Below are 113,919 nucleotides of genomic sequence, written 5' to 3'. Positions count from 1 at the left end.
TATCAGCCAACATGATCAATAACGAATGAGTTTACTTCAACGATATTTAGCTTTCATCAAACAGGAACAGCTGTTCACGGCCAACGACAAATTGCTGTTGGCGGTGAGCGGTGGCATCGATTCTGCCGTTTTGTGCGCACTATGCCACCAGGCTGGCTACGATTTTGCGATTGCTCACTGTAATTTCCGCTTGCGCGGAGCGGAGAGCGACCGCGACGAAGCTTTTGTGCGCAGCCTGGGTGAAAGATATGATCGTGAGGTGCTGGTGCAGTCCTTCGATACGGAAGCCTACGCCTTGCAGCACAAGGTATCCATACAGGTAGCAGCCCGTGAACTACGGTATGCCTGGTTTGCGTCGTTGATGCGCGATGAAAACAATGTTTCAAAGACCGACGCGCCCACAATGCCAGACTTGCCGGGCATTGCGGCAGCAGTTGTACCTCGCTTCGATTATCTGCTCACGGCCCACCACCTCGACGACAACGTCGAAACCCTGCTGATGAAATTCTTCAAGGGCACAGGTATCGCCGGCCTGCAAGGTATACTGCCCAAACAAGGCACGATCGTACGTCCCCTCCTGTTTGCTCGCAAGGAAGAACTGGTCAGCTTCGCCGAAACAGCACAACTGCAGTGGGTAGAGGATAGCTCCAACGCCCAGGATAAATACGCCCGCAATTTCCTGCGCCTGCAGGTGCTGCCACTCCTGCAACAATTATATCCGGAAGTAGTCGGCAACCTGGCTGGTAATATCGACCGTTTCCGCGATGTAGCCCTATTGTATCATCAATCCCTCCAGCAACATTTGAAGCAATTACTTGAACAGAAAGGGGAAGAAGTGCATATCCCCGTATTGAAACTGAAGCAGCACGAACCGTTGACGACCCTCGTGTACGAGATCGCAAAACCGTATGGCTTTACCGCTGCCCAAACCGCCGCTATCATCCACCTGCTCGACAGCGAGACGGGGCGCTATGTGGCTTCCGCCACCCACCGCATCATCCGCAACCGCAACTGGCTGATCATAGCACCGGCCATCTCAGATGCCGCTCAACATGTACTGGTGGAGGCTACTGATCAGTCCATCGCCTTCCCCGGTGGGCAACTACAGCTGCAACCAATGAGCGTGAAAGAGGTACCCGTACCGATCGTCGATGCGCCGGTAGTGAAAGAAGAGGCCGCGACAGCAGGTAAAAAGAAGAAGACAGTGCCCAGGCAGGCCGCCAATCCATACGATCCCGTGGCGTATATCGATCGCAAGAGTCTCGAATTTCCCTTGTTGTTGCGCCCCTGGAAAGCCGGTGATTATTTCTATCCCCTGGGCATGCAAAAGAAAAAGAAGCTGGCCCGCTTCTTCATCGACCAGAAATTATCGGCCACCGACAAGGAAAAAGTATGGGTACTGGAAAGCAACAAACGCATCGTTTGGGTAATAGGGATGCGTATCGACAACCGTTTCCGGGTGGTCGCAGCTACCCGCCAGGTAATGCAGGTTACGTTCAGCTCAGGTAATCCCTGATCTGGTCGATGAACCTTTGCAGTACATGGTACTCGGAGAAGATGGCCCCCATTACAATGATAAAGGCGATACCATATAACGCGCCCCAGATGTGGGCCGAGTGGTTGATATTGCCACCACCGCGCCTGTCCAGGTAAGAAGAGATACCGAGATACAGAAAACCAAATATGAAACCGGGGATCTTCAAACCCGGCAGGATGATCAAACCGAGGTTTGCGGTAGGGAACAGGATTACATAGATAAATATGACAGCCGATACCGCACCGGAAGCGCCCAGGCTCCGGTAATACGAATCTTCTTTGTGTTTGGCATAAGTCGGCAGCAGGCAGAAACCAAGCGCCGTGATATACATCAGCAGGTAGAATAATTTTCCTTTTTCCTGAAACAGACTTTGGAAACCCGACTCCACACTATCACCAAACATGTACAACGCATACATATTAAAGATCAGGTGCAACCAGTCTGCATGGATGAGTCCGCAGCTGAAAAAACGATACCACTGCTTCTGGTAGGTGACCGCCGGCGGGTAAAAGATCAGGTCATTGTAGATCCTTTCGTTGCTGAAGGCCGAAATGGAAATGATCGCGGTTATGATGATAATAATTAAAGTAATGCTCATTGTTCGCTATTGGGTTCAAATCTACTTAAAAAGTGGACAGTTCCAAGTCTAACTATGGTGATACTTCTCGTTTCGGAGAATGGTGCAGGCCCGGTACACCTGCTCGGCGAGGATCAGCCGTACGAGTTGATGAGGAAAAACCAGTTCGGAGAGTGACCAGGTATAGTTGGCACGCTTCAACACGGCGGCATCGATGCCATAAGCACCACCAATGAGAAAAACCAGCCGCTTCGCACTTTCATTGGCCCGCGCCTGTACAAATTTCGCCAGTCCTTCCGAATTCATCGACTTGCCTCTTTCGTCGAGGGCCACGAGATAGTCCGTCGGCTCCAGCCATTCCAGGATGGTTTCGCCTTCTTTCTTTTTAAGGTCCATATCGCTCAGCATGCCGGCATTCTTCGGCACGGGAATAATCGTCCACTGCACCGGAAAATATTTGGAGATGCGGTTGGTGAAATCCTCTATGCCTGCATGGACATAAGGTTCATTTTTTTTCCCTACTGACCAGAACTGGATCTTCATGGGGCAAAAGTAAAAAGATTTGCCCGCATCACGAGTTCATGGTGAACTGTCAACGAATTTATTCTTCAATGTACTGAACGAACATGCCTTTTCAGATGGGGCTATTCTTCCTTCTTTTTCCGCGAAACATTTTTCGCCCGCGCCTTGCTGTGTTTAGCGCTGTCCTCTTCGTCTCCAAAGAGTTTCCCCCAGGGCCGCAGGTCTTCTATGCGGTCGAAGATGATCTTCAGGATAGCAATGACGGGTATAGACAGGAACATGCCCGACACGCCACAAAGCAATCCTCCCACTACCACACCGGCAATTGTTACCAGGGCATTGAGCTTTACTTTGGAGCCAACGATCTTGGGCATGATGATGTTATTGTCGATGAACTGCACCACCAGCAATACCACGAGCACCCAGATGGGCTCGCTCAGTTTGTCGGAGGTGGTCAATGTCACCAGCATACAGAAGATCGAGGCGATCAGCATGCCGATATAGGGCAATATATTCAGCACAGCCGCAAATACGGCAAGGAAGATGGCGTATTTGATGCCGAGGATCAGGAACCCGGCTGCATTGATCGCCGATACAATGACGAATTCGATCAGCAGGCCTACCATATAACTTTGTACAACGGTTCTGGATTCATTGATGATGGCCGCCACTTCATCTGGCGGTGTTTTACTGAATACTTCAATGAAGAACTGCCGTATCAGTGACCGGTAATATAATAGCAGGAAGACATAGATCGGGAGTAATACCGTCGTGGTAACAACACTGGTTAGGGAAGAAAAAGCACTCCCCATCGCACCCTGGCCAGAGCTTTTCATGGAGGCTACCGCCTTGTTCACCAGGTCGTCCTGCTCACGCAGGGAGAGACCAAACCGCTGCCGGATCCAGGTTTGCACGGTCTGTACATGCGTATTGATGCCTTTCTTGATCTGATCGAAATCATTTAAGAAAGAAGCGATCTGCGACGACAGAAAGTACAATATACCGCCCACCAGCAGGGCTGCCGCGAGCAGTGCGATCATGGTAGATACCGCCCGGCCAAGGCCTTTACGTTGTAACCAGTTGCAGATCGGTATAAGCAGGATAGCGATGAGCATGGCGAGAGCAAAGGGTACTACCAGGTCGGCGCCAACATAGATAAATAAGCAAAGGAGGGCGAGCATCAGCAAGACCATGGTAAACCGGAAGTAAAACGGTTGTTGTTGTGTCATCAATATGTGTTTAGGTAGGTAAGGCGGTATTCTACGTGGTTGTGCTATCAATTCCTGTGCCTCCGGTGTGCACGGGATGGCTGGCAATGGTTTTGCATAAGCCCGGTTAAACACTTTTTATGATGAGACCTGCTCTTGTATATACTTTATTGGCGATGTTCCTGGTAAGTCTTTCTTCGTGCGAGGTGATTGGTGGTATCTTCAAAGCCGGTGTGTGGACGGGTATCCTGGTCGTAGCCGTGGTGGTCGGCTTACTGATCTGGCTGATCGCGAAGATGGGGGGTAAAAAATAAGGCCACCGGCAAAAGCCGGCAGCCTGCTATAAATCGCCTACCTATGCGCTTATCGGATGATCAGGTGTTGCCTGGTTTGCACACCCTGATCGCCGGTGATGCGTACGATGTACGTACCGGCTGTTTTGCTGGCCGTGGGCGGTACGGAGAGTACCTGGCGGCCCGTGGTGAATGAACGTTTTTCTGACTGCAATACCCGGCCATTCATATCCACCCATTCTACCTGTGCCCGGTTGAGCTTCGTGGCACATTCTACAAATACCTGGTTACTTTCTACAACAGTCGGGTAGATCCTGAAGCCACCCGTCAACGGTATGCTGACAGCCACCAGTGTGGAGTAGCGCACGGAACCATCTTTGTCTACCATAGCCAACCGGTACCAGGCCTTGCCGCCGCCGGGTTGCACATCGGTGTACGTATAATTCTGTACGCTGTTCGTAGCCTGTGTAGCCACCTTGGCGATATCGCGAAACTGCAGTCCGTCGTTACTTTTCTGCACCATAAAATGGTTGAAGTTGATGGCGTCGGCGGCAGACCAGTTGAGTACGGTCTTGTTGGCATCATTGGGCGTAGCGGTAAAGCTGATGAGGTTGACCGGCAATACCGTCAGTTGGGTCATGTTGAAGGAGAGACGGTTGTCACCGGTATTCTCATAATATTCCAGCACAATATTGTAGGTGCCATTGAGGCCGTTCACCGTTTGGTTGCTTACATAGTAAGACTGTCCCTGCCACCTGTTGATGATCCAGGTATTGCCACCATCGAGACTGAGGCGGTAGCCGTCGTCGCCACCCACTGTAAACTGATAGCTTCCACTCAGCGTAGCCCTGGTACGGAAACGGGCACTGAAATCATTGGTCGTGATGCTGCAATTGCTGGTATTGAAAGTGCCGCTGGAGCTGCCGAAATTTTCATCGAACTGCATACCGCTGCCACTGCCGCGGGTAATATAACCTCTGTACATGTTGAAGTTTTGACCCTGGTACAGGTAGCCGATCCAGCTATTGCTGGTGCCATACGCGGTAGGATCTCCATCACCCACACAAATGGTCTCCACGTTGAAGGTGACGCGGTTGGCGCCAAAGCGTTCATAATATTCCAACACCAGGTTCACGCTGCCATTCAAATGCACGTCGTAGGTGCTGGAGGTATAGCCGTGTTCGCCCCAGTTGTTGATGATCCAGGTGTTGCCGCCATCGATGCTCAGGCGGTATCCATCATCACCACCCGCTGTAAAGCGGTAGTTCGCATCCGCAAAAGTCTTGGTCAGTTTGAAGCGTACAGAGAATTCCTGCGTGACGATATCACAACCATTGGTTGCGAAGTTGACGTTTTCGCCACCGAAACTTTCATCGATCGCGGGGTTACTGGCGCTACCGCGGTTAACATATCCTTTATAGGTGTCGAAATTAATGCCCTGGTACAGATAAGCGATCCAGACATTGCTGGTGCCGCTCGTGGTTTGGTCGCCCTGTGGTGTACAGGTTTGGCTGGTAGCCTGTGTAGAAGCCATCGTAATGGCCAGGAATAAAATAACAGCGATACGGGTGTAAAAAGGGTACATGACGATTTGTTTGCGTTCGACAGGTAGGAGGCCATCGACATGCCAGAAAATAGAGGCTTAACGATCAGTTGGTTACGCATGACCCTTGAATTCATTCATTCCCATAGATGGAATTTAATTATTAAAATGAGCCAGAAATGATCGCTTCTTATAAAATAGGTTGTATGATCATTCAATCGGGTACAGGGTATAAGAATCTCTTTAGAAATACATTAAGAATCGATTATAAAGTGATCTATCTCAGCCGATCCCCTTAATTTTGCCGCGGCAATTATTGTGAAGATCAAACTCGTCATACAAGTTGTATTGTGCATGCTGCTGGGCGTCGTCGCCCGTGCAGAAGGTCCGCAATTCAAAAGGCAGTCGAAGGCGATCATTGACCATACGTGTACCAAGCTCGACCGCATCATGGCGGCCACCGGGTACCAGGACGATAACGATAGTTTTGCTTCGCGCACACCCGTGCACCGCCATGTACGGCACAAGTCCCGTTTCAGGGTAGTGGCACCTTATACCGTCACAGCCGGTCAATCCGGAAGCTCCTCTCGTTGCTTCGATCGACACGAATTGACGGTTCCATTGCCAGGCAGCAATGCAGCTCACCTGTTGCCTTTTTATTACATCTTTCTTTTCCGGTTTACTCCTTTCTGAACCGGCTCCACCTCCTTTTTATTGATCGCTTTTGCTGATGGCTTCGTCAAGCCACCCATGTAGTATTTGCTTTACCGGACAATGCTTGCCGGCTATGTGTGCACACATAGTCTGACAGGCTTTATTGGGCCGGTCATCCATACGCGACCTCATTCTAAACTAATACCATCGTTATGAAGATTGTACATGTTGCCGCCTTGCTGGGCCTGGTCTATGTGACCGGCTGTACCGCCAAGGGCAATACCAAGGAAAAACAAAAGGATATTGAATTGCCCGTATTGCAATTGGGTTACAAAGACACGTTGCTGCACCGTTCCTATGTAGCGACCATCAATGCTTGTCAAAATGTAGAGCTGCGTGCCAAAGTCGATGGCTTTCTCGAGCAGGTACTGGTAGATGAAGGACAACTGGTCAAAAAAGGACAGGCCCTGTTCCGTCTCAACGATGCGGAATTTAAAGTCGCCGTAACAGAAGCCAATGCCTTACTGGCCAGCGCCGAGGCGGAGGTCAAAGCCGCCGAGGTGGAAACCAACCGGGTGAAAACGCTGGTCGGTAAAAATGTACTGTCTGCTTCCGAAATGGACCTGGCCAAAGCCCGCCTGGCCGTAGCACAGGCCAAAGTCGCGGAAGCGCAGGCGCAGGTTGAAAAAGCCACGATACGTTATTCCTATACTTTGATCCGCGCGCCTTTTGACGGTATCATCGACCGCTTGCCCAACAAGCGCGGCAGTCTGATTGCCGAGGGCACCTTACTCACCACCGTATCCGATATCCATGCGATGCATGCTTATTTCAATGTATCGGAAAATGAATACCTGCATTATATCAAGGCCGGACAAACCGGTAACCGGATCGGTCAGTCGGTAGACCTCATGCTCGCCGACGGTACCACCTACAAACACGAAGGGAAGATCGAGACCATGGAAAGCGAGTTTGAGCGGGAGACCGGCTCCATCGCTTTTCGCGCCAACTTTCCCAATCCAGGTAAGATCCTGAAACACGGCGCCAGCGGCAAAGTGATGCTCACCTCCGTCGTGCCGAAGGCGCTGATGGTGCCCTCCCGTTCGGTATTCGAAATACAGGACAAGAACTATGTGTTTGTCGTCGGGAAAGACAATGTCGTCAAGATGAAAAACTTCATACCGGAAACCCGGGTGGAGGATTTTATACTGGTCCGCTCGGGCCTCTCGGCAGAAGACCGCATCATCTATGAAGGCGTGCAGAACATCCGCGATGGTAACAAAGTAGTGCCGCGGCCAGTATCGATGGAGGCTGTCATGGCCGAACAGACCGAGGAGTAACTGCTGTGTCAACAATCATGTGTGCTGGTCAATAACCGACCGGCAATAGAATGGATTTGCCTGTACCGACAGGATATGGTTTCAACTTAAAAATTACCCATGCTCGAAAAGTTTATACGCAGGCCGGTGTTGTCGCTGGTGATCTCGCTGATCATCACGCTGCTCGGTGTGCTGGCTTTGTTTACGTTGCCCGTGACCCAATTCCCTGATATCGTACCGCCTTCCGTAGTGGTGACCGCCAATTACAATGGTGCCAATGCCGAAGTGTGTGCCAAAGCGGTGGCCACGCCGCTGGAACGCGCCATCAATGGCGTACCCGGCATGACCTACATGAACTCTGTGAGTAGCAACAACGGGGTAACGCTCATTCAGGTGTTCTTTGAGGTAGGCACCGACCCCGACAATGCTGCCGTCAACGTACAGAACCGCGTGACCACGGTATTGGATGAGCTGCCCGAAGAGGTGATCAAGGCAGGTGTCACCACCGAAAAAGAGGTGAACAGTATGCTGCTGTACCTCAATATCATGAGTAAGGATAGTACGGTCGATGAAGAGTTCATCTACAATTTTACCGATATCAATGTGCTGCCCGAGCTGAAGCGGATCAATGGTGTTGGTTTTGTCGACATCATGGGCGCCCGGGATTACTCCATGCGGGTATGGCTCAAGCCCGACCGCTTACTCGCTTACAATATCTCTACCGAAGAAGTGATTGCCGGACTGCGCGCGCAGAACATCGAAGCGGCGCCCGGGGTAACGGGCGAGAACTCGGGTAAAGACAAGCAGGCCAAACAATATGTGTTGAAATACACCGGTAAGTTCAGTACGCCGGAACAATACAAAGAAGTGGTGTTGCGGGGTAATAACGATGGCTCCGTATTGCGACTGCGCGAAATAGCCGATGTGGAATTCGGTACGCAGAGTTATGACATGGTGTCGAAAACGGATGGCCGCCCTTCGGCCTCTATTATGATCAAGCAACGGCCTGGTTCCAATGCCCAGGAGGTGATCGCCAACATCAAGTCGAAGCTGGAAACTTTGTCACAAACGAGTTTTCCGCCGGGTATGGAATACAACTATGCCTACGATGTAAGCCGCTTCCTCGATGCCAGTATTCACGAGGTGATGCGCACGCTGGTAGAGGCGTTTATACTCGTGTTCCTCGTGGTTTTCATCTTCCTGCAGGATTTCAGGTCCACTTTGATCCCGGCCCTGGCAGTACCGGTGGCCCTCATCGGTACGCTGGCCTTTATGCAGTTACTGGGTTTCTCCATCAATATGCTGACCTTATTCGCGCTGGTACTGGCCATCGGTATTGTGGTCGATAATGCCATTGTGGTGGTGGAGGCCGTGCACGTGAAGATGAGCCAGTTTCACATGAACGCGATGGACGCCACGGTGGAAGCCATGAAAGAGATCGGCAGTGCCATTGTGGCCATCACGCTGGTGATGTCGGCGGTATTTGTGCCGGTGGCCTTCCTTTCCGGGCCGGTAGGGGTATTCTACCGCCAGTTCTCGCTGACGATGGCGATGGCCATCGTGATCTCCGGTATCAACGCCTTGACCCTGACGCCCGCGTTGTGCGCACTCATGCTGAAGCATACGCCCAACACCGGCAGGAAGAAAAGCTTGCTGCAACGTTTCTATGGCTCCTTCAACAAAGGCTATGATGGTACAGAAAGAAAATACGGCCGACTGGTGCAGTGGATGGCGGGGCGCCGGTGGGTGACGCTGCTGATGCTGGCCTTTTTTACCGGCGCCATCCTGCTATCGGGCAAGCTGTTGCCGACGGGTTTCATTCCGGCAGAAGACCAGGGCATGATCTACGTGAACGTGACCACGCCGCCGGGCTCTACGGTAGAGCGTACCGAGGCCGTGCTGGATGCGGTGCAGGTGGCCATCAAAGACATGGGCACCATCGAAAACGTCAGTACGCTGGCGGGCTACAGCCTGATGAGTGATATTACCGGCGCTTCTTATGGGATGGCGATGATCAACCTCAAAACCTGGGAGGAACGGGAAGAGACGGTACCCGAACTGATCACGGTACTGAAAGAAAAGACCAAACACATCTCCGACGCCGCCATTGATTTCTTCTCACCGCCTACGGTGCCAGGCTTTGGTAATGCAGGTGGCTTTGAACTGCGCCTGCTCAACCAGAACCGCGGCGATGACCTGAATGAAACGGCCAAGGTATCGGAAAAATTCCTCGATGCGCTGAGCAATCATCCTGCGATCTCCGGCGCCTTTACCAGTTTCGATCCCAATTTCCCGCAATACCTGATCCATGTAGACCAGGAGATGGCCGCCAAGCAGGGCGTGACGATCGACAATGCGATGAGCACACTGCAAACCTTGCTCGGTAGTTATTATGCGACCAACTTCATTCGCTTTGGACAGATGTACAAAGTAATGCTGCAGGCATTACCGCAATACCGTGCGAATCCCGAAGACGTGTTGAAGTTGTACGTGAAGAACAGCAAGGGAGAGATGGTGCCGTATTCCAACTTCATCCGCATGGAGCGGGTATATGGCCCGGAGCAGATCACGCGCTACAATATGTATACAGCGGCCATGATCAATGGAGATGCCGCGGAAGGCTATACGAGCGGACAGGCTATTGAAGCGATCAAATCGACGGCAGATAGTGTGTTGCCCCGTGGCTATAGTTATGAGTGGAGTGGTATGACCCGTGAGCAGATCCTGTCGGGCAACCAGGCTATTTACATATTCATCGTGGTGTTGGTCTTCGTATACCTGTTGCTCGCCGCCCAATACGAAAGTTTCGCCTTGCCGCTGGTGGTGTTGTTATCGCTGCCGGCCGGTATTGCCGGAGCCCTGGCCCTACTGCTGGTAACCGGGCTCGAAAACAATATCTATGCGCAGGTGGCGCTGGTGATGTTGATCGGCTTGCTGGGCAAAAACGCGATCCTGGTGGTGGAGTTTGCCGTGCAGCGGCAGAAGGAAGGATTGACTGTGTTGGCAGCAGCACGGGAAGGGGCCGTATCGCGTTTGCGGCCGATCCTCATGACCTCTTTTGCCTTCATTGCGGGCCTGATACCCTTGTGTGTAGCCTCCGGTGCGGGGGCGATGGGCAATCGCTCGATCGGTACGGCAGCAGCCGGTGGTATGCTGGCCGGTACCATACTTGGCGTTTTCCTGATACCGGGTTTGTATGTGTTGTTGTCGAAGAAGAAGAAAGGCAACAAGGCAGTTAAAGCCAGTCATCAAGAGGCTGTAACGCTTACAGGCAGCGAGGCAACAAGTGAAAAAGGCAACGAGGCACCAAGGGTAGATGACCAGGAAGCCGACGACCGCCAGAAGGCCTAGTGGCAACAAGCTATTTTATCAAACAAGTCATTACATGAAGCAAGCGTTCAAACATACCAGCTATCTATCTTTTTTTGTTCTTGTCATCAGTGTACTGCCGGCCGGTTGTAAGGTCATGGCGCCACAACCCGAACCGTCTGTCAAAGGGCTGCCTGCACAGTACAACCGGCCGGATTCCGTACAGGCAGCCGTACGGACTACCGATTCAGTACAGCTCGATTTCCGGAAATTGTTTCCCGACGAGCACCTGGTGAGCTTTGTCGATTCGGCCTTGCGGCACAATACCGATCTGCAGATTGCCCTGCAAAAAGTGATCACGGCAGAAGCGAGGCTCGTAGCCCGCCGCGGCGCCCTGGCTCCCTCGCTCGATGGGGTCATCAGCGGCAGTGCCGACCGGTATGGCGACTATACCCTGAACGGCGTTGGTAACTTCGATACCAACCTGTCACCCAATATCAACAAAGACCAGCGTATTCCTACCAGTCCGACCACAGATATGTTCATTGGTCTCCGCAGCAACTGGGAGATCGATATATGGGGCAAACTGAAGCACCTGAAGAAAGCGGCATTGGCCGAAGTGCTGTCTACCCGCGAAGCAAGGCAGTTTGTGGTGACCAACCTCGTGGCACGCCTCACTGCCGGCTATTATAACCTATTAGCGCTGGATGCTGAACTGGGCATTGTACAACGCAACGTGCAATTGCAGGAAGAAGCGCTGGAGATCGTAAAGGTGCAGAAGGAAGGAGGCCGGGCCACCGAGCTGGCCGTACAGCAATTCAATGCACAATTGCTCAATACACGCGCCATCGCGTACACGCTGCAGCAGGAGCGCATCGGCGTAGAGAACGAACTGAATGCCCTGGCGGGCAATTATCCGCAAACCATCCGGCGCGATACCGGTTTGTCGCGTACTTCCGGTATCGTGATCACGGCAGGGGTGCCAACTGCTTTGCTGTCCAACCGTCCCGATATACGTCAGTATGAATACCAACTCGAAGCGGCCCGCGAAAATGTCGTGGCCGCCAGGAGGTCCTTCCTGCCTTCGCTGGTGATCAGTCCGTATGTAGCACTCAATGCTTTTACGCCGGGCCTGTTGTTCAAAGGCGGCTCTGAAGCATTTGGTGTATTGGGAGGCATTACCACGCCGTTCCTGCGGCAGGGTGAACTGCGGGCGCAGTATACCATCGCCAATGCGGCGAACCGCGAAGCCGTGTACGAGTACCAGCAAGGTTTGCTGGATGCTTACAGCGAAGTGGTCACGCACATGAGTGCGGTGGAGAACAACCGCCACGCCTATACCATCAAGAAACAGGAGGTGGAGCAATTACGGGCAGCCGTGGTCACGGCACGTGACCTGTACCTGTCGGGATATGCCAATTACCTGGAGGTGATCACTGCGCAGAAGAATGTACTGGAAGCCGAGCTGCAACTGGTGCGGCAGAAACGCGACATCTTTGTGGCACAGGTACAGTTGTACCGCGCCCTGGGTGGTGGCTGGCAGTCGCCACCCGTATCCAGCATTCGATAGATGTATTAATGGACAGGGTATATCATCAGGCCAATGCGGCTGCTGCGGTGGGAGCGATGCTTACAGGGGCAGCGCATAACTGCTCTTCACGCGGTCCATCACCACATGCGTATAAAAATGCTTGACATTGGGATTGTCCATCAGTAGTTTCTTGGAGAATTGTTCGAAGTGCTGCATGTCGCGCATGTTGACGATGAGCACAAAATCATAGGTGCCGGTCACATAATAACACTGGGCCACTTCTACACTTTTTTGCATGGCGGCTTTAAACTGGTCAACAGCTTTAGAGCCGCCTTCGTGTAAGATGACGTCTACCACACAGGTAATGCCTACGCTGGCTGCCGCCGGTGCAATGATTGATACATCGGCTTCGATGATCTTCTTTTCGCGCAGGCGGGTCAGGCGCCTTTGAACGGCGCTTTGACTGAGGTTCACCTTCTTGGCGAGTTGATCCGTGGTGAGGCGGTTGTTCTGCTGCAGCAGGCGTAATAGCTGCTTATCCTGTTCGTCGAGCTCGTGCATAATTTACCCGTTGTAGGCCTAAAATTAGAGAAATAAGTATTGCCCGGAGCGAAAATGCGCCGATTATGCATGGGTGGGCGAGTAGTTTTGTGTGAAAGTTATAGCCATGAATCATGTTCGAACACACGGGGGCTTGTCCCCCGTTTTTAGTCCGGCCGACGTAGAGTCGTTTCGCCGGGATACACCGGGCACGCAGCAGGTGATCCATTTCAACAATGCCGGTTGCGGATTGATGCCACAGTCGGTACTGGAATCCCAACTGGATCACCTGCACCTGGAAGCCACGATCGGTGGTTACGAAGCAGCCGCCTTGCGGGAAGATGCTATACGCGGTTTTTATGCGCAGGCGGCCTTGTTGCTCAACTGCCGGCCGGGTAATATAGCGTTTACGGCCAGTGCTACCGACTCCTATACACGGGCCCTTTCTTCCATTCCATTTGAGCGCGGAGATGTAATCCTGACAGACCGTGACGATTTTGTATCCAACCAACTGCAGTTCCTGGCGCTGGAGAAAAGGTTCGGTATCTCCATTGTGCACATCGACAATTCACCGGAGGGAGGTGTCAACGTGCAGGACCTCGAGGCCAAACTGCATTGTTACCAGCCCAGGTTACTGGCGATCACCCATATCCCGACCAATTCGGGACTGGTACAACCTGTGGAAGCCATAGCGGAGGTGTATAAAGCGTATCGATCTATATATCCTGACAAAACCTGGTATATCCTGGACGCCTGTCAGTCGGCCGGACAGCGCACGCTCGATGTGCAGGCATTGGGCTGCGATTTCCTGAGCATTACCTGTCGCAAGTTCCTGCGTGGCCCGCGGGGTACCGGTGCCTTGTTCATTGCCAACAGGGCATTGGAGGCAGGCCTGGAACCCCTGTTCATCGATATGCGTGGGGCAGAGTGGGTGAGTAAAGACGAGTATCGGCAACAACCGGATTCGCGGCGTTTTGAAGATTGGGAGTTCAACTATACCACCGTGATCGGTACCAAGGTTGCCATCGAGTATTGTTTATCGATAGGGGTTGACAAGATACAGCAGCAGGTGCAATGGCTGTCGGGTATGATGCGGGAAGGGTTGGCAGATATTCCCAAAGTGCGCGTGTTAGAGCGTGGGGCCGAGCTGGGCGGACTGGTCACCTTCCACCTCGAAGGCGGCGATCCGGTGCAGATCGTACAGGCATTGGCAGCACGCAAGATCAATGTAGTGCCCAGTTACCGGGCATTTGCCGTGCTTGATTTCGATGACAAAGGGGTGCAGTGGGCAGTGCGTGCCTCGCCACATTATTACAATACCGTAGAAGAGGTGGGGGCATTCCTGGCAGCGGTAGAAGCCATTGCTCGATGACAGCCTGCGGCGCTGCTTGCCTACTAGTAGACAAGTACCAGGAAGTATTTGAAAGCTTGTGCCCGGCATCACACCGGGCACAAGCCGTGTATGGTTAGCGCTTCACTTCATGGCTGAGGCATACTACACCTGAACTGAAAACATGGGTCTGCACGAGTTTCAGCGAGGCTTTTTCCCGGATGTCTTTGAATACGGGAATGCCCTTGCCCAACAATACGGGATTGACGAACAGCCAGCAGGCATCGATCAATCCTGCTGCCAGTAAGGAGTGGGCAGTGGTGGGACTACCAAACAACAGGATCTCTCCGGTCGTGTTTTGTTTCAATTCCCGAAGTGCCGTGGCAAAGTCCTTTCCGATCACGGTGGTATTGGTGAAAGCGGCCGGGTCGAGGGTTGTTGACAACACCACTTTGTGCACCTGCTTGTACCAGGCGGCGTGTTCCCGATCGTGTTTCGTGGCACCTGGCTGTTCCGCCGCCGTTGGCCAGTAGCCTTCCATCATCCCGAAGGTGACGCGCCCATATAAAGCGGTATTGGTTTGCGCGATTCTTTCCGCGCCGAAATCAAAGATCTCCTGGTCTACATGTATCCAGTCCATTTCTCCGTGGGGTCCGGCGGCAAAGCCATCGAGCGAGGTGTGCATGAATAAAACAATATTGCCCATAATAGAAAATCGTTTTGAGGTAAATGTATGACCTGCCATCCAGGTCGGATCAATGTACAAATCTCTGCGAATTACCTGTAATTGCTTTGGGCAAAAACGACAATTAGCGGGGCGATTGCGTCAATATGCTGCCATCGCCCAAACAGGTTGGTCAACCAGTGAATAAAAAGCCGCCCCACTGTCGGTGAGGCGGCCTTGTATCGTAGTCCGGCTGTATTACAGTTTTGTCTGCGTAGACCAGCTAACGGTTGGGTGGCTATTGGGGGCATTGATGGCATTGAGCACTTCAAAAGACAGTTCGACCGAATTGATCTTATTGACCGTCTTCACTTCGATGGTCACTTTTCCGCCGGCGGGGATCGTTACCAGGTCGGAGTGGCTGTCGAACGTGTATTTAGACTTGTTCTTCAGCGTGAAGGCCGAGCTGGTAAGATTTTCGATCTCGATGTCAAGCACCGTTGTCTTTGCCCGGTATTTGGCGCTGGTGATCTTTAATGATTCCTTCACCAACGGAACAAGGTATTCATCGCGGCCGATGAGCAGGTCTTTGAAGAAAGCTACCGTGCGGCGGTTCATCAACCCTTCCTTGATACCGGCAGCGGTCGTATCCTTAGAAAATACCAGCGTGATGGGACGATGTCCACCCTTGGGTACGCCAAAGGTCCAGTCTACCAGTTTGTGTACATCACTGGTGCCCATGATGGTAAGGTTGTTGTCGAGCGCGATCTGCAGCGCTTCGTCGGAGTAACTGCCATCGTTGACGACTTCAATGCCGTCGAGCAATTTTTCCTTGATCAGCATCTTGTGCATAGGGGTGAGCGTTGCCATGCCGTCGGGGCGCTGGGATACCCACATCGGGTGGTTCCAGAAAGTGAAAGCGTTCTGGCGTTTGGCTTCGCGAAATACTTCTACCGAATCACTGATCAGCATTTTGTTGGCGTCTTCGATGAAGACGGCGTTGTTATGGCCGGGCGGCATTTTACGGGTGATCTCCGATCCGCGAATGATGAGCAGGTGATGGTCCTTGGCTTCTTTCAACGCCAATTCATAGGAGCGGTTGCGGTCGGGGTGGGGGATATCGGCTTTGTGCGGCTGGTATTCCAGGTGCTCGGTGAGAGAGATGGCATCCAGGCCGTCCATCAGGGCTTCCGCCACGCGGATATCGGGCCAAACGGCGCCATCGGAGAATACGGTGTGCATGTGCAGGTCGCATTTCATGACGTGGTAGCCCGGCACGTTGGGAAATTTGAGCGCACGGCCCATGCGGTGGCTATGGGGCGCTTCTTCGGTTTGGGCCATGGTGTGCAGGGATATCAGGGAGAATAAGACGACAGACAGTTTGTGCATGGGTGACTGTTTTTTGGGGCGAAAAGGTAGGAGAAAAGGCTGATGCGGATTGTTAACTGTGGATTATTATTCCTGCGTTTTTTTGCCGGCCGGTGTATTTTTGCCAGATGCAATTGACGGCAGAACAGAAGGCAATCGTACAATCGAAGGGGGATATCAGGATCAATGCGGTGGCAGGATCGGGTAAAACGACGACCATCATGGCCTATGCCAAGGCCCGGCCCGGAAAAAGTATCCTGTACCTTGCTTTCAATAAAGCCGTGAAGCTCGAGGCAGTGCGGAAATTTGCGGAGCTGAAGCTGGATCATGTAAAAGTGGAGACGGCGCATTCACTGGCCTACAAGCATATTGTGTTCAGGCACCAATACAAGGTACGGGCCCTGGGGTATAAATCAACCGATATCGTGTCCATCCTGGGCCTGCACAGCAGTGAACGCCATGGTGAACATATCCTGGCCAACCATATCCACAAGTTTGTGGGTTATTTCTGCAACAGCGACGCCCGTCGCGTACAAGACCTCAATTACCAGGACATCGTCACCGATAAGGTGGCGGCCAAATTCGTCAAAACCTATTACGAGCAGATCGAACGGCAGACCCGTCTATTCCTCGCCAAAATGGACAAAGGAGAGATCGAGGTGACCCACGATTTTTACCTGAAGAAATTCCAGTTGTCCAACCCACAGTTGGGTTACGACTATATCCTCTTCGATGAAGGACAGGATGCGTCGGCAGCGATGCTGGATGTTTTCTTCCGGCAGTCTGCCACCAAAGTGATCGTGGGCGATACGCACCAGCAGATCTATGGCTGGCGTTTTGCCGTCAACTCCCTGGAGAAAGCGAAGTTCAAGACCTATCAGCTCTCCACTAGTTTCCGGTTCGGACAGGACATTGCCGACCTGGCTATGCGGGTACTCACCTTCAAGAAACACCTCGACCTCGATGGCGATGTGACCATCCAGGGCAGCGGGGTAGCCAAACAGGTGAAATCGAAGGCGGTGATCGCCCGGTCGAACCTGGGACTGCTGCTGGCAGCCATTGGACTGGTACAGGAAGGTAAGCTGAAAAAGGTGTATTTCGAAGGCAATATCAATTCGTACACCTATGCCGATGAAGGCGCTTCCCTGTACGATGTGCTCAACCTGTACAACGACAAGAAGCAGTTGATCCGTGACGAACTGATCAATGGCATGAAGGATATGAAGGACCTGGAGGAATACATCACCAAAACGGAAGACAAACAGCTGTCGATGATGGTGGAAGTGGTGAAGGAGTATGGCAACGAACTGCCGATCATTTTGAAGTCACTGAAGGAAAAACACGTCAAAGACGAAGACAAGGCAAAAGCAGAGATGGTATTCTCTACGGTGCACCGCTGCAAGGGCATCGAGTACGACGAGGTACAACTGGCGGATGATTTCATTACCGAGCTGCGCCTGAAGAAAATGAAGGAAGAAAAGAAGAAAGAAGATGTAGACCTGGCGCGCCTGAATGAAGAGATCAATTTATTGTATGTGGCGGTGACGCGTGCAAAAAAGCAATTGCTGATGCCAGATGATATGATGCCGGAAGGCCATGCCTTCAATGCCCATATCAAGGCATTGCCCCCGAAAAAAAGGGCAGTGACCAGCACGAGCGCAGGAAGCTACAAGCGTCCAACCGCTGCTAAGCCATTTAAGCGGGAGCAGACCAAGTCGGCCGGCTTACCCTGGGATCATGAGCTGGATGATGAACTGACGATCTTGTATGGTGATGGGAAAAGTATTGCCGAGTTGGCCGAGCATTTTGGTCGCACCCGGAGTGCGGTGGCGATGCGCATCAGCAGGCTTGGGCTGGAACAATAGTAATTATAGCACAATCATCATTGAAAGGGCGGCGCAACAACCGGTTGCGTCGCCCTTTTTATTTCGTATTTGTCAAACAATAAAATACTTTCACTTTTAATCTCCACCTTTTTAGTAGACTTCTTTCTTTTTAGCTATCTTTGAGCCCATACCTATCTTATACCTATTAAACTTCTCCTTGTCCTGGTAAAAAACGAATAAGAAAGGGAATGCTGTCACATTCCCTTTGGTGTTCAAGTTACTTCAGTGGCTCCCTCTGACGATGGGCCAGCATTATTGTTAACCTAAACCATGCTAAGGTATGCAAAAAAAACAACTGCTACCCTTGGGGCGATGGTGTGTGCAAGCTATTGCGCCAACCACCGTTCTTCCCCGTGTTTTCTTCCTTTCTCTGGGTCTTTTTTCTACTGGTGTCCTCCAGGCACAAAGCGGTAGCAGTCCCGTTTCGGCTGATGCGAGTGCTTCTAAATCCATTTCCGGTAAAGTATTGAACGAGGAGGGGCAACCCCTGGAAGGCGTCAGTGTGTTGGCCAGGGGCACACAAGCAGTAGCACTGACGGATGCCTCCGGCGCCTTTCAACTCTCGTTGCCGGCCGGTGCGCGTCGCCTGGTATTCTCGGCAGTGGGATTTGAAACCCAGGAGGCCGATGCGGTACGCAATACGTTAATCGCCATTCGTCTCAAGCGCCGTGATACGGCCCTCAATGAAGTGGTGGTGGTAGGGTATGGTACGCAAGGCAAGAAAGGCTTTACCGGCGCTGCGGCACGCATCAATCAAAAAGCGATCAAAGATATCCCGGTACAGAGCTTCGACCAGGCATTATCTGGTAAGGCGGCGGGTGTAAGCGTAGCCATTCCCAATGGCGTATTGAACAATCCGCCCGTCATCCGTATCCGTGGCGTGAATTCTATTTCACTGAGCTCTTATCCCCTGGTGGTGATCGATGGTATTCCTGTCAATACGGGCGATATCTCTTCGAACACCAGTGTGCCCAATAACCCGTTGAGCATTCTCAATCCGTCCGACATCGAGTCGATCGATGTATTGAAAGACGCAGCCTCTACCGCCATTTATGGTTCACGGGGCGCGGCGGGCATCCTGCTGATCACCACCAAGAAGGGTACGGTCGGTAAGGTGCGCACCAATTACGATGCGTGGGTGGGCTTCTCGAAGGATACCCGTTTCCCCGACGTGCTGAAAGCACAACAATATATGGACCTCAAAAATGAAGCGGTACTTAATGCCAAGATACTTGGAGGCAATGAGAACAATGCTTCCGTAAGGCCGGCGTTGTATTTTCCTTCTTACAATGCCGATGGGTCGCTGGTCGATACCGACTGGAAAGAGGTGATCTACCGTACCGGGGTATCGCACAACCACGCGCTGAGCGTATCGGGTGGTTCACAAAGCACCAATTATTATTTCTCGGCCAACTTCAGCAACCAGCAGAGCTTCCTGGTGGGTAATGACTTCGAGCGGCTGGGCTTACGTGCCAATATCGACCACAAGGTCAACGACTGGCTGACGATCGTGTTGAATTCTACCTATAATAAATCAGATAACCGGTCGTACAACTCAGGTTCATTGCCTGGTACGACGATGTCGACAACGGGTGCCGGTCGCCTGGCTATTGCGTTGCCGCCGAACGTAGCTGCGTACAATGCCGATGGTGCCTATAATATCAATAATACGGGCGGACAGTTGGGCAGTGGCGCCAACCTGCTGAGCTTCCCGTTGTTCAATCCGGTGGCGGTGTTTGACCTCAACCGCAATACCTCGGCGAGCGACCGCTTCCTGGGGCGTATTAGTGCCAATGTGCGCCTGCTGAAGCAACTGCAGTTCAGTACCACGTTTGCATATGACCAGATCAAGAATGAAGATGTGGCGTACAAGAGCCCGACCTTTGGTTCCGATGCGTATAGTACCCTGGGTTCGATTGCCAATACGGCTTCTACCCGCGAGAACCAGGCCTGGACCAATACCCTTACCTACGAAGACCGTTTTGTTGATCATCACCTGAATGTGCTGGTGGGTAACGATATTCAAAAGTATGATAACTCCATCTGGGGTATCCGCGGTACGGGTGCATCCGATGATTTCTTTGAATACATACAAGGCGGCTGGGCCAATATTGCTACCGGTGGTGGCAGTATCGGAGAGCGTGTATTTGCGTCTTTTTTCTCCCGCCTGACCTATGATTTCAAAGGCCGTTATTTCCTGACGGGTAATTTCCGTCGCGATGGAAACTCGGCGCTGGCTGCTGGTAAAAAGTACGGCAATTTCGGTGGTGTGTCTGCTGGCTGGGTGCTTTCAGAAGAAGGGTTCTTCGAGCGCTCGAGCCTCTCCAATATTTTCAGCCAGGTAAAGCTGACGGGTAGCTGGGGTAGGGTAGGCAATGGTAACCTGACCAATGATTTTGGTTCTTATGGATTGTATAACGCCTCCCTGTATGGCGCGGCACCTACCTGGGCTTTGTCGCAGATCGGCAACCCGGCCCTGAGTTGGGAGACGAGCGAGCAAACCAATATCGGCCTGAACCTGGGCATACTCAACAACCGGGTGCAGGTGGAACTGGCTTACTTCAACAACAATGTAAACGGACTGGTTTTGAATACGCCCTTATCGCCATCCATGGGTATACCGGGCAATGCCATCCTGTCGAATATCGGCTCCTTGTACAACCGCGGTATCGAGTTCAGCGTAAATGCCAACATCCTGCGCAACAAAGACCTGAGCTGGGATGTAGCCTTCAACTACACCAATATCCGCAACAAGGTGACGGCGCTGGCCAATGGCGAAGACATCGTGGGGTATACGGCTTCCAATCTGAACAATACCAACATTACACGCGTTGGTCAGTCGGTGGGTACGCTCTATGGTGCCATCAGTGCCGGCGTGAATCCGGCCAACGGCCGTCGCATTTTCATCAACTCCAAAGGCGAGCAGGTGCAATACAGCTTTGTAGTAGCGCCGGGCGAGAACAACTGGACCTACCTCGATGGGAAGAAAGCAGAGGCGATCACCGCTACTGATTTTGTACCGCTGGGCAATGCCTTGCCCAAATGGTATGGTGGCATCACCAACAATATCTCGTACAAGAACTTCGATGCGAGCTTCACGTTTACCTATGCTGGCGGTAACTATATCATGAATGGCACCAAGACGACGCTGCGTGACCAGATCTTCTTCAACAATTCAACAGATATGTTGCGCCGCTGGACGAAAGCGGGTGATGTAACCGATATTCCCCGCGTGGTGTACAATGACCGTATCTCCAACGGTACGCAGTTTTCCATCAGTGAGAACGTAGAGAAGGGTGATTTTGCCCGCTTGCAGAATGTGGTGATCGGCTACCGGGTGCCAACGTCATTGCTGAGCCGCGTGAAACTGAGTTCGCTCCGTGTATATGCGCAGGCTACCAATGCCTTCCTGATCACCGGTTATACCGGCGCCGATCCGGAGATCTCCACCAATGGCAACAACAATACCACGCCGGGCGTGGAATTCAACTCAGTGGGACAGGCCCGTACGATCACATTTGGTATCAATGTAGGTTTTTAATGCTTTATGTATTTAATGGATTAACATGAAAAAGACATTCATCAATAGAGCGGCCTGGGCGGTGGTAGTGAGTGCGGCGATCGGTATGACCGGTTGCGATAAAATACTCGACACTTCTTCGCCTTCGCAACTGAGCTCATCCGATATATTCAAAACGCCTTCGCGTATTGCGGGGCTGGTCAATGGAGCGTACAAGTCCTTGAAGAGTGCAGGCGGCCGCCTGTTTCTCAATGCCGACATCCGGGGCGAGGAATTCATCAACCTGACCAATAATGCGTACACCGGCTTCGATGGCTGGGCGAATAACTATTCAGGATCATCCGCCGATGTGGCCAGTGTGTGGGAGTCTTATTACGCCACGATCAACAACGTCAATATCCTGATCGATGGATTGGAAAAGACGACCGGTGTGATCAGCGAAGAACAGAAGAAGCAATACGTCGCAGAAGCGCGGTTTATTCGCGCGGTATCTTATTTCAGCCTGGTGACCTTGTATGCGCGCCCTTACGCAGAAGGGAATGGAGCGGGCAAGGCATTGCCTTTGCGCTTGCTGCCGGAAACATCGGTCGCCAATAAGGACCTGGCGCGTAGTACGGTAGCGCAGGTGTACGAGCAGATACTGAAGGATCTTGATGTTGCAGAGACCAACCTGCCGGAAAAATATGGCACCAATGAGTTGAATACGACCAGGGCGCACCGCAACACGGCGATTGCTTTCAAAACGCGGGTGTATTTGAATATTGGTCAGTATCCCAATGTGGTGAAGGAGGCTGTGAAGATCGTGCCGCAGGCCGATGCGCCGTTTGCAGCCACTACCGGTGTGTTGCACGCGCTGCAAACGAATATCGTGACGATATTCAGCAGCAATTATACCACCACGGAGTCGGTGTTTTCTTTCCCGGTAACCCAGGCCGATGGCCCGGTGACGGCATTGGGGGCTTCTTATAATGCCAATGCAGATTTCTCTTTGAATACAGAGGGTATTCATGGCAGCACACAATGGGGCGCCAGCGATGCCCGGCGCAATATGGTGCGGCTGAATACAGCCAATAGCCAGTATTTCCTGACGAAGTATGCCAAGCCATCGCCTTTTTTGGATTATATCCCGGTGGTGCGCTATGCGGAAGTGTTATTGAACTATGCCGAGGCGGCAGCGCGTACCGGCAATCAGTCGTTGGCAGTGAAGCTGCTGAAGGCGGTGCATGGTCGGTCGGATGCCGGCTATGTGTTTGCGGCGGGTGATATCGATACAGAAACAAACCTGGTCAATACCATCTGGAAGGAACGGCGTATTGAATTGCTGGGTGAAGGTTTCCGGTCGAATGACCTGTTGCGTAACCTGCTGACCATCCCGGCCAAGCGCAGCAGCAGTTTCAACGCGCGCGCGGTACCACCCACGGATGCGGCGTATGTGTGGTCGATTCCCAATACAGAGATCGTGTCGAACAAACTCATCAATCAATAGAGTTCATTATTATTCCATCAATTCGATAAAATATGAAAAGGATTTCCCTACTGTTAATGGTGTTGCTGGTGGCTGCCGGCCTGGTGCAGGCTGATACGGGCAATGATCAATTTTCGCTGAGTGGTACGGTGAAGAATTTTACCACGGGTAAGGTGTATTTGCAGAAATACCGCAACAAGATGCTGGTGACGATCGACTCGGCCAAGGTGGTGAACGGCAAGTTTACCTTCAAGACCAAGCCTGAATTGCCCGAGCTGTATGGTATTGCGCTCGATGCTACGGTAGATCTGCTATACCCGTTTTATGTATTCCTGGAAAACAGTCCGATCACGGTGGTGGTAGATTCGGTGGATAGCTATAAGAGCTCCACAGTCAGTGGCTCTAAGCTGCATGATGTATACCTGCAGTATAAGAACAATTCCAAAGGATTCAAGATCGACGAGTATATCCGTCAGAACCCGGCTTCCCTGGCTTCGGCTTATGTGTTGTACCGGTATTATTCCTTTCGTTTATCGCCCGATGAGCTGGAAAAGGACCTGGAGTTGTTTTCTCCGGCTATTCATAAATCCCAGTACTTCCAGTTGCTGCGTACATTGCCAGCCAAGCTGCGCGAGGGTGGGGTAGGGCAGAAAGCGCCTGATTTCGAACAGTGGGACCCTACCGGTAAGAAGTATGTGTTGCATGAGAACCTGGGCAAGTATTTGTTCATCGATTTCTGGGCGGCCTGGTGTCCGCCTTGTAGGGCAGAAATACCAGCCGTGATCAAATTGTATGAGAAGTATCACCCGCTGGGCCTGGAAGTACTGGGCGTTTCCTTTGATAAGAAGAAAGAGGCTTGGGTAAAGGCGATCAAGGATGACAAGATGCCCTGGCACCAGGTGAGCGACCTCAAGTTTTGGGATAATAAGGTAGGGGAGATCTATGGTATCCGCCTGATCCCGGCCAATGTGCTGATCGATCCGCAGGGTATCATTGTAGCGCGTAACCTGCATGGAGAGGAACTGGCAAAGAAGCTGGAAGATGTATTTGGTAAATAATGACAAGCATCCCTTAGGTGGGGTGTCTTGTTGAACAATAGTACCGACCTTATGAAAGAAGGGCTATCCGTGGTGGATGGCCCTTTTTGATGGGCGTCAACGCAGGAGGATGTTTATTTAGTATTCGACGGGGAGATGTTGTACGCAAAGTAGTGCAAGGTTATAAATCCAGTAAACCTGGCGCACGAAAGGTGTGAACGGATAGGGGTATTTTTAAGGTGAAAATCTGCCGTATTTTTGTCGTCGATTTTAAGGCGTTTTTTGCCCGGTAAAATGCTTGGGCAGTCATTCTTCTCTATTGGATTTCGTTCGCAAGATCCTGAGGTTTTTAAACGCATTTAGCAGCGATGTATGATCGGGTGGTGTTGGTTGGCTGCGATAGGCGGATCATATTGTCTCAATATTCTCTACACATTGTCTGCACCCCTTCTGCAATAGGTCTGTCTGTCAGAGAGGCGGCAGAGGATGTGTAGAGGATGTGTAGAAGGGTTGCAGACCGGTTGAGGACCATGGGGCGAGAAATGGCGGTTAACGGGTTGATAATAAGCTTGTTTGTAGCCTTGATAGTCAGATATGCGAAACGATGACGAGAGCGGCGATTTCGCCAGGTTTTGTGGCAAAGTGCAATAATATTTACCGGTTGCTGCTGCTTTCAGGGTTAAATGAGTGAATGAAATGTAACCCCAAGGCAGGCGGTATAGGCGGATACAGTAGGCGGAATGTATGTGTACTGTATGCGGACAACTCCAGGAATGGCCCGGAATAGCTCGGGCACTATACCAGGACTATACAGAGGGGGCAAAGGTGACTGGAGGGTGGGAGGGGACGGAGCGGCGGCTCGGCGAGTCATTTAAAAGGACCTAGAATAGCTGTATAGGATCATGAGCATGAGGGGATTGGGAGCTTTTTGGGCAAAACTAAAAGAGCCATAAAAATATTTTTCGCCTGAAATGCAGACGGGACGGGCCTTCAAAAAAATAATTTAGTTAATGGCCGGATTTCTAGCAATTTCTGTTTGGTGGGAATGAGCAATCTCCCTATTTTTGCAACCCATTTGAGAGAAACGCATCGCGGATTGATCGAAAGGAAAAAACAAAAAAGGCCCCGTAGCTCAATTGAATAGAGCATTTGACTACGGATCAAAAGGTTTCTGGTTTGAATCCAGACGGGGTCACACATACCGCTTATCAAAAGCCGCTCCTGTAGCGGTTTTTGTATTTTATTCAGGCCCAGTAAGCGTTTCGTTGTTTTGTGGCCATTCCTCACTCGTCCTCAAAAGTCCCCAGTTTTCGGCAAATGTTTTACCTTGGTTATACCAACGTTTTACCAAATGCTCAACTTCACGATTCGACCAGTGCTATGGCGCCATAAAGAAGATAAGAAGGGTCTATGCCCGATCATGATCGCAATAACGATAAACAGGAAGGTAAACTACCTCAAAACCTCCTATAAGGTCAATACAGGCCAGTGGGATGAAGATAAGAAGGAAGTACGGGATTATCCCAACCACAAGGCGATCAACGCAAATATACGCAAACAGATATCGGAATTGGAAGGGCATATCACCGTCCAGCAGCTGCAGGGTGGAAAGATAACCGGAAAGCTTCTCAAGCGGGGAACGGTGCAGAAATCTTTCAAGGATTTTGCCTTGGAGCTCAGATCTACACGGGGTGATGTTAAGGAGGTAAATAGATTGCTGGAATTCTGCCCGGATACCTTCCTGACGGATATTGATGGGGAGTTTTTGCGAAAGTACGAACAGCATGAGCGGGCGCGCGGGATGAAGCAGAATACCATAAACACCACCTTTAAATACCTACGGCGTACACTGAATCAGGCCGAAAGAGAGGGATTAATAAAGGTAAATCCTATGGACAATTTCCTGATGCCCAAATACGAGCAAACAGATCGAGTCTACCTTACCGACCATGAACTAAAAAAACTTCATAACCTATTTGACAAGGATCTTCCGGAGTCGGTGTATCAATCGCTTTGCTACTTCCTACTGGGCTGCTATTCCGGGCTGAGGTACAGCGACTGGAAGCAATTTGATGCCGGCAGGATGGTAGAAAATGATCTTCTGAGGCTGCGGGCCAGAAAGAACAATGAGTTCGTCGTATTGCCAATAGGACCTACCCTGGCTGGCATAATCGAACGAGTTAAGAACCTACCTCCTCCTCAAACAAAGGAGGCAATAAATCGCATGCTAAAGGTTATATCATTAATGGCTGGAATTGACCGGAAAATTACGACCCATGTCGGCAGGCATACATTCGGTTACATCTGTGCGTCCCGGAGGCTGCCAAAGTCTGTTACCGCCGAACTGATGGGTATTACAGTGAAAGTGGTTGAAGTGTACTATCACTTGGCCGGGGTAGACATTGTTGAGCAGGCGGCTGTGTTGAAGACTATTTAAAAATCGTCTGCGGGTTTGCTCATATATGATTTAAGACCTACTACTAATTCGCTGATGGTAATGGCAATCTCTTCCTTTTGGCTATTCCAAATTTTATCCATGATCACCTTGTTTCGATAACCCTTTGCTGGATATGCTTTCGCAGTGGTCAATGGACCGGTGTATTTAATGCTTGACTCTTCAATGTCAATGAAATTCTTAAATTCATACTTGTATCGTCCATCCTTTACGTATATAGCAATATCAGCCTCATATAAAATTGGTATCTTATTTTCCTTACCCAACGCTTTATACCAGTGCTGAGATATTACAATGCCTTTTGCCACAATCTCGCCGGTTTCTTTGTCTGCTATTCTTACAACGCTTCTGGCGTCCTTGAAGCTAGCGTTGAACCACTGCCGAGCCTTAACGAAAAGTTCTTCTTTTTTGATGCTGTCACATCTAACGACCTCCGTGAATGATATTACAGAGTCTTGCGCTGTTTGACTGAACGATATAAAAGGAGCAACAAGAAAAAAGAACAGCAATCCTTTCATGATTCTGGTTTATGGGATAAATATAAACTATATATATAACGTATAACTACTGGTTTCCGTATATCCAACTGACTGGATAAGTGGTAACACCTAAAAATTTTACTAAAATGTCCTGTGAAGGATTGTAATGCGAAATGGAATTGTTAGATTTATTGTCCCCTTAGTGCGCACCGCTTCAACAACCTTATCTCAAACAGACTACTTCAAAGGCGTTTCCGAATTTAGAATCCAATCCTATCCTGTCACCATAATTGTTATACCCTAAACCATTGCGCCATGACAAGTGATTTTTCTACGCCTTGCTGGGATTGTCCTGCCCTTGCGGATTGTAAATTGATACGATTCGCTCTTGATGTTCGCCTGCTAACTTGCTTACGTGCGACTCGATCAGAATCTGTTTCTTCTTTTCGCCCCCGGCCTCCTTTTCTGCCTGATACGTTATTGAGGCTTTCAAATCTGATAAAGTGGCAATCTGAAGCTTTACAGATAAGTTCGAATTGATTTCAAGTAGGTTCAGTAATCTATCATTGACAGTATCAACTTTTGTTAGCCTGGCTTCGGTATCCCGTCGCCGGGCTTCTTTTTCGTCCAATAGTTCATTCAGGTAATTACTTTCACTGGTTCCTTCTACTGTGATGACCGTTTTATTGTTGTTGGTAAGTTCTGCGCCAGAAAACGATTTTTCGTCAACGTCTAATAATTTATACGGTGATACCTCCAGAATTTCGGCAATCCTGAAAAAAATATCTACTCGTGGCAGCGTTCCTTTCTCCCATTCTGCATAAGTTGATCGACTTTCTTCTAACAAATCCGCGACCTGCTGTTGCGATAACTTCTTGGTAATCCGTGCGTTCTTAATGTTAAGACATATCTGCACGGTAGTTGCAATTTTCATTTTAAAATAGTTGGACGAAAAATTGGAAATGGACGAAATTTCGTCATATCTTTGATTCACGATTGAAACAAATCTAAATCAAAAATGGCAAAGAAACCTAAAGAGCAGCAAATAGAACTCAGCCAAGAAGTACTCGGCGCATTAGCCGATGCCTTTGGAAAGTCAGTGCTCACCATTTCCCGATGGGTCAGAAAAAAGGATGACCGCCTTATCAGCGATAAGGCTCGGGAAGTGTTCGCTCGCAAGAACGTCAATTGGAACTAAGGAAAGGATCGTGTAGTAGTCGGTAGGAATTCGTGCGCAAAGGAAATACAGAATTGTCAAAAATGCAACCCTCAAATTGTTAAAGTCATGAATCACGAATTTTTATCCAACGGCATGTCTGTCACTGATGGTCCTCTCTTGCCGATTCACTTATTACCTAAGAAGGTAAATGTATTCTTCATTCAGCAGGTTAACTACCCAAAAGGTATTGCAAGGTTTTCATATTTCAATCTCGATGACATGTGCCCCGATAAGAATAACACCGTGGCAATATTCAGAGTAAAATGTAACCCCTCAATTAACTAATAAAATAGCCTTCAATATGTCAAAGACACTCACCCTTACAGAAGCCAAAGCAAAGGAACTATACCCTGCAGCTGATGGCGCTTTCAAATCCATGCTGGAGGAAAACTTTGGTAAGAAGTTCTTCTTGGCCTCAATCATGGACCGCGTAAAGTGCTTCGCAGACGCTTGCCAGGAGCTCGGCATTGATCCTAAATCTGTGACTGACCTCAATGATACTAAGGATGTGGCCGCATATAAGAAGCTGCTGGTAGTTGTAAAGGCCCTCAACGAAGGGTGGAAGGCCAACTGGGGTGATTCTAGCCAGTATAAATATTATCCTTGGTTTAGGGTAGCCCCCTCGGGCTTCGGCCTCTCGTACGGCGACTGCGATCTCTGGCTCACGGCTTCGGGCGTCGGTCTCCGCCTTTGTTTTAAATCGAGTGAACTGGCTGAATATGCCGGCAAACAATTCATCGATCTGTACACTGATTTTATGACCGGAGAATAATGCTTGTATGACCACGGAGCAACGTCTTGACCGAATTGACAAAAAGCTGAATGCCATAATGGCCAAGCAACAGCAGGAGCATTGGGTAACGGCATTCGTGGTCTACCAGGCGACAGGTTGGGATTTCAACGTCCTGAAGGTGATGAAAAGAGAGGGTGTTGTAAAGTGGGACAATATCAAGAAAAGGTACCTGCTTGAGTCGATTCCCAAAGCATTTTTGAAAAACCATCAAATCCAATCCCAATGATCATTCCTTTTATCCTTAGTGCGATAATACTGGTGCTTACCGGTTACCACATTTACTCTGAACGAAAATTCTATAAATAGTTCGACAATGAAAAATTGGTTGTACATACTGTTTGACCGAACTCAAGCTATAGCAGGATGCCTGTTAGACGTGGTGATTCAAATTGGTCTTAGTGCTTTTTCAATGTTCAGGAAGGATCCTGAACTGGACGAATACGAAGAAGAGGCATGGCATCGGTAATGCTCTTATGGTGGTGTTTGATGTTGGTGCTATACCTCTGGTGGAGAATAGAGGTTGCACGAGAAGCGGTTGAGGCTTTGGTTGATGATCAAGGGGCGGAGTGGATGCCGCCCCAACTTTAAAGTTCTTTGTCTTCAGTTGGGGTTTTTAGGGGTATAAAAGCCGGTGCCCTTGGCCGGCTTCTTTAAAGCTCTACAAAAATAGTAGTCGGTCCAGCCTTGCCGGTAGGTTATTCTTAACCCAATCGCATTAATAATGGCCCTGGTAGTTCGGAGGTGCATGGCTGGCCATTTTTCGGAGGTATTGATCACTCAACAGGAAGCCGGCAATCATAGCCTCCCGGCTCAGAATTAATACTGCTGAGTGTGACGAAACGATAGGTTATGAAATAGTTCTTTCTTACCGCAGTTAGTTTTGGCTACCGGCGCTGATTATGTGGAAATTGGAGCGCCGGTTATGGAGATGTAGCTCAGTTGGTAGAGCGCTGCATTGAAGATGCAGAGGCCATTGGTTCGAATCCAGTCTTCTCCACAAGATCCGTTGATGAGGCAGTACCTCATAGCAGGGTCTTATTACAAATAGTGGAATTGATTACTTAGGCCGCTTTAGCCGGCGGCCTTTCTTTAGACTTCTCTCTTTTCATATAGCAAGCAAGGTTATAACGCCGGGACCTGTTCCCAGGTGACCGGCACTTTTTTGTCTCTTATTTACTCATCATAAAAACGCAAGAACATGACGTTCGATCCGAACAATCCCGCTGCAGCTGCAGCCAACACAGACGAAGTAGTTGACACCAACAATGCCGAAGGTGCTGAAGGTTCTCAGGACCAGGTGAAGGATACCGAGGCCGGTGGTGAGTAGTTGAAGGCATAGGAAAACAGAAGCCCGGTAGGGCGAAACCTACCGGGCTTATTAAAGGTTCAAAAGCAAGATAAAGATATGGATCAAAAATCAATCGCCAAGAGCAATGTGCAAAATGAGGTGCCTGCACCTGTGACGCCCATAGTGCTATTGGAGCAGGCTATTGCCAAGGGTGTGGACCTTGATCAGTTGCAGAAGCTGATGGATCTACAGGATCGATGGGAGCAGAAGCAGGCGAAGAAGGCCTTCCTGGACGCGCTGGCTCTTTTCCAAACCCGGTGCCCGGTAATACCTAAAAAGAAGATCGCCAAGATAGCATCCGCGCGCGGATCTTATTCATACCGGTTTGCCGATCTGGGAACCATTCGGGGTGCGATACAGGAGGCATTACAGATGTGTGGCCTTTCCTACCGCTGGGAATTCAAAGAGGCCAATGGCAAACTGAAGGTTGTCTGCCTGGTATCGCATCGTGACGGCCACACCGAAACCACCGAAATGGAAGCGGGTGTTGATGCCACAGGCGGCAAAAACGATATCCAGCAGAAAGGCAGTACCCATACATACCTGCAGCGTTACACACTGATCGGCGCCCTTGGCCTGGCCACAGCCGACGAGGACAACGATGGCGAAACCACAAAGCCCGGAGCTTCAGACAACCAGTCCAAGGAGCTCACTGAAGAAGAGATGTTGGCCCAATGGAAAGAATTGGTCAAAGGTGCTACATCGCGATTTCAGTTGACTCAATTATACCTGAAGAACTTAAAGGCTGTCGATGCGGACGAACGGGTCAAGGCCATTTTTAAAGCCCGCCAGGAGGAATTGCCTGAAGGTAAAACGAAAGCCCCCGTAATGCCATGATTACAGAAAGCCAATACCGCAGCTACGAACCTGAGCAGCTTGAGGAACTTCTGAGCAACTTCCTGGTGAGCAGCTGGAGCTACTCAAAGGTTACCGGATTTGCCCGCAACGAGAAGGCGTTCGAGATGCAGCACATCTACGGTGTTTACTCGAAATCGAGCTCTACTACCATGGCCGGGAACGCCTACCACGCAGCATTGGACTACTACTTTGCCCAGAAAATGGAAGGTAAGCAGATCGATCTAATCGAGATGGAGCAGGCAGCTTTTGATTACCTGGCTTCGACCGGTGCAAATAAATGGAAGCTGCAGAAAACCACTCCGACCGTCGAGGCCGCCCACCTGGATGCAGTGAAAAAGGTTACCTCCCTGCTCAAAAACTTCTGGACAGAGAAAGCACTTTATGAAGAAGACCTGGCCGAAGTTCTCTTTGTGGAGATGTATGGGAGCGAGTTTGTGACAGTGAACGGTGTTGACATCCCCCTGCCGCTCAACTTCAAAATGGACCTTGGTATCCGCCTGAACGACGACAGGATCGTCCTGATAGATCACAAAAGCAAGAATGCGTTCACGCCGGAGGATGAGATGGCGCTATCCATCGGCATCCAGGCGATCACCTACGTAAAAGGTTTTGAGACCAAAACCGGTTTGACAGTTGATGAGGTTTGGTTCATCGAGAACAAGTACAGCCAAAACAAGGACAAAAGCGCCCAGTTGGCTAAGATGCCAGTGGAGATTACCGATAGCACTCGCCGCCTTTATGAAGCATTGTTGTACGAGCCGTTAAGGAGAATGCTCGAGGCAGTCAGTGATGCGGATTACGTCTACCTGATCAATGACTCGGATAAGTTCGTCGATATGGCTGAGTTGTATGACTTCTGGGCCCGCACCATGATCAGCGAGGTGAGTGTGGAAGACTTCAACGTCGAGGAATCGAAAAAGGAGCTGGTCGGCAAGCGACTGAGGAAGATCCGCGACTCAGCGGGCGAGATGATCAGCCCCACTATCATCCGAAAATTTAAGCAAAACGCAGATAAATTTATTCAATACGATATGAGTAACAAAGACATGACCCCAGAGCAGAAGATTGAGCATGCTCTGAAAACTTTCAGTGTTCTGGCAAAGGTTGCGCACGTCTTCGAGGGGTATAGCTGCAACACTTACCTGGTTGAGGTCGGTGCCGGTGTACGGGTTGCTTCGATCTACGGCTATCGAATGGACATTGCCAACGCCCTTGACGTGGCCAACGTCCGGATCAGCAGCCAAATGAAAGTCTACAAAGGTAAATCCTACCTGTCGATCGAAGCTCCCAAGGAAAGGAACGGCATCCTGCTGTTTGAGCCTAACGATCGTGTTGGCAAGAAAATCCCGATAGGCCGGGACAACTACGGGGACGTTGTATACTGGGACCTCGAGAACCATAGTACTCCCCACATGCTGGTATGCGGCGCCACAGGATCAGGTAAATCAGTCTGCATGACCAACATCGTTGAGTACGCAAAAGAGGAGATCGACAACATAATTATCCTGGACCCCAAATATTCAAGAGATTTCATGAAGTACCGCCGCCAGGGTATTCTGGTTATTAACGATATAGAGGAGATAGTCGATGCCATGGATAAACTGGTAGTGCACATGGAACAATTGGTCAAGCAGGGTAAGGAGGAATATACGCTTGTGATTTTTGATGAGTTCGCCGACGCTCTTTCCAACGCAGGCAAGACCCTTGAGATCAACTTGCGGAAGCTTGCGCAGAAAGGACGGTCCTGCGGTATCCGCCTGGTAGCTGGCACTCAGCGGGCCTCGGTCAAGGTGATTACTGGTGACGCAAAGGCCAACTTCCCCGTGCAGATTTGTTTCCGGATGCCTAAAGAAATCGACAGCAAGGTCGTACTCGATGAGGCAGGCGCCGAATCGTTGACCGGTAAGGGTGACGGCTTGATCAAATCGCCTGAGTACAACGACACCGTTCGCTTCCAGGCATACTTCAAACCCGAAACCACTCCTCATGCAATCGCAGGATAAGCAATACACCATCGCTGAGGTAGCTGAAACCCTCGATCCAGAAGATGTTTTCCCGGAGGAGAAGCTGATCGCCTGGGCCCGCAGGACGCATGCTGACAAGATCTTCACCACCAAGGAACTGAAGCAAAGCATCGCTGACCAAAAGGAAGAACACTTTGTACCTGACTACTGACATATACAGTTCGTTCAAGCACACGCATCTGTACGGTCGCGCCGGAGATGAGGTCGAAGAGATCGGTAGCCGGGAGGATGTGAAGATAGTCCAGGGAAAGGACGGACAGCGGTTCCCGGTATGTGTGCGATACCTGACCGACAAAAAGCCCGAGATAGAGAAAAAGTTCCAAACAGAAGCCCCACCACCACAACCTACGAAGCGGCAAACCAGCAAACAAAAACCAGTCACTAAAACACTCTTTTGATATGACATTCAAACTCACTGAAAAGGAAATCCAGGCGCTCTCAAAAAAGGTTGCGGCGCAAAAGACAGAGGCCATCAATGCCAAGAACAAAGCCGCCATCAAGGCGAAGATGCCTCAGGCTAAAATGATCATGACAACGATCCAAGCCCTGCCCGAACCAGTAAGAGACTACTTAACTGATCACCGGTACAGTAGCCAAGCCGTAAACCAAGAAGCAATTGCCCGTGTGCTTGCAAAGGTGGATTTGGATACGACTAAGGTAAGTGCTGACGAATTCGAGGCAGATATCGTGTTGGCTGCGCACGGTTGTACCAGCCTCAGCCAGTTGTGTAAAAAGCTTAAGATCTAACCTGCCGCTCCATGAAGCCTTGCAAACATCCCTGCTGCCCGGACAAAGGCCCGTGTAAAAAGGTTAAGGCCCGTAAAAAGCCAAAGCCTATTAGGAAAGAATCAAGGAAGCAGGCTCGCAGGAATAGGCAGTACTCGGCTCAGAAACGAAAGGAGTTCCAGGACGACAATGTTTGCGCGGTGGCTTTGCTGGAAAACAAGTCGGACGAGGTGATCAAGTTGTTCGCAGGCTGCCAATACCACGCCACCCAGAAGCATCACGATGCCGGCAGGATCGGTAGCCATCTGTTCGACACCGGTATCAAAGTATGTGGCCCCTGCCACCGGGTGATTGAGGAACACCCGAAACTGTCGAAGAGTCTTGGTCTATCCTCATCACGATTAGTAAATCATTAAAGAAACTCATCATGTTAAACATTCAAAGCCCTGAAGTGCAGGAGAAAATCGCCGGATGGAATTCGGAGCTCAAATCTCTGGTGAATAACGATGAAGTTCGCCTCATACCAATCGAAGACAAGGGTCCGCGCTTAAGTCTCGACCAGGTTGTCGAAATAGTAAGCCATGTCACCGACATCACAGAGGAAGAGCTCGTTGGGAAAAAGCGGAAAAGGGCAATTGTAGCGGCCCGACAGCTTATCGCCTATTTCAGCTATGAGGCCCGCATAACAACTTGGAAGATGATTGGCGAGAGGCTTGGCGGCAGAGATCACACTACGGCCTACCACGGTTATTTGACCCACAAGGATCTTCTCTACACAGGCCATTCTAGGACAGTGGAGTTGACCAAGAAGGTGGAGGCATACATCCAAGAGGTGAAGAAGGTTCTTTCCGACCACAACTAGCGAGATCAATAACCTATCGAAAAGATGCACCATGGCCAAGCGATTCACAGATACAAATAAGTACAAAAAGCCCTTCATAAGGTCCTTACAAGGGGCTTACAAGCTCCTTTGGGACTTCCTATACCATGATTGTGACCATGCCGGTATATGGATCGTTGACTTTGAAATTGCGCAGGCCTACCTGGGTTCCGACATGCCAGTAAACAAGGTGGATGCCTTGAAGTTTTTCAACACTGATGGAGATCGTGTAATTGAGTTGGAGGCTGGCAAAAAGTGGTTTATCCCGTCCTTCATCGAGTTCCAATACGGTAAGCTTTCGGAAAAAAACCGGGCGCACCTTTCTGCGATCGCCACGCTTAAACGCTTCAACTTGTTGAATGCCGATCTATCTGTAAAAAATTCTGAAGGTGGTAGCGAGGGCCTTGCAAGCCCCTTACAGGGGGCTATGGAAATGGATATGGATAAAGACATGGAAAAGGATAAGGAAGGGGGTGCGGGGGAAACCAATCCCGAGTTGCTACTGCCCACGATGCTGAAGCAGTTCACCGAAGCTAACCAGCATTACCCGGTAGACCAAATGCTTGACTTACCATCCATGCGACTCATCGCTGGCAAAATACAATCCTGGCTGGGGCTGAAGGGACAGATCACGGATGAGGCGAACCGGGATGCGATCACCAGGCGCTGGGGCGAAATGATCGCCTACGTCAAGAGCGACCAGCACCTGTCGGGTTACGACATTTCCAAGATCAACAAGTACTTCCAAACCATTGCACAAGGCTTATTCGGGAAAAATGGAACCAGTATCAATCAGCACCGCGATCTCAAACCAGACAGGAACACTGGACGTAACCAACTGCTCGAAAGCCTACGTACCGACGTTAACCCCGGAGGAAAACAGCATACTGGCTGCTAAGTATTCAGGGATGCCGATCGGGAAGCTTGAGCCCCTTGAAATGGTCCCGGTACCGAAAGCCTTGTTGCTGAAGATTTCGATCATCACCGGCTGGGTGGTTCCGGAGGATGAGTTCATGAACATTCTGGTTGATCAGTTCAGGCAATTGCTGATCGAGAAGTACGCCACCTGTTGCCCTCAAGAAGTCGAGTATGCCTTCCGGCTGATGGGCACGACCGTGAAGGACTGGGGGAAGCAGATAAACCTGGCACTTATTGACGAGGTGATGATCCCTTACATGAACCGGCGGGCAGAGGTCAGCAAGCATGAGGAAAGCCACAAGCTCGCCAGACTTCAATACAAGCCCAGGGAGGACACATCGGACGCCGGGATGGAGAAGTGGCTTCAGGAAACTAAAGATCAAAATTTGCCCGTCGAATTCCTTCCTGTGATGCTGTACGACTGGCTGGTTGAGAAGGAACGGTTAACGCCAACAAAGCAGGAGAAGTGGGAGCAGCTGCAGATAGCTATCGCCTACACCCACCAGAAGCTGTCAACCCTGGTCACCAACCAGATGAATACCGAGAACCGCGCCGCCCTTTCCAGATTCGTCAAGATGAAGGAGGCGGGTGAGTTTGAGCCAGAACAAGCTGAAAAGCTGCGGGCGCTCGCAAAGAAAATGCTTTTGTATAACTACTTAAAATCAATGTGATGGGAGAAATAAGGCTTTACAGGTTTCCTTCCCAGGCATCAGTGAAACCAAAATCTGATAGCAAGGTATGTTATGGTTGTCCGGATAATGGACCTCAACCACTCAGCGCCTTTCCAATCAATCGGTCATCGGCAGACGGTCATTGCAACAAATGCAAGGCCTGTGTAAGAGCGGCATACCACGAAAAGAAAAAGGAACGCGACCAGTTTACCGCATACTGATGAAAGCACACATGACCATAGCAGCCCTGCAGAAGACCGCCTGCGCCGCCAGGAACCCTCACCTGTTTGCCGGCCAGCACAAGAAGGAGAGGTCGACGAAGCGATCGAAGTACGGCAACCAGGTGGTCGAGATCGATGGGATCAGGTTCGACAGCGCCAAGGAAGGGAAGCGGTACGGTCAGTTGAAGATTATGCAGAAGGCAGGCGAAATCGGTTTTCTGGAGCTGCAGGTGGTCTACGAGCTCGAAGTGAACGGCGGCAAGATCAGCAGCTATGTCGCGGACTTCGTATACGTGATCCAGGCAACCGGGGAAAAGGTAGTGGAGGATGTGAAGAGCGACGCCACGAGGAAAAACCGGGCGTACCGGTTAAAGAAAAAGCTGATGAAGCAATTGTTAAACATCGATATCAAGGAAGTATGATCTACGAAGACTTTTTGAAGAACAAGGTAAAGCTGGCGAAGTCAACTGGCTTCGAGGTTGATCTGAACGAGATAAACCCGGCCTTAAAGCCACACAACCGGTTCATGGTTAAGTGGAACGTCGAAGGCGGACAACGGGCAAATTTCGCATCCTTTGGCCTTCACAAGACGGTTACGCAGTTGGAAACCATTAGGATAATTCTGACCAGGACAGGCGGCCGCGGATTGATCATTGCCCCGCTCGGCGTTCGGCAGGAATTCATCAACGACTCGAGGAATATCCTCGGTTGGGAAACACCGCCAAAGTTTGTGCGATCGATCGCTGAGTGCGAAGAGACCGGTATATACATCACCAACTACGAAACGGTCCGCGACGGTAAACTGGATCCGCGAATGTTTCAGGCGGCCAGCCTTGACGAAGCATCAATCTTGCGCGGCTTTGGCGGTAGTAAGACCTTCCGTGAGTTCATGCGCCTGTTCACGGGTGATGGCGGCCCGATGGGTGATCGCCGCGGTACCCAGTGTGTCCCTTACCGCTTCGTGGCCACGGCAACGCCTTCGCCCAACGACTATATCGAGTTGCTGGCTTACGCGGACTTCCTTGGGGTTATGGATATTAGCCAGGCTAAAACCAGGTTTTTCAAGCGCGACAGCACGCAGGCTGATAAGCTGACGCTGCATGCACACAAGGAACGGGAGTTCTGGCTATGGGTGGCCAGCTGGGCGCTGTTCGTTACAAAGCCTTCGGACCTTACTGACGATCCAGCAGATGATGAAGGGTATATCTTGCCTGAGCTCGACCTGCGCTGGCATGAACTGCCAACGGATCACACAAACGCCGGTACCGAAAAGAGTGGGCAGGGCCGGATGTTTAAAGATATCGCGCTCGGCCTGCCTGGCGCCGCAAAGGAAAAGCGGGATAGCCTGCCGGCTCGTATCGCGAAAATGATGGAGCTGCGCAAAGAAGACCCAGCTGCTCACCGAATTATCTGGCACGACCTGGAAAGCGAACGTGAAGCGATCGAGCGGGCAATTCCAACCTGTGCAACGGTATACGGAAAACAGGCATTGGAAGACCGGGAGGCGATCATTGCCGATTTCTCTACCGGTGTGATCGATGAGATTGGCGGCAAGCCTTCAATGATCGGATCAGGCACCAACCTGCAGCGTCATTGCCACTGGGCGATCTACTTGGGAATTGGCTTTAAGTTCAACGACTTTATACAATCCATTCATCGCCTGCGTCGATTCCTGCAGACTCACCAGGTACGCGTTGACCTGATCTACACTGAAGCGGAACGCGAGGTGCGGAAGATACTCGAAACGAAATGGCGTAACCACATCAAACAAGTAAAAGTAATGACGGACATCATCAAAGAATTTGGCCTATCACAAGCGGCCATGGCCAGCCTGCTAACTAGGAAAATCGGAGTAGAAAGGATAGAGATCAAAGGCGACCGGTACCGGATCGTGCACAATGATGCAGTACTCGAGGCCAGAAGACTGGAAACCGATAGTATTGGCCTGGTGCTGACCAGCATTCCCTTCTCTTCTCAATACGAATACTCCCCTAATTATTCGGACTTCGGCCACAGTGAAAGCAACGAAGAATTCTTCGTACAGATGGATTACCTGACGCCGGAAGTGTACCGTGCCTTGAAGCCCGGCAGGATCGCTGCCATCCACGTAAAGGATCGTATCGTTCCCATGGGTATGACAGGGATGGGCTGTCAGGAGGTGTACCCCTTTCACCTGGACACCATCAACCACTACCGGAAACATGGATTTGCCTACCTCGGCATGAAAACGATCGTCACGGATGTGGTGCGCGAGAACAACCAGACTTACCGACTGGGATGGTCGGAGCAGTGCAAAGACGCCACGAAGATGGGCGTAGGCATGCCCGAATACCTGCTGTTGTTCCGCAAGCCGCCGACCGATCGCACGAACAGCTACGCCGATGAACCGGTCGAGAAGCGCAAGGAAGAGTATTCCCTTTCCCGCTGGCAGGTGGACGCGCATGGCTTCACCAGGTCTTCAGGTAACAGGCCTTTGCTGCCGGAAGAGATAACAGGCCTCGAGCATGACAAGATATTCAAGGTGTTCAAAGAATATTCTCTGAACCATGTGTACGACTTCGAGTACCATGTGGCGATAGGCGACGCCCTGCAGGTAGCTGGTAAGCTGCCCACCACGTTCATGCTCCTTCAGCCGCAAAGCTGGTCCGACGAGGTATGGACCGATATCACCCGGATGCGTACGCTCAACAGTACCCAGTACAACAAAGGGCGCGAAATGCACCTATGTCCCATGCAGCTCGATATCGCGGATCGCGTGATCACGCAGATGTCGGAGCCTGGTGATGTGGTATTTGACCCGTTCGGAGGGCTGATGACGGTGCCTTCCGAAGCTGTAAAGCATGGCCGCTATGGTATCGGCTTCGAACTTAACCACAATTATTTCATCGACGGCGCGGCCTACTGTAAAGCTGCTGAGCAAGGTGCGAAGATGCCAACGCTGTTTGATTACATAGACAAATAAACTGATCTGATGCCCTGCGACTACTCAAAATACCCGGCTGACTGGAAGGAGATACGGCAACGCGTTCTGAAGCGTGACGGCCATTGCTGCAAGTTCTGCGGGGTAAACAACCATGCCGCGGTCCGGTGGGACAAAGAGGCAAAGGAGTACGAACGAGCTGCGGGCAATCAGTACGCCGATTCAGTAGGTCAAGGGTTGCAGGGATATAAGCATGCGCGGATGCTGGCGGACCACTGGAACGAAATCGACGAAGATCCTCGATGGACTGTTATCGTCCTGACGATCGCCCACCTGAACCACGATACAACGGATAATCGGGATGAAAACCTTGCCGCCCTGTGCCAGCGCTGCCACCTGAACTACGACAAGGAACTGCACCAGGTGAACGCCCGGACAACACGCGAAAAGAAACTCGGGATACTGAAACTATTTTAATCATACATCAACAACAATTCATGAACACACAAGCATTCCAGGTCGACCGCGCCGTTGCGATGCAGACCTACAACGAGGCCAACGCCGACGGCAAGGTCCTGATCAAGAAACTGCTCGGCGATGCTGACTTCGGCAAGATCACCGACCGGGTGAAGACTTTCGACGACATCTTGGCCATCGCCGGTAAAACCATGGAGCAGCTCTCCGCAGGTTGCGAGACGCCGGACGAGATCGCCTACCGCCAGGTGAAGCTGATCGCCGAGGTGTACAACGAGGGTACGTTACTTGACCCAATGGATACCGAGCAGGTTAAGTACTTCCCTTGGTTTGAGATCACACCCAATTCGGGCTTCGGCCTCTCGTTCTGCGACGACGCTTGCTGGCACTCGTATTCGTACGTCGGTCTCCGCCTTTGCTTTAAAAGCCGCGAATTGGCCATAGACGCCGGTAAAAAGTTCACCGAGATATACGCAAACCTTTTAATCAAATAGTCAATAAATCCATCATGGAAAAGAAAAGTAAATCCTTCATCAAGCTGTGCGCCAAATACGGCGTTGATCCCAACGTGGTCCCTGAGATCACATCCTTCGAGCAGGCCTGTAAAAAGCTCGAACTGTCGCCAACGAACCTGCCCAAGGTGGGCAACCTGCCGGCACGACACAGGAAGCGTATCATCGCCGATTTCAAGCTGACCATCATCGCTGAGGCATTGCGAAACGGCTGGGTGCCCAACTATAACGACACGTCGACAGTGAAATACAGCGCCTGGTTCCGGGTTGAAGCTGACCAGAAAAGGCCCTCGGGCTTCGGCCTCTCGTACGCCGGCTGCGTTTTCTGGCTCACGTCTTCGTACGTCGGTCTCCGCCTTTTGTTCCCTACGTCGGACGTGGCAGAGTTCTTCGGAAAGCACTTCATTAAGCTGCATGTTGACCATCACTTGCTGACCTAAAACGAATGGGTTGTGTGCTGCGTTCTCGCTGCTCGCTCAGGTTCAGGCTTCAGCCTCTCGTACAACGACTACGATAACTGGAACACGAATTCGAACGTCAGTCTCCACATTTGCAAGTTCTACTGCAGCACAGACCTTGGCCCTCGCCAAAAAACAAATCACTTTTTCCGGGGTGTTAGTACCTCAGGGGACCGCTCTCCGCAAAAGCAAAGGCATGAAAAGAATCGGCAACATATACGGGAAGATCTGCAGCATGGACAACCTGATCCTGGCTGACGACATCGCCCGGAAAGGGAAAAAGGACCAGTACGGCATCAAGGTGCACGACAGGAACCGGATGGGAAACCTGGAGGCTTTGCGCGACCAGTTGCTCGGCAGAACATTCAAGACCTCGAAGTACACCACCTTCAAGGTCTACGAGCCCAAGGAACGGGACGTGTACCGCCTACCATACTTTCCGGATCGGATCGTCCATCATGCGATTATGAACGTACTCGAGCCGATGTTTGTTTCCGTATTTACCGCTGACACCTACAGCTGCATAAAAGGCCGTGGCATCCATGCAGCCGCCCGAGCAGTCCGCCGGGCTCTCCGGGACGAACCAGGCACCACCTACTGCCTGAAGTTCGACATCCGGAAGTTTTACCCGACGGTGGATCACCGTACCCTAAAGGACCTGCTGCGTCGGAAGATCAAAGATCAGGATCTGCTGTGGCTGCTCGACGGTATCATTGACAGCGCGGACGGCCTGCCGATCGGCAACTACCTGTCCCAGTACTTCGCCAACTTCTACCTGTCGTATTTCGACCACTGGGTGAAAGAGCACCTGCAGGTGAAGTATTACTTCCGGTATGCAGATGATATCGTGATCCTGGGACCAGATAAACAGGATTTGCACCTGGTGCTACTGAAGTGCACTGACTACCTTGCAGATCAGCTCAGACTTGCCGTAAAAGGCAACTACCAAGTATTCCCGGTGGCTGCCCGAGGGATCGACTTCGTAGGATACAAATTCTACCACACGCACACACTGCTCCGCAAGAGCATAAAGAAACGCTTTGCTCGGACCATGCGGCGACGCCCCAACCCGCAGTCTCTCGCCGCGTACTATGGCTGGGCCAAACACGCAAACTGCATAAACCTTATCAAAACCTTATCACGTGAATCAGTTCAACCAATTCAACATTACTGCTACGTCCCGCGCACTTGTGGGCGACAAAATCAAGATCGACAGAATACTTAACCGGCCGATAGTTGTCGAGTCCTTCCGCATCGAGCCATCCAAATTCGAGGGCAAAGGCAACAGGCTTACCCTTCAGATCAAGATTGACAACAACAGCCATATCGTATTCACCGGGTCACAAGTGCTGATGGATATGATCGCAAAGGTTCCCGCCGATGGCTTTCCGTTCGAAACAAAAATTGTAAAGCAGGACGATTCCAGCCTGCAATTCACTTAAAAACTTATCGACATTGAAAATAGAACAACAGGTATGCACCTTGGATCAGGCCATACGGCTTAAGGAATTGGGCGTCACTCAGGAAAGTGTTTTCTCTTGGTTCCTGGCCAAGGATCGGGACGACATACCGGCCCTCAACAGGTCATGGAAAAGTGATTGTCCCACTTGTGGGCATCCGCAGACGCCCTACTTCGCGGAGGTTTCCGCCTTCACCGTTGCCGAGCTGGGTCAAATGATCGGTTCAGAATTCTATACCGAACGGTTGGGCACCGCCACAAGCCAATACGCCAATTGGGACTGGGTAGGCGCAGAGAACCGCATGGGTCCTTTCAGTACAGAAGCGGAAGCGCGTGCAGACTTCCTGATCAAGATGCTGGAAATAGGAATGTACACGGCCGAAGAGGTCAATAAACGATTGGAGGCATGATCGCTGCCGTTGCCATAACAGCCATTAGGCAGGAAATGCTTGTGTGCCATTACTTCGACAGCGAGGAGGAGTTGTTGAGGACAAAGCCCTTCGTCGTCCGCTGGTCAAGGGAAACCTACGATCGTCGGTATATACGGTATCACTCAAGGGCTGCCATGCGATACTGGACAAACCGAAAGTTCACAGACAAGATTGTGAGCCTTGCTATCCACTATAAAGACGGTAAGGAAGTCAGCAGAAATTATCAATAAATCAAATGAAACCAACACAATTCCGCGCAAAGCGAAAAGACACGGGCGAATGGGTCACGGGGTCGTTGATTGACGACGATTATATTCTCGCTTACATCGATTTAGCTGAAAGCTGGGAACCTGGCACCAGCGACCATAAGCTTACCTGCCGTGCTTACGAGATTGATCGAAAGACGATCGGCCAGCACATCGGAGTAAAGGGCTACATCGGCACTACTCAGCACAAAGTCGACATGGAGGTAAAGTTGTACGAGGGAGATATCGTTGAGGCGTGGAATGAAGGAAGCCGTGCAATCTTCGCAATAACCTGGAGTAGCGAATCTGCTCCGCGCTTCTACCTTTTTCCAGCCTGGCAAGGCAAAAAGATGTGGAGTGTCCACGGCAGCGATGTTGGACGGAAGAAGGGCGACTACTACGATAGCCTCCGGGTCCTTGGAAACATACATGATCACCCCGAGTTAATAAAAAGCAATGGAACCAACTGAAGTTAAACTCGAAGGATTTGGCGCCGCGTTCAGTGACTGCCGGCAATACCGGTATGCCCTGTGGCGCATCTGGAACCCCGATAAAGGCCTCGTAATGTTCATTGGACTCAATCCCTCAAAAGCCAACGAAACAAAGCCGGACCCGACTATTACGCGGGTTATCGGGTTGGCTGCTGCATGGGGATTCGGAGGCGTCGCTATGACAAACCTGTTCGGTGTGGTGTCACCGGATCCTAATGTTCTGATTCAGCACCCTGATCCGGTCGGGGATTGCGATCGTTGGCTTCCCGTCATTGCAGCAAAATGCCAACGAGTGGTTTTTGCATGGGGAGCATTTAAACAGGCCAAGCACCGCGTAGACAAAGTGATCGCCATGTTTCCTGATGCCTACTGCTTGAAGAAAACAAAGGACGGATCACCGTGGCACCCCCTCTATATTCCTAAATCAAACATTCCATTCAAGTTTAAACCATGAGAAAGCAAATACCAGTACTCTTCAGCACCCCTATGGTGCAGGCCGTATACCCGCGTGAGGCCAAAACGCAAACCAGGCGTACCAGCGGGCTGGATCGAATCAACGAAAATCCAGACTTGTGGGAATTCGAACGATTCGAGGAGAACGTTAAAGGCGGACTAAATGCTGTCTTCCGTCCCAAAGGAGGCTTCTCGCTTGATCCAGACTGGAGAGAGTCTGTGCCCTGCCGCTATGGAAGGAAGGGTGATATGCTTTGGGTGCGTGAAACCTGGAGGAAATATTATAAAGTTGATGAAGCTGGGTACACACAGCTCGATGAGGAAATATTCGACTATGCGGCAGATGGCGATCACATTCCGCTGCCTATGGTAGACGGCGATGGCTTCACCATGTATGATAAGAAAGGGAATGAACGCTACATCCCATGGCGTCCCAACATTCACATGCCTAAGGTTCGAGCCCGCATATGGCTTGAAGTAACCGATATCAGGGTAGAGCGGTTGCAGGATATCAGTGAAGAAGACGCGAAGGCGGAGGGAGTAGATCGAGTATACCAGGACTCTGACGGCAACTTCTGGTACGAGGCTTCGGATTTCCTCCGGGAGGATACAGAGTTGCGGACTTATAAAGACGGCTTCAAACAAATCTGGTACATGATCAATGGGAAGAAAAGCTGGACCGCCAACCCCTGGGTGTGGGTGGTATCCTTCCGCGTATTGTCAACGACCGGTAAACCAGCAGGCCTGGAGAAGGAGGTGGGCGCATGACAAAAGGTATCGTTGCGTTTTGCTGCCTTATATGCTTCGCCTCAGGGTTTATATCAGCAGCCATCGGATGGCAACGTAAACCGAATCAATCATTTGAGGGCAGTGTATTCCGCCTTGGCGGACACATAAATGTGGTTTATTGGTCCGACGGTAAGGCAATAGGGAGGGTTGATAGCTGTGATCGGGCCACTCTCCGAATGTTGCTGTATATCGACTCAATCACGGTCGAGACAGCGGTGGTGCCGCCACCACCTATTCCATCACGATACTTTTAACAAAGGAGTTATTACCATGCCAAAGAAGAAGTGCCGGCACAAGCCGAAGTCCGAAAAGCTGGGTTACCTGCAGTGGCACGCCTGGGCCGAGAAAATGACAGCACAGGGCAAGACTCAAATCCTGTGCCCCGTCTGCAAAAAGTGGTTCTTCAAATCAGAAATGTAAAACTATACAACACAATGAAAAAAATTGACATTACCGAAGAGGCTTTGCTGGCCGACGGCTGGACGTTAACTGGTGACGAATCGATAGTTGCCGAGAAAGTTATTGAAAACCGCAACCCTTTAAACGCCAGCGAAGACAGCGAGATCAAGTTGATCATCCACAACATGTATAACCAGAACGCATTTGCGGTGCTGCTGCCGGACGGAGGGATGCTCAACTTCATAGCAAATAGCATGAAAGACCTGCAAGCCTTCGAGCGGGCCATTGACTTCTACGATCCACCATTTTAAACAAAGGAGGAACAACCATGACACACTGCCTACACATGCGCATCGATGCGTTGCTCCAGGCGAGCGACGCCGATATCGAGGAATTGACTGAACAGCCGGCACAAACGGTAAGGCCCGAGCTGGAGAAACAAAAGGCGGCCGGAGATGTCTACGTGCCCATGGCCGGCTGCATAGGGTTCCACCCCGTCACCGGCTGCCCCGGCCATCAATCAAATGAAAAGGAGGTCAGGCATGAGCATACGGTTTAAAGGCAACGAAGAAGCTATTGGATGGCTTCTACGAGACTTCCTCAACTATCTGGAATTTGGCCCGACATCCGATCCCCCGCATTCGCAGCATGACATTATACAGACTTTCATCAGGAACAATGTCAAAAACGAGGAGGGGATGGACGATTTCCATCTCGATATGCAGGAAGTGGACCGAAAAAACAAGCGAATGCTTCGTGCTATCAAATCAGTCAAAGGAAGGTCGTTTTACAACCACGTTCGGGAATACCTTAAAAACATCGAAGCCGTTTATTGGCGCGAATATGAAATAGTTAGGGAGCCACAAGGCGATCCTCAGCAGGTTAGTGAATACGGTCGGGCTATAAAAAAGGAATGGATCGATCAGTGGAGTACAGGGACAGAAGGCGATTCGTTTGACGGATATGCATGTATAGAGCTGAAACCCGGAAGGTACTTGAGAATATATTATTCAATGTAAACCAACATGCAGCCCTCTACTTCCTTCAATGTCGAGCTCGTACAAATCGTTCTTGCAGCTCTCAAGGGCAAGCGGTTCATTCTGCATGATGAGAAGGCCCTTCAGCAGGAGATACACCTGGTGTTGCTGAATCACCTGCCGGCTCTATCTATCCATCGTGAGTACGTTCTGGATGAGCACAGCATTATTGACTTCCTGATCGGAGGATCGCTGGGTATCGAGGTCAAGATCAAGGGCGGCAAGCGCGATCTGTACCGGCAGTGCGAGCGGTACTGCGGGTTCGACCAGGTAAAGCAGCTGCTCTTGATCACCAACCTCAGTATGGGCGTCCCGGAACAAATCAACAACAAAGACTGCTACGTCTACAAACTTGGCACATCATGGCTCTAAAGACATTTGGCAAGCTGGCATATATAGAAGAGAAAAAACACTGGGAAATGACCAACGTGGCGCCGCACGTCTGTATAAAGCTGAAGAGCATATTCCCTGGTATCGCCAAGTGGAAGTCGGCGCCGTTCATCTTCCCAGCGAAGGAGGAAACCAGCCATGACCTGTTGTGGTTCATGGAGCGATACCCCATGGAGATCACCCAATGGGACAGCCAGCACCTGTTCAACAAGCGCATGGAGCACCTGCGGACCGCCCGCGAGATGGAGGAGATCATGATGCCGAACTACCGACCGCCAACTATCCAGTTGAACCCGGGATTTGATGCCCGGGACTACCAACTGAAAGCAGCCAAGTTTGATTCAGTGCAAAAGAGGTTCCTGCTGGGTGACGAGATGGGCCTGGGCAAAACGCTCGAGGCGATCCTGACCCTGACCGACAAAAGGAAGTTGCCGGCGATAGTTACGGTACAAACCCACTTGACGAAGCAATGGAAGGACGAGATCGAGAAGTACACCACGCTCAAGGCGGTGATCATCAAAGGCACCAAGCCTTATGACCTTCCGCCGGCCGACGTATACATCATCAAGTACTCCTGCCTGACCGGTTGGGTCGATATCTTTCAGACCATGTTCTTCAAGTCGGTGGTGTTCGACGAGATACAGGAGCTGCGTATCGAGAAAAGCGAGAAGTACAAAGCTGGTAAGGTCTTGTCGGAATGTGTCGACTTCTGCCTGGGCATGTCGGGCACCCCGATCTACAACTTCGGCGACGAGATCTTCAACATACTTGACCTGATCAAACCCGGGTGCCTGGGAAACCGGCACGACTTCTACCGGGAGTGGACTACGCCACACGGCCAGCATCAAAAGGTAAGAGATCCGGATGCCTTGGGAGCGTACCTGCGCGACAACTACCTGTTCCTTCGCCGTACCCGGGCAGACGTAGGCCGAGAGTTGCCCCCGCTCAACAAGGTTGTGTACACGGTCGGCTACGATTCAGAGGAAGTCAAGCGCTCTGAAGAGATCGCCCGGAAACTTGCCATCAAGGTGGTTGGCGGATCGTTTACGGAGCGTGGCCAGGCTGCGCGGGAACTCGACGCCTTCGTCCGGCATTCAACCGGTGTAGCAAAAGCCCGCGAGGTGGCCGCCTTCGTCCGCATCCTACTGGAATCCGGAAAACCTGTTTTGCTTGCCGGGTGGCACCGGGATGTTTACGGTATATGGGAGACCGAGCTATGGGATCACGACCCGGTATTTTATACAGGAAGCGAATCAGACGCACAAAAGCGTGCGGCAAAAGAGGCATTCATAAGCGGCAAGACGAAGTTGTTCATCATCTCCCTGCGCTCAGGCATCGGCCTCGATGGGCTGCAGCACGTTTGCAACGACGTGGTCATTGGTGAGCTCGATTGGTCCCCAAAGGTTCACGATCAGGTGATTGCTCGGGTTGATCGCGATGGCAGCCGCAACCAGGTCAACGTGTATTACCCAGTGTGCGACTTCGGCTCTGATCCATTCATCATCGGCCTGCTCGGGCTGAAGTCATCCCAGGCACACGGGATCATGGACCCGCTTACCGCCGTACCCGACCAACACAGTGACGAGAGCCGAATCAAGGCCCTCGCAGAATCATTCCTGAACAAGAAAAAGTAACCCAGCAGCCTGTAACAATCGGGGCGATGGCTCGACTAATATTCGTGCTGGGCTATTGATATCAGCAAACCAACACACTAAAACGACATCAATGTTACAACAGGTAATTTTCAGAAGAAAAAGCAGGTCTGGCCCTGCACCGGCCCTTACTTCCGGCAAACCGTACGACGTTCTTGATCGAAAGGAAAGATATGGTTATGAGATGGTGCTGATCACAAACGACAGCGGCAAAAACACTTGGTATCACCTGGATGACTTTGAGGGCTACGCCGACCTTGACGGGGTAGTAACCCTGAAGGATTACGAACAAGTTATCAAGGAGCATAACAGGTTAGTGCGCGAACTGGATGTATTGCTTAATGGTTCGAACGCCGCTAAGCAAGCCAGCTTGGTCGATATAGTTGATCAAGTGCGTGCCGGAAAGAATGTTGGCCAAGCATTAGATCTCGCAAGACCTATGGCTGCATCGCTTCAAGAAGCGCTTGATTGCATGAATTGGATGTGGGACAACATGCGATTGCAGGAAGGGAAGGAATACCTGCAATCAGACGCCTTTAATATTCCTGCAAATGCCATAGACCAGGCACAGAACGCCCTTTCGGCCTTCAAAGCCGTTGAACAAGCCAAAGGTGCAGATGTCGATCCTGTACAACTGTCCGGAAATTCCGAACAGTTGGATGTGCCCGCTGCGTCCGATGAGTACAAATACTGCAACCATCACCACGAGCTTACGCCGGAGCACGAGGTCGTCGATTTTGGCGACGGCCAGTTCGTTGCCAACAAGATGGCCATACCGCTCCTGAAGGCGTTAAACGAAGCAGGACTGCGCACCAGGTCACACCACATCGACACACCCGGCCAAGGCTGGTTTACTATCCTTCTGGATAATGTTGAGTTCGATTTCAGGCGGGTGTGGGAGATAGATGCCAACCGGAAAAAGTATAACGGAAAGCAGGAACTCCTAATATCTTGGGGCAGCCGTCCGCCAATACCCAATTCTGAAATAGAAGCCCGTGAAACGCCCGTGAAATAAGGTTCCACGTGGAGCGCAGTTATGCACATTATTGAATTGGCGAATCTTTGTATTTGCCAATTCATTACTTTTATGTCCTCCGAACTACTTGGGCCTATTTAAACAATAGGTTCATGTCAAAGAATTCTCTCAGAACAATAACCATCCCCGCCGGGATCGGTGATCAATTATGGCTTTGGTCCAAACTTCAGAACGCAGGCGAAAAGTTCAACATACGCATGCCTGATGGTCAACCACAACGCGGTCACCAGGTGTGTGAATTGCTTCCCAACCTTGTATCATCGTTTGAGTATGTCCCCAAACTTGGGTATAAGAAGCTGAGCGACGGCAATATCCAGAACAAAAAGAACGAGTGGAAGAAGATTAACGAAAAAGAATTCTTCCTATCGGCTAACTCCTGGCTGGAATCAGGCAAAAGAATCGAGGGTTTCCTCCCTGACCTTCCCACCTCCTACACCCTTGACTTTGCTACTTCGGAGGAAGATAAAATGGCTGTAGCGTCCCTACTCAGTCAGAAAAAACACTACATCGGGATCTACACCAGCGCATACTCCAATGCCAGGCATCAGCACTACAATGGATGGGGCCCGGACGAATGGCTCCAGTTCTGCAAGCTGCTGTACTCGCAAGACCAAGATGTTGATTTTGTGATCATCGGTGCCAAGTACGATGAAGACCTTGCCGAACTCTTGATGGCCCAACTGAAGGCATCCGACATCCCTTTCACCAACACGATCGGCGAACCACTGTCCATGGTTGTTGAAATCCTTAAGCGCCTCAAATACTTCGTTGGCTTCCCTTCCGGCCTATCCATTATCAATGAAATGCTGGGCAAGGATGGAGTTATGTTCTACGGACATAAGGTAGCCGGATTAATAAACACCTGGGCCGACCCTGAGCGAATTAAAGCAGGAAACATTAAGGAGTGTCTGTTCTGTGATCCAGCGCGTATTTTCGACTGGATCAAGAATGATTACCAACTCTTCAAGAAGCTGCTGTAGTTATGAAGACATTCAGACACGGCGGCAAACTTGGGGATCTCATATACGCCCTGCCAACAATCCGGGAACTCGGCGGCGGTATACTGTATATCCCCGAAAGGACCCCAGATGGCGTGACCAACATGTATAGCAATATGAAGCGTCTGCTGGAGTTGCAGCCATATATTAAGGAAGTCAGGGAATACCCTTCTGGGCTGGCGTACAAAGAACTGGCACCAGGTATTCACATCGATTACGACCTTGACATGGCCAGAGATCAGCCAGCCAAGGGTGTAATCCACATCGTTAAGCGGTACATGGACGCGTTCGGCATTAAAATACCGAACTGGAAAGATCCATGGTTATCCATCGAACGGCACCATGTTGAACGTGGACCAGAATATACAATTTTCAACTATACTGGTCGGCACATTATCAACGACAGGATGCCATCAAGGCCATTTGATTGGAAAAACCTATGGGATAGCATTGAAGGCAATAAGTATTTCATTGGCACGACTGATGAGGTTATTCAGTTCAGGGAGATCGTTAAAAGCGATGTGGATTATGTAGTCACCAACGATGCCTTAGAAGTAGCTATTTGGGTTAATCAGGCCAAAGCTGTCTATTGTAACCAATCTCTTGTTCTTACCCTGGCCCAGGCAACTGGTACACCCTACTATCTGTTCCCCAAGCCATTTAAAACAAACTGCATTTTAAACAACGTTCCATACGAAAATATCCTTAGATGAGAGTTATCGAAACATTCAAGACCGATGATGGTGCGGAATACGCGGTGATGGAAACCGGAGCCATAAAGCAGACCAACCCGCAGCCTTTCATCTACGATGCCGCTTATTCAGCTATCTATGATTCACCTGAGCGAGTCGCACTTTCCAACCAATTGCAGGGCCTGCGATATGTATTTGCGACAACCGCGCACGGAAAGCGTATCAGAAGCCTGACCGATGTCGGCTATGGCAACGGAGCCTTTATGAGGTATGTGCAGCCGCTTATACCTTTTGTGGCCGGGCTGGATATCACTGATGTACCGGTACCCGAAGGCTGCCACAGGCTTAATACGTACCATTCCTGCGATGTGATCACCTTTCACGACTGCCTGGAGCATTTCGAAGATATTTCCTTTGTTGAGGATCTTCCCTGCGAGACTTTGGTAGTCAGTCTCCCTTACTGCCACTACCATCTACGGGGTAAAGAATGGTTTGCTAACGAGTATTTCCACCGCAAGCCCAACGAGCACGTCTGGCACTTCTCGGGGGCAACTCTTGAGGTTACCATGGGCCGGCTCGGCTGGAAGCGCATTGCGCTCAGCAATCACGAGGATATTGTCAGGAAGCGCGATCCGGAATGGAATATTCTTTCTATGTCATTTAAACGTAAATAATTATGATTGATAAGTATGTTGGGAAGAAAGTTCTGATCACCACCAGTGAATGGTTCGTAGGTCCAGACGGTAAAGACCACAGGGCGGTCTGGGGCACCCTAAATGGGGTACATGAGGCCGGTAAGGCATTAGGATTTATCCCTAATCGGGCGCACGCAAACTGGTTTTATGACATAGGTGGAGTTGTTATTATGGGATGCCAGGTTAAATACCTGTGTCTGTGTCCTGATCAGCCATCACCGGACGTTTTAGGGTGGACCATTGAAAAGGATATGAAAGAGGCTTTGCAATATACGGCACCATTCAAAATCCTAATTGCCGAATGACCTCGATCGTGATACCATACAAGGCTTCCCGATACGGTGACACGGAGTTGCGCTTCGCCCTGCGATCGATCCAAAAGCACCTTAAGGGATACGGCGAGATATTCCTGCTCGGGAAGGCTCCCGCCTGGCTGCAGAACGTGACAGTAATACCAACCCCCGATATTGATCGGGAGTTCGACAAGACCTACCAAAAGGAGCGGGCGATTTACGAGAAGATCCGGCTGGGGTGCTACCTGGAAGATGTATCAGCTGATTTCCTGTTTATGAATGACGACCATTTCCTCCTGGAGGATTTTACAGCCGGGACGTTCCCCTTCTTCCACGCCGGCACACTCAACCAGCAGCGAGCAAGGGCGGATATCTACGTCAACACGGTGAATAACACCTTCGAGCATATCAGGGGCAACTACATGTACTACGACTGCCATTGCCCGATCGTATACAACAAGAAGTCCTTCCTTAAGATCATGGAAGCCATGGAATGGGGTAAAAAGTGGGGGTACTGCATCAAGACAGCCTACTGCTATCACAAGAGTATACTGGGTAAAGCGGCTGGCGATATGAAGTTTAGGGAGGATTTGCCCGACAAGACCATCGGGCAGTTATTGGCCCGGCGTTCCTGGTTCTCCACCGGTGACCAGGCAGTCGGCGATGGCATGCGGTACATTCTGAATGTGCTGTACACAACGAAATCTGTCTATGAAAAATGAGCCATTAACCATAGCAGGGATCACAATCAGGGAATGTGCTGCCCTGCCGCCAGATACCTTAGTGATGGTTGGCGATCAGGATGTTTACGTATACCCCGACGGTCCGATGCCAAACGTCAAAGGGCAGGTTAAGGTGATCAAGATACCAAAGATTGACCTTACTATTACTGTGCCTGAGTTTCCGTTTTGCAACCCTGAACGCTATTCATGGTGGCGGGAAAGGTACAGAAATCGTTGATACAAACCCATACCGATATGACCATCCAACAATCCAATAGCGAGATACTGAATTTGTTGAGCGAGGGGAAGACCTATAAGGAGATCACTGCCCAGCTGAAAATTCCATACAGGACGATCTGCCACCGGATCAGTCAACTCAAAAAAGTGCACAACTGTGTAAGCCTGGCACAGTTGCTCGTCAAACTATGTACAAAGAGCCCATCAGCTTCATCTATCGGACCAGGGGAAAAGCCAGCCGCATTGCAGCCGCGCGCCGACGATGGCCCCACCGGGCAAGTCAACTACAGCGGATTATTGGGATGAGTCTGTTCCGGCGCCGTAGGCCTGGAGCCGAACTATATAAACACATTAGAAACTACAACTAAACGAAGCCTTTATGATTTCCAGACATGTATTCGTCACAGTCTTAGTTCTTGTTTCCGGGCTGATTGGACATTTGCTATACAGTAAGGTTAAGTCTGTGACTGCACCATTGCCTATCGTCCTTAAGGCTGATACTGTTTTCCAGCCAAGATTTTTTATTGTGTCTTGGGTTAGTAATGGTACGTTCTACGATGCATCTATCCAATGGGATAGATATCCATCACGAATGGATTTGGGCAAACGCTTGACAGGCGGACCTAATGTATCGATATTGTATATCACGGAAATCTCAGCGACTGATTATGCGTTATACAACGTAAAATAATCTATTGCACATCTATGCAATAGATTGATTCAAGTATTTACCAGAATTTTATATCCCATAAGGGAGCGTCATTCGAGCAGTGTTTGTTGGACGCTTTACCTTATGGGATTTTTGTTTATGGAAGGCAGGCCAACCAAGTATAAGACAGCGTACAATGCCCAGGCCGAGAAACTATGCAAGTTAGGAGCTACAGATGCCGAACTGGCTGATTTTTTCGAGGTCTGCGAGGATACTATTTACGAATGGAAAAAAGTCCATCCTAAGTTTTCCGAGTCCATAAAAAAGGGAAAGACTTTGGCCGACGCGAACATCGCGGACAGCTTATACCAACGGGCAAAAGGCTACAGCCATAAGGCGGTGAAGATCTTTCCAACTGGTGGCGAAAAGCTTAACGAGGAAGGGGAGAAGGAATCGGCACCCCTGCTTGTTCCATACACGGAGCACTATCCGCCGGACACCACTGCTGCCATCTTCTGGTTGAAGAACAGGCAGCCGAAGAAGTGGAGGGATAAGCAAGAGGTTGATATCAGAACGCCTGAAGGCGTCACAGTTCTTTACAAGGCGCAGGCAGGAAACGAACCGCTTCCTGATGATGATTGAGACAAATACCACCCCAGTCTATTGGGCCAACAAGAAGGCCTACGACAAAGGGATATACCGGGTAATTGCCAACCAGGGTAGCACGAGGTCGAGCAAGACCTTTTCCCTGTCTCAGTTGATGATCGATATCGCCAGCGGCGGTATCAACCAAGTAACGGGGCAGCATTATGGCAGGAAGGAGATAAGTGTAGTAAGCCCATCCCTGCCTCACTTGAAGAAAGGTGCACGGAAGGACGTGCTGAGCAACCTGGAAACGCAGATGTTGTTCATGGAGGACAACTTCAACCGTACTGATCAGATTTATACTTTCCCGGCAACGGGCAGCTATATAGAGTTCTTTGGAGCAGATGACAGCCAGAAGGTAAGAGGACCAGGTAGGGATATCCTGTACATCAACGAGGCGAACTTGTTGAACCGGGAAACCTACATTCAGCTTGCCCTACGGACCAGGGAAATGATTTTTATGGACTTCAACCCGGCTGATGAATACAGTTGGGTTTATGAAGTGGCCGATAAGACTGGTAACAAGCTTATCATAAGCACCTATAAAAACAACCTGGCAAACCTAAGCAAGGAGCAGATCGCTGAAATTGAAGCCCTGAAGGACGCCGACGAGAACCTTTGGAAGGTATTCGGACTCGGCCAGCGGGGAACTAGTTCGGAGACAATCTACACCCATTTCAAGGTTATCGATGAGATGCCGGAAAGGGGCGAACAGGTGATGGGGCAGGATTTCGGTTATAACGTTCCTTCTGCCTTGATCGATATCGAGTTCTATGAAGGCGGTCTGTATTGGGATGAGGTTTTATACGAACCTAAGCTGACTACAACCGATCTGATTGAGCGATATAAGGCACTAAAGGTTAAAATGGGTCGGCCGATCTACTGCGATGCAGCAGAGCCTAAAACCATCGAAGAATTGGTTAGGGCGGGCTACAATGCGATGCCGGCGGACAAGGATGTCACAGAGGGAATAAGGAAAGTAAAGAGTATGCCACTCTACATTACGAAACGAAGCATCAACCTCCTGAAGGAAGCCAGATCATATAAGTGGAAAGTGGATAAGGATGGTCGGGTTTTAGATGAGCCAGTTAAGTTTAACGATCACGCAATGGACGCCGGTAGATATGGGACCTTTACACATTTGACCGGTTTTCAGTTTGTTCCCGTAGGTGGGACTTTATAACGTATGAACAAGGCGCAGAAATGGATAGCAGAGAATATATTGGGATTAAAGGACATTGCGCCTGCCAATCCTGCTACGGCCATGATGCCCGAAGGTGTAGGCCGGTTTGTGGAGGTCAACGGAACGATCACTTGGATCAGCGATAACCTCGCGGCATATGTGAAGGATGGGTACAGTGTGAATGACATCGTATTTGCCGCGGTAAACCTGGTCATGGACAAAGTACGGGTTGCTCCATGGTCCTTGTACAAGATAGTAGACGAGAGTTCTTTGAAGCGGTATCACGCTATCATCAATAACAAGCATGACGCTGTAGATTGGGCTGAGGCTCGTAGGCTTCGCAAGAAGGCTTTGGAGCCTATCACGAAGTACGACAGCCGGACAGCCAAGATAGCCGAGTTGCTGAAGTGGGCGAACGACCGGACATCCTTTAGTGACCTGGTGGCTGACGGAGTCGGTTACCAAATGATCACAGGTAACGAGTACTTATGGGCCAATCTGCTGGACGCAGGGGCCAATAAGGGTTTACCGCAGGAGTTGTTCAATCTACCCGCCCAGTACATCAACATCGTTGCTACCAGGGCATGGCCGCAGCGTATCACGGGCTATCAAATGACGAACGGATCGTTGGAGAAATTCACAAAGGAGCAGGTGATGCACTTGAAGGACTTTAACCCTGAATACGGCGTTGCTGGTGAAGGCCTGTATGGCATGTCTGCCCTGAAGCCTGGCAATCGTACGATCACCAGGAACAACAGTGCTAAGAAAGCCGGTGCTACTCAGTTGGACAATAACGGCGCTCCTGGTATTGCGTATGTGGATGATCCAGTCGTGCCACCCACAGGACGAGAAGCACAGGCCAACCTTATGAAGCGCGCATGGGCTAAGGAGCACAGTGGCGCCGATCAGTATGGCAAGGTTGCTTTCTCGGGCTACAAGATGGGTTATGTGTCTGTTGGACTCGCGCTTAAAGATATGGACCTGACTAGCATTGAAGCGACCGATTTGCGCGGCATATTCAACTTGTGGGGCCTTCCTTCGCAGTTGGGCAATGATCCTGAGAACAAGAGCTTCAACAACGCCAAGGAGGCAGAGAAAGCACTTACCACTCGTGCAGCCATTCCCCGCATGACCCGGTTCAGGGACAACTTTAACCGGAAGATAGAGGGTGACTGGGGAGGACTGAAGGGATACTGTGTGGACTTCGATCTTGACGTTTACCCTGAGCTGCAGGAGAACCAGGCCGAGAAATGGGGATGGGTGAAAGACCTTCCTGTCCCCGAGGTGTACAAGCTTGAGCTCATGAATCTGGATATTCCGGATGAACTGCCAAAGGATCTTATTCTGGTCCCCAATAACAGGGTGCCATTGGCTGATCTGACCGGCACTATAAGCGACGAAGAGGCCAACGATATCAACGAAGAGCTGAACAAAAGCGGGCTGAATGACTACCGCTGAACAAATGATAGAAGAACTGGTCAAACGGACCATTCCTATATACACGGTACAGAATCCCCACCCAGTTAGAAATAGGGCCGACTGCAATTTAGAGCGAAACTATAAGAATGGGTTGAGGATGATACTGAAAAAGAAGTTGCTCGCCACAATTGACGAGTATGATAAAAAGGCAAAAGGGTTATGAAGCCAGTAAAATGCACAGGATGTGGAAAGACGATCGCCAAGGCTCAGTTGCCAGCATTGGTTGAGATCAAGTGCCAAAGGTGCGGGGCGCTCAATGATCTGTCGCAGATAACTGTATCACCCGATAAAACCAAGCCATTTGCAGAGCGGCTGCAGCTTGAAAAGAAAGCACATTAAGGCCCAGCAGCCAAGGCACCGCCTGAAGCGTAAGACTGGGATTTAACAATATTGGTCTACCAAAAGTAGAACCCCGGTAAATTATCAGAGGGTCAATAACTCAGAAATGGGTTGTTGACCCTTTTTCATTTTTCAACACAAAACCATGTCAGACACAAAAACAGTTGGCGAACTCAGGGTAAGAACAGCATTCAATCCTTCACAGGATACAGTAGTAGATCAGATTAAGCAGAAATCGGCCGAACTGATCAACCTGGTTGAAACCCTGAAAACAAAAGATGCTCGCCTTGCATCGTTGGCACAGACTGCATTTGAGGAAGCGGCAATGTGGGCAGTAAAGGCTGCCACAGCATAATATGACCAGAACGCAGCGCATAAGGAGATACAACCAGATCCGCAAGCGGTACGAGGAATTCTTTTATGCTCCACTGAAAAGGGTCATGAAGGCCCAAATAAGCTCTTTCACAAAAGTATTGAGATCGCAGGGGACGGAAGCTGTCCGGTCTGTTGTCCGCATAGACGCAGACCTGGCAAAGGTAGTTGAGCAGATCTATGTACGCACAGGCCTGGCCAGTGCTAATGAGACGCTTGGTTACCTGCGAAAACTACCGAAGCGACAGTCAAAGTATCGAACGTTCGGATTCAACGCAGAATGGACCGAGCAGATACTTGAGTACTTCAACCTGAACCTGTACAATAAGGTTGTGCTTCCTATCAGTGAGACCACCCAGGCTTATATCCTGGATACAGTCAGCAGAGGTGTTAAGGAGGGCTGGACGATTGAGGAAATGGTGCAGCACATCGAGCGGGAGGATTACCTGAACGGTCGGGTAAGGCGAATACTCCGGACTGAGATCGGTAGGGCAATCAATTATGGGAATACCCTGTCCGAGGAAAAGTTCGAGTACAAGACCCTGAAGGAATGGAACTCTTTACACGACAACCGTACTCGTCACCCGCATTTGACAGCTGACGGACAGCAGGTGAACCTTGACGGCACCTTCTCAGTAGGTGGGGAACAATTACAGTTTCCGGGTGATCCGGCCGGCAGCGCTAAGAATACGGTTAACTGCAGGTGCCTGGTACTGATTAACGCACAGCGGGATGAAAAAGGTAGGCTGATCCTGAAGAACGAACCAAAGCCGCTGCCGAAGTTGAGAGGAAGGCTAAGGGCAGAGTTTCAAAGTATACTGGCTGAATTAACAAGTTAAATGTAGCAGAATGGAGCGCAAGAACATATACGAAAAGAAGTATTTCCAAATGAAGGCATTGGACGTGGATACCAGCACCAAGCAGGTAAAAGTGGCTATTGCACAGATGGAAGACATCGACCGTGACCAAGATGTTTTTGCGGATATGGCATTCGACCGGACAATAAAGAATAAGGGGCCAGAAGGCAGCAATGAGATTTGGCACCTTTTGGATCATACACCTTCTTCCTTTTCTGCGCTCAGCAAGTTTTCCGAAGTCTACAAGGAAGGAAAGTATGTCGTAGGTGTATCGAAATACAAGAACTCGTTTGCTTGGCGCGAAGTGGCTTGGCCATTATACGAGAGTGGTGACTTTACCCAACACTCGGTTGGCTTCAGGACTATCAAGTCGGAACAGAAGAATGGTTATCGACTCATTACTGAAGTTGAGCTATGGGAAGGTAGTGCGGTCCTGTGGGGAGCCCAGCCAGACACCCCCACTATGCAAGTTCATAAGGGTATGACCTTTCAACAAAAGAAGGATGATCTGCATAGCAGGTTGAACAGACTATGCAAGTTTATTCAGTCTTGTCAGGATATGGACGAAGGAAAAAGCCTGATAGAGATTGAGTTCAAACAGATACAACAACAATTAATTGACCTGGAGAATTCCACTCAGCTCGTCGAGAAGACACCTGACCCGGAAGTGAAGGCGATTAAACGGAGTTGGAGCAATCTAACCGATTTAATTACCATTTAAACATTTCACGATGAAGATGTTTTTCATCCGTCTCTTCATGGAGCCGGAAACAAAGGGAGGTGGTTTTACACCCGAGGAAAAGGGAGAGCTGAAAGCTGCCCTCAATGACGTGCAGACGGCCATTGAAACCAATGTAAAGGGCAAGGTGGAGGAGATGCTGAAGAAGCACCAGGACACCATCAATGAAGCTGTGACCAAGTTCACCGACTTCACAACCAAGAAGGACGAAACCGATGCCGCGAACCAGAAAGCGCTGGACGAACTGCTGACCAAGTTCAAGGACATGCAGGATGCGCGTTCTACTGGTGCTACCCGCATCGAAGCCAAGAGCCTTCAGCAAGCCGTAGCCGAAGCGCTGCAGGACCCCGAGAACCAGAAAGGTATCGCTTCCGTAGGTCGCGGCAACCGCTTCAAGATGATGCTGAAAGGCCCCATCGATATGAGCGCAGCACCGTTGGATTTCTACAACCCCAACGTTGCTCACAAGATGAGCGGCAATCCCTTCGAGCAGAAAGTTGTCGGCACTATGACCGGCGCAAACAGCCTCACTGGCCAGGGTGTGGTTGATTACGGCGGCCGCCAGGTTATCCTGCCCGCTCAAAAGGTCAACGCCCGTGACCTTATCCCCACTGTACGGTCTGAGACTGGTACATACGTGTTCTTCCGCGAGTCTGCCGGCGAGGGCTCTATCTCTCGTCAATCAGCACAAGGTGCGGACAAGACACAGATCGATTTCGACTTTGCAAGGGTTGAGGTAGTTTCTGAATACATCGCTGGCTGGACCAAGTTCGCCAAGCAGCTGATGCGTCAATTACCCTTCCTTCAGAATACGCTGCCACGCCTGTTGCAGCGCGAGTTCTTCAAGGTGGAGAACCGACGTTTCTGGGACATTGTGGCTACAGCTCATGCAGCAGGAGGTACCAACGCAAACAGCACTGAAACCATCGATATCCTCGAGGTGATGGACGCAGTTACGGCCCTGTGGGATGCGGATTATGCCGCTTCTTACGGCCTGTTGCGCTACACCGCGCTCAACCGTATCAACAAATGGCTGATTCAGAACGGTGCATACGCCGGTGCAGGTGGTGTGCTTTCCAGCCAAAACGGTGGCCTGGTAGTGAACGGTACTCCGATCCTGCCTGTAACCTGGATTCCTTCGTTCGACAAGTTCTTGACGTTCGATCGCGACTACATTGAGCGTATCGAAGTTGAAAGCCTGGCGATCGAGTTCTTCGAGCAGGACGACAAAAACGTTCAGCAGAACCTCATCACCGCACGTATCGAGTGCTTCGAAGAGTTCAACGCGATGCAGCCGAAGGCCATCGTGATCGAAGATCTGGGCAATAGCTCTCAATCATAATTTTCTTGCAGTGACAGTTGGGTGTGAAATAGGGGCGGCCTTACCGTCGCCCCTTCTTTAAAGTATGAGATACAACGACAACAGTATAGAGATCCCTGAAGTAATTACGGACGTAACTACCGAACCAGTTACCCTGGAAGATGTCAAGCGGCAGCTTAATCTGCTTTTTGATACTGACGGTTCATACGAGTTCAATGATGACGATTCGTTGCTTGCTCAGGATATCAAGGCCGCCCGTGAGGCGATCGAGAACTATACAGGCCTGTCGCTGGCTACCAAAACGCTCAGGACCATTGTTCGCAATGAGCTTGGCGGAGTGGAGATCCCATACGGCCCCATCCAATCAGTGACGACAATAAAGGATAATACGGGGACAACAGTTACCCCTACGCTCAGCGGAAACCAGTTCAAGACTATCGATTCGCCCTGCAGCTGCTACCTATTGCTTGATTACGTAGCCGGATATGCCAATGGCAAACTTCCTGCACAGCTTAAACAGGCTGTGATCGAAGAAGCTGTTTTCAGGTATACCCATCGTGGTGATCAGCAACAGGAGTACGCAGCGGCAGATGTTTCCCTGTGCACCAGCTCTTTGAACCTGGCGGCGCCATTCAAACGCAAATCCATTCTCGTGTAATGGCTAAGGTTCCCACAGTAGGGCAGATGAACAAGGTGATCAAGTTCGAGTTGATGGCCAAATCCTCAGACGAGACAGGTGGTCAGAACGAGCAGGGTAAATCCTGGTTCACAACCAGAGGTTATTATAAGGAAAATTCAGGCGCCCGTTCCTTCCAGAACGGCCATGACTTCACTGTAACGACCGGAACAATGTGGGTACACTGGAGGCAAGCCATCGAGAATGATATCAGCAAAGACTCTCAGATCATGTATGACAATCGCTTCTTTGAAATCCAGCATTACAGGCTGGTGGATGAAAAGCGAAGAATCTACGAGATCGAGGTAAAGGAGGCAAGGTAATGGCGACCCAATCGGCTCGGGTAACTGGACTTGACAGGGTAATTGCCCTGTTGGAGCAGTTGCCACGTCGTGTACAGCGGGTGATGCTGAAGGAGATTGAGATAGGTGCAACTGAGATCATGAACCTGGCCAAGAAAGATGCGCCAGCCGACCTAAGACAGTTGTCCAACTCAATCTCAAAGAAGCAGATACCCAAGGGGTTTGAGATCGTCGCCCAGTCTATTCACGCTCCTTACCAGGAGTTTGGAACAAAGACAAAGGCTCAAATACCTGCCGGTCTGGAACAAGTTGCTGCACAGTTTAAAGGTCCATCCGGGTCTACTGGCGACCCGATCAAAGCGCTGGAAGCATGGGTTAAGCGTAAGGGAACTACCGGAAGGTACAGCACGAAGACACGGCGCAGGCTTGGAAGCAAGACCAGCAAGGAGAAGGAGGATAGGCAAGCTGCCTTCCTAATCTGGAGAAAGATTAAGAAGTATGGCATAAAGCCGCATCCTTATTTCTTCAAGCAGGTACCAAAAGTAGAGCCTAAGCTCGTAAAGCGTATTGCAGACATAATACAACAGATCATATGATAGATATCGGCACACCAGCACGTAAAGCATTCTTTGACGCTCTCAAGGGTCAGGTCATGGTAGAAGATATCGAGATACCGATCGTTGACGAGAAGCTGGATGACCGCATAACATCGCATGATATGTTCATACTGATCGGCGCGCAGAATGAGCAGGACAGAAGCAATAAGACCCTTTTTGTTGGAGAGGTTGATCTGGTGCTTACGGTATACAACCGGACCAAAGCAACCGCCACCAAAACAAAAATAGAGGCAATCGCCTCCCAGATACTTACGATAGTTTTTCCGACCAGGACAACCTACGGAGTATTTGTATCTGATCCGTACCATCTCACATCAGTACGGTCAACTGATAAGGATTATGCTTTCGAAAAAGCGGACCAAGGGTTTGAAATAGCAAAGCGCATGACATTCAGAATGCGCATTACTCAATCTTAAAAAAAGCATCATGGCTAAAGAAATATCTGGATTACTTGTGGTTAATGAGTATTCCGTAGACAACGGGGCAACCTGGAAGGTAATTGTATGCGAAGACAACAGCCAGATTAGTCACACAGCGACAGCAAATGTGAAGAAAACTAAGTGTGGCCCTTTTTCCAGCACATCACTTGAGCCTGCTCAAATTACTGGCTCCGGTGTTGCTGGCGCAAACCTGGCAACCAACCAGGCAAGCTATCAGGATATTGCCAAGCTGGTAAAAGCAATGACGGAAGTGACATTCCGTCGCCAGAATGCAGCTGATGTACCAAATGGGGTCACAGTTGGGGAGGTAACTTACTTCTACGGCAAAGTGAAATTTACGGAAGCAACAGAAGTATCCAATGTGGAAGAAACTGTCACCTTCAATTGGGCGGCTACAACAACCGGAGATTACGAACTCGTAGACAACTCATAAAGCAACATGGCAAGCAAAAACTACCTACAGCTAGAAATCGATGGCCAGAAGTATGGCCTCAAGTTCAACATTGGCACTTTCAAGATCCTTGGCGAAAATTTGGGTGTCGATCCATTTACCTACAAAACGGCCTCCAAGGAATTCTCCGACGTTGTGAACTGGGTGAAGCCTATTCTGAAGGCGGCATTGTTATCCAACCATCTTACAAAGAAAGAAACGGTTGAGTACACCGATCAGCAAATTGATGACCTGGTGAATGAACTGTCAGTTGCCGACTTAACCTTGATCGGGAACATGTGGAGTAATCCATCAGACAGCAAGCCATCGGTTAACGGGGAGGTGACCCAGAACACACAGTCGGGAACTGACTTGGGATGAACTTCTTGAAGAAGGTCTTGGCGATCTCGGACTTCGACCTTGGGAACTATGGGAATACACAATCCCTGAGTTTCTGGCTATGCGAAAAGGTAGGTTGAAACGGGAGAGACGAGAATATCAGCAGATAAGGCAGTTGGCCTTATGTGTACTTCTTCCCAACGTCAAGAAAGGAACCAAGCTGGATATCGACAAGATAGTTCCAGACATGTACGATAGTAAGCCGCCAGAAAAGCGACTGACTGCAAAGGAAATTTTAAAACGGTACATAGACGCAGGAGTAATCGATGCCGGGCAATCTGATAAATATCAAGGTAGGCGGGGAAGTGGACCCGAATCTGGGCAGGAGCGCGAAAGCAGGCTCTGATGCGCTCAACGGCCTGGGTCGGGCTGCAGCCGGTGCTGTTGGCCCGCTAAATGCTTTAGGTAGCGCTGCCGAGCACACCTTTGATGAGGTTGCCGCAGGTGCCGCTGCCATGGATCGTATTTCAGCGGAAATTGATCAGATGGCTGCAGCAGCCATTCGCGCCAACCAAACCTTTGAAGGGATGGGAGCGAGTGCCGCAAAGGCCATTACCCCTATTTCCACACTTGAGGACCGCCTGGAGCAATTGCAGTCTCAAATCGGCCGTACAGGTACAGTCCAAGGTGCGGCCTTCCTCGGTGTTCAGTTTGATATCGTCAACCGCAACCTTGAGGAAACGCGTGCACTGATCAATCAGGCCACAGCAAGCGCTGTGGGCCTCAGCAGGGCGTTTAATACAATCGCCTCGTCTTCTTCATCGCTGAACCGCTTGAGCCCCGCGATTAAGCCTGTATTGACCGATCTGAAGGTTCTGCCACCGGCTGCCAACGCTGCAGCGGCAAGCTTGGAGAAGCTGAGAAGGTCAGGTGGTCAGGCATCAACTACCCTTACAGACTTCAGTCGCATCATTCAGGATTCGCCCTATGGCTTCGTGGCCATCGGCAACAATATTACCCAGGTAACCGATTCATTTGGCAATCTGGTACGATCTGCAGGCGGTGTCGGGCCCGCTTTTAAACAGTTGTTTAGTAGTGCTACTGGATTTGGCGGCATCGGCCTTGCAATATCAGTAGTGACGTCTGCTATCACCTTTGCTTCTGTGGGTCTGAGTGCATGGACCCGCGGATTCCAACAAAATGAAAAGGCTGCGGAAGAAGCAAGGAAGGCTACTGAGGAATTTGTAAAAAGTCTAAAGTCTGCCGGTGAACTGGCAGGACGAGCTGCCGGCGGGGTTGAAGGACAAATCACGCAGGTAAAGGCATTGGCTTCTGCCGTGCTCAATACCAATTTAGCGTATACAGAGAGAACAGCTGCCCTGCGTGAATTGAGCCAGATCAATAAAAACTATTTCGGTGAATTAACATTAGAGACTGCTCAAACGGGGAAATTGACAGCCGCTGTCAATGAATACACTCAGGCTCTTGTCAACCAAGCGGTAGTTAAAGGCTTTGAAAGCGAAATAGGAAGAATTTCAACAGAACTTTTTACGCAAGAAAAGGCTTTCAAAAAGGCCGAGACTGCATACAAGCAGTTAAAAACGGAACTTGATAAAGTTCCTGAAGGCAAGGCCAGAGAAGGTATGATTGGGTTAGTTCTGGAAACAGAAGCAGCCGAAAAGGCCTTTCTTGAACAGCGAGATGCTATTGAGAAAGCAAGATCAAGCCTTGCGGATATCAAAGGCGCAATGAAGGCCGCTGTTATTGAAGGGTTGAAGTTCACCGATCTAACAAAGGCGCGCACTGAAGCTACCGATAAGGAAGATAAAGCGTTGAAACTGCTTCGCAAAGAACTGGAGGCCTATCAAACACAACTTGCTAAACTAACCAAGTTGCGTGAAGGCGGCGTACTTCCAACTTTCCGGGAAAATGATGCGTTCGAGCTGCAGCGTAAGATTGCAGACACCCTTAAGAAAATCGATGACCGTGAATTGCTGCTAAAGATTAGGGCTGTCCCAGAAATCGATCCAGAGATATCAGAGATTGAGTTGGAGAAGGATCTTGGCACCCTATCTACAAGGTTGGGTAGCAAGCTGGAGCTTAAACCGGTATTCCGCATACGTCCTACGTTCGAAACAAACCAGTTTTCGCCGGCTGCTGTTTTTGGAACAGATGGCATTCCCACCAGTTCATTCGATAAGATGATTGCAGCAGCTGTAAAGGGAGCAGCACTACTTCGGCAGCAATTAAAAGTGAAGTATGCCGAAAGTATTCGGGGTGCTTTGCTTGATGGCGCGGTGGAAGGATTCGCTGGACTAGGAGATGCCTTTGGTCAGGCTATTGGAAACATATTTGGCGGCGAAAGTGTAGGCAGTGCTTTGGCGGCTGCTGGTGAATCTATCCTCAAAATTATTGGTGGGGTTCTACAAGATATCGGAAAGCAGATAATAGTTGCATCAACTCTGGTGCAGGCATTGAAAAAAGCATTGGCTACTCTGTTTGCCAACCCCACTGCCGCTCTTGGAGTGGGTATCGGCCTGGTTGCATTAGGAGGAATCCTTAAATCAATAAAATTCAATGTACCCAAGTTCGCCGATGGCGTAAGCAATTTCGGAGGCGGTTTCGCTATGGTAGGTGAACGCGGTCCCGAAATCGTTCGCTTACCTGGTGGCTCAGACGTGATCCCAAATGAAGCACTTGGCGGAATGGCTGTTGCCCTGGTACCTTCAATTCGCTTCAGTGGCGCTTCTTTTCAAATAATGCTTGAACAAGTAGACCGGCAAAGGAGGCGGATGGGGTAATGGCATATACTCTATACTATACCGCCAATTTCAATGACGAAGCCAATCGCCTTGTTGAGGTCAGCATTTTCCGGAAAGACGGTGCACCAATTGATGTGGTAAATATCGATACGGTAGACCTGAGTTTTACGGATAACGGCGAAACTCAGGATAAGTACAACTGGATTATAATGCGTCAATTGGAGCTTATTCTGTCCGTTGATACTGACACCCCGATCACCTGGGAAACATTTGTTGCTGATGACTATACCGACTGGAAAATAACCGTCTTGATCGACAGCATGCCATTCTTCGAGGGCTGGATAATGCCCGATGAGGGATCGGCGCCATTCCTTGATCCGCCATATGATATCACCATAAAGGCCACCAACGGCCTCGCACTGCTCAGAGAAAAAGATTTGGTTGATGTCAATGGGATAAAATTCAATGATGATAATTCGCTGATTTCATATATCGCCGGAGCCTTGAAGCAGACTGGGTTGGAATTACCAATCCGGACACGCTGCAGTTACTTGTTTGCCTCCATGCTAAATAAGGGCAATGGGCTCGAATACGACATGTTCAGCCAAGCATTTCTGAATTACGGGACGTTCCTTTCGGATGCTACGACATTTAATTCTTGTTTTGACTCATTGAAGCGTATTCTCAACGGCTTCTGTGTATTGGAATACTGGAATGGCATGTGGCAAATTACCTGCCTTGCTGACCGACAATACGTACCTGGTGACTGGTTCTATGTGGACTACGACGCCAACGGGGAAAACTCGACCGGCGCGCAGGAGTTGGAGAATTATGCACAGGTGGGAAAGAGTGTCGATATCTACCCGATAAACGAGAACCAGGAGATCAGTTCCCAGTTTGCCGCCAACGAAGTAAAAACGGTTTTCAAATTCGAGATCAACCCCGAGTTACCAAAAAACAACAAGTTTGATCGAGGTGATTTCGTCTCAGAGGGCCCACAGCCGGATGAGGAAGATAATGATGGAGATGGAAACACCTCTGAAATAATAGGAACCTATAAGCTGTACGACGTCGCTGATTGGGATATTGGACAGGTAGACCTATTCGATGCGCCCGCCTTCATTCTGTCGGCTCCTGAAGGTAACACCTATATCCGCCGCATCTACAACCCTTACGGTATCGAGACAAAGCGGGAGATCCTTATGGAGACGCCAACGAGCAGCGGTACCGGGGACGAGAAGTGGATGCGTAGTAAGCCCATTCCTGTGCGCCTTGGTGATATTCTTCGTATCAGGCTTGGGAAAAGGTATGACACTGACTTTACCGGCGGCGGATCATCTTTTACAATCGTGGCCCGAGCATACATAATTCTGCCCGGTGGAGGAACAACCTATTACTCACTCACCAACGTGGTTGATGGAGTATCGGGCGGAAAGGGTGTTTGGATTCTTGAAGCTGGTACGCCACCAAACTTCTTGGCCATCGATTACGTCGAAGATCAGAACAGCACTAAATACGCCACCATTGATGTGGAGACCCTGCCAATACCGGTAAATGGGACATTCTACATTGCATTTGCTGGGCGACCAGATCCAGGAACAGTGGGAGCCCGACAATTCTTTACCGATTTCAACCTTGAATACCTTCCGTTCATCAGCAATGGTTACCTACAGGTGCAAGCTTCGACGTGGACTAGGACGCAGGCCAAGACCTTTCCCGACAAAATAGAGCACAATGTTCAAATATCGGATACAGTAAAGCCGGTATTGAAGGGGTCTCTGCTGTTCGTAAACGACCTGGTAAATGTCGAAACTGATGGAAACTGGTATCGTTTCCATAGCATAGCGACACCCAATCCAACGGATGAGCACAGGCAATTCACTGAGCTGCTGAATATCGGACAGTTCAATGACGCATATCGTAGGATGTACAAAATATCCGGCGATTTTGATGGAGTAACCTACGCCCCTGACAATGATCAACTGAGCAAAAAGCCGATCGGATTTCATAAAACATACCGGTTTGTGGATATGACCAGCCCACGAGATTTTGTGTTGGTTCCTCCGCTAAAAATCAACGTGGGTAGAGGATGGATCGAAGCAAATTTCCAAGAAGTGAGCGCAGGAGATAGCGACGGAACTCAAACAGGAACAGGAACATTTAATTATAAGTTTCAATGAACCCAGTTGTAGGACAAGACGTTGTGTTGAGCATTCTAAAGGACGGTAGTTACCAGCCTTTCGTATGTGCTATGGACTGTGAGTTCAGTCCTTCGCTGGAAACAAAACCAGTACGTACTATCGGAGATGGCCGTTGGAAGAAGCCGCGCGGACAATCATTTTCTTATTCCGTTTCGCTTTCCGGCCTTGTTGAGCTTGAAGGTATTTATGTCAATGGGTTCCATTTGCTGGAAAACTACTTCATGCAGGCTCTTCCGGTTCCCTTCAGAATGACTTTCTACGAGCCTAAAACTGGATTGATAAAGTTCATAACCGGACAGGCCTTGATAGTGTCAGCACCTTTTACCGGGCCTACTCTGGACTTTGCCAACTGTTCATTTCAGATGGAAGGGTACGGCATACCTGTTATAACAAACACACCCAATAATTGCGAAGCATCGATAGGTTATCTGGCGATTACCGACTCCGAAGCTGGCCAGATTACTATCGAATGGAATTTTGTCATTGGAGCCGTGAGGTTCGACTACACGATCGATGATGGGGGAAGGGAGTCTGTTTATGATCCTGGTAGCAGTGGTACGCTGGTTATCACCGGGATATCTGAAGGCGTTCATACGCTGACTGTATACCCAATATGCGAAAATGGTAATGATGGCTTCCCGCAGGTCATAGAGTTTGAGATGACGGGCGGTGGTGCGGAAACATGTGAGCCTCCTACAACTGTGGAATTTGGATCTATTACCAACAGCAGCGCACTTGCCTCTTGGTCTATACCTGGCAGTCCTCCCGCAGACGGTTTTGCCTGGGAGCTGGCGATAGCCAGCAACCCGGGGGTATCTGTTCAGTCTGGCACTACACCGGACGACTACCTGAATTTAAGTAGCCTTTTGGCGAATACAGAGTATGTCTTACGCGTACGGTCTTTGTGCGAGGAAGGTGTTAGTGAGTCTGGCTGGACGAGCGGCAGTTTCACTACCTCGGCAGCACCAGGAGCTAATGCAGTGTCATATGGGTTTTTCCCCGGCGAAAGCTCCGGGTCTATGACGATCAACAAGAATGGCGTAGAAGTCGTGTTTGTGGACGAACTGACGGATTCATTTTTTGCCGCCATTGATGGCGACGAGATAGAGATCATAGGGACGGGTACAGGGACGGTAGATATTTATGTGGTGGATACTACCAGCTCAACCGTCATCATCAACCACGATACCGGGTCCGGCACGCTTACCAGGTCGTTTACGACTGCATCCGGCCATAACTATAACATTGACGTAACTCTAATATGATGAAGAAGATACTTTTTATACTGGCTCTTGTGGCGCTGAGCGCAACCGCCTCGGCGCAAACAGTCAACCCATTCCCGACTACAGACAGCCTGCGGAAGTTCATCAATAAATGGATCAGGAACAGTGCTGTCGATGCGTTTACGAATCTGCGGTTGAACAGTGCGCTGCTATCGATGACCCGTTTCATAGACAGCTCTATCAACAGCAGCAGCGGAGTAGACACTTTTTATGCGGTGAATCCTACTACACTTAGGCTGGTGACAACGGACGGGCGGGTAATGGATGTAACCATATCTAGCGGGACAGGCGGCACTAATAGCAATATAGGTTCCGGCTATCGATGGGCGGTGCCGGGGACCAACAACATAAAAACCCAGTATGATGGATGGGGGATTTCAATCGACTCGATCAGCAATACGAATGCGCTGACTGTGTTTATCGACAGTGCCGAGGTGGCTGGATATTTCCTAAGGAGGAAAGATAGTACGCTGTACGTGACGCCTACCAGATTGAAAGATACTGCGGCCGCCTTGCGAGTTGCTTTGACTCCATCATTGTCAGAAACATACTATGACTCTATATATCGACGTGTGTCATGGACTTCTGGGCAGTTATCAGCTGATTTTACAAACAATGGGGCTACGGTTTCGGTTAATGGACAAAACAACCTTGCTTTTTCTGGCGGCACAAACACTTGGACACAAACACTTGATCTGGCATATTATACTTGTCTGGAAAAGTGGAGAATTGCCGGACTTGTAGTAGCGACCGAAAAAAGCACCATATCACATGGCTTCGCTTTTGGTACAAGGTCTACAAACGGTTACGGTGCTTCGCATATATCCGGTAGATTCATAGGGACGACTACGGGAAATGGAGGTAAAGTGTCATTACATATAGGATCAGGGTATACACAGGTGGGGTTAAGTGACGGAACCTTATCTTGGTCAGCCGGTGATACTCTTGAACATATTTTTGAAAGAAATGGTCAATACATAACTGTAGGCATAAGAAACAAAACAACAAATTCAGCTACGGTATCCACTTCGTACAGTTTCCAGCTACCGAGTAACCCAATGCCAAATACGGGTCGTTTCGCTGTATACAGTGTTGGTGGATCGTTTGTGGTTGATAGCCTTTCTATAACGTCGGACGCGGTCAAATATGCCAACATAGCAGTAATTGGAGATAGCAAAGTTCAGGCTTACAGCGCATCAGATATCGCTTTAACATGGCCTCAAATATTAGCCTCAAAGTTTGGATCAATAACAAATTTGGGTGGTGGCTCGGACCGATCTACAGAATTGCTTACTCGGGTGGATGAGGTTATAAAGTTGGCGCCAAAGCAAATATTGTTACAAATTCCGTCAAACGATGTTCGCAGCGGGATAAGTGATGCCACCAGCCGCGCAAATTACCAGTCATTAGTTTCTCAATACAGGGCCGGCATACCGGGCGTACATATATATCATCTTACACCTTCTTATGAAACTTCTGTTGACTTGAGTGAGCAAAGAGCTTGGTTACAGGCCACCTATTCTCAGGACAGTATAATAGATGTTTATAAGGCCACTATCCAGGCTGGATCTCTTTCAGTTGATAATGTGCACCTATCTAATACGGGTATGGTAAACCAAGGGGCTTACATAATGAACAGTGGTAAGCTTAGAAATCTTAAAATAGATGGGAATTCTATACAAGGACAAACTATAACTGATCAGAATGCAGGATTCAGGATAAACGGCCCATCGTCCATTAAGAATAGCCTAAACATCGGTGACGGAATTACTAGTAAGGTTCAATGGCGCGTACGGACATCTGATGACGCTTACATTGAAGGCTATAACTTCAGTGGTGCCAACGTCTTAACATCAGTAAATGGCGCCCGTAATGCTGGAGTCCCATTCCAGACATCTGGGTCGACGTGGGAGGCCGGCACCTACACCGGCTCATACAAAGGATGGTTGAATATATCATCAACTGGCATATTAGCAGGTGATGGCGTAAGTGGCACGGCTCAATTTAGAGTGAAGGGAGGTGCAGACATAACAGCTGAGATATACGCCCTGAATGATACAGCATATTATGATGCAGTGAAACTGGATCGATCTACCGGGAAGCCGATAAAATGGTGGGCAAAAAATCACGACTGGGGTACCTTTAATGGATCCTTGTACATTCAAAAAATGAGATTGACTGAAGGCGGAAATTTAGGGATTGCAACGACGAATCCACTGGTCGGTTTGGTTGTTGGCACAACCGACGCCATAGGCTTACCAGTTGGAACTACCGTCCAGCGCCCAACAGGCGCAACAGGATATCTTCGCTGGAATACAGACAGTACCCGCGCTGAGGTATACAACGGCTCTGCCTGGGTCAGCCTTCTTCCCGGAAGTGTCGCTACAGGCATCCCTGCTGGTACCGACGATCGGGTGATGTACTACGCCTCAAATACCATCGGCAGTAGCTCCAACTTCAGGTACAATCCAGGATCGGCCAGTGTAGGCATCGGTGGCACTCCCAGCAGTAACTCGTGGTTGGTGCTCGGTGCGAATAGCACGACAAAAGCAGGTCTTCGCTTAACAAGCGGAACGGTAATGACAACGCCAATAGCTGGGTCAGCCGAATACGATGGCACAAGTCTCTTTTTCTCCCCGTCAACCACCAGGTTACGCGTCCCTCTTACCGACAACTCAATCCCATCAAATGGGCAGATTCCAATCGGGAATGGAACGAACTACACGAATGCCACTCTTACTGGGTCAACGAGCGTAAGTGTCACAAATGGGTCGGGCAGCATTACATTGGCAATTCCGACAACATACATTACTAGTGGAACGTATACGCCTACCATCACCAATGGTACAAACATAGAGTCTAGTACAGCGTTCCAATGCAATTACATGAGGGTGGGCAGCGTGGTTACGGTTAGTGGGCAAGTAAATATAGACCCCACAGCAGCCGTCACTAGCACAGTTATAGAATTGACATTGCCGATCAGTGTATCCTCCGGTGGGACTTCAAGCCTTATTGCTGGGGCGGGGTCAGACGGAGGGGATGAGTCTATCAGGATATATAACAATGGGACTACGAGGGCGGTGTTTTTTGTTACACCTACGACTGTTAACGCTGCAACATATTCGTTTACATTTTCTTACACCATCTTCTAAAACCTTTAACCATGACGTCAACATTTCAAATTCAAGTAGAGACTTTGGCGGAGATAATGGCGCACCCTAATGTTACATGGTCAGACCTGGCCAAGCTGGAGCTTCTGGGGCATACGGTACGCGCAGACGGATTCAACGCAGTTTACATATGGGACTTGTCATCGTCAGCTGCGCACAACTTCCCGCTGGTTATAAAGCAGACACTTGCAGGCGCTACCGGCAGGTGGATACTTTATGTGGGGGACAATCCTGATTGGAATAGTTCTATTGCAGGTAGCAGGGCTACAATTCTTAATAAACCAACATTTGCTGGCGTCGCCACCTCTGGGTCGTATAATGATTTGTCTAATAAGCCAGCTATTAAACGACACGAGTCATTTTCTGGCACCACGAACGCCTCCGGTAACTATGTTGTCACATTTGCGGTCGCCTTCTCTACGGCACCAGACGTGCAGGCACAGCTGATAAACCCAGCAGACAATGATTTTATTCGTGTTATGTCTATCAGTACTACAGGCTGCACGATAAACGTTCGTAGGCGTACAGATATAGTAGGACTGCTGCCCACATTTGCGAACCTGTCAGGAGCCTCCGTTACCGTATTAATAACAGAACGATGACCCAACAAGAAGCCATACAGATCACGCAACAATACATCCGTAACAGCGCGGTGGACGCCTTTACCAATGTGCGGCTGAACAGCGTGCTGCTGTTCCTATTGGCTGGCGGCGGAGTGGCCCCGGAATTTGCCACCGGAGAAGATTTCCAAACGGCAATAACAGACAACCCAGACGCACCGCTACTCGCCTATATAGCGCAGGATGACATCTATGCCTTTGACACAGATGTAGTGCTGATGTATGTGCCTGGCGAAGGTGTCGGGCAGGTAGCAGTAGACTTTGATCTTTAAACAAACGACATGAGACGTACAGCAGGGTTTAAAACAAGGGGTATAGGACGGGTAAATAACGGTGCGCTGCACGGTTTGCAGCGTTTCCAGGAGAGCTGGCCTGTTGAGCTTTTGCCGTTCAGCTTTTCCGGTACGGTGCCGGTGGCAGGCGCTTTTGGGAATATCGCCAACGTCAGCCAGTTTGCGGGTACGATTACCCACTGTGACGGGTTGGTAGTAAAAGTAAGCCGGGACATTGACCTGCTGATCAGCACCAATAACTACCCCTCCGGCAACCCTTATACCACCAGCGACGAGGGGTGGACCATCCGCATCAACCAGGCGGGCACTTACAACATCCCCATGGACATTTACCTGATCAACTCCAAAGAGGTGCGGGTGACGACTACGGAGGCCGTAGGCAGCCCGGAGGTGAAGATATGGGCGTCGTGGATCAACCCCAAACGGATCAGCATGGGAGCGCTCAATACCAACGCCACCCGGGGGTTGCTTATTCTGGGTGACAGTATCAGCACCGGTAAGAACCTACCTCTGCGGCAGTTTCTGGCGGATGATGTGCATACGTTTCAGCTGGAGAATGCGCTGAATGATATATTAATCGAACAGAACAGCTTTGAGATAGTAGGCACGATCATGAAAGCCTATGGCGGCCGGGACGTGACGCACTTTGAAAAGTGGATGAAGAACAGGCAGCTGGACGTCGGCAAGGCCGATATAATCACCTACGCCTTTGGCACCAACGAGGCGCTGAATAGCATGGACCCTAATGTCTTTACACAGTACCTGGAGCGGGCGTATTACAACCTACTGCGCCGCAACAGGACATCACATATTATTTTCACCGGCTGCGCCCCGTTGTATGACGATGCGGTGAATGCCCGGGCGATAACCCTTCGAAACGCAATGGGTGCATGGGTTACCGCGATGAGGGATACAGGGCTAAGGAACCTCAGCTATTGCTCTTTTGGCAATACCATCGACGAGACGGGGCGTAAGAACCTAGCCAACTACAACCTCAACGACGGCGTCCACCCGGGCACTTTTGCCTGGATAAACGCCATGGGGCAGGCGTACAAAGATCATGTTGCGAATCCCGACTACCGGACTGATATATTAAGAGCATTAACACGATAATATATGGAAATTATTAACGGAGTACATTACTATAAGCGCGAAAGCGACGCCAAAGAAGGCTTTGCCATCCGGCCAGCCAAGGGAACAACCAGGCCCGTACTATTGTGCGTCCACGGCATTGGTGAGCGCGGGGCGGGCCAGGTAGACAACCTGATCAATTTGATCGACGGCTTTGACTATGACGGGCCAGGGCCGCTGCCAAGGCAATATGCCTTTGAGAATACTACCATAGAGGTGTTGGCCGCCAAGTACGACTTCCACCTGGTGACCGTCAACTACCCCGATTCGTTTCAACCCAATGATTTCACCTATGTGCTGGGGCAGGTCAGCGCGGATTTTAGCGTTGACCAGACGCGTTTGTATATCGCTGGCTTCTCCTTGGGCGGCGGCGCTATTTTGAAGAAGGTGACCGCCTCTGTGACTGATGCCGCCAGTCTTGCTGGCGCGATCGCTGCGGCTCCAGTGAACTGGGCTACCACGCATAAGAATGTAGCCGACGCCAGGCTGCAAGTGATCGGCACTACCTGCGAGATCGACGACACGGTAAGCCCCGCCAATGTCAAAGATTTCGTGGCAAAGGTGAACGCATACAAGCCGGAATTTCCGGCCTATCTGATCGTGTACTCCGGCCACGCACATAGCGGGTTCAATGAGATATTGGCTGAAGAAAACACTTGGCAGTGGATGGCCGCAAACTCTACGACCAAGCGGATTGCTTTTACCAGGTCTTCTACATTAACGCCTACTAAGCCTGTGGATCCCCCCCCTTCCACGACAGTAAAGGCCGACTTCAATGTCAAAGACACAAAAACGTCAGGCTCAGCCTTCGAGCTTGATGCGTCGGCCAGCGTAGGGGCGTCGGAGTACTACTGGGAGGTGAGCCGGACAACTGCACCCTGGTACAGCCATAAGCTCCAGGGCGGTGCCGGTGGCGGCCCTAAAAAGCTGCTTAGCGGGCTGGTCCCGGGCGAATACCAGGTCACGCTGACCGTCAACGGCAAGGTAAAGACAGATACACGGAAGCTGATTGTGGAGGATGGTATCGCTATAGAGCCGGAAACTCGAAGGCTCACAGAAGCAACTGGCTCCATCGTATTGAAGTATTCTGATGGCACTACCGGTACCGCAAAGGTGTCTGTTGTCGATGGGAAGCTTGTAGTAACTGAATAAATTAATCCTTTATGAATAAAAATCCTGATTTCTGGGCAGTAGTCATTGGTCCTGGACCGATTGGCTTCTTTATGGGGTACCTGGTGATTGCCTATGTCTCAGCGACAATTTCGCTGCTTATCGATGCTAGCAACCGAAACATTTCGAGCACAGCTACTCCAGTGAAATTCAGCTGGGCCTTTCTGCTTGCTGCGAACTGGAAGCGGATTCTTGCAAACTTCCTTGCTGTGCCGCTTTTGATCCGAATCACGTACCAGTATGTCGGCCTTGATATAATGATCCTGGCCGCAATAGGCGTCGGGATGGTGATCGATAGGGCTGCCATGTGGTTAAAGAACATCGGCATCCTCGCAAGCCAGCGAAGCGCGGATAGGCTCAACCAAAGGCTGGCGCCTGATCAGCCGGTTGTTACCGACCCAAAGGCGAACTAAAACCAGATATATGCAAAAGCGCAAGCTGACCGCCGATGACCTTGAAAGAAACCCTGACCTGAAGGACTGGGGACTGAAGGAAGGCCATGAAATCGGAATCCCCGAAGGGGATGAATTAAACCTTACAGATGAAGAAGATCCTGGTGGCATTGAAGTACCTAAGAAACCACCTCCACCGCTTCCGGGCGACGGACAGTAGTTGGATCGAAGTGATACTCGTTTTCGTGGTTTGGAATATTGTAAACTACGTATGGGGATCACACTCTGACGCTTACTACGTCTGGTACTATTCTATGATGGCGATATTCATCGCAACAACTTTCCGGGCGATAGTCGGCCTATTGCCTGGAAAGTATCGACAATACAAAGGGATTCTTAAAGCTTTTCAATGGATAGCAATCTTCAAAGGGGTGTACACGGCGCTGGTGGTAACGGGAGTACTCAGCGAACAAAAGACACTCAGCATAGTGGGTTCACTATTTATTCTATCAATCGGAGTAATAACTATAAAATGGCCGAGACGCTAAAGTACATGCTGAACACTTTGGGATTGACTGTTTACGTGCTTGGATTCCTTGCCAACCTGGGCAATATCATATCCGTGACCCTTGGTATAGTGGGTGTTGCTGTTGCCGTAATCAAGGCCTTTAAAACCTATGAGGACTATAGAATACGCAGGATCGAGCGTATGGAGCGCCAGCGTGATTTTGACAAGGGAAACGAAAAAGTTTTATGAAAATAACAAAAGGACATTACTACCTCGCCGCAATTATTGCCGTGGGGATCATCCTGGGAGCGATAATCTTCCGGGGTGGGGCCAACCTGCCGCCGAATAAAGAAGACGGAAAACAGGTCAAGGCCGTGCAAGAACAACTTCAAAAAGTTGAGCTTGCCAAGGCTGCAGACTCCATTCGCCTGGTGCGCCGGGCTGACTCGCTGCAGTCTATTACAACCGATCTGAAAAACAAGAAGGAGGTGGTCGATAGGGAGCTGGCCGGCCTCCGAAAGGACCGACAGCGTATAAGCAACAAGCTGGATACAGCCCGCGCTAATAGGGACACCGTCGGATATATATCAGCCTGCGACTCTCTTCAGGATCGAACACGCCTGCAGGACGAAGTTATTGAGATGTACCAAGTATACGCCGATTCGGTGGACGCCGCCCAGGAAGCCCAGTTGGATGCTAAAGACTCCCTGCTGCAAAGCCGGCAGGATCTTATCACTCAGCTTAGATCTGCCAACAGCCTAACCTACGACAAATACATTAAACTGTCTTCCGACTACACAAAGGCCCGCAAAAAGTTAAAAAGAGAGCGGACATTGAGCCGAGCTCTTGCCGCCGGCGCCGCCGTTCTTGGGGGACTATTAATCTTCAAATAGCATGAAATACCTACTGTTCCTGTTGCTGATTTCTTCCTGCCTTCCCACGGTCGAAGTAAAGGAAGAAGATGACCGCGAAGCGGCACCTGCCCGGCCTGCGGTGGACTCAGCACACATTGATTCAACTCATATCATTCACTAAATCATATTTTATGGCAAAGAAAGACAACGCACCCAAGATTCTGGCAGTGGCTATTGCTACCATTTTCCTGGTTGCTATTCTGGCATTTTTATTTACCAAAAGCGAGTACTTGAACTATGAGATCACCGGGTGGGAGGTTGTGAAAAGTTACGGTGCGGGATTCTGGGTGTGGGCTCTGGTGGGCCTGGTCGGAGCAGCAGTTGCTGGCTACGTCGCCTACGCCAATTATACAGGGGCAGGAACACTCGGGCGAAAACTCAGGGGGAATATGTGGACGACAATACTTTTGGTCGCCATTGCCCTTATATGCCTTTGTGGACCATGGGGTAGAGCTTGCACTGATAAGGCCAATGGTGGGGTCGGGATAAAAACCACTTCCAAATAACCGTAAAACCTTCTTATGACAGAAAAGCAAGCAATCGCCTGGATACTGAAGGAATTGGGACCGATCATCGATAAGGCACTGACCGAGGCGAAGGCTAAAAATCCCGATCTGATGTATACGACAGACTGGCTGGCTGCTATGGCCTACCGGGAAACTGGGTTCCTTATTGCTCGATACATGGCTCAAAACGCAAAACCAGAGGCTATACATCCCCTTATGAGGGGTGATTATGGCCAACGACCGGGAGAGAGGGAAAAGTCTTACCATGGCTTTGGTTACTGGCAGATCGATATCGGGTCATTCCCTGAGTTTGTAAAATCGGGTGCCTGGAAAGATCCGTACAAGACCTGCGTAAAGGCAATTGAAGTACTGGAAGGGAAGCGGAAATACCTGCAGCTTAAATTCCCGGCGTTAACCGGTGATAGCTTGGCCAGGGCAGTGACAGCAGCATACAATTGTGGCGAGGGCAACGTGCAAAAAGTACTACTGGCCGGCCAGGATATCGACAGCAGAACCCATCAAAAGAATTACTCAAAAGAAGTTTGGCGATTCCGTGAAATCGCCCGAAGTATTTAAGCGATTTTTTGTAGCAGGTAGTTTTGGCCCTGGTAGTCTTACCGGGGCTTTTTATTTTCCCCAGTCCTCGCCTGTCTGGGTCAGAATCAGATCAAGAATTGTAAAGGTAGGCACGTTGAAATGCTTGGCAATAAGCTTCACCTGGCTGATCCGGAGCATGTCAGGGTTTTCCAGTGCCTTATTGACGGTCTCATTGGCGAACCCGCCCTTGGTCACCAGGAGACTTTTGGGATAGCCATACTTCTTGAAAATATCCCTGAACTCTTTTATTTTGCCGGTGCCTATAAGCGTCTTTATTGCCTCGTTGCGAAGTTGTTTATCCATTCGTCGAAGGTATAAAAAGGGCGCTTTTGTTTTACCATTTTACCAATAATTACGCAATTGTTTGATAATCAGATTGTTTCAAACTGTTTTTGAATCCAGACGGGGTCACAAAGCCCTCAGCATTTGCTGAGGGCTTTTTTGTTGTGCAGCGCGGCAAACTTGTTTGCCAGCGCGTAACAGCAAAAAAGCCCGCACCATGCGTTAGCATGGTGGAGGTCTTTGAGTAAGGCAAAAGCGACAGGATCATTTTGAATAATCCAGACGGGGTCACAAAGCCCTCAGCATTTGCTGAGGGCTTTTTTGTTGTGCAGCGCGGCAAACTTGTTTGGGATCAGGTTGAAGAGTTGGGGGATTTGCTATTCTTCCAACAGTAGCACCATTTGTTTACCGTTGTTCAGTTGGGCAATAAGACGCCTGGATGAGACCTGCTTAATACTTTCAAAGTAGATATGGGCCGACTCCTGGGCCCAAGTTTGGTTTTTACCCTTCCGAAGATTGCGGGAAACGATGCTGCCTGACGTATGGACCAATAAATAATCGTCTGTGAACTGGTTCGCTTTAAAGAATGCTGCGGTGGGAAGTTCTACTTTTTCAAGTGTATCTGCATTTATCAAAAAATGGTTGGACTCATTAGGAATATATATCCATTTTTTATCAGCCGAAACTGGCGTGTACTCGGAGAGGTTCATGTTGATGTAACTCCATGAACCGAAGTATTTTTTCGTCACATCCGTATCATTCAGCGATAGTTTCACTTCATAGAGCATCCGACCATTGTTGGGTTCGGCTATATCGATGCAGGCCAACTCTAAGATGCCTTGGGCCGTGTTGAAACGATAGCGTTGAAGTGTATCCATGTTTTGACGTCTTACGGGTTAGTTATGGTAATATACTCTATTTCCGTCTAACACCTGATCCGGTCCGTGAGACAGAAATTTGGTGAAGGGGTCACTTTCATGATAGCATTGGTGGGGCTCTTTTTTCAGGCTAGGCATCCGGCTTCGGATCAATACCAGGTTTGTAGCTCCAGGTTCTCGTCGCAAAAAGATAGTGCCATTATAAGTTAGCACTTTCTATTTCTCTTTTGTGAAAGTTGTATTAAAGGTACCTGTCTCCCTCATTAATTTCGAGGTCATTGATACTGGCGTATCGCTTTTTCATTAAACCGTTCTCATCAAATTCCCAGTTTTCATTACCGTACGCTCTGAACCACTTACCCTCTTTGTTTTTATATTCGTATTCAAATCTTACGGCAATTCTGTTGTCGGTATGCGCCCAATATTCCTTCTTTAGTTTGTAGTCAAATTCTTTCTTCCATTTTTCAGCCAAGAACTTCACTATTTCTTCCCGTCCATTGACAAACACGTTTCGATTGCGCCACTCGCTGTCGATGGTATAAGCCAGTGCTATTTTTTCGGGGTTTTGGCTGTTCCAGGCATCTTCTGCCAGTTGGATTTTTTGTTTTGCTGTTTCCAATGTAAATGGAGGCAAAGGAAGTTTCTGTTCCATCTTGTTTAAATTAAAGTGTTTACAATTTTTTTCGATCTCTCCACCAACTCGTTTGATTTAAAGAGTTGACTTTCTATTATTGAACTTTCAAACAACAGGTAGATATGCGCGGCTAATATTTCTGCTCCAACTTCTTTTTCAAAGAATTTTCTAAGGTCACTTTTATGCGCTTGTATAACAGCCAGAATTGAATCCTGTTCCTTTGATATTTCAGACAGCATATTCAAAAAGCTGCAACCCCTGAAGTCTTCTTTTTCATTCATATAGATAATGAAATCAAAGGCGTTCAAGATTCGTTTTTTGGTACTTTTTGATTTTGCACAATAGGTCGTCAATTCAGCAAACCAATACTCATGCCTGGCATTCAGGAAAGCAATACATAGCTCGTCCTTTGATTTGAAGTGCTGATAAAAACTTGCCTTGGCAACATTGGCTTCGCTGATAATCTGGTTGATGCCTGTGCTGTTGTAGCCCTGCTGGTGAAACAGGAGTGAGGCGGTATCAATTATTCTTTCTTTGGGACTGATCATAGGCCTTGCGCTTTATGAAAGCAAAGGTACAGATAAAAGAATATGAACAGACAAGTCTGTCTGTTTTTTTGTGAAACTATTTTTCTGAGGAGTATTCCGCACACGCTCCATTTTGTACTTTACAAAACTCAAAGTATTGATAGTGTTGCCGGTAATAGGTCAGAAGAGTTCATTTCGCCTGGAGCATGCCCGGGCCGTAGGATGCGTGTGGAAAACCAGCACCTTTCACGCCGCCATCAAATATTCCATCTCAGGTTTCCATTTCAACCATTCATACGACTGGTCGGCTCATCCCTGAAGCCGTGTGGGTAGATTTGTTGGTTGAGTCAGGTACTGTGACGACCTCTTTTAATAAGTGCAAAATGATAACAATGGATTTGATAAATGTCTCCGGGACAATTTTGATCAATAACGACGTGACAACTGTATTTGACTTTTTCGCCAACCCAGCTAATGACGCTTTATGGCGAAAAGAAATCAATAAAAGCGAAGTAGCGGGACCTTTGCAAGAGGGGGTTACTGTTGCTGAATATGCTTACCTGTCAAAACGCACACCCAATAACTTATTGGAGCTAACCTGCGTTCAGTTTATACCCAATGATTCGGCCGTCTTTGAAACACCCGGTCATTCCATGTTTTACCTGAAAAGTCAGCGCAGCGTGCGGTCTGCTGCTGATCATGCAACTACGGTGGATTATCAACTCGAGTTTGATAAAAGCATTGTAGCGTTTGCGGTTGGGGTCAGTTTACCCCGGTTGATCATTTCCTGGAAGGCCAACCGTGATCTGAAAAAATACCTGCAACAATTGAAGAAATGCCTCGAAAGCGTATAGTTCTACGCGCTCCTGGCTTTGCTTTGTTAAGCTGCCTTTTAAATCTTTAATTCGCTATATTGCCGCTTGCCCGTGGGTGAAAATGAAACAATCAGAACACCAACTTAACCCCTAACGAAAAATTGTACCATGCCATTGGATGTAGAGGATATTAACCCGCTCGCAGGTCAAATGAGCTGTAAACTTTGGGAGAATCATCATATCAATCTACCACTGTCGCTTTACTATTCAATGGATATCCCGCTAGCCCCCTTCAACAGCGGACACGACTATGTGGAGCAGCCGACAGTAACATCCTTTATTATAGATTGGATGATTTTGAAGGATCAGTTCGGCGGCCGGCAGGAAAGTAATTGGAAGAACCTCGTCAACAAGCAGTTTAGTCTTTCCTATGAGGATGGGACCGCACAGGGGACAATATACCTTGGGTTTGAACACCAGCAGTTCAATTCGGAGGTGAAGTTCCTATCATTAAATGGGACAACCTTTGACATAGAATTACGAATAGCACCCGAATTTGATATGGAAACCGTCAACCTGGATGCAGACGGTTTTTTGACGCTGAGGTGCGCGGTTAACTTTGACGGCCTTCAGGTTTACCATACTCAACTGCCGACTTTACAGAAGGCGCCCGACCAGCTGTCTTTAATCGGGAAGTTCGTTGACCTGGGTGTTTACCAGGCAAATCTGGAACGGTTTGAAAATAATCACGTTGACTGGAAACACCTGAAGCCGAAACCATAGGCTTTGAACATCCCCCGCCCATTGTTTCTTCGCTCCGCCCCCCAAGACTTAAAACTATGGTAACATTCCGGGGAAAAGTTTGTGCGACATTATTATAGTTTTGCGTAACTTTTCTACCAAAGTAGTTTTTGTTTTCGATGGAGTACAGTCAGGTATCCGATGCTGATCTTTTGCAACTTTGTGCCGGTAACGACCTGCGGGCATTCAACGCCCTCTTTGATCGCTACGTTGGCAAGCTGCACCGCATGGGCCTGCGTTACCTCAAAGATGAACGGGTCGTGGAAGAACTGGTCTCCGACATCCTGTTCAGCATCTGGCAGCGGCGCCACGAGCTCACCATCGAAGCCAGCCTCTCTACCTACCTCTTTCGCGCCATGCACCACAAAGCAGTCGATTGCTTACGCAGGAAAGTCGTAGGTGGGGTCAGTATTCATGATCTGCCGGAAGATGCGCTCGCCACGGATCATACGGCCGACACCCCCGTCCTTCTGAGAGACGCCCAGGACCATTACCAGGCCCAGCTCGCCCAACTCAGCCCCCAACGCCAAAAGGTCTTCCGCCTCAGCCGCGAACAGGACATGAGTTATGCAGAGATCGCCACCGAGATGAATATTTCCACCAACACCGTCAAGAACCACATCAACGCGGCGCTCCAGTTTCTCCGCACGCAGCTCAAAAGCATTCCTTTCCTGTTATTCCTGTTGTTTTGCCAGTCCTGATCACCCGGGCGCCAGATCGGCTTACTGTAGATCAGTTCTTGCCACCAGCCGCAGCGCCTCCCCCGAACAGTTTTTATCTTTTTTTTGACCCGCATTGGTAGTCCGTCTATTTTCTTACGACTATATATACGAAGGGATATCCAGATGCCTAATTATACCAACCTATGACCGAGTCGGAACGCCAATTACTGTTACGCTATTTTCATAATACCTGTACGGACGCCGAAAGGCGGCAGGCCCAGGAATTATTGCGGTCACCCGGGGCCGCACAGTTCCTGCAGGATCTGGCGCAACAGGAGTGGGACGAACCGATAGCTCCGGAGGATGCTGCTGCAGCAGCTTACGAGCGCATGAGAGCCAACGTAGCAGGCCGTATGGCGGCTGATAAGCCCGCACCACGACCTTCCATCCTGGTTCACCTAAAGCGCTACCGGCACGCCGCCAGCTGGCTGGTATTATTGCTGGTCACTGCTGCTGTCTTGTATAAGGTAGTCCGTAAGCCTGAAGCAGAACCGTTGGCCATCGCCCGCATCGTGCAAACGAACCAGCACGGCGTACCGGTGAAATACCAATTGCCCGACAGCAGTGTCATTTACCTCGCGGCCGGCAGTACCATCAGTTATCCCGAAACCTTTACCGGCAATACCCGGGAAGTAGATATGGAAGGCCAGGCATTCTTCGAGGTAACACGCAATCCGGAAAAACCTTTTATTATCCATACCGGCGCCGTGGCTACCCGCGTATTGGGGACCTCTTTCCGGGTGAGTACCCTCGATAGCGGTAACGTGGAAGTGGCAGTGGCCACCGGTAAGGTAGGGGTGAGCCAACAAGGCAAAACCTTCGCCACGCTAACCCCGGGCAACAAAGTGAAATGGGCAGCAAAAGAACAACAAGCTACCCTCGGTAAGGTAGACATTGCCCGCCTGCTGGCCTGGAAGAATGGTGAATTGTTCTTTGAGCAACAAAGTATGCAAGGCATCGCTGCAGAAATGCAATCGCGGTACGGTATTCAGATCGTCTTTAAAGATAAACAAGTGTCCCAACGGATCATCAGCGGCACATTCTCAGCCAATAAAACGGCTACACAGGTGATGCAGGTACTGGCTGTCGCCGGACAGTTCAGGTACGAGATTGATAACAACCAAACATACTCGATTTACAACTCTAATTAGATGATCTTATGGTAAGAGCGCTACAGCTTTTACTGATTGTACTCTGTACAGTCAGTAGCCTCGTATTGCCCGCACAAAACAGCGCCGGCACTAAAATCGACCTGGCTATTCAGGGCACCAGCCTGAAAGAAGCCTTTGTCACTATTCAAAAACAAAGTGGTGTCAACTTCGCCTACGGAGAAGATTTTCTCCGGTATGCCGATACCAAAGTCACCCTGCATAAGAAAGGTATTACGGTACAAGCTGCCATGGACCAATTGCTGGCACGCACCCCGCTGGGTTATACCTGGGTAGGCGACCAGGTGGTCATCAGCGGAAAGAAATCCAGCCCGCCTCCGGCAAAGGCAGCCGTCAATAACGTGCCCAAAGCACAGGCCCTCAAGCCGGCCACTATCAACGGACAAATTCTGGAAGAGGGTACCGATAAGCCGCTGGGCGGCGCTACCCTCACCGTACGGGGAACCACGCAAACCGTGACCACCAACGAATCGGGACGGTTTACGCTCGAGAACCTGCCGGCCAATGCGGTCATTGTCATCTCGATGGTGAGCTATGAACCCATGGAACTGGCACTGCGTGCCCAGCAGAACGGTTATACGCTGGTTCCCGTACAACGCAAACAACTCACCAATGTAGATGCGACACCCGGTGAAACCATCCAGTTGGTCGTTCGCCTCACACCCGCCAACCAGCAACTGGAAGAAGCCGTCGTCATCGGCTATGGTAAGCAACGTAAATCTTTAATGACGAGTTCCGTCGGTTCTTACAAGGTCAAAGATGAAGACGTGCGGCAGGTAGCGAGCCCTACACGCTTGCTCGAAGGCCGCCTGGCCGGGGTCAACGTGACGCTGGGCTCTGGTAACCTCGCTTCCGGTGAGCGCATCAGCATCCGCGGTATCTCGTCGATCACCGCCGGCAACACACCATTGTACGTAATAGATGGAGTGCCCATCAATATGGCCAGTTCGTCGCTGTATGGTTTTGGCGAAGATTATAGTCCGCTCGCCACCCTGAACCATGCGGACATTGAATCCATCGATGTATTGAAAGATGCTGCCTCGGCTGCCATCTACGGTTCCAGGGCTTCCAATGGCGTTATCCTGATCACCACTAAATCGGGTAAAGAAGGCCGCACCAATGTGCAGCTCAACTATACCACGGGTTTTTCGGAATTGCCGAACCGGAATAAGTTAAAGTTCGCCAACTCCAAAGACTGGATCGATGCCTTCAATGATGGCCAGAGCAATTACAACAAACAATACGGTTTGTCGGTCGGTGATGCGGCTTATAAAGTTCCTATCTCCAACCCGTTTGGCGATATGCCCGATTTTGACTGGCTGGACCTGATCCTTCAAAAGGGCTATTTTCAGAATATCGCGGCTTCCATGTCGGGCGGCAACACTAAATCGAAATACTATTTCGGACTGGGCTATACCGACCAGGAAGGGGTGGTAAAAACCAATTCGATCAAGAAGTACAACATCAATGTAAAGTTCAATCATAAGTTTGCCGACTGGCTCGAAGTAGGGGCCAACAATATGGGTAATTACCTGCGCAACAACCAGGTGCCCGGTCCGGAAATGGGTTCCACCATCTTTGGCCGCTCCATCCTGCAACGTCCCTTCGACCGGCCTTTCAAACCCAATGGCGACTACTATGTGGGCGGTACGGATGAATTGCGCTACCACAATGCCGCGCAGATCCTGAATGAGGAGATCGCCTACCTCGACAATTTCCGGTACCTCGGCACTTACTATGGTAAGGTGAATTTTACGCCTTACTTATCGTTCAAGTCGTCGTACAGCGCCGACCTGACCTATACCCGCGATTATACCTACTACAACCTCATCCACCCGTATGGTACCGGGGTTGGCCGGTTGCTCGACAACAACCGCTTTATTCAAAACTACCTGTCGGAGCAGACCCTGAACTTCGATAAGAAATTCAACAACCTCACGGTGAATGCCCTCGCCGGTTATTCGTACCAGAAACAAACCATCGAGAACACAAATGTGGATGCCCGTGGCTTTCCGTCACCTTCCTTTGCGGTGGTTTCTGTAGCGTCGGAGATCTTTACTGCAGCCGGTAACAAATCGGAGTATGCCCTGGAATCTTATTTTGGACGGGGCACCGTGTCATGGGCCGATAAATACATGCTGACCGCATCCCTCCGTACCGATGGCTCTTCCAAATTTGGTAAGGACCAGCGCTGGGGTTTGTTTCCCTCCATCTCTTTCGGCTGGAATGTGAGCAAGGAAAAATTCCTGCAGCAGGCCGACCTCGACCTGAAGCTACGGGCCAGTTATGGTAAAACCGGTAACCAGGAAGGCATTGGCAGCTATGCGTACCTGCCACTGATCTCGGGCGGACAGAACTATGGCAACAAGAGCGGTATTTCTGCCTCGTCGTTCGGCAACCAGGACCTGACCTGGGAAAAAGCCGACCAGGTAGACCTGGGTTTCGATATCTCACTGTTCAAAAGAAAGATCGATGTATCGTTTGATGCGTATTACAAGAAAACCACCGACCTGCTGTACAGCATGCCCGTACATGCTACCACGGGTATGACGAGCATCATCAGCAATATTGGTTCGCTGGAGAATATGGGGTTGGAGCTGACGGTGTCTGGCAATTTCAGGCTGGGTCCCGTGAAGTGGAATTCCAGCTTCAATATTGCCACCAATAAAAACAAGGTACTCTCGCTGACCGGTGACAACACTGCGCTTTCTATCGGCGGCAATAGGGCCTTGCAGGTAGGTAAGGATATCGGCGTCTTCTTCCTGTACCAGGCAGAAGGGCTATACCAATATGACGGCGAAGTACCACAGGCGCAATACGATCTCGGCGTACGGGCGGGTGACGTCAAGTGGACCGATGTCGACAAGAATGGAGTCATCAATGACAACGACCGCGTGGTAGTGGGGTCCTCCAACCCCAAGCTGTTCGGAGGCTGGAACAACAGCTTTACCTATAAGAACTTTCAACTCGATATCCTCGCCACGTATGTATATGGTCAGGACGTGTACGCCGCGTACCGGAACATTACCTCGAAAATGGGCAATGTAGGTGCCCAGGAAGAATTTGTGGTGAATCGCTGGACCGGTCCCGGTACCACCAATGTATACCCACGGTCTATTGCCGGTGAAACGTTCAACACGAGGAACTCGACCCGTTTTCTCGAGGATGGCTCTTTTTTACGCCTCCGCGCCATCTCCTTGGGCTACCGGGTTCCTTCTTTGAAACTGGGTAGTCTGAAGCTCGATGGCATGCAGGTGTATGCGAAGGTGGACAATCTCTTCCTGGTTACAAAGTATTCTGGCTGGGATCCCGATGTGAACAACAACCTGGACCCACGTTTTACCGGTGTGGACAATATGAACAACCCGCAGCCGCGTACCTATAGCCTTGGTGTAAACATTAACTTCTTAAAACAATAGTTATGAAACTCATTTCTTTCTTCGCTGTCTGCGTTGTGCTGCTGGGCAGTTCCTGTGCGAAGAAGCTCGATCTGTACCCCACTACCGGTATATCGCCGGAATCGGTGCAGCCATCCGATCTGCCGGCACTCCGGCTCGGTGTGTACAACGATGTGCAAAGCGATCCCGGTGTACATTCCTGGATCTTGTTTGACCTGCTGGGGGGCGATATCTTCACCGGTACCAACGCGCCCAAAGACCTGATCAATTCCATCCTGTCGCCCCTGAGCACCCAGGTCACCACCGGCTGGAATGGCTATTACGGATCGCTGTACCAGATCAATAATGTCATCTCCGTCTGCGAGAGGATGGCTCCTTCCGAAAGCCGCAACATGACATTGGGCGAAGCCTATTATTTCAGGGCCTATACCTATTACTGCCTGGTGACCCGCTGGGGTGGCGTACCGGTACTGGAGAAGAACACCCTCGAGAAGGTGTCCAGGAATACCGTGGCCGAAACCTGGGCTTTTGTTGAAAAGAACCTGCAAGATGCCATCACCCTGCTGGGCACCTCTGCCAACTATTATTATGTATCCAAAGATGCCGCTACGGCGCTGCTGGCGCGCGTAAAACTGAATCAGCATAAAAAGGCAGAGGCGGCCACCCTGGCCGAAAGCCTCATCAATTCCGGCAAGTACAAGCTGGATGCGTTTGAGAAGATTTTCCGGAAGGTGACGAATACCGAAATCATCTTTGCTTTTGAGAACCTGTCGGAAGAATCCAGCAACAATATCTCGGACCTGTTTTATTCCTATGGTCACCCCAACAAGGGACAGGGTACGTATAAGCTATCGCAGGTATTGGTAGATGCCTTTGCCGGATCCGATACCCGCAAAGCAATGTCGGTGGTCAATATTGCAGGCACCAATTGCATCAACAAATACCCCAGCGGTCAAACCGGTAAAGACCCGGTGATCATTTCACGCCTGGGCGAACTGTATCTCATCAGTGCGGAAGCACAAGGCCGGTCGGAAGGACTGGGCCGGTTGAATGAGTTGCGCCGGTTCCGTGGCCTGACCGATGTGACGCCTGGTTCGGATGAGGCCTTTACAGAGGCGCTGCTGCAGGAAAGAAGGCTTGAACTGATGGGGGAGAATTTCCGGTTCTATGACCTGGTAAGAGCCGGAAAGGCCATCAGCACCCTGGGTATTCTCAACTATCAACTGGTATTGCCTATTCCGGGTCGGGAGCTGCAATACAATACGAACCTGACGCCGAATCCCGGGTATTAATCATCGAACAATACTACAATCATGAAAGCTGTCAATATATTGTCCCTGGGAACTCTGGCATTGGCTGTTGCCTTGCTGCCAGCCTGTACCAAAAAAGATGGACCGCTCAAATCATCCTATCAATTTGAGGCTACACCCCAAACGGCGCTCAGCAAAAAGCTGGTCGACCAAACGGGCCTCATCGCGCAGGTGAGTACCGATACAGCGTACAAACTCGTGGAGGGTGTACAGGTAACAGAGCTACGTTATGTATCCAATGTGGGCAACTCGATGAAGTTGTTTGTTTTTGAAATAGACCTCACCAATCCTGCCGTGACGCTGGAAGCGGCCACGCCGTATAATAAACCCGCCTTCGCCATGCAGCCCATGACCAAGCAGGCCATCTACGAAGACCGGGAAGGGCATAAGGTATGGGGTGGTGTGAATGCAGACTTCTTCAATACGGCCAATGGCACGCCCCGTGGTATCGTATACAAAGAGGGGCTGGCCATCAAAACATCGTTTACCGATGCCGGCACTACCTTCTTCGGTATACTGAAAGATGGAACAGCGGTGATCGGCAACGAAGCCCGGTACAATGAAGTGAAGAACAACCTGGCGGAAGCAGTAGGCGGACGGGTTACGTTGATCGATGATGGCTTGTTGCCCATTCAAACGGATGCCACGGTAGAACCCCGCACCTGTATCGGCGTGTCGAAAGACGGCAAACAAGTGTACATCATGGTGATCGATGGCCGCAATTTCTATTATTCCAACGGGATGAATTATGCCAGCCTGCAGCAATGTATGAAAGCGATGGGCGCCTATGATGCCATCAATATCGATGGTGGCGGCTCCAGCACTTTCTTCATCCGCAATACCCCTGGTTTTTCTGATGAACGTTTCGTGCTGCGCAACTGGCCTTCCGACAACGGTGGACAGGAACGTGCGGTCGCCAACGGCCTCGTGATTATTTCAAAGTAAATCAAGCACAACATGACTACCCCTATACAGCACTTGCGGGTTACCGCGCTTTTGTTACTGATGCTGCCCTTGCTGGTCGCCTCCTGTTACAAGATCGATGCGAAAAGCTTTTCGGTGCCCACACCGGATTTCAAATTCTCAACGTCCGAAATGGCCATCCCCAATAAAGCAGATACCATTGTCATCGCTGTTCAGTCGAACCTGCCGTGGCGGCTCACATCAAAGGCCAGCTGGGTGACTTTACTGGAGTCGAGCGGAACCGGTAATGGCACCGTCCGCGCTGCCATTGGTCAGAACAAGGAGCTGACCAGCCGTACCGCGGAGATCATTGGATATGTAACGGCCGATGCGCCCGTTAAGCTAATCATCCGGCAAGCGGAAGGTGATCCTTTGCCTACTACCTACAAGGAGTACTATGTGAAGACCACCGGCTCCGATGCCAACGATGGCCTGTCGTGGGCGAAAGCGATCACGCTGAATGCGGCGCTGGCGAAAGCAGCCAGCGGTGATTTTATCCATGTGGCTGCCGGCAACTATTTACCTACAGCACCCCTTACCGGCGGTGACGCTACGCTGGCCGGAGATAAGACCTTCGAGATCGATGAGAACGTGACCGTTATCGGCGGCTATCCCGCCGATGCAGCCGCGGGCGCAGTGGCCAATCCGGCCCTGCATACGACGACCTTGAGCGGTAACGATATCAGTTATCATACCGTAGTCATTACGGCACTGCCTGTGGCTGGCCGCCAGGTGAACCTGAAAGGTCTCACCATTACCAAAGGTCATGCCGGAGGTAGTGGTACCGTCACCGTGAATGGAGTAGCGGTGCTGAGAACCTATGGTGGTGGTATGGTGATCGGTAATGCGAAGGTGGTGATGGAGAGTTGCCAGGTGACAGAAAACAAAACGGACCTGCACATTCCGGGTATCTACCTGCTTAACAGCGCGGATGTGACCCTGAGGCATACCAGTGTGTCGTTCAATACCGGATTGACCAATGCCGCTTCTAACGGAGCGGGTATCTGGAACAATGGTGGTACGTTGCGTATGTATGATTCGGAAATCATCGGCAACCAGGTAACGGGCGTGGGTGGCGGTATTTATAGTTTAAATACCAGCATCGTCTCCAATAACTACCTCTACAATGTCACCATCGCCGATAACAAAGTGGGTAGTGCTACCACCGCCGGTCGGGTAGGTGCCGGTATCTACTCGCGGGAGAAATCGCAGTTTACGATTGTAAACTGTACGTTCTACAACAACACGAATGTCAGCAGTGGGGTAACTGGCTTTGGGGCGGGACTTACAGCCTATGGTGGTTCTACCATCAACATCATCAGCTCCACCTTCTCCAAGAATGTCGGGGGGACGGGCAATGCGGCTACCCCGGGTGGATCGGCCATCTTCAATAACAACAGTCCTACTGCCAATACCATCAATATTTACAATTGTGTCATTGCCGGTAATGAAGGCTATGCCACAGAAGTGGGAGGTGCCAACGTGAACCTGAAATCGACGGTAGCCGGCAGCGTGACCTATAACTACGATGGCGCCATCGAAGCGGGACAAAGCTTTGATGCGACTACCATGTTGGGCGCCTACGCCAATTATGGTGGATATTGCAAGACCATTCCCGTGGTGGGCGGTAGTCATCCCGCCACGAACCTGGGCATGTCGAACCTGCAATTGCAGGTATTGGCCGGTAATTTGTTGCTCGAGGAGAATTATTATTTGAAAGACCAGAATAACAAATCGCGGGTGGGTAAAACAACCATGGGCGCAGCCTTGCCGTAGGCAGCCAGCTGTGGCCATCGTCCTAAGATCTTGTCTGTATTATTTCATGCCCCGGCCCGTAGCGGATCGCTACAGGGCCGGGGTCATTTCAACCTGATAAAAGCTAGCTATGAGTTTGTTTAAAACGATTAAAGGAGTATTGGCAGTATTACTGATCCTGCAAGCAGTGGCTGTTCATGCGCAAGCTGATTCTGTCGCAGTACAGCGTGCCAAATGGGCTTCCAGGAAAATAGCGAAGGGAGTCAAATTGAAACACTATTGGTTTGACCAGTCGCTGTTTGGCGCCAATCAAAATATCACGCTCCTGGAAGTGAAGATGGGTGGTAATAACCTCGTGGATGTAGTGGCCGACCCCTCGGTGCTGAAACTGACCAGCCGCTTTGGGCAGGAGGCGAAGGCGCTGGCCGGCGTGAATGGCACCTTCTTCAACATGAAAAATGGTGGATCTTCTTACTATGTACGGGTAAACGGACGTTCCGCAGACAGCAGCTGGGTAGTGCGTAAGGAAAGGAATTTCCGGGAGCGATGCGCGTTGGTATGCCATGGCAACCGGTTGACGATCGAGGCCTGGGATGGCAGTGCTGACTGGGAAAAGCAAATTAAAGGGGAAGATGTGATGGCGGGTGGTCCTTTGTTGATGTTACGGGGGCAAGTGGTACAAAACGATACGGTCAAGTTCAATACCGACCGGCATCCCCGTACGGCGGTAGCCGTAAAGGGAAATACCTTGTGGTTGATCACGGTGGACGGGCGAAACAATAAAGCCGCCGGTATGAGTATCCCGGAGCTGTCCTCTTTTGTAAAATGGTTGGGTGCCGATGATGCCATGAACCTGGACGGTGGCGGCTCTACGACCATGTGGGTGACCGGGTTCCCGGACAATGGCGTGGTGAATCACCCGTCGGACAATCAAAAAATGATGACCTCTGCGAAGTACAAGCCGGGCATGGACCTGGACAATCTCGCGCCTGATATGGAGAAATGGGATCATGGCGGTGAAAGACCGGTGGCCAATGTACTCCTGATCAGTAGAAAAAGATGATAGATATGGTGTAACTTCCAACTGCCTAGCTGCAGGTTACACTAATTCTATCTGACATGAGAAAGCAAACATGGATCTTGCTGGGTTTTCTGCTGCTGAAATTTGTGTTGCAATATATATTGGTAAGTCCCGCGTATGACCTGCAGCGGGATGAATACCTGCACCTCGACCAGGGCGAGCACCTGGCCTGGGGCTATTTATCGGTGCCGCCCTTTACGTCCTGGACCTCCTGGTTGATCCTTCGGCTGGGTAGTCCGCTGTGGTTGATCCGGTTTTTCCCCGCGTTGTTTGGTGCCCTCACGTTGCTGGTGGTATGGAAAGCCATCGAGGCCTTGAAGGGCAGCCTGTTTGCCCTGATCCTGGGCGCTACTGGTGTGCTGTTGTCGGTATTGCTCCGGTTGAATATCCTCTACCAGCCCAACTCATTCGATGTGCTTTGCTGGACGATGCTGTACTACTGCATACTGCGCTACCTGCAGGAGGAGACCGGCAAATGGCTCTATATCGGTGCGATGGTTTTTGCTTTCGCATTCTTGAACAAGTACAATATTGTTTTCCTGTTATTGGGGATGGCCCCGGCGCTTTTCATGACGGAATCGCGGCGGGTATTCGCGCATACGCGTTTTTACGGGGCGCTGTTATTGGGGCTGCTCCTGATACTGCCCAACCTGATCTGGCAATACCAAAACGGCTGGCCGGTGGTGCATCATATGCAACTGTTGGCGAGCACACAATTGGTCAATGTCAACCGCTGGGATTTTCTGCAGGCACAGGTATTGTTTTTTACCGGGGCATTCCCGGTTATTGTGGCAGGGGTGGGGGCGTTGTTGCTGTATAAGCCATTCCGGCCCTACCTGGTGTTTTTCTGGTCGATCGTTTTTACCCTTACGGTGTTTTTATATTTCCGGTCGAAGGATTATTATGCCATCGGCATTTACCCGATATACATTGCCTTTGGAGCGGTGTACCTGGGACAGGTGTTAGATACGGGTTGGCGGAAGTACCTGCAACCTGTTCTCCTGCTGTTGCCGGTGATCGTGTTTATTCCGATGTACCGCGTGGCGTTTCCCAACCATTCCCCGGAATACATAGTAGCACACCAGGAACGTTACCGCCCCCTGGGTATGCTGCGCTGGGAGGATGGGAAGGAACATGCCCTGCCCCAGGATTTTGCAGACATGCTGGGGTGGAGGGAGTTGGCGCGGAAAGTAGATGCTGCGTATGCGGGGCTTCCGGCGGATGAACCTGCGCTGGTGCTTTGCGACAACTATGGCCAGGCGGGCGCCATCAACTTCTACACGACCCGTGCCGTCAAAGCGGTTTCCTTCAATGCCGACTATATCAACTGGATCGATACGACGCATTTTTACCACCACCTGATACGCGTGAAAGAGGCTGCATCGGCCCGGGATGAATTGGGAGAGACGGGGCCGTTCTTTCAGACGGCGGTGTTGTCGGACTCGGTCAGCAACCCGTTTGCCCGGGAATTCCGTACGGCTATTTTTACGTTCACCGGCGCCAGGGTTGATATCCGTCAACGGATAAAGGCAGAGATCGTGGAAGTGAGGGGACGTGCGGCAGGAAATGCAACAAACTAGTATCTTTATCACCAAGCTGTCGGTCTACCCTCGTATCCTTGTCTGTCATAGCTGTCGTACCAATTATTTTCGGGTGTCCCATTTCAAACCATCATTTTACATGAAGGCGATTTTCGTTTGTTTTGTCTGGAGCATTGCTTGTCTGTGTGCCACTGGCCAGCGCATGGACCGTGGGGTATTGATGAAAGGACTCCCGGCGGATCATGTATACCAGGCGGGCGATACGGTGCTGGCCCGGCAAATGCTACAACTATCACAGCAATGTTTGTACAAACCGAAGGAACTGGTGGCCGATATCGACTCTGCCAGGGTACTGCTGCAGCACGCTTTCAAGATCTACCAGGCGCTCCACTATACGGCGGGGCTTACCGCGGCCTGGCGACAGGAAGCTGGCATTGCCATCGAAGCAGGCGATCTCGTTAAATTGGGTACGGTGCTTCCACATATCGAGGTCCGCGAACGACTCAACATGATCAAGCACCTAAGCTGGGTGTACCAATCCGCCCGCAAAGGACCGGGAGTGATCGATAGCTCCTTGCGGTATGCACATATGATGCAAGAACTGGCGCGGGACCATGGTTATCCCGATGTGGCCAATGATGCCGAGTTTCACCTGGCTTTTTGCGCCTTTATCAGTAAAGACCTGCCCCGTTGTAAGCAGCATTTTATGAACATGGTGACTTATCAGCGGAAGAAAGGGGATAAGCGGGCTGAGCTGGAAATACTACATATTTTCTCTACCTATTTGAGCTGGGCCGATACGGTGTCGCCTACCAAGCTGTATGTGATCGATCAAAAGATTGCTGCCGCCCGCCAGGTGGGTGATATGAACCACCTGGTGAATGCGCTGCACATGAAGGGGCAGATCCATATTGTATACAACCAGTTGGACGCGGCCGAATCTTCCTTCCTGGAGGCCAACGATCGGTATGTGCCGACGGCTGGTGTGCAACGGTTTGTTATATATGAGTTGCTATCGAAGATCCACATGACGAAGGGCAATGCAGATAAAGCTCTTTATTTTGCGCGCGCAGCGCTGGACAATGTACTGCTGACGGATACCAACCGGCTGATGCAGAATCTGTACCGGTCGAGGCTGGCGGAAGTGGTATCTAATTTTGGCAAGAAAGAACAGTTCGTGGAGATTATGGCCACCATCTCGGATGGCCGGGCGCCGGAACAATCGACGGAATGGTTTTATATTTTGTCGTACGCTACGGTGATGGAAGCCCGGCAGGGTATTACGAAGGCATTGGCATACCTGCAGGACCGGTATGAAAAAGTACCGCACAACAACCTGGTGTATGTGGCTGGCTATGAAAGACTGGCAGGTCGTCTTTTCCTGGAAACGGGTGATCTGATCAATGCCAAAGAACACCTGTTGAAAGCGGTTGAACACACCAAAAAACTGGGAGATGCTTATGCGGGTGCTTTGGCGGATATCTATATGCATCTGGCACAGGTGCACATCCACAACCGGGCGTTCGATGATGCCGAAGCATACCTGAACAAAGCGGCGAACGTGCCCAAAGCATTGGTGCCATTGTACCGGCAGGTACTGGCAGCGCATATGCGGTTTTCGATCGATAGTGCGCAAGGACGTTATGCCAGTGCGATCCAACACTTCGGTGTGCACAAACAACTCAGCGATAGTGTTTTTAATTTGGAGAAGACGGGGCAGATGGAGGAACTGAACGTACGGTACCAAACTGAACAGCAAAAGCGGGTGCTGGAAGAGCGGGCGCGGGAGATCCTTTGGCTGGAAGACAGGGCGAGGCTGAATGATGATCTGCTGCGGAAAACAGCTTTGACAACTGCGCAGCGTGACAGTTTGCAGGAGCAATATATTCTGGCCGCCCGGGCAGATGCCAAACTGCAGGGAGATTCCCTGCACAACGCCCAGGAGACGAACCGCCTGCTCAATAAAGACCGGGCCTTGCAGGATCAGCTGCTGGAACAAACCCGCCATGTAAGGAACCTGGTCGTCGCAGGCACCGTGTTGTTGGTATTGTTGCTGTTACTGATCTACAACCGCTACCGGCTGAAGCAACGCAGCAACCGGCAATTGCAACAGCAGCAGCAGGTGATCGAATCGAAGAATCATTCCCTCGAAAAGTTACTGGACGAAAAAGTATGGTTGTTGAAAGAAGTGCATCATCGCGTGAAGAATAACCTGCAGGTAGTGATGAGTCTGCTCAATACACAATCGTACCACTTGCAGGACGATGCAGCGATCTCGGCGATCCGCGATAGCCAGCGTCGTGTCAATGCGATCTCGCTGATCCATAAAAAGCTGTATCAATCCGATGATCCGGCCATGGTCGATATGGTACAATACATCAGCGAACTGGTCATCTGGTTGCAGGATTCTACCGATGATCGGCGTGGTATCCGTTTCGTGCTGGACATTGCCCCGGTTACGCTGGGTATACACAAAGCGCTGCCCATTGGCCTGATCCTGAACGAAGCGGTCACCAATGCCTACAAATACGCCTTTGACGAATCGGGTCTGATCACGATCACCCTTCGGCAGGAGGCGGATGATCAACTCCTGCTAACCATCGCCGACAATGGTAAAGGCATGGTGGAACAGGCGCATGGTACGACACCTTCCCTGGGCATGAGCCTGATGCGGGGCCTGGCGAATGACCTGGATGGTCATTTCCATATCGAGCATCGCCCGGGTGTTATGATTGCGATCCGTTTTCCTGCTGCCCCTGATGCTGTTCAGGAGGGCTGAAGTAAGCGGATACCACGTCGACCGAAGAAACGGCCGCAAGCACGGCGAGAGGCCGGACAGGATGTGCTTTTGCGCGACGGCGTTCTATTCCTCACCCCAATGCTGCTGCATATTTTCGTAGGCGTCTTTGGAGATGGTAGATTTGCTTTGGGGACGGGCAGTTCCCTTTTTCTTCCGGGCATTGATGTTGTTGACCAATGAATTCTTTACGCCGAGTTTGTTTTTCTTAGTGGCCGCTTTCTTTGCCCCCTTCTTACCCGCCACTTTCCGATTGGTGGATTTCTTCGCTGCTTTCTTCCGGAGCGAGGCCTTTTTGGCCGCGGCTTTCTTGGCTGGCCTGCCGTTTTTTTGCCTGGCGGGTGTGGCTCGCTGGCGGGCTGCTTTCTTTTTGGTAGCCATAGTTACTGTTTCAGGGAAAACTGCAATTGTTGTTCCCGTATACGCTTGATTAACCAGATCCGGGCTTTGCGAGAAAAACTTAAACATTTAGCAGTGCTGGCTAATTAATTTAGTATTTTAGTGGTATGATAAGTGAGGATCGGATCCGCGAGAAACTGGCCATTCTGGCCGATGCCGCCAAATACGATGTGTCGTGTTCTTCCAGCGGCAGTAAACGGAAAAATGACAACAAAGGGCTTGGCACCACGGGTAATGGTATTTGCCATGCGTATACCGAAGATGGTCGTTGCGTATCGCTCCTGAAGATCCTGCTGACCAATCATTGTATCTATGATTGCGCTTACTGTGTCAGTCGCAAAAGCAATGATATCAAGAGAGCGGCATTCACGGTGCAGGAGGTCGTCGACCTGACCATCAACTTTTACCGGCGTAATTACATTGAAGGTTTGTTTTTGAGCTCGGGTATTTTCTCCAACGCAGACTATACCATGGAGCGACTGGTGCTCATTGCTAAAAAGCTGCGTACCGAACATCGTTTCAATGGTTACATTCACCTGAAGACCATTCCCGGTGCCAGCGATGAATTGATGAAGGAGGCAGGGCTGTATGCTGACCGGCTGAGCGTGAATGTAGAGATGCCTACGGAAAAAAGTTTGCAGTTGCTGGCGCCAGATAAAAAGCGGGAAGATATGATCAAGCCCATGCATTACCTGAAGGAGCAGATCGTTCAGCATACGGAAGAAAAAAAGCTGATCAAAGCCACGCCCACTTTTGCACCTGCCGGACAGAGTACGCAAATGGTGATTGGGGCCACGCCTGAAACCGATCTGCAGATATTGGGAATGGCGGATCAGTTTTACCGTCGCTTTCAGTTGCGCCGTGTTTATTATTCGGGTTATGTGCCCATCAGCAATGATAACCGGTTGCCCGCACTCGGAACACCCGTGCCCATGGTGCGGGAAAACCGCCTGTACCAGGCAGACTGGCTGCTGCGCTTTTATGGTTTTACCGTCAACGAAATTGTATCTCCGGATGCACCATTGCTCGATATGGACATCGATCCCAAACTGAGCTGGGCCTTACGCAACCTGCAGTTATTTCCCATCGATATCAACCAGGCAGATCTGCAGCTCATCAAGCGGGTGCCTGGTATTGGTATCGGCTCTGCCGAAAAGATCGTGGCTGCCAGGAGATTTAATAAACTCAATTGGGAGCATTTGAAAAAGATGGGTGTGCCCATCACGAGGGCGCGTTATTTTATTACCTGCCACAGCGCCGATTTTGAACGGCGCGACCTGACGCCTGTTGCCATTAAACAACAGATCCTCGCCTTAGGCAATAGTAAGTATTCCGCCAATTTTTCACCACAGCTAAGTATGTTCTGATGATCACTGTAGTTACTTATGATGGCAGCTTCGAGGGGTTGCTGACGGCTGTCTTTGAGGTATACGAATACAAGTTGGCGGAGGTTGCTTTCAGCAGATCGTCCAATTACCAGGACACTATTTTTAACACTACTCATCAGGTAGTAGCAAGTGGTGATAAATGTCGGCGCGTGTGGAAGGGGCTGGAACATAAACTGTCGGCGAAAGCGCTCGGTGATCTGTACAAGGCGTTTTTGTCGGAACAACCGGATATTGACAATGTGTTACTTGACTATATAAGGCATGTGTTTGCCAATACGGTTAGTGTTGAGCAGGATTTCAGTCATCCCGCAGTGCTCAGGGTGGTTCAAATGGCCCGTATGGTGCACCGGGAGAAACATCGCATGGAAGCCTTTGTACGGTTTCAATTGACCCGCGATCACTTGTATTACGCGGTCGTTGAACCCGATTTCGATGTGTTGCCGCTTATCAGGCAACATTTTCAGGACCGCTACGCCGATCAGCTTTGGTTGATCTATGACGCGCGGCGTAAATATGGGATCTATTATGATAAAGAATCGGTAACAACAGTTGCTATGCACTTTTCGGAGGAAGTGGCGGCGGGTAAAGATATCCGCAGTATACAGGATGAGCAGGAAGGGTTGTATCAGTTGCTCTGGCAGCAATACTTTAGTAGTGTCAATATCTTGGCGCGCAAAAATACCCGGTTGCATATTCAACACATGCCCAGACGATACTGGAAGTATCTGCCGGAGAAACTGTTGTGAAGGGCGGGCTGTAACTGCCCTCATCCGTTCTTTTCAACCTTTTAAAGGATTTAATTAGGGGAATTTTATCAACGATGCCAACGGGAGCCTGTAGCCTGGCATTATACAGGCCCGCTTTTTGATTTATAGAAAGCTGAAAGATTACACCCACAATTTCTATTAAAATCAAAACAATGAAAAACATTCTTATTCCGTTCCTGGCTTCTTCCGTGCTGGCCATTGCTTCCTGCAAAAAAGATGACGATGATGGAAACTTACCGGAAACCGGTGCTCCCGTAGAAAACAACCCCGCGAATACCCAATACAAACCTGCCTTTGCCGGACAAACACGTATCGGCAGTGTGCAGACTGCAACGTCCTTTCAATCAAAGGTCCTTACTTCAGCGCTGACAGCGCCCTGGGGCGTAACGGCGCTTCCTGATGGCCGTTTGCTGATCACCCAGAAAGGAGGCACCATGCGCATTGCTACAACGACAGGTGAACTTGGTGCAGCCATTACCGGACTGCCAACTGTAAACGCCAATGGTCAGGGTGGTTTATTAGGTGTTACACTCGATCCTGAATTTGCGACCAACCGGATGGTGTACTGGGCATTTGCGGAGCCAGTGGCGGGCGGTACCAACACCGCTGTTGGCAAGGGTAAATTATCTGATGATGAAAAAACAATTCAAGGCGCTACCGTCATTTATCGTGCATTGCCAGCCTATAACGGCACACTGCACTATGGTGGCCGTGTCGTGTTTGACAAAGATGGCAACCTGTTTGTGAGTACTGGTGAACGTTCGGATCTGGCTACCAGGCCATTGGCGCAGGATGTAAAATCGGGTCTTGGTAAAGTGATCCGCATTACCAAAAATGGCCAGGCTGCTCCGGGTAATCCCAACTTCAACCAGTCTGGTGCATTGCCCGAATTGTGGACGATCGGTCATCGCAATGTGCAGAGCCTCGCTATTCATCCACAAACAGGTGATCTGTGGCAAGGCGAGCATGGTCCACGCGGCGGCGATGAGATCAACCTGATCCAGGCTGGTAAGAATTATGGCTGGCCTACCATTACATATGGTATCGAATACAGCGGTGCGACAATTGGTGAAGGTATTACGCAAAAAGACGGTCTTGACCAGCCGGTTTATTATTGGGATCCGGTGATCTCGCCAAGTGGTATGACCTTCTACAGCAGCGATAGTATTTCGGAATGGAAGAACAACCTGTTCATCGGTTCCTTGAGTGGTAAGCATATTGCCCGCCTGGTCATCCGCAACAACAAAGTAGTGGGTGAAGAAAGATTACTGGCTGGCGAAGGTCAACGCTTCCGCGATGTAACGCAAGGCAAAGATGGCGCCCTGTATGCAGTGACCGACGAAGGTCGCCTGTACCAGATCAAAAAGCAATAATATATAAGTATCTCTTGCTATGCAAAAAGGCTGTCCCGGCGGACAGCCTTTTGCCGTTGCCGCCAGCCTGTTGTGGGCATTGAGCTGTAAGTAATTGCCGAAGTTGTGATAGCGTTTCTTTCGTGCAGGTACAAGAACTATCTTTATTGGCGTATCAGGCGCGACGGCCCGACGCGGCCTCAACAGGCTATGCCTGAGCTCTGGTGTAAGTACCGACCAAATGACTGTTTCATGAAGATCCTCTTGTACTGTTTTATATTTTCTGCCATTCCTCTGGCGATCATAGCCCAGTCATCGGAGCGTGCGCGCCTGATGAAAGGGGTGGAGGCTGGTCACCGTATTCAGTTGGCAGATACGGCGTTGGCCGAGCAGATGTTGACACTCGGGAGATCTTGCGTGAGCAAACCCGGTGAGTTGGCCATTGACCTTGATTCTGGCCTGGTACTGGCCCGGAATGCCGGCGTTATTTACAAAGCCCTGCATCACCAGGCTGGACTGGAGGCGGCGAAATACCTGGAAATTAATGTTGCCTGGGAGCGGTCGGACCCGGTAGCTTTGACACAGTTGTTTCGCAGTGGCTCTCCTTTGACTTATCACTATATCACCCGCCTGATCTCTGTTTGCTATTCCCGCAGCAAGCAACCGGGCGCTATCGATAGTGCATTTCATTACGCAATGATGTTCCAGCGCCTGGCAAAGGAGCGGAATAGTCCCGATGAAGAAAATGAGGCCAATTATTATATCGGCCTTACTTATAAAGCAATGGGTAACCTGCCCAAGTTCAAAGAACATTTTTTGGCGGTGACCGATTACCTGCATAAAAAGAAAGATGATGCAGGAGAATTGGGTGCCTGGCAGATCTTCGATGGGGAGATCGGGTGGACGGATACCACACACCCCGAGCGACTCGATGTGCTGCCTAAGGTCATTGCACTGGAGCGCAAGCTCGGGCTGGTCGACAAACTGGTGCAGACCCTGTATGCACAAGGAGACATGTATTTTTTTCGAGGGCGGATGAAGGATGCCGAGCGTGCTTATATGGAGGCAGATGAGCGCTACGTGGCCAAATCGGGCATATCGCGTTATGCGATCTATGAAATGCTGACAAAGATCAACCTGGCGAACGGCAATGCCGAAAAGGCCCTGCACTACGGACAGGCTGCGCTGGACGATGCGTTGAAGGTCAAGGACAATGTCTTTCTCCACAATATCTACCGTGCCCGGTTGGGCGAGGTGTACAGCAATTTTGGCAACACCAGGCAGTATTATGAGAATATGGCTACCATTACCGATGGAGGGCCACCTGAGCAATACCGGGATTACTTTTATATCCTTACGCATGCTGGTCTGGTCAACTACCGCCAGGGACCGCAGGCAGCCTTAAAATACCTGGAAGAGCGGGGAAGCAAGGTGCCGAATACCACGCCGCTCCACCAGGCCGGCTACAAGAAGCTGAAGGGGCAATATCACCTGGCTACCGGCGAACTGACGTTGGCGAAAGCCGAGCTGTTGGAAGCGGCGAAGATCGTTGCCTCCCTCGGGGATGGTGCAGGTGGGTTGCGGGGAGATATTTACATGTATCTGACCCAGCTATCGATCCGGGCAAAGGCGTTTGACGAAGCGGAGCAGTTTCTGTTGGAGATCGACCGGGTACCCAAAACGATGATCACGCTGCACCGGCAAATGACTATCGAATTGATGCGCTACCGCATCGATAGCGCGCGGGGCGATTATTTTACGGCACTGAAACGGTATACCCTGCACAAGCTGTTAAGCGATAGTGTTTTTAACCTGGAGAAACTGGGACAAATGGAAGAGCTGAACCTGAAATACGCCACTGCGCAGCAACAACAACTGCTCGATCAGCGTACGCAGGAAGTGAGGTGGTTGACCGATAGGGCCCTGTTGCGGGATGCGCTACTGGAGACGACACGGTTAACGGCTGCGCAACGTGACAGTATCCAGGATCAGCACCTGCGGGCCGCACGGAATGAAGCGCGGCTGCAGGGCGATTCCCTGCATCATGCGCAGGAAACCAACCGTTACCTGAACAGTGAATCGAACCTGCAAAAGAAGTTGCTGGCACAGGCGCGGGTCACCCGTAACCTGATCGTGGCCGGGGTGCTATTGCTGGCACTGCTGCTGATCCTTATTTATAGCCGCTACCGGCTCAAGCAACGCAGCAACCGGCAGCTACAAAAACAGCAGGAGCTCATCGAGCAGAAGAATAAAACGCTGGAAAAATTACTCGATGAAAAAGTATGGCTGTTGCGGGAGGTGCACCACCGGGTGAAAAATAACCTGCAGGTGGTGACAAGCCTGTTGAATACACAATCTTATTACCTGCAGGATGATGCGGCCATTGCTGCGATCCGCGATAGTCAGCGGCGGGTGAACGCCATCTCTTTGATCCATAAAAAACTGTATCAGTCCGACAACCCGGCCATGGTCGATATGGAACATTATATCCAGGAGTTGGTCGCCTGGCTACAGGATTCTTCGGATGACCGACGCAATATTCATTTCGTACTTGACGTAGCGCCCATTACCCTCGATATCGCCAAAGCGTTGCCGATCGGGCTCATTCTGAACGAGGCGGTCACCAATGCCTATAAGTATGCATTTACCGATGCCGGCACTATTGCTATCCGCTTGCTGCCAGATGGCGACGATGACCTGTTGCTGACCATTGCTGATAATGGCAAGGGCATCTCTGTCATTGAAGAGGAGGGTAAGCCACCATCTCTGGGCATGAGCCTGATGCAAGGGCTTGCCCGGGATATTGAAGGTGTCTTTGAACTGGAAAACCGGCAGGGTACGATCATTGCTGTGCGATTCCCGAAAGGAAATATGGCTGCGGCTGTTGTATCCGTGAATTCAGATTCCGTTTAGCAGATAATGGATGCTCCTGTTTGATCATGCTATCCTCAAAAGATTGGGTGTGTATGTACAAGACCAGTTGAAGTTTTGGAATAACCGTGTACACCTGATGTTGGGCCTGCGGTACAACCGTACGGTTCGTGGTACAGCATTCACGGCTTTGTCGCCTGCGCCTGGAGCCTTACTGGAGTATGGATGCTGCTGTAGGTTATACGATCGGTAGCTTCTTTACGCGCTTCAACGTAACCAACCTCACCGATCAACGTGGATACCTGGCACGCAGCGGCCTGTATGAGTCTATGTGGGGGCGTCGCGCTATCCTGAGTGTAGGCGTTAAATTTTAACGATCACGACCTGGGTACATATTTGAGCAGTACCAGTCCAGATGCATATTGTTTAGATTCCGTCAAGGAAAGATCGAGGCTGCCTGTAGCGTAAAAGTTCGGGCGGCCTTTTTCTAATACGACCGGTACGATCCTCAGGTGGTATTCATCGATGAGGTTGGCTTTCATGAGCGACTGTGATAGGGAGATACTTCCCCATAACACCATATTCTTTCCGGGTTGTTGTTTGAGTCGTTGAACGGCAGCTACCGCATCGCCCGGCTCAATGGTGGCAGCTGGCCATTGGCCCCAGGGAGCTGCTTGCAGTGTTTTAGAGAAAACGATCTTGGGTATGCTGTTGAGCTTGTCGGCAACGATCTGTTCGTCGTTAGACGCTGAAGGCCAGAATTCCACAAACATTTTATAGGTATTGGCGCCCAGGAGGATAGTGTCGAATTGCTGCATTTCTGTCAACAAGTCATCGTCGGAGGTGGCACTGTATACGGGCGATTCAAAGAATTGTGTGGTGCCGGCAGCATCGGCGGCCATGGCATCCAGCGACATGAATTGCTGGAAGATGAGTTTTCGCATGGTGATCGTTTTACGGGAAAGCCGGCAAAAATGAGACCATCTGCGTAGAGGAGCACTAACAAAGGGGCCTGATCGCCGAAGACGATCAGGCCCCTTTTATGTATAGCGCATGGTTTAGTTTAGCCGCAGGGAGGCTGGGCCAAACTCTTCAAAGTGAATATGCTGGTGGTCGATACCCCGGCTGGTGAGGTATTCAACATGTTTTTTGATGAAGGGTGCTGGTCCGCAGATATAGTATTTTGCTTCGCTGTCGAGCGTTTCTGCCGGCAATTTTTGCAGATCGACAAAACCCGGATGTGCCCAGCTTTGGCCTGCGTGGTGGTCGTAAAACAGGTGCAGGCTAATGTGGGCATGCTGATCATCCCATTGGCTCACCTGCTCCTGGAAAGCGTGTACGTCTTCATTGCGACAGCCATGCACCCAGGTAATGGGTTGGTTACTGCCAGACTGGATCAGGCTTTCGAGCATGCTGACGAGCGGTGTTTGTCCTACGCCGCCGCTGATAAAAACTACCGGCTTTTCTGCTATCGGCTGTAATACAAAACTTCCGGCGGGGGCAGACACTTCGATGATGTCCCCTTCCTGTACGACGTTGTGCAGGCGATTGCTGATCATACCGTCGGGATGATGGCTACCGATTTCCTTTTTAACCGAGATGCGATAATAAGCTCCATTGGGTGCGGCAGATAAGCTGTATTGGCGAGGCTGTACCAGGTTGATCTCTGGCAGGAATAACCGAACGCTCACGTACTGGCCGGGTGTAAAGCTGGCCACGGGACCACCATCAGAAGGGTACAGATAAAAGGAGGTGATCTCTGCCGACTCCCGCACTTTGCGTTTCAACACGAAGGGGCGCCAGCCTGTCCAGCCACCCTGCTTTGCGGTTTGCGCCTGGTAGAGCCCAGCTTCGTGACCCGACATGATCTGGGCCAATTGTTTATAGGCGGCCGTCCAGGCATCGAGCAACGCTGGGGTAGCGGCTTCACCCAGTACTTCTCCTATGGCGGCGATCAGGTGCCTGCCGACGATCTGGTAGTGTTCGGGCCGTATGTCGAGGCTGGTATGCTTTTGCCCGATAGAATCGATCTCGGGCAATAATACGGTGGGGTTTTCGATGTGTTCCGCATAGGCGAGCACGGCGAGTGCCAGTGCGGTTTGTTGTTTGCTGTTTTGTTGATTACCCATGTTGAATACATGCTTCAGTTCGGGGTTATGGGTAAACATACGTTTGTAAAAATGTGATGTCAGCAACACGCCATGTTCTCTCAATATGGGTACGGTAGCCGTCACCAGTTCCTGCTGTGCAGTGGTCATCATGTGATGGTATTTTAGATGAATAATAGTATATAAAGACCTTTTTATCCTTTATTAAGGAAAATAAAAAGCGTTTACTTTTTTAGCGATAGCGTTCCTTTCAGCAATTCCTTGTTGAATTGGCCAATCGTGGTGGTGGTCATCATGTGTGCCAGTTGGTTGCGTACTTTCTTAAATTCTTTGTGCAGTGGGCAGGGATTTTTCTCCGAGCATTGGGTAAGGCCCATACCACATCCGCTGAATACTTCATCGCCATCCAATGCCTTGACGATATCGGCCAGGGGGCGTTGCAGGCTGGGTGTTTCCAGGAAGAATCCGCCATTGGGTCCTTTAATGGATTGTATCACTCCTTTGCGACTGAGGTCTTGCAGTATTTTGGCCAGAAAAGACTCGGGTGTATCTACTGCAGCAGCGATCTCTTTGATGCCCACACGCGATCCGTCGGTCGTGCGATGGGCGATGTACAATACCGCCCGTATTCCGTATTCACATGTTTTTGAAAATACCCCCATGGAGCTTTATCGGGTTATTAGAGTGCAAAGATAAGGGGTAATCCTTAATAAAGGATGATTTTATCTTTTATTATGAATTCGTTGGTGGAGGGGGTGATTCACGAATCGAACCGACCGAATATTCGCCTGATCAGGTCGTTGATCTTGTTGCTTTCTTTTTGGATAACCGTTTGCTGGTCCTTCAGGGTGTGAGGGTCGGCGGACTGTACGGCATGTTGCATGTTGTCAGCTGCTGTTGCGATGGTGTGCAGCGGCATTCTTATTTGCGTGATCATGTCTTCGATGGCTTTGCTTTTACGGGCGTTGAAAAGCTGCTGTTGCCGGTGTCCCCAATGCCAGGCAAATCCAAGGATCGTGACCAACAGCAATGTAAGGGTTACAGCGGCTGCGATGACCCAATTCATGCCCTGCAGTACAATAGACCTGGCATTGGGGATGGTGATCGTCAGGCGGTCGGCTACGGGTTGTAATCCGTCTTTTTCATCGAGCATGTGTACAAAAGTGTGGTTGGCAGTAGGTTCCCGCTGAAGTTGTAAGAAATGACGGGAAGTCAGCTGCTGGTTAGCCATGACGACCTGGTATTCAAAAGGGACTTTACCAAGCTCCCGGGCGGAGAAGCTTTGCTGCATCGTGTTTTTGATGATCGAATCGCTTTCTTTGGCCTGGAGGGGGAGGCCCCGGAGTTGCTGGGTAGCCGTGGTCATGGCCATCGAAATATTGGTCCTGAACTGCTCCCATTTCTTTCGTTGTAAGGATTGGACCCAACTGTATTGCAGGATGACGTAACCAGTGATCAGGATACTGAAGAAGATGATTTGTAGTCGTGTAGCATTTCTCCCCATGGTAAGCGTATTGCGGTCCACTACCAATTTAACCTTTAGCAGGGGCGGGAAGTGCCTGAACGCGGGATTTTAACTAAGTTTTAGGTGTTGGAGGTGTCGTGTTACCGGGTCGGTACGGCATACCGCTGAGTAAGCCACTATTCTGAATTATCTTGCCCTGAAATAATGAGGATATGATGACGGAGAAACAAAAAATGATCAGTGGGCAGCCTTATCTATCAGCTGATGATGAATTGGTGCAAGAACGGGAAGCTGCCAGCCAGCGCTTGTTTGAGGTGGCGGCGATTCCGCCCGCCAGAAAAGCGGAACGCTATGCATTGTTGAGGAGGCTGCTGGGTAGCACGGGTGACAATTTCACCATAGAGCGAAATTTTCATTGTGACTACGGGTATAATATTTACGTCGGGGAGAATTTCTATGCCAACGTGAACTGCACGATCCTGGATTGCGCAGCGGTGCGCATCGGCGACAACGTGTTGCTGGCACCTAACGTTGGTATTTATACCGCCGGTCATCCTTTGGAGGCAGGGCCCCGCGTGGCAGGTGTGGAGTTTGCTTATCCGGTTACCATTGGCAACAACGTGTGGATTGGTGGTAACAGTGTTTTGTTGCCGGGTGTAACGATTGGCGACAACACGGTGATTGGCGCCGGCAGTGTGGTGACGAAATCCATTCCTGCCAATGTGGTTGCAGTGGGTAATCCCTGCCGTGTGATCAGGAGTTTGGTGAAGTAGTGGCAGTTGGCTGCGGGGAAATACGGTTTATCATTGGCGAAATATCGTAAACAGTTAAGCGTCGGTTTTTTTCATGGTCCATGGAGTAATTCCTATTTTCATCATATCATATATGATGTTGTAAAAAGGATCGATCCTGTCTTCATTAACCAATTAAAGTTTTATCATGAAAACCAGGATTTTTCTCATTGCCGTATTGTTTGCTGTTACTACTGCCTTTTATCCCGCCGCTCCGGCTGCTTCCAGCGTCAAGTCGGGTACCGCACTAAAAAAGAAAGTATGGAAGAATTATTGCGGAAACATCAGTGCCGGTTGCAACGGCAATATTGAAGTAAAGATCGCCAGTGATCTTTCGACCGCATACCTGCTTGGTCTTACGGTGAATGGTGTGCCGCTTAGTTTCAGCACGGTCTCTATATCTCCGGTAGCGGGTTCGCCGGGCGTGTTTGCTGTAAACGTCAACTACACTTGTAATGGTGTATTGACCAATTACACAGGTGGCGCCTATACAGCTGTTTGTCCATAAACTACCAACTTCGTATCGATACACAGGGCTTGCCAATGGGCAGGCCCTTTTGCTGTTATCCCAGTTTGACGGAAGTCATCGTCAGGGAACCGCCTACAGCTTTATCATTGAAAATCTCTACAGCGTCATTTTTGCCTTTTAATCCAAGCGTGTACAGTAAGGGCAGGTAGTGCTCGGGGGTAGGAATGGCGAGTTGCGCCTCTCTGCCCAATAGTTCGTATTGTATCAGGGGCCGGTGATCGCCGGTCGTAATGAAGTGTTTGAATTTTTCATTGAGCTGTAACGCCCAATCGTATCCATAGGAGGGTTGTTGCATTTTGTCCCAGGCAATCATGCGCAGGTTATGTACCATGTTGCCACTACCAACGATCAATACCCTTTTTTTGCGCAGGGCAAACATTTCCCGCGCAAGCTCATAATGGAATTGTGGTGGTTTGCTGTAATCGATACTTAGTTGTAGTACGGGGGTATTGGCCTCGGGATACATGTGGCGTATAATGGTCCAGGCGCCATGATCCAGGCCCCAGTCGTGGTCAAGTTCCACTTTAGCGGCCTGCAACAAGCCCGCTGTTTCAGCTGCCAGTGCAGGATGCCCCGGGGCTTTGTATTGTACATCGAACAAGGCCTTGGGAAATCCTCCGAAATCATGGATGGTTTTGGGGAAGTCCATGGCGGTTATTTTGGTGCCCTGTGTAAACCAATGTGCGGAGACGACGATCACCGCGGATGGAGTGGGTATCTCTTGTCCAAGGGCCTTCCATTTGGCCGAGAACGCATTGTTTTCAATACCATTCATGGGTGATCCGTGACCGATGAACAACACAGGCATCAGACTTTCCCGGACGGGAAGGGTGCCGGTAAACAGTTTCAGTTCATTGAATCCGGTAATGCCGGCCGCTCCCATCATCATTGTTTGTATAAAGTCTTTCCTTTCCATGATTGCTGACTACGAATTGATGTACTTGTTTGGGGGGGGCGTCAATACACCGGTATCGACCCCGATACCGGTGTAAGGTATTGCTGTGCACTTAGGGTTGTGTAAACTCGCCGTCGGCCTTGATGCGCACATCATCACTGACCAGGGTAGCAGGGAATTTGGTGCCGATGCCGAAGTCGGACCGCTTGATAGTACCTGTCAGGCGGAAGCCTGCGGTCGGTTTCTTGCTCATCGGGTTGGCGGTGGTCCCGCGGTATTCCAGGTCCATGATAACTGGTTTGGTAACGCCGTGGAGGGTCAGTTCGCCAGCAAGTTTATAAGTATTCTTAGCCCCTTTTTTAATAGAGGTACTCTTGAAGTTAAGTGCTGGATATTGCTCTACATCGAAGAAGTCGGCACTTCTCAGGTGATTGTCGCGCTGCTCGACGCGGGTGTCGATGGAGGCGGTTTTGGCGGTCAGGGTAAAGACCGCGTCGGTGAAATCCGGTTTGGTCGATTCGATACTCACTTCGAAGTCGCGGAAATAACCCGTAACGTCGTTGATGCCGAGGTGGGTGACAGTGAAGCCGAGCTGTGTGTGGGGAGGGTCATTCTTCCACAGGGAGTTGATGGCCGTAAAGGCTGACAGGGTGATAAAGGCCGCGGCAATGAGCATGAGCTTTTTCATGGTTCGTAGTTTTTATGTGTAATGAAATTGTCCAATTGCTGACGCAAAACTACCATGCCCGACTTCCCTGGCCATTGCTTTTGGTCAATAAATCGGGTTGATGTGGGGCAATAGGGAGGGGTTTGCTCCATTACTTGTGCAGGGAGATGCGTTTCCTGACACGGCTGAGGGTTTCGGGGGTGAGGCCGAGATAAGCAGCGATCATATGCTGGGGTACCCTTTCTGCAATATGGGGATAGAGGGCAATAAAGGCTTCGTAGCGATCCTCCAGGGTAGCGCTGATGGTGGACGTGAGGCGTTTTTGCATGGCCAGGTAAGCGCCTGTTATATTGAGCCGTGTAAAGGTCTCATACTTGGGTATTTGCAGCAACAGGGTGGCGTGTGCGGACTGACTGATCAGTACTACCTCGGTATCTTCTATGGCTTCGATGTTGTAGGTGGCCGGCTCGCCCGTGAGAAAGCTGTATAGATCGGAAATGACCCAGCCTTCCAGGGCAAACTGGATGATGTGTTCGCGACCGGTGTCGTCGATGCTGTAGGCACGCAAAAGGCCCTTTTCAACGAATGCGAGGTTTTTGCACACTTCGCCTTCCTGCAGCAGGTATTGCTTTTTACGCACCTTTTTGACGGTCAGGTGCTCCTGGAGTTGTGTGGATTCTGCAGCGGTAAGCGGCACCTTTTTATTGAATTGCTCCAGGAATTTTTCGAACATGTAGCTGGTTTGATGTGGTTACAAAGATGCAACTCTTTTTGGTCGTGGGGCAGTGGTTATAAGGTGATGGCTGGGGTGGTGAGATCATGGTAGAGCAGGATGACCCAGTTTTCTTCTTTGGCAGTTTTGATCCATTGCTGACGCCATTGACGGGCCTTGCTGCCGTCGTAATCGCTTTTGTAGGCCAGTCCGGGTTTGAGGTAGGATTTCTGCGGCAGGTTATCGGCTCCGTAGAAAACGGTCTGTGCTTCTTCGCGTATCCAGCAAACCTGGTGAAAGGGCGAGTGTCCGCCGGTGACGAGGTAACTAAGCTGGTCGGTAATATTTCCCTCATTGTCGTTGAGCCAGACCAGATTGGGCAGGGTAGGCAGCAGCCGGAGCATGGCGGGCCGGTAGGATGGGTTGTCGGTTTGTGTCAGGGCATAGTCGTATTCGCGCTGCTGCAGATAGACCTTGGCATGGGGGAAGCGGGGAACGAGCTCATCTTCCGCAACAAAAGTGCCGATGCCATCGAGATGGTCTTTGTGGAGGTGCGAGAGAAAGACGTGGGTGATCTGTTCGGGCGTCGTGTTTTCGCGCCGCAGGCATTCGGTGATGCCCGGGTTGCCAGGTTGATCATCGGGCAGGCCGGTGTCGAGCAATAGCTGGTCGTTGCCTATCTTAATCAGGAAGGGGTTGATGGCCATCTTCAGGCCCGTAGCAGGGTCAGTGGGATTGGCGATGGGCGTGAAGTGCTTGCGTTGATCGACCGAATAATTGCCTTCTCTGAGTGGTATGATCGTCATGGTATCTCTTTAATTGGGCTGTGATATAGATCCGGGGATGTGAAGGTACACTTTCTGCTGATCTATGCCGATACCTGGGTTTGACGTCTTGTTGTATGTTTTACTGTAATGCGCTGTACATCTCTGTGGCAGGCCACAGGTATGTGCTACGATAGCAGGTAAAATAAAGTCCCGACAGGCAATGGTACTATGACGACGTATAACCGACGATGGAAACAATAGCGATGAAAATGATGACCATGGCTGCCTGGTAGTAGCTCCAGAAGATACTCATGTCGTTTTCCTTTTCATACCGTGCTATGCAGATGATAAAGCCGACTACCGGTATCCAGTAAATGAGTTTATTATCCATGTTTTCCGTGTCTCTTAAAGTTACGTAATTATGGAATGTTGTTTCCGGGGGATTTGAGCCAAGATATCGCATACTCTTGCTGCGATCAGTAGTTGCTGGAGTGGCGTTGATACCGGGGAGCAATGGCCGCGGAAGTGGTGTACTCCTGCGGCCATTCATATTTTTGTACCGGTATTGGTCGTTGGGGTGCTTAGGGGTATAAAAGCACTAAACTGCTCGGATGCGCACCTGCTGGTGCTATCATGTGGCCTGTTGGAAGGGCGGATGCTGGTGTGCGAATTACCTCTTGGCGAGGGTTACTTCGGTAGCTACGGGGCCTTTCGGGCTTTTGCCTGGCCAGTAACTGACGAAGTCGTTTTCCTTAACTTGTGATGCCAGGTCGTTGACGTGGAAAAATACACGTTCCCTGGTGTCCGAGTCCTGAATAAATCCGAATCCTTTTGACTCGTTGAAGAAGGTAATGGTACCAGTATTGGGTGTATCCGGTTCTTTGTCTTCCTGTTTGGGAACACCGATCTGGATGTCCTCCTGGTTAAAGGTTTTTTTGATCCGGGGATCTAAAGGTTTGTTGGTCAGGTTGCCATTCTCGTCGAGGTAGGCCATCATGTCTTCAAGAGACTTAGGTTTTTCTTTGCCGGATTTGCGTTCATTCATCTTTTCCTTCTTATCCTGCTGTTTTTTCATGCGCTGCTTTTCGCGCTCTCTTTTTGAGAATGTTTCCTGTGATTTTCCCATATTTACTTTTTAGTGATGCCTGCCTTAGGCGTTATTTTTTATACTGTTATGTTGGAAGTTGTTATCCTGCGTCCTGTACGGTCGTCAGCTTAACAAACTCAGAGCCATTGAAAATACGTGCAAGACTAGTGTCTTTCGATTTCAGGTATTCCTTTACATTCGACTCATTGATAACACGCCAAAAGTTCTTGTCTTT

The 113,919-nt window shown here is 50.3% G+C and carries 118 protein-coding genes and 2 tRNA genes (1 of these 120 cut by a window edge); 95 read left to right on the top strand and 25 right to left on the bottom strand.

Translation table 11 applies throughout. The features are described 5' to 3' along the window. The first annotated feature begins 25 nt into the window (after window positions 1-25). On the top strand, window positions 26-1,516 hold the full coding sequence (tilS, locus tag P2W70_RS21680; protein ID WP_276483624.1) for a tRNA lysidine(34) synthetase TilS: 1,491 nt from the start codon (window positions 26-28) through the stop codon (window positions 1,514-1,516). Here the strand turns inward: tilS and P2W70_RS21675 are convergent. From P2W70_RS21675 to P2W70_RS21665, 3 genes are all read right to left on the bottom strand, one after another. Then, a complete protein-coding gene (locus P2W70_RS21675) occupies window positions 1,497-2,135 on the bottom strand; it encodes a rhomboid family intramembrane serine protease (protein WP_276483623.1) in 639 nt (212 codons plus the stop codon). The two genes, tilS and P2W70_RS21675, sit on opposite strands and share 20 nt — an antisense overlap. 48 nt (window positions 2,136-2,183) lie before the next feature. Then, complete coding sequence (locus P2W70_RS21670) at window positions 2,184-2,657, bottom strand: 23S rRNA (pseudouridine(1915)-N(3))-methyltransferase RlmH (protein ID WP_276483622.1); 474 nt, start codon at window positions 2,655-2,657, stop codon at window positions 2,184-2,186. A 101-nt stretch (window positions 2,658-2,758) separates the two neighbouring features. After that, on the bottom strand, window positions 2,759-3,865 hold the full coding sequence (locus tag P2W70_RS21665) for an AI-2E family transporter (RefSeq protein ID WP_276483621.1): 1,107 nt from the start codon (window positions 3,863-3,865) through the stop codon (window positions 2,759-2,761). 119 nt (window positions 3,866-3,984) lie between these two features. Between P2W70_RS21665 and P2W70_RS21660 the strand changes: the two genes are divergently transcribed. Then, on the top strand, window positions 3,985-4,158 hold the full coding sequence (locus P2W70_RS21660) for a phosphatidate cytidylyltransferase (RefSeq protein ID WP_276483620.1): 174 nt from the start codon (window positions 3,985-3,987) through the stop codon (window positions 4,156-4,158). Between the two features lie 49 nt (window positions 4,159-4,207). Here P2W70_RS21660 and P2W70_RS21655 read toward each other — a convergent pair whose 3' ends face one another. After that, window positions 4,208-5,722 carry a PA14 domain-containing protein gene (locus tag P2W70_RS21655; protein ID WP_276483619.1) on the bottom strand — a complete coding sequence of 505 codons (1,515 nt, stop codon included), beginning with the start codon at window positions 5,720-5,722 and terminating at the stop codon, window positions 4,208-4,210. A gap of 276 nt (window positions 5,723-5,998) precedes the next feature. Between P2W70_RS21655 and P2W70_RS21650 the strand changes: the two genes are divergently transcribed. From P2W70_RS21650 to P2W70_RS21635, 4 genes are all read left to right on the top strand, one after another. Continuing rightward, complete coding sequence (locus P2W70_RS21650) at window positions 5,999-6,373, top strand: hypothetical protein (protein WP_276483618.1); 375 nt, start codon at window positions 5,999-6,001, stop codon at window positions 6,371-6,373. Between the two features lie 173 nt (window positions 6,374-6,546). Next, window positions 6,547-7,674, top strand: a complete 1,128-nt coding sequence (locus tag P2W70_RS21645) for an efflux RND transporter periplasmic adaptor subunit (protein ID WP_276483617.1) — start codon at window positions 6,547-6,549, stop codon at window positions 7,672-7,674. 99 nt (window positions 7,675-7,773) lie between these two features. Further along, complete coding sequence (locus tag P2W70_RS21640; RefSeq protein WP_276483616.1) at window positions 7,774-11,004, top strand: efflux RND transporter permease subunit; 3,231 nt, start codon at window positions 7,774-7,776, stop codon at window positions 11,002-11,004. A 34-nt stretch (window positions 11,005-11,038) separates the two neighbouring features. Continuing rightward, entirely contained in the window at window positions 11,039-12,532 is a 1,494-nt protein-coding gene (locus P2W70_RS21635) for a TolC family protein (protein WP_276483615.1), read from the top strand. Between the two features lie 60 nt (window positions 12,533-12,592). Here the strand turns inward: P2W70_RS21635 and P2W70_RS21630 are convergent, their stop codons facing one another. Next, window positions 12,593-13,054: an Lrp/AsnC family transcriptional regulator gene (locus P2W70_RS21630; protein WP_276483614.1), complete on the bottom strand. Its 462-nt coding sequence runs from the start codon at window positions 13,052-13,054 to the stop codon at window positions 12,593-12,595. Between the two features lie 106 nt (window positions 13,055-13,160). Here P2W70_RS21630 and P2W70_RS21625 point away from each other — a divergent pair, with 106 nt between their 5' ends. Further along, the gene (locus P2W70_RS21625) at window positions 13,161-14,405 is read left to right on the top strand and encodes an aminotransferase class V-fold PLP-dependent enzyme (protein ID WP_276483613.1); all 1,245 of its coding nucleotides are present in this window, start codon (window positions 13,161-13,163) and stop codon (window positions 14,403-14,405) included. Between the two features lie 94 nt (window positions 14,406-14,499). On the opposite strand, the gene P2W70_RS21620 is transcribed toward P2W70_RS21625, so the two are convergent. Beyond that, complete coding sequence (locus tag P2W70_RS21620) at window positions 14,500-15,069, bottom strand: dihydrofolate reductase family protein (protein WP_276483612.1); 570 nt, start codon at window positions 15,067-15,069, stop codon at window positions 14,500-14,502. A 216-nt stretch (window positions 15,070-15,285) separates the two neighbouring features. Continuing rightward, window positions 15,286-16,416 (bottom strand): Sb-PDE family phosphodiesterase, encoded by a 1,131-nt coding sequence (locus tag P2W70_RS21615; RefSeq protein WP_276483611.1) that lies wholly within the window; start codon window positions 16,414-16,416, stop codon window positions 15,286-15,288. A gap of 107 nt (window positions 16,417-16,523) precedes the next feature. On the opposite strand from P2W70_RS21615, the gene P2W70_RS21610 reads away from it, so the two are divergent. From P2W70_RS21610 to P2W70_RS21585, 6 genes are all read left to right on the top strand, one after another. Beyond that, window positions 16,524-18,260 (top strand): UvrD-helicase domain-containing protein, encoded by a 1,737-nt coding sequence (locus P2W70_RS21610; RefSeq protein ID WP_276483610.1) that lies wholly within the window; start codon window positions 16,524-16,526, stop codon window positions 18,258-18,260. A 301-nt stretch (window positions 18,261-18,561) separates the two neighbouring features. Next, window positions 18,562-21,822, top strand: a complete 3,261-nt coding sequence (locus P2W70_RS21605) for a SusC/RagA family TonB-linked outer membrane protein (RefSeq protein WP_276483609.1) — start codon at window positions 18,562-18,564, stop codon at window positions 21,820-21,822. Between the two features lie 25 nt (window positions 21,823-21,847). Next, window positions 21,848-23,287, top strand: a complete 1,440-nt coding sequence (locus tag P2W70_RS21600) for a RagB/SusD family nutrient uptake outer membrane protein (protein ID WP_276483608.1) — start codon at window positions 21,848-21,850, stop codon at window positions 23,285-23,287. A 32-nt stretch (window positions 23,288-23,319) separates the two neighbouring features. Then, window positions 23,320-24,324, top strand: a complete 1,005-nt coding sequence (locus P2W70_RS21595; RefSeq protein WP_276483607.1) for a TlpA disulfide reductase family protein — start codon at window positions 23,320-23,322, stop codon at window positions 24,322-24,324. Window positions 24,325-25,424: 1,100 nt separating this feature from the next. Further along, window positions 25,425-25,498, top strand: a tRNA-Arg gene (locus P2W70_RS21590). Between the two features lie 156 nt (window positions 25,499-25,654). Next, window positions 25,655-26,740 (top strand): site-specific integrase, encoded by a 1,086-nt coding sequence (locus P2W70_RS21585; RefSeq protein ID WP_276483606.1) that lies wholly within the window; start codon window positions 25,655-25,657, stop codon window positions 26,738-26,740. Here the strand turns inward: P2W70_RS21585 and P2W70_RS21580 are convergent. Then, entirely contained in the window at window positions 26,737-27,276 is a 540-nt protein-coding gene (locus tag P2W70_RS21580) for a DUF4468 domain-containing protein (RefSeq protein ID WP_276483605.1), read from the bottom strand. The two genes, P2W70_RS21585 and P2W70_RS21580, sit on opposite strands and share 4 nt — an antisense overlap. A 292-nt stretch (window positions 27,277-27,568) precedes the next feature. Next, window positions 27,569-28,171, bottom strand: a complete 603-nt coding sequence (locus P2W70_RS21575) for a helix-turn-helix domain-containing protein (RefSeq protein WP_276483604.1) — start codon at window positions 28,169-28,171, stop codon at window positions 27,569-27,571. An 84-nt stretch (window positions 28,172-28,255) separates the two neighbouring features. Here P2W70_RS21575 and P2W70_RS21570 point away from each other — a divergent pair, with 84 nt between their 5' ends. The 64 genes from P2W70_RS21570 (at window position 28,256) to P2W70_RS21255 (ending at window position 79,192) form a co-directional block, all read left to right on the top strand. Further along, window positions 28,256-28,435 carry a hypothetical protein gene (locus P2W70_RS21570; RefSeq protein ID WP_276483603.1) on the top strand — a complete coding sequence of 60 codons (180 nt, stop codon included), beginning with the start codon at window positions 28,256-28,258 and terminating at the stop codon, window positions 28,433-28,435. A gap of 322 nt (window positions 28,436-28,757) precedes the next feature. Beyond that, the gene (locus P2W70_RS21565) at window positions 28,758-29,228 is read left to right on the top strand and encodes a hypothetical protein (RefSeq protein ID WP_276483602.1); all 471 of its coding nucleotides are present in this window, start codon (window positions 28,758-28,760) and stop codon (window positions 29,226-29,228) included. 7 nt (window positions 29,229-29,235) lie between these two features. Next, complete coding sequence (locus P2W70_RS21560) at window positions 29,236-29,475, top strand: hypothetical protein (protein ID WP_276483601.1); 240 nt, start codon at window positions 29,236-29,238, stop codon at window positions 29,473-29,475. 698 nt (window positions 29,476-30,173) lie between these two features. Then, a tRNA-Phe gene (locus P2W70_RS21555) sits at window positions 30,174-30,246 on the top strand. Window positions 30,247-30,447: 201 nt separating this feature from the next. After that, window positions 30,448-30,576, top strand: a complete 129-nt coding sequence (locus P2W70_RS21550; RefSeq protein ID WP_276483600.1) for a hypothetical protein — start codon at window positions 30,448-30,450, stop codon at window positions 30,574-30,576. A gap of 78 nt (window positions 30,577-30,654) precedes the next feature. Continuing rightward, window positions 30,655-31,434 carry an ERF family protein gene (locus P2W70_RS21545; RefSeq protein WP_276483599.1) on the top strand — a complete coding sequence of 260 codons (780 nt, stop codon included), beginning with the start codon at window positions 30,655-30,657 and terminating at the stop codon, window positions 31,432-31,434. Beyond that, window positions 31,431-33,458, top strand: coding sequence for a DNA translocase FtsK (locus tag P2W70_RS21540; RefSeq protein ID WP_276483598.1), 2,028 nt, complete (start codon window positions 31,431-31,433; stop codon window positions 33,456-33,458). The genes P2W70_RS21545 and P2W70_RS21540 overlap by 4 nt, the downstream gene beginning before the upstream one ends. After that, window positions 33,442-33,630 (top strand): hypothetical protein, encoded by a 189-nt coding sequence (locus P2W70_RS21535; protein WP_276483597.1) that lies wholly within the window; start codon window positions 33,442-33,444, stop codon window positions 33,628-33,630. The genes P2W70_RS21540 and P2W70_RS21535 overlap by 17 nt, the downstream gene beginning before the upstream one ends. Beyond that, window positions 33,614-33,877, top strand: coding sequence for a hypothetical protein (locus tag P2W70_RS21530; RefSeq protein WP_276483596.1), 264 nt, complete (start codon window positions 33,614-33,616; stop codon window positions 33,875-33,877). Before P2W70_RS21535 ends, P2W70_RS21530 begins: the two co-directional genes overlap by 17 nt. Before the next feature lies 1 nt (window position 33,878). Continuing rightward, window positions 33,879-34,226: a hypothetical protein gene (locus P2W70_RS21525; RefSeq protein ID WP_276483595.1), complete on the top strand. Its 348-nt coding sequence runs from the start codon at window positions 33,879-33,881 to the stop codon at window positions 34,224-34,226. A gap of 406 nt (window positions 34,227-34,632) precedes the next feature. Beyond that, a complete protein-coding gene (locus tag P2W70_RS21520) occupies window positions 34,633-35,067 on the top strand; it encodes a helix-turn-helix domain-containing protein (RefSeq protein ID WP_276483594.1) in 435 nt (144 codons plus the stop codon). 31 nt (window positions 35,068-35,098) lie between these two features. After that, the gene (locus P2W70_RS21515; RefSeq protein ID WP_276483593.1) at window positions 35,099-35,983 is read left to right on the top strand and encodes a hypothetical protein; all 885 of its coding nucleotides are present in this window, start codon (window positions 35,099-35,101) and stop codon (window positions 35,981-35,983) included. A gap of 911 nt (window positions 35,984-36,894) precedes the next feature. Beyond that, entirely contained in the window at window positions 36,895-37,317 is a 423-nt protein-coding gene (locus P2W70_RS21510) for a DUF1064 domain-containing protein (RefSeq protein WP_276483592.1), read from the top strand. After that, complete coding sequence (locus P2W70_RS21505) at window positions 37,314-39,857, top strand: DNA methyltransferase (protein ID WP_276483591.1); 2,544 nt, start codon at window positions 37,314-37,316, stop codon at window positions 39,855-39,857. Before P2W70_RS21510 ends, P2W70_RS21505 begins: the two co-directional genes overlap by 4 nt. 9 nt (window positions 39,858-39,866) lie before the next feature. Then, window positions 39,867-40,292 carry an HNH endonuclease gene (locus P2W70_RS21500; RefSeq protein WP_276483590.1) on the top strand — a complete coding sequence of 142 codons (426 nt, stop codon included), beginning with the start codon at window positions 39,867-39,869 and terminating at the stop codon, window positions 40,290-40,292. Between the two features lie 20 nt (window positions 40,293-40,312). Then, the gene (locus P2W70_RS21495; RefSeq protein WP_276483589.1) at window positions 40,313-40,783 is read left to right on the top strand and encodes a hypothetical protein; all 471 of its coding nucleotides are present in this window, start codon (window positions 40,313-40,315) and stop codon (window positions 40,781-40,783) included. Window positions 40,784-40,797: 14 nt separating this feature from the next. Further along, entirely contained in the window at window positions 40,798-41,241 is a 444-nt protein-coding gene (locus P2W70_RS21490) for a hypothetical protein (protein WP_276483588.1), read from the top strand. A gap of 214 nt (window positions 41,242-41,455) precedes the next feature. Continuing rightward, complete coding sequence (locus P2W70_RS21485) at window positions 41,456-42,484, top strand: RNA-directed DNA polymerase (protein ID WP_276483587.1); 1,029 nt, start codon at window positions 41,456-41,458, stop codon at window positions 42,482-42,484. Beyond that, window positions 42,450-42,701: a hypothetical protein gene (locus P2W70_RS21480; protein WP_276483586.1), complete on the top strand. Its 252-nt coding sequence runs from the start codon at window positions 42,450-42,452 to the stop codon at window positions 42,699-42,701. Before P2W70_RS21485 ends, P2W70_RS21480 begins: the two co-directional genes overlap by 35 nt. Before the next feature lie 13 nt (window positions 42,702-42,714). Beyond that, complete coding sequence (locus P2W70_RS21475; RefSeq protein WP_276483585.1) at window positions 42,715-43,128, top strand: hypothetical protein; 414 nt, start codon at window positions 42,715-42,717, stop codon at window positions 43,126-43,128. Window positions 43,129-43,384: 256 nt separating this feature from the next. Beyond that, complete coding sequence (locus tag P2W70_RS34475; protein WP_420832397.1) at window positions 43,385-43,864, top strand: YopX family protein; 480 nt, start codon at window positions 43,385-43,387, stop codon at window positions 43,862-43,864. Further along, window positions 43,851-44,339, top strand: a complete 489-nt coding sequence (locus P2W70_RS21465; RefSeq protein ID WP_276483583.1) for a DUF1643 domain-containing protein — start codon at window positions 43,851-43,853, stop codon at window positions 44,337-44,339. Before P2W70_RS34475 ends, P2W70_RS21465 begins: the two co-directional genes overlap by 14 nt. Then, window positions 44,336-45,106, top strand: a complete 771-nt coding sequence (locus P2W70_RS21460; RefSeq protein ID WP_276483582.1) for a hypothetical protein — start codon at window positions 44,336-44,338, stop codon at window positions 45,104-45,106. Before P2W70_RS21465 ends, P2W70_RS21460 begins: the two co-directional genes overlap by 4 nt. 455 nt (window positions 45,107-45,561) lie before the next feature. After that, complete coding sequence (locus tag P2W70_RS21455) at window positions 45,562-45,837, top strand: hypothetical protein (protein WP_276483581.1); 276 nt, start codon at window positions 45,562-45,564, stop codon at window positions 45,835-45,837. A gap of 17 nt (window positions 45,838-45,854) precedes the next feature. Further along, window positions 45,855-46,085, top strand: a complete 231-nt coding sequence (locus P2W70_RS21450) for a hypothetical protein (protein ID WP_276483580.1) — start codon at window positions 45,855-45,857, stop codon at window positions 46,083-46,085. Then, on the top strand, window positions 46,069-46,545 hold the full coding sequence (locus P2W70_RS21445) for a hypothetical protein (RefSeq protein ID WP_276483579.1): 477 nt from the start codon (window positions 46,069-46,071) through the stop codon (window positions 46,543-46,545). The genes P2W70_RS21450 and P2W70_RS21445 overlap by 17 nt, the downstream gene beginning before the upstream one ends. Before the next feature lie 6 nt (window positions 46,546-46,551). After that, the gene (locus P2W70_RS21440; RefSeq protein ID WP_276483578.1) at window positions 46,552-46,935 is read left to right on the top strand and encodes a hypothetical protein; all 384 of its coding nucleotides are present in this window, start codon (window positions 46,552-46,554) and stop codon (window positions 46,933-46,935) included. After that, window positions 46,926-48,587, top strand: coding sequence for a DEAD/DEAH box helicase (locus P2W70_RS21435; protein WP_276483577.1), 1,662 nt, complete (start codon window positions 46,926-46,928; stop codon window positions 48,585-48,587). Before P2W70_RS21440 ends, P2W70_RS21435 begins: the two co-directional genes overlap by 10 nt. Window positions 48,588-48,678: 91 nt before the next feature. Continuing rightward, the gene (locus P2W70_RS21430; protein ID WP_276483576.1) at window positions 48,679-49,620 is read left to right on the top strand and encodes a hypothetical protein; all 942 of its coding nucleotides are present in this window, start codon (window positions 48,679-48,681) and stop codon (window positions 49,618-49,620) included. Window positions 49,621-49,733: 113 nt separating this feature from the next. After that, window positions 49,734-50,621 (top strand): hypothetical protein, encoded by an 888-nt coding sequence (locus P2W70_RS21425; protein WP_276483575.1) that lies wholly within the window; start codon window positions 49,734-49,736, stop codon window positions 50,619-50,621. A 2-nt stretch (window positions 50,622-50,623) separates the two neighbouring features. Beyond that, window positions 50,624-51,352 (top strand): hypothetical protein, encoded by a 729-nt coding sequence (locus P2W70_RS21420; RefSeq protein ID WP_276483574.1) that lies wholly within the window; start codon window positions 50,624-50,626, stop codon window positions 51,350-51,352. After that, window positions 51,349-52,005, top strand: a complete 657-nt coding sequence (locus P2W70_RS21415) for a class I SAM-dependent methyltransferase (RefSeq protein WP_276483573.1) — start codon at window positions 51,349-51,351, stop codon at window positions 52,003-52,005. Before P2W70_RS21420 ends, P2W70_RS21415 begins: the two co-directional genes overlap by 4 nt. A 2-nt stretch (window positions 52,006-52,007) precedes the next feature. Then, on the top strand, window positions 52,008-52,331 hold the full coding sequence (locus tag P2W70_RS21410; protein ID WP_276483572.1) for a hypothetical protein: 324 nt from the start codon (window positions 52,008-52,010) through the stop codon (window positions 52,329-52,331). After that, window positions 52,328-53,041 (top strand): hypothetical protein, encoded by a 714-nt coding sequence (locus P2W70_RS21405; RefSeq protein WP_276483571.1) that lies wholly within the window; start codon window positions 52,328-52,330, stop codon window positions 53,039-53,041. The genes P2W70_RS21410 and P2W70_RS21405 overlap by 4 nt, the downstream gene beginning before the upstream one ends. A 255-nt stretch (window positions 53,042-53,296) precedes the next feature. Continuing rightward, the gene (locus tag P2W70_RS21400; protein WP_276483570.1) at window positions 53,297-53,584 is read left to right on the top strand and encodes a helix-turn-helix domain-containing protein; all 288 of its coding nucleotides are present in this window, start codon (window positions 53,297-53,299) and stop codon (window positions 53,582-53,584) included. Window positions 53,585-54,071: 487 nt separating this feature from the next. Then, window positions 54,072-54,569, top strand: a complete 498-nt coding sequence (locus tag P2W70_RS21395) for a hypothetical protein (RefSeq protein WP_276483569.1) — start codon at window positions 54,072-54,074, stop codon at window positions 54,567-54,569. After that, window positions 54,559-55,755, top strand: coding sequence for a PBSX family phage terminase large subunit (locus P2W70_RS21390; RefSeq protein ID WP_276483568.1), 1,197 nt, complete (start codon window positions 54,559-54,561; stop codon window positions 55,753-55,755). Before P2W70_RS21395 ends, P2W70_RS21390 begins: the two co-directional genes overlap by 11 nt. Before the next feature lie 3 nt (window positions 55,756-55,758). Then, a complete protein-coding gene (locus tag P2W70_RS21385) occupies window positions 55,759-57,213 on the top strand; it encodes a phage portal protein (RefSeq protein ID WP_276483567.1) in 1,455 nt (484 codons plus the stop codon). A 180-nt stretch (window positions 57,214-57,393) separates the two neighbouring features. Then, entirely contained in the window at window positions 57,394-57,573 is a 180-nt protein-coding gene (locus P2W70_RS21380; protein ID WP_276483566.1) for a Com family DNA-binding transcriptional regulator, read from the top strand. A 145-nt stretch (window positions 57,574-57,718) separates the two neighbouring features. Further along, a complete protein-coding gene (locus P2W70_RS21375) occupies window positions 57,719-57,928 on the top strand; it encodes an Acb2/Tad1 domain-containing protein (RefSeq protein ID WP_276483565.1) in 210 nt (69 codons plus the stop codon). A gap of 1 nt (window position 57,929) precedes the next feature. Then, window positions 57,930-58,784 carry a phage minor head protein gene (locus P2W70_RS21370; protein WP_276483564.1) on the top strand — a complete coding sequence of 285 codons (855 nt, stop codon included), beginning with the start codon at window positions 57,930-57,932 and terminating at the stop codon, window positions 58,782-58,784. 10 nt (window positions 58,785-58,794) lie between these two features. Then, window positions 58,795-59,523 carry an HK97 family phage prohead protease gene (locus P2W70_RS21365; RefSeq protein WP_276483563.1) on the top strand — a complete coding sequence of 243 codons (729 nt, stop codon included), beginning with the start codon at window positions 58,795-58,797 and terminating at the stop codon, window positions 59,521-59,523. Window positions 59,524-59,533: 10 nt separating this feature from the next. After that, the gene (locus tag P2W70_RS21360) at window positions 59,534-60,883 is read left to right on the top strand and encodes a phage major capsid protein (protein ID WP_276483562.1); all 1,350 of its coding nucleotides are present in this window, start codon (window positions 59,534-59,536) and stop codon (window positions 60,881-60,883) included. 64 nt (window positions 60,884-60,947) lie between these two features. Beyond that, complete coding sequence (locus P2W70_RS21355) at window positions 60,948-61,520, top strand: head-tail connector protein (protein ID WP_276483561.1); 573 nt, start codon at window positions 60,948-60,950, stop codon at window positions 61,518-61,520. Continuing rightward, on the top strand, window positions 61,520-61,861 hold the full coding sequence (locus P2W70_RS21350; protein WP_276483560.1) for a phage head closure protein: 342 nt from the start codon (window positions 61,520-61,522) through the stop codon (window positions 61,859-61,861). Before P2W70_RS21355 ends, P2W70_RS21350 begins: the two co-directional genes overlap by 1 nt. An 83-nt stretch (window positions 61,862-61,944) precedes the next feature. Further along, window positions 61,945-62,436, top strand: coding sequence for a hypothetical protein (locus tag P2W70_RS21345; RefSeq protein WP_276483559.1), 492 nt, complete (start codon window positions 61,945-61,947; stop codon window positions 62,434-62,436). Beyond that, window positions 62,433-62,873: a hypothetical protein gene (locus P2W70_RS21340; RefSeq protein WP_276483558.1), complete on the top strand. Its 441-nt coding sequence runs from the start codon at window positions 62,433-62,435 to the stop codon at window positions 62,871-62,873. The genes P2W70_RS21345 and P2W70_RS21340 overlap by 4 nt, the downstream gene beginning before the upstream one ends. Window positions 62,874-62,883: 10 nt before the next feature. After that, complete coding sequence (locus P2W70_RS21335) at window positions 62,884-63,330, top strand: hypothetical protein (RefSeq protein ID WP_276483557.1); 447 nt, start codon at window positions 62,884-62,886, stop codon at window positions 63,328-63,330. A 6-nt stretch (window positions 63,331-63,336) separates the two neighbouring features. After that, a complete protein-coding gene (locus P2W70_RS21330) occupies window positions 63,337-63,708 on the top strand; it encodes a hypothetical protein (RefSeq protein ID WP_276483556.1) in 372 nt (123 codons plus the stop codon). 284 nt (window positions 63,709-63,992) lie between these two features. Further along, complete coding sequence (locus tag P2W70_RS21325; RefSeq protein WP_276483555.1) at window positions 63,993-66,467, top strand: hypothetical protein; 2,475 nt, start codon at window positions 63,993-63,995, stop codon at window positions 66,465-66,467. Further along, window positions 66,467-68,608, top strand: a complete 2,142-nt coding sequence (locus P2W70_RS21320; RefSeq protein WP_276483554.1) for a hypothetical protein — start codon at window positions 66,467-66,469, stop codon at window positions 68,606-68,608. The genes P2W70_RS21325 and P2W70_RS21320 overlap by 1 nt, the downstream gene beginning before the upstream one ends. Beyond that, window positions 68,605-69,894, top strand: coding sequence for a fibronectin type III domain-containing protein (locus P2W70_RS21315; RefSeq protein WP_276483553.1), 1,290 nt, complete (start codon window positions 68,605-68,607; stop codon window positions 69,892-69,894). The genes P2W70_RS21320 and P2W70_RS21315 overlap by 4 nt, the downstream gene beginning before the upstream one ends. Next, the gene (locus P2W70_RS21310; protein WP_276483552.1) at window positions 69,894-73,064 is read left to right on the top strand and encodes an SGNH/GDSL hydrolase family protein; all 3,171 of its coding nucleotides are present in this window, start codon (window positions 69,894-69,896) and stop codon (window positions 73,062-73,064) included. Before P2W70_RS21315 ends, P2W70_RS21310 begins: the two co-directional genes overlap by 1 nt. A gap of 11 nt (window positions 73,065-73,075) precedes the next feature. After that, the gene (locus P2W70_RS21305) at window positions 73,076-73,684 is read left to right on the top strand and encodes a hypothetical protein (RefSeq protein ID WP_276483551.1); all 609 of its coding nucleotides are present in this window, start codon (window positions 73,076-73,078) and stop codon (window positions 73,682-73,684) included. Then, window positions 73,681-73,974 (top strand): hypothetical protein, encoded by a 294-nt coding sequence (locus P2W70_RS21300; protein WP_276483550.1) that lies wholly within the window; start codon window positions 73,681-73,683, stop codon window positions 73,972-73,974. Before P2W70_RS21305 ends, P2W70_RS21300 begins: the two co-directional genes overlap by 4 nt. A gap of 9 nt (window positions 73,975-73,983) precedes the next feature. After that, entirely contained in the window at window positions 73,984-75,108 is a 1,125-nt protein-coding gene (locus tag P2W70_RS21295; protein ID WP_276483549.1) for an SGNH/GDSL hydrolase family protein, read from the top strand. Window positions 75,109-75,111: 3 nt separating this feature from the next. Further along, entirely contained in the window at window positions 75,112-76,278 is a 1,167-nt protein-coding gene (locus tag P2W70_RS21290; protein WP_276483548.1) for a hypothetical protein, read from the top strand. 11 nt (window positions 76,279-76,289) lie between these two features. Then, the gene (locus P2W70_RS21285) at window positions 76,290-76,709 is read left to right on the top strand and encodes a hypothetical protein (protein WP_276483547.1); all 420 of its coding nucleotides are present in this window, start codon (window positions 76,290-76,292) and stop codon (window positions 76,707-76,709) included. Between the two features lie 10 nt (window positions 76,710-76,719). Continuing rightward, a complete protein-coding gene (locus tag P2W70_RS21280; protein WP_276483546.1) occupies window positions 76,720-76,908 on the top strand; it encodes a hypothetical protein in 189 nt (62 codons plus the stop codon). Between the two features lie 312 nt (window positions 76,909-77,220). After that, window positions 77,221-77,445: a hypothetical protein gene (locus tag P2W70_RS21275; protein WP_276483545.1), complete on the top strand. Its 225-nt coding sequence runs from the start codon at window positions 77,221-77,223 to the stop codon at window positions 77,443-77,445. Continuing rightward, on the top strand, window positions 77,442-78,089 hold the full coding sequence (locus P2W70_RS21270; RefSeq protein WP_276483543.1) for a hypothetical protein: 648 nt from the start codon (window positions 77,442-77,444) through the stop codon (window positions 78,087-78,089). The genes P2W70_RS21275 and P2W70_RS21270 overlap by 4 nt, the downstream gene beginning before the upstream one ends. Before the next feature lies 1 nt (window position 78,090). Further along, the gene (locus P2W70_RS21265) at window positions 78,091-78,231 is read left to right on the top strand and encodes a hypothetical protein (RefSeq protein ID WP_276483542.1); all 141 of its coding nucleotides are present in this window, start codon (window positions 78,091-78,093) and stop codon (window positions 78,229-78,231) included. Window positions 78,232-78,241: 10 nt separating this feature from the next. Further along, window positions 78,242-78,616 (top strand): hypothetical protein, encoded by a 375-nt coding sequence (locus tag P2W70_RS21260; protein ID WP_276483541.1) that lies wholly within the window; start codon window positions 78,242-78,244, stop codon window positions 78,614-78,616. Window positions 78,617-78,631: 15 nt separating this feature from the next. Then, window positions 78,632-79,192: a lysozyme family protein gene (locus P2W70_RS21255; protein WP_276483539.1), complete on the top strand. Its 561-nt coding sequence runs from the start codon at window positions 78,632-78,634 to the stop codon at window positions 79,190-79,192. Between the two features lie 51 nt (window positions 79,193-79,243). Here P2W70_RS21255 and P2W70_RS21250 read toward each other — a convergent pair whose 3' ends face one another. The 4 genes from P2W70_RS21250 to P2W70_RS21235 form a co-directional block, all read right to left on the bottom strand. Beyond that, window positions 79,244-79,516, bottom strand: a complete 273-nt coding sequence (locus P2W70_RS21250; protein WP_276483537.1) for a hypothetical protein — start codon at window positions 79,514-79,516, stop codon at window positions 79,244-79,246. Between the two features lie 356 nt (window positions 79,517-79,872). After that, a complete protein-coding gene (locus P2W70_RS21245) occupies window positions 79,873-80,373 on the bottom strand; it encodes a hypothetical protein (RefSeq protein WP_276483536.1) in 501 nt (166 codons plus the stop codon). Between the two features lie 241 nt (window positions 80,374-80,614). Next, window positions 80,615-81,025 (bottom strand): nuclear transport factor 2 family protein, encoded by a 411-nt coding sequence (locus P2W70_RS21240; RefSeq protein WP_276483535.1) that lies wholly within the window; start codon window positions 81,023-81,025, stop codon window positions 80,615-80,617. Window positions 81,026-81,030: 5 nt separating this feature from the next. Next, window positions 81,031-81,555, bottom strand: a complete 525-nt coding sequence (locus tag P2W70_RS21235; protein WP_276483534.1) for a TetR/AcrR family transcriptional regulator — start codon at window positions 81,553-81,555, stop codon at window positions 81,031-81,033. Between the two features lie 371 nt (window positions 81,556-81,926). Between P2W70_RS21235 and P2W70_RS21230 the strand changes: the two genes are divergently transcribed. The 11 genes from P2W70_RS21230 to P2W70_RS21180 all read left to right on the top strand — a co-directional run bounded on the left by P2W70_RS21230 (window position 81,927) and on the right by P2W70_RS21180 (window position 97,868). After that, window positions 81,927-82,388, top strand: coding sequence for an SRPBCC family protein (locus P2W70_RS21230; protein WP_276483533.1), 462 nt, complete (start codon window positions 81,927-81,929; stop codon window positions 82,386-82,388). A gap of 129 nt (window positions 82,389-82,517) precedes the next feature. Then, on the top strand, window positions 82,518-83,132 hold the full coding sequence (locus P2W70_RS21225) for a hypothetical protein (protein ID WP_276483532.1): 615 nt from the start codon (window positions 82,518-82,520) through the stop codon (window positions 83,130-83,132). A 137-nt stretch (window positions 83,133-83,269) separates the two neighbouring features. Further along, window positions 83,270-83,851: an RNA polymerase sigma-70 factor gene (locus P2W70_RS21220; protein WP_276483531.1), complete on the top strand. Its 582-nt coding sequence runs from the start codon at window positions 83,270-83,272 to the stop codon at window positions 83,849-83,851. A 164-nt stretch (window positions 83,852-84,015) separates the two neighbouring features. Next, the gene (locus P2W70_RS21215) at window positions 84,016-85,023 is read left to right on the top strand and encodes a FecR family protein (RefSeq protein WP_276483530.1); all 1,008 of its coding nucleotides are present in this window, start codon (window positions 84,016-84,018) and stop codon (window positions 85,021-85,023) included. Window positions 85,024-85,031: 8 nt separating this feature from the next. After that, the gene (locus P2W70_RS21210) at window positions 85,032-88,460 is read left to right on the top strand and encodes a TonB-dependent receptor (protein ID WP_276483529.1); all 3,429 of its coding nucleotides are present in this window, start codon (window positions 85,032-85,034) and stop codon (window positions 88,458-88,460) included. Between the two features lie 2 nt (window positions 88,461-88,462). Next, window positions 88,463-89,731: a RagB/SusD family nutrient uptake outer membrane protein gene (locus P2W70_RS21205; RefSeq protein ID WP_276483528.1), complete on the top strand. Its 1,269-nt coding sequence runs from the start codon at window positions 88,463-88,465 to the stop codon at window positions 89,729-89,731. A gap of 21 nt (window positions 89,732-89,752) precedes the next feature. After that, window positions 89,753-90,694 (top strand): phosphodiester glycosidase family protein, encoded by a 942-nt coding sequence (locus P2W70_RS21200; RefSeq protein WP_276483527.1) that lies wholly within the window; start codon window positions 89,753-89,755, stop codon window positions 90,692-90,694. A 12-nt stretch (window positions 90,695-90,706) separates the two neighbouring features. After that, window positions 90,707-92,488 (top strand): hypothetical protein, encoded by a 1,782-nt coding sequence (locus P2W70_RS21195; protein WP_276483526.1) that lies wholly within the window; start codon window positions 90,707-90,709, stop codon window positions 92,486-92,488. A gap of 109 nt (window positions 92,489-92,597) precedes the next feature. Next, the gene (locus P2W70_RS21190; protein ID WP_276483525.1) at window positions 92,598-93,530 is read left to right on the top strand and encodes a phosphodiester glycosidase family protein; all 933 of its coding nucleotides are present in this window, start codon (window positions 92,598-92,600) and stop codon (window positions 93,528-93,530) included. Window positions 93,531-93,586: 56 nt separating this feature from the next. Further along, entirely contained in the window at window positions 93,587-95,128 is a 1,542-nt protein-coding gene (locus P2W70_RS21185) for a glycosyltransferase family 39 protein (RefSeq protein ID WP_276483524.1), read from the top strand. 100 nt (window positions 95,129-95,228) lie between these two features. Beyond that, entirely contained in the window at window positions 95,229-97,868 is a 2,640-nt protein-coding gene (locus P2W70_RS21180; RefSeq protein WP_276483523.1) for a tetratricopeptide repeat-containing sensor histidine kinase, read from the top strand. A gap of 84 nt (window positions 97,869-97,952) precedes the next feature. Here P2W70_RS21180 and P2W70_RS21175 read toward each other — a convergent pair whose 3' ends face one another. After that, window positions 97,953-98,267 (bottom strand): hypothetical protein, encoded by a 315-nt coding sequence (locus tag P2W70_RS21175; RefSeq protein WP_276483522.1) that lies wholly within the window; start codon window positions 98,265-98,267, stop codon window positions 97,953-97,955. 125 nt (window positions 98,268-98,392) lie between these two features. Between P2W70_RS21175 and P2W70_RS21170 the strand changes: the two genes are divergently transcribed. The 5 genes from P2W70_RS21170 to P2W70_RS21150 all read left to right on the top strand — a co-directional run bounded on the left by P2W70_RS21170 (window position 98,393) and on the right by P2W70_RS21150 (window position 105,037). After that, the gene (locus tag P2W70_RS21170; RefSeq protein WP_276483521.1) at window positions 98,393-99,652 is read left to right on the top strand and encodes a putative DNA modification/repair radical SAM protein; all 1,260 of its coding nucleotides are present in this window, start codon (window positions 98,393-98,395) and stop codon (window positions 99,650-99,652) included. Continuing rightward, entirely contained in the window at window positions 99,652-100,419 is a 768-nt protein-coding gene (locus P2W70_RS21165; RefSeq protein ID WP_276483520.1) for a TIGR03915 family putative DNA repair protein, read from the top strand. Before P2W70_RS21170 ends, P2W70_RS21165 begins: the two co-directional genes overlap by 1 nt. 173 nt (window positions 100,420-100,592) lie before the next feature. Beyond that, window positions 100,593-101,813, top strand: a complete 1,221-nt coding sequence (locus P2W70_RS21160) for a PQQ-dependent sugar dehydrogenase (RefSeq protein ID WP_276483519.1) — start codon at window positions 100,593-100,595, stop codon at window positions 101,811-101,813. A 231-nt stretch (window positions 101,814-102,044) separates the two neighbouring features. Beyond that, window positions 102,045-104,705, top strand: coding sequence for a tetratricopeptide repeat-containing sensor histidine kinase (locus tag P2W70_RS21155; RefSeq protein ID WP_276483518.1), 2,661 nt, complete (start codon window positions 102,045-102,047; stop codon window positions 104,703-104,705). Window positions 104,706-104,833: 128 nt separating this feature from the next. Continuing rightward, entirely contained in the window at window positions 104,834-105,037 is a 204-nt protein-coding gene (locus P2W70_RS21150; protein ID WP_276483517.1) for a TonB-dependent receptor, read from the top strand. 3 nt (window positions 105,038-105,040) lie between these two features. On the opposite strand, the gene P2W70_RS21145 is transcribed toward P2W70_RS21150, so the two are convergent. From P2W70_RS21145 to P2W70_RS21130, 4 genes are all read right to left on the bottom strand, one after another. Beyond that, window positions 105,041-105,607, bottom strand: a complete 567-nt coding sequence (locus P2W70_RS21145) for a dihydrofolate reductase family protein (RefSeq protein ID WP_276483516.1) — start codon at window positions 105,605-105,607, stop codon at window positions 105,041-105,043. A 114-nt stretch (window positions 105,608-105,721) separates the two neighbouring features. After that, window positions 105,722-106,924, bottom strand: coding sequence for an NO-inducible flavohemoprotein (hmpA, locus tag P2W70_RS21140; protein WP_276483515.1), 1,203 nt, complete (start codon window positions 106,922-106,924; stop codon window positions 105,722-105,724). A gap of 71 nt (window positions 106,925-106,995) precedes the next feature. Beyond that, window positions 106,996-107,433, bottom strand: coding sequence for an RrF2 family transcriptional regulator (locus P2W70_RS21135; protein ID WP_276483514.1), 438 nt, complete (start codon window positions 107,431-107,433; stop codon window positions 106,996-106,998). A gap of 98 nt (window positions 107,434-107,531) precedes the next feature. Then, window positions 107,532-108,275 carry a hypothetical protein gene (locus P2W70_RS21130; RefSeq protein ID WP_276483513.1) on the bottom strand — a complete coding sequence of 248 codons (744 nt, stop codon included), beginning with the start codon at window positions 108,273-108,275 and terminating at the stop codon, window positions 107,532-107,534. Window positions 108,276-108,448: 173 nt separating this feature from the next. Between P2W70_RS21130 and P2W70_RS21125 the strand changes: the two genes are divergently transcribed. Together P2W70_RS21125 and P2W70_RS21120 are read left to right on the top strand one after the other, a co-directional pair. Continuing rightward, entirely contained in the window at window positions 108,449-109,009 is a 561-nt protein-coding gene (locus P2W70_RS21125; RefSeq protein WP_276483512.1) for a sugar O-acetyltransferase, read from the top strand. A 166-nt stretch (window positions 109,010-109,175) separates the two neighbouring features. Next, entirely contained in the window at window positions 109,176-109,535 is a 360-nt protein-coding gene (locus P2W70_RS21120; protein WP_276483511.1) for a hypothetical protein, read from the top strand. A gap of 55 nt (window positions 109,536-109,590) precedes the next feature. Here P2W70_RS21120 and ygiD read toward each other — a convergent pair whose 3' ends face one another. The 7 genes from ygiD to P2W70_RS21085 form a co-directional block, all read right to left on the bottom strand. Beyond that, the gene (gene ygiD / locus P2W70_RS21115) at window positions 109,591-110,472 is read right to left on the bottom strand and encodes a 4,5-DOPA-extradiol-dioxygenase (RefSeq protein ID WP_276483510.1); all 882 of its coding nucleotides are present in this window, start codon (window positions 110,470-110,472) and stop codon (window positions 109,591-109,593) included. Between the two features lie 91 nt (window positions 110,473-110,563). Continuing rightward, on the bottom strand, window positions 110,564-111,139 hold the full coding sequence (locus P2W70_RS21110) for a YceI family protein (RefSeq protein ID WP_276483509.1): 576 nt from the start codon (window positions 111,137-111,139) through the stop codon (window positions 110,564-110,566). A gap of 130 nt (window positions 111,140-111,269) precedes the next feature. Then, window positions 111,270-111,851 carry a Crp/Fnr family transcriptional regulator gene (locus P2W70_RS21105; RefSeq protein ID WP_276483508.1) on the bottom strand — a complete coding sequence of 194 codons (582 nt, stop codon included), beginning with the start codon at window positions 111,849-111,851 and terminating at the stop codon, window positions 111,270-111,272. Between the two features lie 56 nt (window positions 111,852-111,907). Beyond that, on the bottom strand, window positions 111,908-112,636 hold the full coding sequence (locus tag P2W70_RS21100) for an MBL fold metallo-hydrolase (RefSeq protein ID WP_276483507.1): 729 nt from the start codon (window positions 112,634-112,636) through the stop codon (window positions 111,908-111,910). 187 nt (window positions 112,637-112,823) lie between these two features. Then, window positions 112,824-112,988, bottom strand: a complete 165-nt coding sequence (locus P2W70_RS21095) for a hypothetical protein (protein ID WP_276483506.1) — start codon at window positions 112,986-112,988, stop codon at window positions 112,824-112,826. Between the two features lie 279 nt (window positions 112,989-113,267). After that, window positions 113,268-113,723 carry a cold shock domain-containing protein gene (locus P2W70_RS21090; protein WP_276483505.1) on the bottom strand — a complete coding sequence of 152 codons (456 nt, stop codon included), beginning with the start codon at window positions 113,721-113,723 and terminating at the stop codon, window positions 113,268-113,270. Window positions 113,724-113,784: 61 nt separating this feature from the next. Continuing rightward, window positions 113,785-113,919, bottom strand: the 3' portion of a protein-coding gene (locus P2W70_RS21085) for a short-chain dehydrogenase (RefSeq protein WP_276483504.1). Its footprint extends 129 nt past the window's final position; 135 of the gene's 264 nt are visible here — the last part of the coding sequence; its start codon lies beyond the right edge, outside the window; the stop codon is at window positions 113,785-113,787.

Origin of the sequence: Paraflavitalea pollutisoli (assembly GCF_029360705.1) — a bacterium.
GTDB classification, from domain to species: domain Bacteria; phylum Bacteroidota; class Bacteroidia; order Chitinophagales; family Chitinophagaceae; genus Paraflavitalea; species Paraflavitalea pollutisoli.
The sequence above is the reverse complement of the archived record's forward strand: the minus strand, read 5'-3'. Positions and strand labels throughout refer to the sequence as shown.

Excerpts from the sequence above, each read along its gene's own strand:
- P2W70_RS21415 (WP_276483573.1), top strand. The coding sequence starts at position 51,349 with ATGAGAGTTATCGAAACATTCAAGACCGATGATGGTGCGGAATACGCG.
- P2W70_RS21275 (WP_276483545.1), top strand. The coding sequence starts at position 77,221 with ATGGCCGAGACGCTAAAGTACATGCTGAACACTTTGGGATTGACTGTT.
- P2W70_RS21120 (WP_276483511.1), top strand. The coding sequence starts at position 109,176 with ATGAAAACCAGGATTTTTCTCATTGCCGTATTGTTTGCTGTTACTACT.
- P2W70_RS21190 (WP_276483525.1), top strand. The coding sequence starts at position 92,598 with ATGAGTTTGTTTAAAACGATTAAAGGAGTATTGGCAGTATTACTGATC.
- P2W70_RS21305 (WP_276483551.1), top strand. The coding sequence starts at position 73,076 with ATGACGTCAACATTTCAAATTCAAGTAGAGACTTTGGCGGAGATAATG.
- P2W70_RS21205 (WP_276483528.1), top strand. The coding sequence starts at position 88,463 with ATGAAACTCATTTCTTTCTTCGCTGTCTGCGTTGTGCTGCTGGGCAGT.
- P2W70_RS21615 (WP_276483611.1), bottom strand. The coding sequence starts at position 16,416 with ATGCACAAACTGTCTGTCGTCTTATTCTCCCTGATATCCCTGCACACC.
- P2W70_RS21510 (WP_276483592.1), top strand. The coding sequence starts at position 36,895 with ATGAAAGCACACATGACCATAGCAGCCCTGCAGAAGACCGCCTGCGCC.
- P2W70_RS21100 (WP_276483507.1), bottom strand. The coding sequence starts at position 112,636 with ATGACGATCATACCACTCAGAGAAGGCAATTATTCGGTCGATCAACGC.
- P2W70_RS21270 (WP_276483543.1), top strand. The coding sequence starts at position 77,442 with ATGAAAATAACAAAAGGACATTACTACCTCGCCGCAATTATTGCCGTG.
- P2W70_RS21295 (WP_276483549.1), top strand. The coding sequence starts at position 73,984 with ATGAGACGTACAGCAGGGTTTAAAACAAGGGGTATAGGACGGGTAAAT.
- hmpA (WP_276483515.1), bottom strand. The coding sequence starts at position 106,924 with ATGATGACCACTGCACAGCAGGAACTGGTGACGGCTACCGTACCCATA.
- P2W70_RS21335 (WP_276483557.1), top strand. The coding sequence starts at position 62,884 with ATGGCTAAAGAAATATCTGGATTACTTGTGGTTAATGAGTATTCCGTA.
- P2W70_RS21560 (WP_276483601.1), top strand. The coding sequence starts at position 29,236 with ATGACCACGGAGCAACGTCTTGACCGAATTGACAAAAAGCTGAATGCC.
- P2W70_RS21420 (WP_276483574.1), top strand. The coding sequence starts at position 50,624 with ATGAAGACATTCAGACACGGCGGCAAACTTGGGGATCTCATATACGCC.
- tilS (WP_276483624.1), top strand. The coding sequence starts at position 26 with ATGAGTTTACTTCAACGATATTTAGCTTTCATCAAACAGGAACAGCTG.
- P2W70_RS21490 (WP_276483588.1), top strand. The coding sequence starts at position 40,798 with ATGGAAAAGAAAAGTAAATCCTTCATCAAGCTGTGCGCCAAATACGGC.
- P2W70_RS21515 (WP_276483593.1), top strand. The coding sequence starts at position 35,099 with ATGGCCAAGCGATTCACAGATACAAATAAGTACAAAAAGCCCTTCATA.
- P2W70_RS21520 (WP_276483594.1), top strand. The coding sequence starts at position 34,633 with ATGTTAAACATTCAAAGCCCTGAAGTGCAGGAGAAAATCGCCGGATGG.
- P2W70_RS21345 (WP_276483559.1), top strand. The coding sequence starts at position 61,945 with ATGCTGAAGGAGATTGAGATAGGTGCAACTGAGATCATGAACCTGGCC.
- P2W70_RS21320 (WP_276483554.1), top strand. The coding sequence starts at position 66,467 with ATGGCATATACTCTATACTATACCGCCAATTTCAATGACGAAGCCAAT.
- P2W70_RS21200 (WP_276483527.1), top strand. The coding sequence starts at position 89,753 with ATGAAAGCTGTCAATATATTGTCCCTGGGAACTCTGGCATTGGCTGTT.
- P2W70_RS21465 (WP_276483583.1), top strand. The coding sequence starts at position 43,851 with ATGGAACCAACTGAAGTTAAACTCGAAGGATTTGGCGCCGCGTTCAGT.
- P2W70_RS21110 (WP_276483509.1), bottom strand. The coding sequence starts at position 111,139 with ATGAAAAAGCTCATGCTCATTGCCGCGGCCTTTATCACCCTGTCAGCC.
- P2W70_RS21435 (WP_276483577.1), top strand. The coding sequence starts at position 46,926 with ATGGCTCTAAAGACATTTGGCAAGCTGGCATATATAGAAGAGAAAAAA.
- P2W70_RS21595 (WP_276483607.1), top strand. The coding sequence starts at position 23,320 with ATGAAAAGGATTTCCCTACTGTTAATGGTGTTGCTGGTGGCTGCCGGC.
- P2W70_RS21385 (WP_276483567.1), top strand. The coding sequence starts at position 55,759 with ATGAACAAGGCGCAGAAATGGATAGCAGAGAATATATTGGGATTAAAG.
- P2W70_RS21245 (WP_276483536.1), bottom strand. The coding sequence starts at position 80,373 with ATGGATACACTTCAACGCTATCGTTTCAACACGGCCCAAGGCATCTTA.
- P2W70_RS21350 (WP_276483560.1), top strand. The coding sequence starts at position 61,520 with ATGGCTAAGGTTCCCACAGTAGGGCAGATGAACAAGGTGATCAAGTTC.
- P2W70_RS21575 (WP_276483604.1), bottom strand. The coding sequence starts at position 28,171 with ATGAAAATTGCAACTACCGTGCAGATATGTCTTAACATTAAGAACGCA.
- P2W70_RS21370 (WP_276483564.1), top strand. The coding sequence starts at position 57,930 with ATGACCAGAACGCAGCGCATAAGGAGATACAACCAGATCCGCAAGCGG.
- P2W70_RS21405 (WP_276483571.1), top strand. The coding sequence starts at position 52,328 with ATGACCTCGATCGTGATACCATACAAGGCTTCCCGATACGGTGACACG.
- P2W70_RS21675 (WP_276483623.1), bottom strand. The coding sequence starts at position 2,135 with ATGAGCATTACTTTAATTATTATCATCATAACCGCGATCATTTCCATT.
- P2W70_RS21395 (WP_276483569.1), top strand. The coding sequence starts at position 54,072 with ATGGGATTTTTGTTTATGGAAGGCAGGCCAACCAAGTATAAGACAGCG.
- P2W70_RS21540 (WP_276483598.1), top strand. The coding sequence starts at position 31,431 with ATGATTACAGAAAGCCAATACCGCAGCTACGAACCTGAGCAGCTTGAG.
- P2W70_RS21330 (WP_276483556.1), top strand. The coding sequence starts at position 63,337 with ATGGCAAGCAAAAACTACCTACAGCTAGAAATCGATGGCCAGAAGTAT.
- P2W70_RS21640 (WP_276483616.1), top strand. The coding sequence starts at position 7,774 with ATGCTCGAAAAGTTTATACGCAGGCCGGTGTTGTCGCTGGTGATCTCG.
- P2W70_RS21635 (WP_276483615.1), top strand. The coding sequence starts at position 11,039 with ATGAAGCAAGCGTTCAAACATACCAGCTATCTATCTTTTTTTGTTCTT.
- P2W70_RS21165 (WP_276483520.1), top strand. The coding sequence starts at position 99,652 with ATGATCACTGTAGTTACTTATGATGGCAGCTTCGAGGGGTTGCTGACG.
- P2W70_RS21105 (WP_276483508.1), bottom strand. The coding sequence starts at position 111,851 with ATGTTCGAAAAATTCCTGGAGCAATTCAATAAAAAGGTGCCGCTTACC.
- P2W70_RS21485 (WP_276483587.1), top strand. The coding sequence starts at position 41,456 with ATGAAAAGAATCGGCAACATATACGGGAAGATCTGCAGCATGGACAAC.
- P2W70_RS21425 (WP_276483575.1), top strand. The coding sequence starts at position 49,734 with ATGTCAAAGAATTCTCTCAGAACAATAACCATCCCCGCCGGGATCGGT.
- P2W70_RS21260 (WP_276483541.1), top strand. The coding sequence starts at position 78,242 with ATGGCAAAGAAAGACAACGCACCCAAGATTCTGGCAGTGGCTATTGCT.
- P2W70_RS21130 (WP_276483513.1), bottom strand. The coding sequence starts at position 108,275 with ATGGGGAGAAATGCTACACGACTACAAATCATCTTCTTCAGTATCCTG.
- P2W70_RS21605 (WP_276483609.1), top strand. The coding sequence starts at position 18,562 with ATGCAAAAAAAACAACTGCTACCCTTGGGGCGATGGTGTGTGCAAGCT.
- P2W70_RS21310 (WP_276483552.1), top strand. The coding sequence starts at position 69,894 with ATGAAGAAGATACTTTTTATACTGGCTCTTGTGGCGCTGAGCGCAACC.
- P2W70_RS21365 (WP_276483563.1), top strand. The coding sequence starts at position 58,795 with ATGGAGCGCAAGAACATATACGAAAAGAAGTATTTCCAAATGAAGGCA.
- P2W70_RS21610 (WP_276483610.1), top strand. The coding sequence starts at position 16,524 with ATGCAATTGACGGCAGAACAGAAGGCAATCGTACAATCGAAGGGGGAT.
- P2W70_RS21655 (WP_276483619.1), bottom strand. The coding sequence starts at position 5,722 with ATGTACCCTTTTTACACCCGTATCGCTGTTATTTTATTCCTGGCCATT.
- P2W70_RS21505 (WP_276483591.1), top strand. The coding sequence starts at position 37,314 with ATGATCTACGAAGACTTTTTGAAGAACAAGGTAAAGCTGGCGAAGTCA.
- P2W70_RS21230 (WP_276483533.1), top strand. The coding sequence starts at position 81,927 with ATGGATTTGATAAATGTCTCCGGGACAATTTTGATCAATAACGACGTG.
- P2W70_RS21375 (WP_276483565.1), top strand. The coding sequence starts at position 57,719 with ATGTCAGACACAAAAACAGTTGGCGAACTCAGGGTAAGAACAGCATTC.
- P2W70_RS21455 (WP_276483581.1), top strand. The coding sequence starts at position 45,562 with ATGAAAAAAATTGACATTACCGAAGAGGCTTTGCTGGCCGACGGCTGG.
- P2W70_RS21180 (WP_276483523.1), top strand. The coding sequence starts at position 95,229 with ATGAAGGCGATTTTCGTTTGTTTTGTCTGGAGCATTGCTTGTCTGTGT.
- P2W70_RS21600 (WP_276483608.1), top strand. The coding sequence starts at position 21,848 with ATGAAAAAGACATTCATCAATAGAGCGGCCTGGGCGGTGGTAGTGAGT.
- P2W70_RS21460 (WP_276483582.1), top strand. The coding sequence starts at position 44,336 with ATGAGAAAGCAAATACCAGTACTCTTCAGCACCCCTATGGTGCAGGCC.
- P2W70_RS21410 (WP_276483572.1), top strand. The coding sequence starts at position 52,008 with ATGATTGATAAGTATGTTGGGAAGAAAGTTCTGATCACCACCAGTGAA.
- P2W70_RS21285 (WP_276483547.1), top strand. The coding sequence starts at position 76,290 with ATGAATAAAAATCCTGATTTCTGGGCAGTAGTCATTGGTCCTGGACCG.
- P2W70_RS21240 (WP_276483535.1), bottom strand. The coding sequence starts at position 81,025 with ATGGAACAGAAACTTCCTTTGCCTCCATTTACATTGGAAACAGCAAAA.
- P2W70_RS21170 (WP_276483521.1), top strand. The coding sequence starts at position 98,393 with ATGATAAGTGAGGATCGGATCCGCGAGAAACTGGCCATTCTGGCCGAT.
- P2W70_RS21660 (WP_276483620.1), top strand. The coding sequence starts at position 3,985 with ATGATGAGACCTGCTCTTGTATATACTTTATTGGCGATGTTCCTGGTA.
- P2W70_RS21360 (WP_276483562.1), top strand. The coding sequence starts at position 59,534 with ATGAAGATGTTTTTCATCCGTCTCTTCATGGAGCCGGAAACAAAGGGA.
- P2W70_RS21255 (WP_276483539.1), top strand. The coding sequence starts at position 78,632 with ATGACAGAAAAGCAAGCAATCGCCTGGATACTGAAGGAATTGGGACCG.
- P2W70_RS21495 (WP_276483589.1), top strand. The coding sequence starts at position 40,313 with ATGAACACACAAGCATTCCAGGTCGACCGCGCCGTTGCGATGCAGACC.
- P2W70_RS21315 (WP_276483553.1), top strand. The coding sequence starts at position 68,605 with ATGAACCCAGTTGTAGGACAAGACGTTGTGTTGAGCATTCTAAAGGAC.
- P2W70_RS21210 (WP_276483529.1), top strand. The coding sequence starts at position 85,032 with ATGGTAAGAGCGCTACAGCTTTTACTGATTGTACTCTGTACAGTCAGT.
- P2W70_RS21550 (WP_276483600.1), top strand. The coding sequence starts at position 30,448 with ATGACGTTCGATCCGAACAATCCCGCTGCAGCTGCAGCCAACACAGAC.
- P2W70_RS21155 (WP_276483518.1), top strand. The coding sequence starts at position 102,045 with ATGAAGATCCTCTTGTACTGTTTTATATTTTCTGCCATTCCTCTGGCG.
- P2W70_RS34475 (WP_420832397.1), top strand. The coding sequence starts at position 43,385 with ATGAAACCAACACAATTCCGCGCAAAGCGAAAAGACACGGGCGAATGG.
- P2W70_RS21400 (WP_276483570.1), top strand. The coding sequence starts at position 53,297 with ATGACCATCCAACAATCCAATAGCGAGATACTGAATTTGTTGAGCGAG.
- P2W70_RS21095 (WP_276483506.1), bottom strand. The coding sequence starts at position 112,988 with ATGGATAATAAACTCATTTACTGGATACCGGTAGTCGGCTTTATCATC.
- P2W70_RS21450 (WP_276483580.1), top strand. The coding sequence starts at position 45,855 with ATGACACACTGCCTACACATGCGCATCGATGCGTTGCTCCAGGCGAGC.
- P2W70_RS21645 (WP_276483617.1), top strand. The coding sequence starts at position 6,547 with ATGAAGATTGTACATGTTGCCGCCTTGCTGGGCCTGGTCTATGTGACC.
- P2W70_RS21620 (WP_276483612.1), bottom strand. The coding sequence starts at position 15,069 with ATGGGCAATATTGTTTTATTCATGCACACCTCGCTCGATGGCTTTGCC.
- ygiD (WP_276483510.1), bottom strand. The coding sequence starts at position 110,472 with ATGGAAAGGAAAGACTTTATACAAACAATGATGATGGGAGCGGCCGGC.
- P2W70_RS21500 (WP_276483590.1), top strand. The coding sequence starts at position 39,867 with ATGCCCTGCGACTACTCAAAATACCCGGCTGACTGGAAGGAGATACGG.
- P2W70_RS21300 (WP_276483550.1), top strand. The coding sequence starts at position 73,681 with ATGACCCAACAAGAAGCCATACAGATCACGCAACAATACATCCGTAAC.
- P2W70_RS21135 (WP_276483514.1), bottom strand. The coding sequence starts at position 107,433 with ATGGGGGTATTTTCAAAAACATGTGAATACGGAATACGGGCGGTATTG.
- P2W70_RS21430 (WP_276483576.1), top strand. The coding sequence starts at position 48,679 with ATGTTACAACAGGTAATTTTCAGAAGAAAAAGCAGGTCTGGCCCTGCA.
- P2W70_RS21670 (WP_276483622.1), bottom strand. The coding sequence starts at position 2,657 with ATGAAGATCCAGTTCTGGTCAGTAGGGAAAAAAAATGAACCTTATGTC.
- P2W70_RS21585 (WP_276483606.1), top strand. The coding sequence starts at position 25,655 with ATGCTCAACTTCACGATTCGACCAGTGCTATGGCGCCATAAAGAAGAT.
- P2W70_RS21545 (WP_276483599.1), top strand. The coding sequence starts at position 30,655 with ATGGATCAAAAATCAATCGCCAAGAGCAATGTGCAAAATGAGGTGCCT.
- P2W70_RS21225 (WP_276483532.1), top strand. The coding sequence starts at position 82,518 with ATGCCATTGGATGTAGAGGATATTAACCCGCTCGCAGGTCAAATGAGC.
- P2W70_RS21440 (WP_276483578.1), top strand. The coding sequence starts at position 46,552 with ATGCAGCCCTCTACTTCCTTCAATGTCGAGCTCGTACAAATCGTTCTT.
- P2W70_RS21290 (WP_276483548.1), top strand. The coding sequence starts at position 75,112 with ATGGAAATTATTAACGGAGTACATTACTATAAGCGCGAAAGCGACGCC.
- P2W70_RS21570 (WP_276483603.1), top strand. The coding sequence starts at position 28,256 with ATGGCAAAGAAACCTAAAGAGCAGCAAATAGAACTCAGCCAAGAAGTA.
- P2W70_RS21380 (WP_276483566.1), top strand. The coding sequence starts at position 57,394 with ATGAAGCCAGTAAAATGCACAGGATGTGGAAAGACGATCGCCAAGGCT.
- P2W70_RS21250 (WP_276483537.1), bottom strand. The coding sequence starts at position 79,516 with ATGGATAAACAACTTCGCAACGAGGCAATAAAGACGCTTATAGGCACC.
- P2W70_RS21265 (WP_276483542.1), top strand. The coding sequence starts at position 78,091 with ATGAAATACCTACTGTTCCTGTTGCTGATTTCTTCCTGCCTTCCCACG.
- P2W70_RS21665 (WP_276483621.1), bottom strand. The coding sequence starts at position 3,865 with ATGACACAACAACAACCGTTTTACTTCCGGTTTACCATGGTCTTGCTG.
- P2W70_RS21445 (WP_276483579.1), top strand. The coding sequence starts at position 46,069 with ATGAGCATACGGTTTAAAGGCAACGAAGAAGCTATTGGATGGCTTCTA.
- P2W70_RS21185 (WP_276483524.1), top strand. The coding sequence starts at position 93,587 with ATGAGAAAGCAAACATGGATCTTGCTGGGTTTTCTGCTGCTGAAATTT.
- P2W70_RS21535 (WP_276483597.1), top strand. The coding sequence starts at position 33,442 with ATGCAATCGCAGGATAAGCAATACACCATCGCTGAGGTAGCTGAAACC.
- P2W70_RS21195 (WP_276483526.1), top strand. The coding sequence starts at position 90,707 with ATGACTACCCCTATACAGCACTTGCGGGTTACCGCGCTTTTGTTACTG.
- P2W70_RS21160 (WP_276483519.1), top strand. The coding sequence starts at position 100,593 with ATGAAAAACATTCTTATTCCGTTCCTGGCTTCTTCCGTGCTGGCCATT.
- P2W70_RS21355 (WP_276483561.1), top strand. The coding sequence starts at position 60,948 with ATGAGATACAACGACAACAGTATAGAGATCCCTGAAGTAATTACGGAC.
- P2W70_RS21525 (WP_276483595.1), top strand. The coding sequence starts at position 33,879 with ATGACATTCAAACTCACTGAAAAGGAAATCCAGGCGCTCTCAAAAAAG.
- P2W70_RS21325 (WP_276483555.1), top strand. The coding sequence starts at position 63,993 with ATGCCGGGCAATCTGATAAATATCAAGGTAGGCGGGGAAGTGGACCCG.
- P2W70_RS21090 (WP_276483505.1), bottom strand. The coding sequence starts at position 113,723 with ATGGGAAAATCACAGGAAACATTCTCAAAAAGAGAGCGCGAAAAGCAG.
- P2W70_RS21340 (WP_276483558.1), top strand. The coding sequence starts at position 62,433 with ATGATAGATATCGGCACACCAGCACGTAAAGCATTCTTTGACGCTCTC.
- P2W70_RS21625 (WP_276483613.1), top strand. The coding sequence starts at position 13,161 with ATGAATCATGTTCGAACACACGGGGGCTTGTCCCCCGTTTTTAGTCCG.
- P2W70_RS21580 (WP_276483605.1), bottom strand. The coding sequence starts at position 27,276 with ATGAAAGGATTGCTGTTCTTTTTTCTTGTTGCTCCTTTTATATCGTTC.
- P2W70_RS21235 (WP_276483534.1), bottom strand. The coding sequence starts at position 81,555 with ATGATCAGTCCCAAAGAAAGAATAATTGATACCGCCTCACTCCTGTTT.
- P2W70_RS21175 (WP_276483522.1), bottom strand. The coding sequence starts at position 98,267 with ATGGCTACCAAAAAGAAAGCAGCCCGCCAGCGAGCCACACCCGCCAGG.
- P2W70_RS21280 (WP_276483546.1), top strand. The coding sequence starts at position 76,720 with ATGCAAAAGCGCAAGCTGACCGCCGATGACCTTGAAAGAAACCCTGAC.
- P2W70_RS21565 (WP_276483602.1), top strand. The coding sequence starts at position 28,758 with ATGTCAAAGACACTCACCCTTACAGAAGCCAAAGCAAAGGAACTATAC.
- P2W70_RS21390 (WP_276483568.1), top strand. The coding sequence starts at position 54,559 with ATGATGATTGAGACAAATACCACCCCAGTCTATTGGGCCAACAAGAAG.
- P2W70_RS21125 (WP_276483512.1), top strand. The coding sequence starts at position 108,449 with ATGATGACGGAGAAACAAAAAATGATCAGTGGGCAGCCTTATCTATCA.
- P2W70_RS21630 (WP_276483614.1), bottom strand. The coding sequence starts at position 13,054 with ATGCACGAGCTCGACGAACAGGATAAGCAGCTATTACGCCTGCTGCAG.
- P2W70_RS21220 (WP_276483531.1), top strand. The coding sequence starts at position 83,270 with ATGGAGTACAGTCAGGTATCCGATGCTGATCTTTTGCAACTTTGTGCC.
- P2W70_RS21145 (WP_276483516.1), bottom strand. The coding sequence starts at position 105,607 with ATGCGAAAACTCATCTTCCAGCAATTCATGTCGCTGGATGCCATGGCC.
- P2W70_RS21215 (WP_276483530.1), top strand. The coding sequence starts at position 84,016 with ATGACCGAGTCGGAACGCCAATTACTGTTACGCTATTTTCATAATACC.